The organism is Nocardia aurantia (assembly GCF_009604425.1).
In the GTDB taxonomy this organism is placed as follows: Bacteria; Actinomycetota; Actinomycetes; order Mycobacteriales; family Mycobacteriaceae; genus Nocardia; species Nocardia aurantia.
The window spans coordinates 56,051-168,359 of sequence record NZ_WEGI01000014.1 but is presented as its reverse complement, the minus strand read 5'-3'; the positions used below and the strand labels follow the sequence as shown (position 1 = coordinate 168,359).

108 protein-coding genes and 2 pseudogenes (2 of these 110 cut by a window edge) are annotated in these 112,309 nt (G+C 69.9%); 62 read left to right on the top strand and 48 right to left on the bottom strand.

The genetic code is table 11. The features are described from left to right. The 4 genes from NRB56_RS30535 to NRB56_RS30520 form a co-directional block, all read left to right on the top strand. Positions 1-759, top strand: partial view of an STM4013/SEN3800 family hydrolase gene (locus NRB56_RS30535; protein ID WP_153347787.1) — the 3' portion only. It extends 60 nt beyond the left edge of the window; 759 of the gene's 819 nt are visible here — the last part of the coding sequence; its start codon lies off the left edge, out of view; it ends in the stop codon at positions 757-759. A 58-nt stretch (positions 760-817) separates the two neighbouring features. Next, the gene (locus NRB56_RS30530; protein ID WP_153347786.1) at positions 818-2,146 is read left to right on the top strand and encodes an STM4012 family radical SAM protein; all 1,329 of its coding nucleotides are present in this window, start codon (positions 818-820) and stop codon (positions 2,144-2,146) included. Positions 2,147-2,149: 3 nt separating this feature from the next. Further along, positions 2,150-3,043, top strand: coding sequence for an STM4011 family radical SAM protein (locus NRB56_RS30525; protein ID WP_319943766.1), 894 nt, complete (start codon positions 2,150-2,152; stop codon positions 3,041-3,043). Between the two features lie 305 nt (positions 3,044-3,348). Then, the gene (locus NRB56_RS30520) at positions 3,349-5,070 is read left to right on the top strand and encodes a hypothetical protein (protein ID WP_227838458.1); all 1,722 of its coding nucleotides are present in this window, start codon (positions 3,349-3,351) and stop codon (positions 5,068-5,070) included. A gap of 61 nt (positions 5,071-5,131) precedes the next feature. On the opposite strand, the gene NRB56_RS30515 is transcribed toward NRB56_RS30520, so the two are convergent. The 5 genes from NRB56_RS30515 to NRB56_RS30490 form a co-directional block, all read right to left on the bottom strand. Continuing rightward, entirely contained in the window at positions 5,132-5,707 is a 576-nt protein-coding gene (locus NRB56_RS30515; protein ID WP_319943765.1) for a dihydrofolate reductase family protein, read from the bottom strand. Between the two features lie 280 nt (positions 5,708-5,987). Then, the gene (locus NRB56_RS30505) at positions 5,988-6,860 is read right to left on the bottom strand and encodes a DUF4185 domain-containing protein (RefSeq protein ID WP_153347785.1); all 873 of its coding nucleotides are present in this window, start codon (positions 6,858-6,860) and stop codon (positions 5,988-5,990) included. A 304-nt stretch (positions 6,861-7,164) separates the two neighbouring features. Next, the gene (locus tag NRB56_RS39390; protein WP_227838457.1) at positions 7,165-7,587 is read right to left on the bottom strand and encodes a hypothetical protein; all 423 of its coding nucleotides are present in this window, start codon (positions 7,585-7,587) and stop codon (positions 7,165-7,167) included. Between the two features lie 392 nt (positions 7,588-7,979). Next, entirely contained in the window at positions 7,980-8,453 is a 474-nt protein-coding gene (locus tag NRB56_RS30495; protein WP_153347783.1) for a MerR family transcriptional regulator, read from the bottom strand. Positions 8,454-8,472: 19 nt separating this feature from the next. After that, the gene (locus NRB56_RS30490; RefSeq protein ID WP_153347782.1) at positions 8,473-9,339 is read right to left on the bottom strand and encodes an SDR family NAD(P)-dependent oxidoreductase; all 867 of its coding nucleotides are present in this window, start codon (positions 9,337-9,339) and stop codon (positions 8,473-8,475) included. 22 nt (positions 9,340-9,361) lie between these two features. Here NRB56_RS30490 and NRB56_RS30485 point away from each other — a divergent pair, with 22 nt between their 5' ends. Continuing rightward, a complete protein-coding gene (locus NRB56_RS30485) occupies positions 9,362-9,541 on the top strand; it encodes a Rossmann-fold NAD(P)-binding domain-containing protein (protein WP_153347781.1) in 180 nt (59 codons plus the stop codon). A gap of 63 nt (positions 9,542-9,604) precedes the next feature. Here the strand turns inward: NRB56_RS30485 and NRB56_RS30480 are convergent, their stop codons facing one another. Next, on the bottom strand, positions 9,605-10,996 hold the full coding sequence (locus NRB56_RS30480) for a DUF1254 domain-containing protein (protein WP_153347780.1): 1,392 nt from the start codon (positions 10,994-10,996) through the stop codon (positions 9,605-9,607). A gap of 179 nt (positions 10,997-11,175) precedes the next feature. On the opposite strand from NRB56_RS30480, the gene NRB56_RS30475 reads away from it, so the two are divergent. The 4 genes from NRB56_RS30475 to NRB56_RS30460 are packed head-to-tail and all read left to right on the top strand — an operon-like array spanning position 11,176 to position 13,421. Then, entirely contained in the window at positions 11,176-11,505 is a 330-nt protein-coding gene (locus NRB56_RS30475) for a PadR family transcriptional regulator (protein WP_153347779.1), read from the top strand. Positions 11,506-11,507: 2 nt separating this feature from the next. Continuing rightward, the gene (locus tag NRB56_RS30470; RefSeq protein WP_153347778.1) at positions 11,508-11,855 is read left to right on the top strand and encodes a DUF1048 domain-containing protein; all 348 of its coding nucleotides are present in this window, start codon (positions 11,508-11,510) and stop codon (positions 11,853-11,855) included. A 10-nt stretch (positions 11,856-11,865) separates the two neighbouring features. Next, the gene (locus NRB56_RS30465) at positions 11,866-12,663 is read left to right on the top strand and encodes an ABC transporter ATP-binding protein (protein WP_153347777.1); all 798 of its coding nucleotides are present in this window, start codon (positions 11,866-11,868) and stop codon (positions 12,661-12,663) included. Continuing rightward, complete coding sequence (locus tag NRB56_RS30460; RefSeq protein WP_153347776.1) at positions 12,660-13,421, top strand: ABC transporter permease; 762 nt, start codon at positions 12,660-12,662, stop codon at positions 13,419-13,421. The genes NRB56_RS30465 and NRB56_RS30460 overlap by 4 nt, the downstream gene beginning before the upstream one ends. A 254-nt stretch (positions 13,422-13,675) precedes the next feature. Here the strand turns inward: NRB56_RS30460 and NRB56_RS40565 are convergent, their stop codons facing one another. From NRB56_RS40565 to NRB56_RS30445, 3 genes are all read right to left on the bottom strand, one after another. Next, positions 13,676-13,993, bottom strand: coding sequence for a hypothetical protein (locus NRB56_RS40565; protein WP_406603548.1), 318 nt, complete (start codon positions 13,991-13,993; stop codon positions 13,676-13,678). A gap of 189 nt (positions 13,994-14,182) precedes the next feature. Continuing rightward, positions 14,183-14,824 (bottom strand): hemerythrin domain-containing protein, encoded by a 642-nt coding sequence (locus tag NRB56_RS30450; RefSeq protein WP_153347775.1) that lies wholly within the window; start codon positions 14,822-14,824, stop codon positions 14,183-14,185. Between the two features lie 11 nt (positions 14,825-14,835). After that, a complete protein-coding gene (locus NRB56_RS30445; protein WP_153347774.1) occupies positions 14,836-15,681 on the bottom strand; it encodes an NAD(P)H-binding protein in 846 nt (281 codons plus the stop codon). Between the two features lie 309 nt (positions 15,682-15,990). Here NRB56_RS30445 and NRB56_RS30440 point away from each other — a divergent pair, with 309 nt between their 5' ends. Genes NRB56_RS30440 through NRB56_RS30415 form a run of 6 tightly spaced genes read left to right on the top strand, consistent with a single transcriptional unit; the run spans position 15,991 to position 21,288 of the window. Further along, positions 15,991-16,701, top strand: coding sequence for a FadR/GntR family transcriptional regulator (locus tag NRB56_RS30440; protein ID WP_153347773.1), 711 nt, complete (start codon positions 15,991-15,993; stop codon positions 16,699-16,701). A gap of 52 nt (positions 16,702-16,753) precedes the next feature. After that, entirely contained in the window at positions 16,754-17,806 is a 1,053-nt protein-coding gene (locus tag NRB56_RS30435; protein ID WP_153347772.1) for an ABC transporter substrate-binding protein, read from the top strand. A 6-nt stretch (positions 17,807-17,812) separates the two neighbouring features. Further along, complete coding sequence (locus tag NRB56_RS30430; protein WP_319943764.1) at positions 17,813-18,577, top strand: ABC transporter ATP-binding protein; 765 nt, start codon at positions 17,813-17,815, stop codon at positions 18,575-18,577. Beyond that, positions 18,574-19,428 carry an ABC transporter permease gene (locus tag NRB56_RS30425; protein ID WP_153347771.1) on the top strand — a complete coding sequence of 285 codons (855 nt, stop codon included), beginning with the start codon at positions 18,574-18,576 and terminating at the stop codon, positions 19,426-19,428. Before NRB56_RS30430 ends, NRB56_RS30425 begins: the two co-directional genes overlap by 4 nt. A 13-nt stretch (positions 19,429-19,441) precedes the next feature. Then, entirely contained in the window at positions 19,442-20,239 is a 798-nt protein-coding gene (locus NRB56_RS30420; RefSeq protein WP_153347770.1) for a creatininase family protein, read from the top strand. Further along, positions 20,236-21,288: an acetamidase/formamidase family protein gene (locus tag NRB56_RS30415; protein WP_319943763.1), complete on the top strand. Its 1,053-nt coding sequence runs from the start codon at positions 20,236-20,238 to the stop codon at positions 21,286-21,288. The genes NRB56_RS30420 and NRB56_RS30415 overlap by 4 nt, the downstream gene beginning before the upstream one ends. Positions 21,289-21,318: 30 nt before the next feature. On the opposite strand, the gene NRB56_RS30410 is transcribed toward NRB56_RS30415, so the two are convergent. Then, a complete protein-coding gene (locus tag NRB56_RS30410) occupies positions 21,319-22,083 on the bottom strand; it encodes an SDR family NAD(P)-dependent oxidoreductase (protein ID WP_153347769.1) in 765 nt (254 codons plus the stop codon). Positions 22,084-22,177: 94 nt separating this feature from the next. Here NRB56_RS30410 and NRB56_RS30405 point away from each other — a divergent pair, with 94 nt between their 5' ends. Beyond that, a complete protein-coding gene (locus tag NRB56_RS30405) occupies positions 22,178-22,873 on the top strand; it encodes a TetR family transcriptional regulator (protein ID WP_153347768.1) in 696 nt (231 codons plus the stop codon). Here the strand turns inward: NRB56_RS30405 and NRB56_RS30400 are convergent. Next, positions 22,839-23,279, bottom strand: a complete 441-nt coding sequence (locus NRB56_RS30400; protein WP_319943762.1) for a MarR family winged helix-turn-helix transcriptional regulator — start codon at positions 23,277-23,279, stop codon at positions 22,839-22,841. The genes NRB56_RS30405 and NRB56_RS30400 overlap by 35 nt on opposite strands. A gap of 87 nt (positions 23,280-23,366) precedes the next feature. Here NRB56_RS30400 and NRB56_RS38495 point away from each other — a divergent pair, with 87 nt between their 5' ends. From NRB56_RS38495 to NRB56_RS30385, 4 genes and pseudogenes are all read left to right on the top strand, one after another. After that, on the top strand, positions 23,367-23,780 hold the full coding sequence (locus NRB56_RS38495) for a nuclear transport factor 2 family protein (protein ID WP_194291046.1): 414 nt from the start codon (positions 23,367-23,369) through the stop codon (positions 23,778-23,780). 18 nt (positions 23,781-23,798) lie between these two features. Continuing rightward, positions 23,799-24,404 (top strand): annotated as a pseudogene (locus NRB56_RS38490) (SDR family oxidoreductase); the annotation flags it as partial. 28 nt (positions 24,405-24,432) lie between these two features. Next, positions 24,433-25,224: a HugZ family pyridoxamine 5'-phosphate oxidase gene (locus NRB56_RS30390; protein ID WP_153347767.1), complete on the top strand. Its 792-nt coding sequence runs from the start codon at positions 24,433-24,435 to the stop codon at positions 25,222-25,224. A 164-nt stretch (positions 25,225-25,388) separates the two neighbouring features. Beyond that, a complete protein-coding gene (locus NRB56_RS30385; RefSeq protein WP_153347766.1) occupies positions 25,389-25,859 on the top strand; it encodes a DUF6294 family protein in 471 nt (156 codons plus the stop codon). A gap of 40 nt (positions 25,860-25,899) precedes the next feature. Here the strand turns inward: NRB56_RS30385 and NRB56_RS30380 are convergent, their stop codons facing one another. Continuing rightward, a complete protein-coding gene (locus NRB56_RS30380; RefSeq protein WP_153347765.1) occupies positions 25,900-26,619 on the bottom strand; it encodes an SDR family oxidoreductase in 720 nt (239 codons plus the stop codon). A gap of 68 nt (positions 26,620-26,687) precedes the next feature. Here NRB56_RS30380 and NRB56_RS30375 point away from each other — a divergent pair, with 68 nt between their 5' ends. Further along, positions 26,688-27,278, top strand: coding sequence for a TetR/AcrR family transcriptional regulator (locus NRB56_RS30375; protein WP_153347764.1), 591 nt, complete (start codon positions 26,688-26,690; stop codon positions 27,276-27,278). Positions 27,279-27,288: 10 nt separating this feature from the next. Here NRB56_RS30375 and NRB56_RS30370 read toward each other — a convergent pair whose 3' ends face one another. Beyond that, positions 27,289-28,167, bottom strand: coding sequence for a LysR family transcriptional regulator (locus NRB56_RS30370; protein WP_153347763.1), 879 nt, complete (start codon positions 28,165-28,167; stop codon positions 27,289-27,291). A gap of 159 nt (positions 28,168-28,326) precedes the next feature. On the opposite strand from NRB56_RS30370, the gene NRB56_RS30365 reads away from it, so the two are divergent. Continuing rightward, positions 28,327-29,259 (top strand): DMT family transporter, encoded by a 933-nt coding sequence (locus NRB56_RS30365; RefSeq protein ID WP_319943761.1) that lies wholly within the window; start codon positions 28,327-28,329, stop codon positions 29,257-29,259. 260 nt (positions 29,260-29,519) lie between these two features. Continuing rightward, entirely contained in the window at positions 29,520-30,752 is a 1,233-nt protein-coding gene (locus tag NRB56_RS30360; RefSeq protein ID WP_153347761.1) for a site-specific integrase, read from the top strand. 22 nt (positions 30,753-30,774) lie between these two features. On the opposite strand, the gene NRB56_RS30355 is transcribed toward NRB56_RS30360, so the two are convergent. Next, positions 30,775-31,095 carry a hypothetical protein gene (locus tag NRB56_RS30355; protein ID WP_153347760.1) on the bottom strand — a complete coding sequence of 107 codons (321 nt, stop codon included), beginning with the start codon at positions 31,093-31,095 and terminating at the stop codon, positions 30,775-30,777. A gap of 418 nt (positions 31,096-31,513) precedes the next feature. Here NRB56_RS30355 and NRB56_RS30350 point away from each other — a divergent pair, with 418 nt between their 5' ends. Together NRB56_RS30350 and NRB56_RS30345 are read left to right on the top strand one after the other, a co-directional pair. Continuing rightward, positions 31,514-32,962: an amidase gene (locus NRB56_RS30350; protein WP_153347759.1), complete on the top strand. Its 1,449-nt coding sequence runs from the start codon at positions 31,514-31,516 to the stop codon at positions 32,960-32,962. Positions 32,963-33,151: 189 nt separating this feature from the next. Continuing rightward, complete coding sequence (locus tag NRB56_RS30345) at positions 33,152-33,907, top strand: alpha/beta fold hydrolase (protein WP_153347758.1); 756 nt, start codon at positions 33,152-33,154, stop codon at positions 33,905-33,907. A 3-nt stretch (positions 33,908-33,910) separates the two neighbouring features. Here the strand turns inward: NRB56_RS30345 and NRB56_RS30340 are convergent, their stop codons facing one another. After that, positions 33,911-34,573 (bottom strand): CGNR zinc finger domain-containing protein, encoded by a 663-nt coding sequence (locus NRB56_RS30340; protein WP_319943760.1) that lies wholly within the window; start codon positions 34,571-34,573, stop codon positions 33,911-33,913. A 77-nt stretch (positions 34,574-34,650) separates the two neighbouring features. On the opposite strand from NRB56_RS30340, the gene NRB56_RS30335 reads away from it, so the two are divergent. From NRB56_RS30335 to NRB56_RS30315, 5 genes are all read left to right on the top strand, one after another. Then, entirely contained in the window at positions 34,651-36,084 is a 1,434-nt protein-coding gene (locus tag NRB56_RS30335) for an MFS transporter (protein WP_153347756.1), read from the top strand. Then, a complete protein-coding gene (locus NRB56_RS40280; RefSeq protein WP_319943759.1) occupies positions 36,081-37,364 on the top strand; it encodes an FAD-binding protein in 1,284 nt (427 codons plus the stop codon). The genes NRB56_RS30335 and NRB56_RS40280 overlap by 4 nt, the downstream gene beginning before the upstream one ends. A gap of 35 nt (positions 37,365-37,399) precedes the next feature. Further along, positions 37,400-38,722, top strand: a complete 1,323-nt coding sequence (locus tag NRB56_RS30325) for a family 1 glycosylhydrolase (RefSeq protein WP_153347755.1) — start codon at positions 37,400-37,402, stop codon at positions 38,720-38,722. 210 nt (positions 38,723-38,932) lie between these two features. After that, the gene (locus NRB56_RS30320; RefSeq protein ID WP_406603547.1) at positions 38,933-40,000 is read left to right on the top strand and encodes an alpha/beta hydrolase; all 1,068 of its coding nucleotides are present in this window, start codon (positions 38,933-38,935) and stop codon (positions 39,998-40,000) included. 73 nt (positions 40,001-40,073) lie between these two features. Continuing rightward, positions 40,074-42,104 carry an ArnT family glycosyltransferase gene (locus tag NRB56_RS30315; RefSeq protein ID WP_319943757.1) on the top strand — a complete coding sequence of 677 codons (2,031 nt, stop codon included), beginning with the start codon at positions 40,074-40,076 and terminating at the stop codon, positions 42,102-42,104. A 138-nt stretch (positions 42,105-42,242) separates the two neighbouring features. On the opposite strand, the gene NRB56_RS30310 is transcribed toward NRB56_RS30315, so the two are convergent. The 3 genes from NRB56_RS30310 to lexA all read right to left on the bottom strand — a co-directional run bounded on the left by NRB56_RS30310 (position 42,243) and on the right by lexA (position 44,430). Next, the gene (locus NRB56_RS30310; protein ID WP_153347754.1) at positions 42,243-42,713 is read right to left on the bottom strand and encodes a carboxymuconolactone decarboxylase family protein; all 471 of its coding nucleotides are present in this window, start codon (positions 42,711-42,713) and stop codon (positions 42,243-42,245) included. Between the two features lie 58 nt (positions 42,714-42,771). Further along, positions 42,772-43,692 (bottom strand): sigma-70 family RNA polymerase sigma factor, encoded by a 921-nt coding sequence (locus NRB56_RS30305; protein ID WP_319943756.1) that lies wholly within the window; start codon positions 43,690-43,692, stop codon positions 42,772-42,774. Positions 43,693-43,767: 75 nt separating this feature from the next. Further along, positions 43,768-44,430, bottom strand: a complete 663-nt coding sequence (lexA, locus tag NRB56_RS30300; RefSeq protein WP_319943755.1) for a transcriptional repressor LexA — start codon at positions 44,428-44,430, stop codon at positions 43,768-43,770. A 103-nt stretch (positions 44,431-44,533) separates the two neighbouring features. Between lexA and NRB56_RS30295 the strand changes: the two genes are divergently transcribed. The 3 genes from NRB56_RS30295 (at position 44,534) to ligD (ending at position 48,209) form a co-directional block, all read left to right on the top strand. Then, positions 44,534-45,244, top strand: a complete 711-nt coding sequence (locus NRB56_RS30295; RefSeq protein WP_153347752.1) for a TetR/AcrR family transcriptional regulator — start codon at positions 44,534-44,536, stop codon at positions 45,242-45,244. 109 nt (positions 45,245-45,353) lie between these two features. After that, entirely contained in the window at positions 45,354-47,219 is a 1,866-nt protein-coding gene (locus tag NRB56_RS30290; protein WP_153347751.1) for an LCP family protein, read from the top strand. 30 nt (positions 47,220-47,249) lie between these two features. Further along, positions 47,250-48,209, top strand: coding sequence for a non-homologous end-joining DNA ligase (gene ligD, locus NRB56_RS30285; RefSeq protein ID WP_319943754.1), 960 nt, complete (start codon positions 47,250-47,252; stop codon positions 48,207-48,209). Between the two features lie 95 nt (positions 48,210-48,304). Here ligD and NRB56_RS30280 read toward each other — a convergent pair whose 3' ends face one another. Next, complete coding sequence (locus NRB56_RS30280; RefSeq protein WP_319943753.1) at positions 48,305-48,892, bottom strand: TetR/AcrR family transcriptional regulator; 588 nt, start codon at positions 48,890-48,892, stop codon at positions 48,305-48,307. 106 nt (positions 48,893-48,998) lie between these two features. On the opposite strand from NRB56_RS30280, the gene NRB56_RS30275 reads away from it, so the two are divergent. After that, positions 48,999-49,613, top strand: a complete 615-nt coding sequence (locus NRB56_RS30275) for a class I SAM-dependent methyltransferase (RefSeq protein WP_153347750.1) — start codon at positions 48,999-49,001, stop codon at positions 49,611-49,613. Between the two features lie 5 nt (positions 49,614-49,618). Beyond that, complete coding sequence (locus NRB56_RS30270) at positions 49,619-50,044, top strand: DUF2218 domain-containing protein (protein WP_153347749.1); 426 nt, start codon at positions 49,619-49,621, stop codon at positions 50,042-50,044. Between the two features lie 503 nt (positions 50,045-50,547). Here NRB56_RS30270 and NRB56_RS30265 read toward each other — a convergent pair. From NRB56_RS30265 to NRB56_RS30250, 4 genes are all read right to left on the bottom strand, one after another. Then, a complete protein-coding gene (locus NRB56_RS30265) occupies positions 50,548-51,867 on the bottom strand; it encodes a family 1 glycosylhydrolase (protein WP_153347748.1) in 1,320 nt (439 codons plus the stop codon). A 62-nt stretch (positions 51,868-51,929) separates the two neighbouring features. Beyond that, positions 51,930-53,258 (bottom strand): delta-60 repeat domain-containing protein, encoded by a 1,329-nt coding sequence (locus NRB56_RS30260; RefSeq protein ID WP_153347747.1) that lies wholly within the window; start codon positions 53,256-53,258, stop codon positions 51,930-51,932. Positions 53,259-53,466: 208 nt separating this feature from the next. After that, positions 53,467-53,946, bottom strand: coding sequence for an HAD family hydrolase (locus NRB56_RS30255; protein WP_153347746.1), 480 nt, complete (start codon positions 53,944-53,946; stop codon positions 53,467-53,469). Between the two features lie 201 nt (positions 53,947-54,147). Beyond that, positions 54,148-55,236: a TerD family protein gene (locus NRB56_RS30250; protein WP_319943752.1), complete on the bottom strand. Its 1,089-nt coding sequence runs from the start codon at positions 55,234-55,236 to the stop codon at positions 54,148-54,150. A gap of 259 nt (positions 55,237-55,495) precedes the next feature. On the opposite strand from NRB56_RS30250, the gene NRB56_RS30245 reads away from it, so the two are divergent. Then, positions 55,496-55,975: a DUF2599 domain-containing protein gene (locus tag NRB56_RS30245; protein ID WP_319943751.1), complete on the top strand. Its 480-nt coding sequence runs from the start codon at positions 55,496-55,498 to the stop codon at positions 55,973-55,975. Positions 55,976-55,977: 2 nt separating this feature from the next. On the opposite strand, the gene NRB56_RS30240 is transcribed toward NRB56_RS30245, so the two are convergent. Next, positions 55,978-57,051, bottom strand: coding sequence for a hypothetical protein (locus tag NRB56_RS30240; RefSeq protein ID WP_153347745.1), 1,074 nt, complete (start codon positions 57,049-57,051; stop codon positions 55,978-55,980). A gap of 290 nt (positions 57,052-57,341) precedes the next feature. Here NRB56_RS30240 and NRB56_RS30235 point away from each other — a divergent pair, with 290 nt between their 5' ends. The 5 genes from NRB56_RS30235 (at position 57,342) to NRB56_RS30215 (ending at position 64,717) form a co-directional block, all read left to right on the top strand. Beyond that, positions 57,342-58,646, top strand: a complete 1,305-nt coding sequence (locus NRB56_RS30235) for an aminotransferase class V-fold PLP-dependent enzyme (RefSeq protein WP_227838456.1) — start codon at positions 57,342-57,344, stop codon at positions 58,644-58,646. Then, positions 58,643-59,992, top strand: coding sequence for a heavy-metal-associated domain-containing protein (locus tag NRB56_RS30230; protein WP_153347744.1), 1,350 nt, complete (start codon positions 58,643-58,645; stop codon positions 59,990-59,992). The genes NRB56_RS30235 and NRB56_RS30230 overlap by 4 nt, the downstream gene beginning before the upstream one ends. Further along, positions 59,989-61,443 (top strand): type III PLP-dependent enzyme domain-containing protein, encoded by a 1,455-nt coding sequence (locus NRB56_RS30225; RefSeq protein ID WP_153347743.1) that lies wholly within the window; start codon positions 59,989-59,991, stop codon positions 61,441-61,443. Before NRB56_RS30230 ends, NRB56_RS30225 begins: the two co-directional genes overlap by 4 nt. Continuing rightward, positions 61,444-62,784 carry a pyridoxal-phosphate dependent enzyme gene (locus tag NRB56_RS30220; RefSeq protein WP_153347742.1) on the top strand — a complete coding sequence of 447 codons (1,341 nt, stop codon included), beginning with the start codon at positions 61,444-61,446 and terminating at the stop codon, positions 62,782-62,784. A gap of 406 nt (positions 62,785-63,190) precedes the next feature. Continuing rightward, positions 63,191-64,717 (top strand): FAD-dependent monooxygenase, encoded by a 1,527-nt coding sequence (locus NRB56_RS30215; RefSeq protein WP_153347741.1) that lies wholly within the window; start codon positions 63,191-63,193, stop codon positions 64,715-64,717. A 398-nt stretch (positions 64,718-65,115) separates the two neighbouring features. On the opposite strand, the gene NRB56_RS40275 is transcribed toward NRB56_RS30215, so the two are convergent. After that, positions 65,116-66,168, bottom strand: coding sequence for a TetR/AcrR family transcriptional regulator (locus NRB56_RS40275; RefSeq protein ID WP_319943750.1), 1,053 nt, complete (start codon positions 66,166-66,168; stop codon positions 65,116-65,118). A 184-nt stretch (positions 66,169-66,352) separates the two neighbouring features. Beyond that, positions 66,353-67,333 carry a squalene cyclase gene (locus NRB56_RS30205; protein WP_153347740.1) on the bottom strand — a complete coding sequence of 327 codons (981 nt, stop codon included), beginning with the start codon at positions 67,331-67,333 and terminating at the stop codon, positions 66,353-66,355. A 197-nt stretch (positions 67,334-67,530) separates the two neighbouring features. On the opposite strand from NRB56_RS30205, the gene NRB56_RS30200 reads away from it, so the two are divergent. Next, entirely contained in the window at positions 67,531-68,982 is a 1,452-nt protein-coding gene (locus NRB56_RS30200; protein WP_153347739.1) for a condensation domain-containing protein, read from the top strand. Between the two features lie 7 nt (positions 68,983-68,989). Here the strand turns inward: NRB56_RS30200 and NRB56_RS30195 are convergent, their stop codons facing one another. Beyond that, positions 68,990-70,867 carry a Na+/H+ antiporter gene (locus NRB56_RS30195; RefSeq protein WP_153347738.1) on the bottom strand — a complete coding sequence of 626 codons (1,878 nt, stop codon included), beginning with the start codon at positions 70,865-70,867 and terminating at the stop codon, positions 68,990-68,992. 131 nt (positions 70,868-70,998) lie between these two features. Here NRB56_RS30195 and NRB56_RS30190 point away from each other — a divergent pair, with 131 nt between their 5' ends. Together NRB56_RS30190 and NRB56_RS30185 are read left to right on the top strand one after the other, a co-directional pair. Then, a complete protein-coding gene (locus NRB56_RS30190; RefSeq protein WP_153347737.1) occupies positions 70,999-71,616 on the top strand; it encodes a hypothetical protein in 618 nt (205 codons plus the stop codon). A 169-nt stretch (positions 71,617-71,785) separates the two neighbouring features. Next, the gene (locus NRB56_RS30185) at positions 71,786-73,246 is read left to right on the top strand and encodes an FtsW/RodA/SpoVE family cell cycle protein (RefSeq protein ID WP_194291045.1); all 1,461 of its coding nucleotides are present in this window, start codon (positions 71,786-71,788) and stop codon (positions 73,244-73,246) included. A gap of 6 nt (positions 73,247-73,252) precedes the next feature. On the opposite strand, the gene NRB56_RS30180 is transcribed toward NRB56_RS30185, so the two are convergent. Together NRB56_RS30180 and NRB56_RS30175 are read right to left on the bottom strand one after the other, a co-directional pair. Beyond that, on the bottom strand, positions 73,253-73,555 hold the full coding sequence (locus NRB56_RS30180; RefSeq protein ID WP_153347736.1) for a hypothetical protein: 303 nt from the start codon (positions 73,553-73,555) through the stop codon (positions 73,253-73,255). Between the two features lie 247 nt (positions 73,556-73,802). Further along, on the bottom strand, positions 73,803-74,507 hold the full coding sequence (locus NRB56_RS30175) for a TetR/AcrR family transcriptional regulator (RefSeq protein WP_319943749.1): 705 nt from the start codon (positions 74,505-74,507) through the stop codon (positions 73,803-73,805). Between the two features lie 54 nt (positions 74,508-74,561). Between NRB56_RS30175 and NRB56_RS30170 the strand changes: the two genes are divergently transcribed. Beyond that, the gene (locus tag NRB56_RS30170) at positions 74,562-76,037 is read left to right on the top strand and encodes an MFS transporter (protein ID WP_319943748.1); all 1,476 of its coding nucleotides are present in this window, start codon (positions 74,562-74,564) and stop codon (positions 76,035-76,037) included. Between the two features lie 109 nt (positions 76,038-76,146). On the opposite strand, the gene NRB56_RS30165 is transcribed toward NRB56_RS30170, so the two are convergent. Further along, positions 76,147-77,685, bottom strand: coding sequence for a DHA2 family efflux MFS transporter permease subunit (locus tag NRB56_RS30165; protein ID WP_319943747.1), 1,539 nt, complete (start codon positions 77,683-77,685; stop codon positions 76,147-76,149). 175 nt (positions 77,686-77,860) lie between these two features. Here NRB56_RS30165 and NRB56_RS30160 point away from each other — a divergent pair, with 175 nt between their 5' ends. The 5 genes from NRB56_RS30160 to NRB56_RS30140 all read left to right on the top strand — a co-directional run bounded on the left by NRB56_RS30160 (position 77,861) and on the right by NRB56_RS30140 (position 81,961). Beyond that, complete coding sequence (locus NRB56_RS30160) at positions 77,861-78,100, top strand: NfeD family protein (RefSeq protein WP_194291044.1); 240 nt, start codon at positions 77,861-77,863, stop codon at positions 78,098-78,100. A gap of 28 nt (positions 78,101-78,128) precedes the next feature. Beyond that, positions 78,129-79,229 (top strand): SPFH domain-containing protein, encoded by a 1,101-nt coding sequence (locus NRB56_RS30155; RefSeq protein ID WP_319943746.1) that lies wholly within the window; start codon positions 78,129-78,131, stop codon positions 79,227-79,229. Between the two features lie 55 nt (positions 79,230-79,284). After that, the gene (locus NRB56_RS30150; RefSeq protein ID WP_406603551.1) at positions 79,285-79,665 is read left to right on the top strand and encodes a cold-shock protein; all 381 of its coding nucleotides are present in this window, start codon (positions 79,285-79,287) and stop codon (positions 79,663-79,665) included. A gap of 131 nt (positions 79,666-79,796) precedes the next feature. Beyond that, positions 79,797-80,903, top strand: a complete 1,107-nt coding sequence (locus tag NRB56_RS30145; protein WP_319943744.1) for an ATP-dependent DNA ligase — start codon at positions 79,797-79,799, stop codon at positions 80,901-80,903. Beyond that, positions 80,900-81,961, top strand: coding sequence for a DNA polymerase domain-containing protein (locus NRB56_RS30140; RefSeq protein WP_153347735.1), 1,062 nt, complete (start codon positions 80,900-80,902; stop codon positions 81,959-81,961). Before NRB56_RS30145 ends, NRB56_RS30140 begins: the two co-directional genes overlap by 4 nt. Positions 81,962-82,163: 202 nt before the next feature. On the opposite strand, the gene NRB56_RS30135 is transcribed toward NRB56_RS30140, so the two are convergent. The 3 genes from NRB56_RS30135 to NRB56_RS30125 all read right to left on the bottom strand — a co-directional run bounded on the left by NRB56_RS30135 (position 82,164) and on the right by NRB56_RS30125 (position 84,774). After that, on the bottom strand, positions 82,164-82,826 hold the full coding sequence (locus tag NRB56_RS30135) for a TetR/AcrR family transcriptional regulator (RefSeq protein WP_319943743.1): 663 nt from the start codon (positions 82,824-82,826) through the stop codon (positions 82,164-82,166). 22 nt (positions 82,827-82,848) lie between these two features. Beyond that, entirely contained in the window at positions 82,849-83,994 is a 1,146-nt protein-coding gene (locus NRB56_RS30130) for an acyl-CoA dehydrogenase family protein (RefSeq protein ID WP_153347733.1), read from the bottom strand. 87 nt (positions 83,995-84,081) lie between these two features. Next, a complete protein-coding gene (locus NRB56_RS30125) occupies positions 84,082-84,774 on the bottom strand; it encodes a TetR/AcrR family transcriptional regulator (RefSeq protein ID WP_153347732.1) in 693 nt (230 codons plus the stop codon). Between the two features lie 372 nt (positions 84,775-85,146). On the opposite strand from NRB56_RS30125, the gene NRB56_RS30120 reads away from it, so the two are divergent. The 3 genes from NRB56_RS30120 (at position 85,147) to NRB56_RS30110 (ending at position 88,147) form a co-directional block, all read left to right on the top strand. Then, positions 85,147-86,607, top strand: a complete 1,461-nt coding sequence (locus tag NRB56_RS30120) for an SDR family NAD(P)-dependent oxidoreductase (RefSeq protein WP_153347731.1) — start codon at positions 85,147-85,149, stop codon at positions 86,605-86,607. A 499-nt stretch (positions 86,608-87,106) separates the two neighbouring features. Then, complete coding sequence (locus NRB56_RS30115) at positions 87,107-87,754, top strand: HAD family hydrolase (RefSeq protein WP_153347730.1); 648 nt, start codon at positions 87,107-87,109, stop codon at positions 87,752-87,754. Positions 87,755-87,775: 21 nt separating this feature from the next. Then, positions 87,776-88,147: a DUF2784 domain-containing protein gene (locus NRB56_RS30110; protein ID WP_153347943.1), complete on the top strand. Its 372-nt coding sequence runs from the start codon at positions 87,776-87,778 to the stop codon at positions 88,145-88,147. Between the two features lie 66 nt (positions 88,148-88,213). On the opposite strand, the pseudogene NRB56_RS30105 reads toward NRB56_RS30110, so the two are convergent. Further along, a pseudogene (locus tag NRB56_RS30105) lies at positions 88,214-88,818 on the bottom strand (IclR family transcriptional regulator); the annotation flags it as partial. A gap of 305 nt (positions 88,819-89,123) precedes the next feature. On the opposite strand from NRB56_RS30105, the gene NRB56_RS30100 reads away from it, so the two are divergent. Further along, on the top strand, positions 89,124-89,591 hold the full coding sequence (locus NRB56_RS30100) for a PPOX class F420-dependent oxidoreductase (protein WP_153347729.1): 468 nt from the start codon (positions 89,124-89,126) through the stop codon (positions 89,589-89,591). 38 nt (positions 89,592-89,629) lie between these two features. Here the strand turns inward: NRB56_RS30100 and NRB56_RS30095 are convergent, their stop codons facing one another. Continuing rightward, positions 89,630-90,196 carry a hypothetical protein gene (locus tag NRB56_RS30095; RefSeq protein ID WP_153347728.1) on the bottom strand — a complete coding sequence of 189 codons (567 nt, stop codon included), beginning with the start codon at positions 90,194-90,196 and terminating at the stop codon, positions 89,630-89,632. Positions 90,197-90,385: 189 nt separating this feature from the next. Then, the gene (locus tag NRB56_RS30090) at positions 90,386-90,814 is read right to left on the bottom strand and encodes a helix-turn-helix transcriptional regulator (RefSeq protein ID WP_319943741.1); all 429 of its coding nucleotides are present in this window, start codon (positions 90,812-90,814) and stop codon (positions 90,386-90,388) included. A gap of 250 nt (positions 90,815-91,064) precedes the next feature. Between NRB56_RS30090 and NRB56_RS30085 the strand changes: the two genes are divergently transcribed. Both NRB56_RS30085 and NRB56_RS30080 read left to right on the top strand, forming a co-directional pair. Further along, positions 91,065-91,373 carry a TetR/AcrR family transcriptional regulator gene (locus NRB56_RS30085; protein ID WP_153347726.1) on the top strand — a complete coding sequence of 103 codons (309 nt, stop codon included), beginning with the start codon at positions 91,065-91,067 and terminating at the stop codon, positions 91,371-91,373. A 142-nt stretch (positions 91,374-91,515) separates the two neighbouring features. Continuing rightward, positions 91,516-92,316, top strand: a complete 801-nt coding sequence (locus tag NRB56_RS30080; protein WP_153347942.1) for a TetR/AcrR family transcriptional regulator — start codon at positions 91,516-91,518, stop codon at positions 92,314-92,316. Between the two features lie 11 nt (positions 92,317-92,327). Here the strand turns inward: NRB56_RS30080 and NRB56_RS30075 are convergent, their stop codons facing one another. After that, positions 92,328-93,338, bottom strand: coding sequence for an aromatic ring-hydroxylating oxygenase subunit alpha (locus NRB56_RS30075; RefSeq protein WP_153347725.1), 1,011 nt, complete (start codon positions 93,336-93,338; stop codon positions 92,328-92,330). A 341-nt stretch (positions 93,339-93,679) separates the two neighbouring features. Here NRB56_RS30075 and NRB56_RS30070 point away from each other — a divergent pair, with 341 nt between their 5' ends. Continuing rightward, a complete protein-coding gene (locus tag NRB56_RS30070) occupies positions 93,680-94,498 on the top strand; it encodes an enoyl-CoA hydratase/isomerase family protein (protein ID WP_319943740.1) in 819 nt (272 codons plus the stop codon). Positions 94,499-94,506: 8 nt separating this feature from the next. Here NRB56_RS30070 and NRB56_RS30065 read toward each other — a convergent pair whose 3' ends face one another. Further along, positions 94,507-95,742 carry a cytochrome P450 gene (locus tag NRB56_RS30065; protein ID WP_153347724.1) on the bottom strand — a complete coding sequence of 412 codons (1,236 nt, stop codon included), beginning with the start codon at positions 95,740-95,742 and terminating at the stop codon, positions 94,507-94,509. A gap of 55 nt (positions 95,743-95,797) precedes the next feature. Beyond that, positions 95,798-96,700, bottom strand: a complete 903-nt coding sequence (locus NRB56_RS30060) for an enoyl-CoA hydratase/isomerase family protein (protein WP_153347723.1) — start codon at positions 96,698-96,700, stop codon at positions 95,798-95,800. 108 nt (positions 96,701-96,808) lie between these two features. Here NRB56_RS30060 and NRB56_RS30055 point away from each other — a divergent pair, with 108 nt between their 5' ends. The 5 genes from NRB56_RS30055 to NRB56_RS30035 are packed head-to-tail and all read left to right on the top strand — an operon-like array spanning position 96,809 to position 101,998. Next, positions 96,809-97,612 carry an enoyl-CoA hydratase/isomerase family protein gene (locus tag NRB56_RS30055; RefSeq protein WP_153347722.1) on the top strand — a complete coding sequence of 268 codons (804 nt, stop codon included), beginning with the start codon at positions 96,809-96,811 and terminating at the stop codon, positions 97,610-97,612. Between the two features lie 14 nt (positions 97,613-97,626). After that, entirely contained in the window at positions 97,627-98,430 is an 804-nt protein-coding gene (locus NRB56_RS30050) for an enoyl-CoA hydratase/isomerase family protein (protein ID WP_153347940.1), read from the top strand. Continuing rightward, entirely contained in the window at positions 98,430-99,908 is a 1,479-nt protein-coding gene (locus NRB56_RS30045; protein ID WP_153347721.1) for a class I adenylate-forming enzyme family protein, read from the top strand. The genes NRB56_RS30050 and NRB56_RS30045 overlap by 1 nt, the downstream gene beginning before the upstream one ends. Next, complete coding sequence (locus NRB56_RS30040) at positions 99,905-100,354, top strand: hypothetical protein (RefSeq protein WP_194291043.1); 450 nt, start codon at positions 99,905-99,907, stop codon at positions 100,352-100,354. The genes NRB56_RS30045 and NRB56_RS30040 overlap by 4 nt, the downstream gene beginning before the upstream one ends. 27 nt (positions 100,355-100,381) lie before the next feature. Next, complete coding sequence (locus tag NRB56_RS30035) at positions 100,382-101,998, top strand: class I adenylate-forming enzyme family protein (RefSeq protein ID WP_153347720.1); 1,617 nt, start codon at positions 100,382-100,384, stop codon at positions 101,996-101,998. A gap of 330 nt (positions 101,999-102,328) precedes the next feature. On the opposite strand, the gene NRB56_RS30030 is transcribed toward NRB56_RS30035, so the two are convergent. From NRB56_RS30030 to NRB56_RS29990, 9 genes are all read right to left on the bottom strand, one after another. After that, positions 102,329-104,005 (bottom strand): acyl-CoA synthetase, encoded by a 1,677-nt coding sequence (locus tag NRB56_RS30030; RefSeq protein ID WP_153347719.1) that lies wholly within the window; start codon positions 104,003-104,005, stop codon positions 102,329-102,331. Positions 104,006-104,045: 40 nt separating this feature from the next. Then, positions 104,046-105,533: a coniferyl aldehyde dehydrogenase gene (locus tag NRB56_RS30025; protein ID WP_194291058.1), complete on the bottom strand. Its 1,488-nt coding sequence runs from the start codon at positions 105,531-105,533 to the stop codon at positions 104,046-104,048. Positions 105,534-105,712: 179 nt separating this feature from the next. Further along, positions 105,713-106,861 carry a thiolase family protein gene (locus NRB56_RS30020; RefSeq protein WP_153347717.1) on the bottom strand — a complete coding sequence of 383 codons (1,149 nt, stop codon included), beginning with the start codon at positions 106,859-106,861 and terminating at the stop codon, positions 105,713-105,715. Further along, positions 106,858-107,295 (bottom strand): Zn-ribbon domain-containing OB-fold protein, encoded by a 438-nt coding sequence (locus NRB56_RS30015; protein WP_153347716.1) that lies wholly within the window; start codon positions 107,293-107,295, stop codon positions 106,858-106,860. The genes NRB56_RS30020 and NRB56_RS30015 overlap by 4 nt, the downstream gene beginning before the upstream one ends. A 213-nt stretch (positions 107,296-107,508) precedes the next feature. Continuing rightward, complete coding sequence (locus NRB56_RS30010; protein ID WP_153347715.1) at positions 107,509-109,173, bottom strand: AMP-binding protein; 1,665 nt, start codon at positions 109,171-109,173, stop codon at positions 107,509-107,511. Positions 109,174-109,205: 32 nt separating this feature from the next. After that, positions 109,206-109,640 carry an organic hydroperoxide resistance protein gene (locus NRB56_RS30005; RefSeq protein ID WP_153347714.1) on the bottom strand — a complete coding sequence of 145 codons (435 nt, stop codon included), beginning with the start codon at positions 109,638-109,640 and terminating at the stop codon, positions 109,206-109,208. Between the two features lie 24 nt (positions 109,641-109,664). Beyond that, a complete protein-coding gene (locus NRB56_RS30000; protein ID WP_153347713.1) occupies positions 109,665-110,207 on the bottom strand; it encodes a LeuD/DmdB family oxidoreductase small subunit in 543 nt (180 codons plus the stop codon). Next, positions 110,204-111,469 carry a 3-isopropylmalate dehydratase large subunit gene (locus NRB56_RS29995; RefSeq protein WP_153347712.1) on the bottom strand — a complete coding sequence of 422 codons (1,266 nt, stop codon included), beginning with the start codon at positions 111,467-111,469 and terminating at the stop codon, positions 110,204-110,206. Before NRB56_RS29995 ends, NRB56_RS30000 begins: the two co-directional genes overlap by 4 nt. Before the next feature lie 2 nt (positions 111,470-111,471). Continuing rightward, positions 111,472-112,309, bottom strand: partial view of an isocitrate lyase/PEP mutase family protein gene (locus NRB56_RS29990; protein ID WP_153347711.1) — the 3' portion only. It continues 35 nt past the right edge of the window; the window shows 838 of its 873 coding nt (coding positions 36-873); its start codon lies beyond the right edge, outside the window; its stop codon occupies positions 111,472-111,474.

The window sequence follows — 112,309 nt, the reverse complement described above, 5'->3', positions numbered from 1 at the left end:
GACGTGGCCGTGGAACTCGCCGAAGCCGGCCGCTTGCCCACGCTGAGCCGGTACCTGCCGGGCGGACAGTGGGAAAAGCGCCATGCGCCGGGCAATTTCACCTACGCCTCGCATCACGCCATGTTCCAGGGGTTCCTGCCGACACCCGCGACGCCCGGCCCGCATCCGCGGCTGTTCGCGGCGAGATTCGCCGGCAGCGAGACGACGGTGGGCCGCACCTTCGTCTACGACGCACCCGACCTGGTCACCGCGCTGGGCGACGCCGGATATCACACCGTCTGCCTCGGCGGGGTGGGCTTCTTCAACAAGCGCAGCGCGGTCGGCTCGGTGCTGCCGGGCCTGTTCCGGGACAGCCGTTGGGAGCCGGCGTTCTCGGTCGCGTCACCGCGCTCGTTCGACGCCCAGATCGACTGCGCCGAGCGGATCGTGGCGGCGTTGCCGCCGCAGCGCCGGTTGTTCCTGTTCGTGAACGTGTCCGCGCTGCATCAGCCGAACTGGTTCCACCAGCCCGGCGCCACCGAGGCGACCGGTGACACCCGCGAAACCCACGCTGCCGCACTGGAATACGTCGACCAGCGGATCGGCCGGTTGTTCGCCGCCGCGAGCCGCCGGCGGCGCTGCTTCGCGATCGTGTGCTCGGATCACGGCACCGCTTACGGCGAGGACGGCTACACCGGTCACCGGCTCGGCCACGACTCGGTGTGGACCGTGCCCTACGCCCACTTCTTCCTCGAACCGGCCGCACCCGGTGCGGCATGAGCACGCGACGGAAACCGTTGGCCCACAGCCACGCCGGAGTAACTCGAACGGACTTCACATGACGACGATTCTCCGCACCCGCCCCTACCAGGGCTACGTGTACGGCTATCCGCACAAGACGGCCTACCGGCCGCTCACCGACCGGCCGGTGCTGCGCGATCTGTGGGCGGGTGAACCGAAGAACGCGCTCTCGCTGTACGCGCACATACCCTTCTGCGAGTATCGGTGCGGATTCTGCAATCTTTTCACCCGGGTCGGCGCGCCGGACGGCCTGGTCGACCGCTATCTGGATGCCCTCGACCGGCAGGCCGTCGCGGCCCGCGCGGCTCTCGGCGACGAGGCCCCGGTGCGCTTCGCGACGGCGGCCTTCGGCGGCGGTACTCCGACCTTCCTCACCGCCGCCGAACTGGATCGGTTGTGCGACATCATCGAACGACGGATGGGCGCGGACCTGCGCTCGATCCCGCTGTCGGTGGAAACCTCACCGGCCACCGCCACCGCGGACCGTCTCGCCGTCCTGGCCGAGCGGGGCGCCACCCGGATCAGCATCGGTGTGCAGAGCTTCGTCGACGCCGAGGCCCGTGCGGCGGTTCGGCCGCAGCGGCGCGCGGAGGTCGAGGCGGCCCTCGACCGGATCCGGGCGGCGCGAATCCCGGTGCTCAACATCGATCTGATCTACGGCATCGCCGGGCAGACCGAGCAGACCTGGCGCACCTCACTGGACGCCGCCCTGACCTGGCGGCCGGAGGAGCTCTACCTGTACCCGCCGTACGTGCGGCCGCTGACCGGCCTGAGCCGCCGCGACACCGAATCCGACTGGGACGAGCAACGTCTGCGCCTGTACGCCGCCGGCCGCGACCACCTGCTCGCCGGCGGCTACCGGCAGGTGTCGATGCGTATGTTCCGGCGCGCCGACGCCCCGGACGCCGGCCCCGGTGACCACCGATGCCAGACCGACGGCATGGTCGGCCTCGGCTGCGGCGCACGCTCCTACACCGCCGGCACGCATTATTCGTTCGACTACGCGGTGGCGCCGCGCGGGGTCCGCGATATCATCGACAGTTACACGCGCACAACGGATTTCACCCGCGCCACGGTCGGCTACCGGATGACCGCCGACGACGCGCGCCGGCGCCACCTCCTGCAATCGCTGCTCCAAGCCGAAGGCATGGACATCGCCACCTATCGGACCCGGTTCGGTGCGTCGCCACACGACCACTTCCCCACGGAGCTGGCCGAATTCGCGGAAGCCGGTTGGCTCGATCCGGCCGCGGGCCCGGAACTCCTGCGCCTGACTCCCGCCGGGCTCGCCTTTTCCGACGCGCTCGGTCCCCGCCTGTTCTCATCCGCGGTCCGAGCGGCGATGGCCGCCTACGAATCGAGGTGAACCGTGGACCTGACGATCCTGTACCGCGGCCCGCTCTCCTCCTGCGACTACGACTGCCCCTACTGCCCCTTCGCCAAGCGTCGCGACAGCCGCGACCAACTGCGAGCCGACCGTGCGGCACTCGACCGCTTCGCCAGCTGGGCGACGGAACAACACGATGACCGCTTATCGCTGCTGTTCACCCCGTGGGGCGAGGGCCTGGTCCGATCCTGGTACCGGCACACCTTGGTGCGCCTGTCGCGGTTACCGCACATCCGGCGAGTGGCCATCCAGACCAACCTGAGCTGCCGCACCGACTGGCTGGCGGAGGCCGACCCGGACACACTCGCGCTGTGGTGCACCTATCACCCCGGGCAGACCTCCTACGAGCGCTTCGCCGGCAAGTGCGCGGACCTGACCCGCCGCGGCATCCGGTTCAGCGTCGGCGTGGTGGGTCTGCCCGAACACCTGGACGCCGCTCGGCGCCTGCGCGCCGACCTGCCCGGCCACGTCTACCTCTGGGTGAACGCGCCTGAGGGACAACAGCTTTCGGATACCGAAGCGGCGGCGTGGACCGAACTGGATCCCCTGTTCGACTACAGCCGGTATCCGCACAGCTCGGCGGGAATGCCGTGCCGCACAGGCGAATCGGTGATCTCGGTCGACGGCGCCGGCACCGTCCGCCGCTGCCACTTCGTCCGCACGGAACTGGGCAATCTCTATGACAATTCGTACCGCGCGAACCTCCGCCCCCGCGCCTGTCCAAAAGACCTGTGCGACTGCCACATCGGCTATGTCCACCTGGAGAGCCTGCCGCTGTACGACGTCTTCGCCGGCGGCGTACTCGAGCGCGTCCCGCAGCACCGGCCCACCCGGCCGCAGCTGGTGACCGTGCCACTTCCCGCCGGAGGCAGCTGACCCCGTCAGCGTGAATCCACAGCGGCACAGGGGTATTCCGCCACCCGCGAATTGCCACACACCGCGCGGAGGCGATCTGTGACCAGCAGAGTTCACCGGTGTCCATTCGCACCGGGCCGAACAACTCCGGCCGCCGCATGAGTCCGATCAGCGGCGGGACGTACCACCCGCTGCCGCCCCCTGATCTATGGGCTGTCGGCGCGGTCTAACATGTTACAAGATCGACCCGGACTTCGGTGGAATTCGTGAGGGGTGCAGCGGGTTTCGCGTCGCCGGCAATATCGTTCGAACCTGGGATCTGATGAATGGTTGAGGTAGTGACGGCGCGGCCGCAGGCCGACGCCGAGTTGTCGACAGGTGCGCGGGAGCAACAGGGACGGCCGTGGTGGGCAGCGGTGGCCGCGGTGGCGTGTGGCGTTCTGCTACTGGCATATCGCGCGGTGCAATACGGTGACTGGCTGGTCGACGACGCGGGAATCACCTTCGCGTACGCCCGCAGCGTCGCCGACGGCCTGGGGCCGGTGCTACAGCCCGGCGCGCAACCGGTGGAGGGTTTCTCCGATCCCACCTGGCTTCTGGTGCTGGTCCTGGGCGATTGGTGTGGCCTGTTCGATCGCGGCACCCTTTTCGGTATCCCGGACTTCGTCCTCTATCCGAAGGCGGTCGCGCTGCTCTGCTGCGCCGGCATTCTGGTCACCTGCTATGCCGCCGCGCGCCGGGTGTCGCGCCGGCCCGCACTGCTCACGTTCGTGATCGGCGTTGTGCTCGCGGCGATTCCGTCGTTTGTGATCTGGTGTTTCTCGGGCCTGGAGAATTCGCTGTTCGCGCTGGTGGCGTCCGTTCTGGCCGTGCGACTGTTCCTGGCTGTGCTGGACGGGCGGTTGTGGACGCCCGCGGTGGCGGTGACGGTCGGCGTGCTGGCCGCGTTCGCGGCGTTGACCCGCCCCGACGGCCTGATCTATCTGGCCGCGTATCCGCTGGTCTCGGCGATTCTGGTGCGGCGTGCGACGTGGTTCGCCGCGTTGCGTCATGTGCTGTACTCCGGTGTCGCGTTCGCGATTCCGTTCGGGGCGTACGTGCTGTGGCGGTACACGGAGTTCGGCCGGCTGGTCGCGAATACGGCGGTGGCCAAGCATCAAGCGATGCCGACCCTGCACGATCTGTCCAGGCTCGGGGAACTGGTGCACTACACGGGCGCACTCGCGGTGATCGTGGCCGTCGCGGTGGTCGGATTCGCCTTGGCCACCCCGAGCCGGTGGCGTGACGGCGCCGTCGCACTGCTGGTTCCGCTGGCGCTCGCGATCATCGCCTACTGTGTGCTGCAACCGGATTGGATGGCGCAGTTCCGGTTCGCCATCCCGGTCTGGCCGCTGTCCGCGCTCGTCGTGGTGATCTCGGCGGCGGAGGTGCTGGCGAGGCTGCGCATCCGGGGCCGGGCGCTGGTGGCGCTGGCCCTGGTCGCCGCCCTGATCCCGTCCGGTGTCGCGCTGGCCGACGCGGACCGGTCCTATCGCAGCGATTCGGATGTCCCGCTGTGCTGGATCGCCATCCGGTTCGGGCGCTACGTCAACGGCTACGCCGACATACTCGGTCTCCAGCAGGGCACCCTGCTGGCTCCCGACATGGGCGGAAGCTCGCTGACCTCGCGACTACGGCTGATCGATATGGCCGGGCTCACCGATTCGCGAATCGCGGACATCAACGCGGGCGAGACGAACATCAGCCTCGAGGACTACGTATTCGAGGACCGCAAACCAACTTTCGTGCACACCCACGGAGTCTGGCTGCACAACGGGCTCACCACCGATCCGCGCATGGACCGTGACTACTACTGGATCCAGCAATCCCAGAACCCGGCCAGCCCGGACGAGGATTGGGTCCGCAAGGACGTCGTGCGCGACGACGCGCAGCTCCGGGAACTACGCCGGTACTCCGGTGAGGTCCTCTCGCACCTGTTGCGCGACTACCAGAGTGCGGGTGGCGACTGCGGAACGGTGCTGCGACCGGGCCAGACGGTCCCGCGCTGACGCCCGCCACAGGCCGGGACGATGTCGAGCAACCGCGCGGGCGGTGTCGAATCCAGCTGTGCTAGAGGGAATTTCGATGCGTGGTCTCGTACCTGGTCAGGAGCAGGCCGTCCGGAAACGTCCGCGTCTCCACCAGGTTCAGGTTCACCCACGTGTCCAGGGCCGTGAAGAACGGCGTGCCGCCGCCCACCAGGACCGGATGCGTGACGATCGCGTACTCGTCGATCAGCCCGGCTCGCATGGCCGCCGCGGCCAGGGTGGCGCCGCCGATGTCCATGGGGCCGCCGTCCTCGGCCTTCAAGCGGGTGATCTCGGTGACCGCGTCGCCGGTGACCAGGCGGGTGTTCCAGTCGACCGTGGTGATCGTCGAGGAGAACACCACCTTCGGCATGTCCCGCCAGCGGCGGGCGTACTCGATCTGCGCCGGTGTCACGCCGGGCTGCTGGTCGGCGGTCGGCCAGTGGGAACTCATCGACTCCCACAATTTGCGCCCGTACAGCGCCAGGCCCGTCGCCGCCACCCGGTCGGACCACCATTGGAACAGTTCGTCGCTCGGCACACTCCAGCCGAGGTCGTCGCCGGGTGCGGCAATGTAGCCGTCCAGGCTCACGTTCATTCCGAAGGTCAGTTTCCGCACAGCGTCACGCTCCCGTGAGTCGGCATTCGATGTACCGGGCCGGCACGACGCAAGTATTGTCCTGGGCACCGACAAACCCGCCGGGATCACGCGACGAGTGCGGTTACGGCGAAATCCCGTCGAACTGCATGACCCAGTAGGGACTACCGGTGAAGGTGTTCCATTGCGAGACATACAGAGTGATGTCGGTGGGCGAGACGGAGAGGGGGTGGATGTATCCGCCGTAGAGCTGGGGGAACGATTTTACCCAGAACTGCCACCACGGCGCCTGCCCGCGGATTTACTGTTTCGGGGCGGTCCACACCCGGTCGATACCGTCGGCGGTGCGGGTGGCGATGCAATTGGCGCCGACGTCGAAGTACGCCATCACCCAGGTGCCCTGAATGTTCTTCACGCTCAGCTCACCGATCGGTCCCATGCCGTTGAACAGCGGCGACGGGCTCGGATTGCCCCACACCCAGGCGCTTCCGTTCCAGCCCCAGTATTGGTAGTCGGCTTTCGTGGTGATCCGCTGCCACGGCACCCGCATCAGGATCGGCCCGTTGCGGTTGTGGCTGCGGCCCCATTCCTTCGACACGATGTAGAGGTAGCCGTCGTCGTTGCCGATGCCGGCGAACGATTGCATCATCAGCGGCGACCAGCCGTTGTGGCCGTCGCTGCCGTCGTTCTTCCACACCGCCGCGTAGTCGGTCCACGTCCGGCCGTCGTCGTCGGACCACGCCAAGCCACAGAACAGCGCGCCGTTGCGGTCGTCGGTGGCGTTCCAGTCGCGAACGCTGGTGTAGGTCAACCAGGTTCGCCCGTTCGGGTCGACGAACGCGTCGTTCGGGATGCGGGTCACTTCGACGCCGTACCCGTTGTCGGCGTTGTGGGTGTACTTCAGCAGCTGCACCGCCCGCGCTCCGCCCGACGCGGCATCGAACGTCGTGGTGGCGTCGGGCCGCTGCGCCGAATACAGCAGAATCGGCGACCCGATCCACGTCCCGCTGCCCTGACTGTCACCGGTGAAGGTGTCACCGAACACGAAACCCGACTCACCGGCCGAGAAGCGGCTGCGGTCGTACGGGATACCCAGATCGGTTCCGCCGACCCCGAACTGCCGAGCGGTACCACCGCCGAACCCGGTGATCGCGGTACCCCAGTGCGCAGACATTCCGAACCTCCCCGATCCACCGAGAAGCCGTGTCGCACAGACGTTGTCGTGCGGCCGGTCCGATCACCGAACTGACATTCGCCGGCCGGAAGCCAATCGGCATGCCACCGATGTGCCCGGACATCTCCGACACATTCGTACGTATGCGACTCACGCTTCCGGCCACGGGTTTCGCCTACCTCGCTCGACGAAATCCGACTAACCACATGGTAGCTCCAGGTCGGCGCGCATGTCGCTGATTCGGAACAGACAGTGGCCCGTGCGGTGGCGACAGGAAGCCGATCGGTCCGGGCCGGTGGTCCCTTCACCGGACAGGTTGGGCGGCAACCACTGTCACGTCACAGAATCGGCGTTCGACATCCTGATCGCTCAGGCCCGAATCTCCGTGTGCCCCTTCGGTATCGGCTCGGCACACGCTGCTGCCGTCCGCCGCGTAGGTGCGGACGATTCCGGCGACGAGCCGAAGCCGCGCGTCGTCGAACTGCCAGAAATCGGTGTATCGGTCGGCAGGACCGCTTTTCGCCGTGGTGGCGATCAGACCGTCCGCCGTCCGATCCAGCCCGAACCCGACAACCGTTCCCGTATAAGCGAAGTCGGGGGCGGCGTCCGTCGCCCGATAGATCGCGTAGGTCGTGTTTCCGACGATCGCGAGGCTGAGCGGCACGACGAGTTGATCGCGGCCGTCACCTGCCAGGTCCAGCAGCGCGGGCTCGGCGGGTGATGTCATGCTCGTACCGTCGGCCGGTCGGACGTCGAGGTTTCGACGAACGTTGCCGTCGGACCCGGTCACCTCGATACGCAGGCTTTCGACACGCCCGTTCCCGTCGACGGCGTGGCGCACGACGAAGGTCAGCCCCGCACGATCGTGTGAGACCAGTATGCAGTCCGGCGGAACGTCCGGGCCGACGGGATGGACATCGCCGCATCGGGGCATGGCGGCCGGGACGCCTTGCGCGATCGTTTCCGGCACAAGCGCAGTGGCCGTTGCGGTTTCATCGGCCGGACCGCCGGCGGTCGACCGGCTCCCCTGCGACGCGTGCCCGCAGGCGGCGAGCACGACGAGCGACAAGACGACTGCGATATACCGGATCCACCCCACACCGGGCAGCTTACGCGGCGTCAGCCTTCCGGATGTCCGTCGTAGACACGGATTTTGTACTCGGTCGTCTCCAGCGCCAGGCCGAGTTCGCGGATCTGCCGCAGGATTCGGTCTCGCTGGTCGAGCATGATGCGGCGGCGTTCCGGGATGGTGCTCGGGCCCTGCTCGACGAGCAGGATGTAGCGCTTCAGGTCGGTCATGGTCATGCCGGACAGGCGCATTCGGGTGAGGAAGACGAGGCGGCGCAGGTCGAAGGCGGAGTATTCGCGGTACCCGGAGGCGTTGCGGGCGGGCCGCACGAGTCCCTCCTGCTCGTAGTACCGGAGGGTGTACGCCGACAGCCCGACCAGCCGGGCGGCCTCGGCGACACTCTTGGGTGCCGCCGAGGCCTCGATCGTGGCGTCGTCGAGCAGCTCGTGCAGCGCATCGATCGCCGACGCGGACGGCCCGTCGCCGGCCGCGAGGATACGTTCGATGAGTGCTTCGGTGGCCATGGCCGACAGCGTACGGCGATCAGAACGCGCGCACCGCGGGCGGCAATCCCGGGAAGTCCGCCGACTCGCTCACCGCCGCCCATTTCTCGACGTCGTCGAGCGCACCACGGTAGACGCGGGTGAGATTGCGAACCGCCTCGGCACCGAGCGGGAGCCGCAGCGGCGCGCCGGGGGTGTCGAGCATGTCCCGGATCACGCGGGCGGCGCGGGCCGGGTCGCCCTCCTGGACGCCGTCGGCCTCGGCCATGTTCGCGCGCACGGCCCTGGTGGCCTCGTCGTAGACCGAGCTCCGCTGCGCTGTGGTGAGGACGTCGGCGGCGTTGAACGCGGTGCGGAAGCGGCTGGGCTCGACGATGAGGACGCGGATGCCGAACGGTGCGACCTCGCCCGCGAGCGCCTCCGACCAGCCCTCGAGTGCGAACTTGCCGGCCGAGTAGCTGCCGACGGCGGGGAACGACATCCGCCCGCCCTGGCTGCTCATCTGCACGATCGCTCCCGAGCGTCGCTCCCGCAGGTGGGGCAGCACGGCACGCACAAAGGCCGCCGGGCCGAACAGGTGCTGCTCGAGCATGGCGCGCAGGGCGGCGTCGGTGATCTCCTCGGCGGTACCGACCTGTCCGGCGCCGGCGTTGTTGACGAGCACGTCGACGCGTCCGAACACCTCCAGCGCCCGCTGCACGACCGCGGCCGCTCCCGCCGTGTCGCGCACATCGTGCTCGACGACGAGGAACCGATCCCCGTACCGCGCCGCGAGCGCGTCGAACCGGCCGGCCCGTCGTGCGGTCCCGATCACATGCTCCCCGGCCGCGAGTGCCGCCTCGGCGAGCGCCAGGCCGAGGCCCGAACTCGCGCCCGTGATGATCCATGTCTTCGTCTCGTTGGTCATGACCCCGACGCTAAAGATTCGAGTGCACTCGAAGGCAAGCCGTGGGCACGGCATCGACGGGCCGAAATCCGCGCCCGAACAGGTCGCGGCGGCGGTCGTCGCCGCTCTCGAACACGACGAGCCCGAGGTCCTGGTCGACGACATGACCCGCTACGTCAAGTCGATCCTCCTCGGGCCGGTGGAGAAACTCGTCCTGTCCTGAACCCGTCCGCGACAATCGTTGCGCCGGTGGGGCGCCCGACAGTGCTGGGCCAGGCCGGACTATTCAGCTGCGGGTGATGTCGCCGAGTTTCCAGCTGCGGTCGAAGTAGCTTTCGAGGGGGCCGTACAGACGGAAGTACGAGAACCAGTGCTTGCCCGGGATCGTCTGGATCCAGTTCGTTTCACCGGCCGGCGGCGGTGTGGGGCCGAAGTACACATCGACCGAACCATCTTCGCGGGCAACGAGTTCCGTATCTCGGGAACCGCGATCTCCGCGCTGCTGCTCGTTGTCGATCAGGCAGCGGGTCGACGCGTCGTATACGGTGACGGACCAGAACAGTGTGGCCGGCGGGTCCGCGGGAATGTGCAGCACGTAGGCAGCGCCGCCGTCGAGCCAGTTCCCGTCGGCGTCGGTGTATGTGCTCAGGTATGCCTGGCCCACACCGGGAATGGTGCTCTTCATGGCTTCGGAGAAGCTGACCGCCTCGTAGAACCAGGATGCGCGTTCGAGAAGCTGGTCCTCGTACTGTCCGCGCTGGTCGGAGTGTTCGATTTGGACGGCCAGGTCCCAGGTGCGATCGGACCGGTACTTCGCGCCCGGGAAGCGCTTGGCGAACGTATTGGCTTGGGCCATCAATTCCCCGGACGCGCTCGCGGCGGTCAATATGGTGGTGAGTCGCTCGTCGGGCCGGAACGGGGTGCCCTTCTCGATCCCCAGCTGTCGCAGCATCGCGAGGTAGAAGCGGTCGCGCTCGTCGACGATCTCGTGCTGATAGATGTCGTGCAGCCGGATCCAGTAGTCGAGGCCGCGGGGTTGGTCCCCGGACCAGGTTCGCCCGGCGGGTGAGATCAGCCGGGTCGGCGGTGCCTGACCGGCCATCGGCCGTACTCGCACCTGCTCGACCAGGGCACGGGCGCGCTCGGGGTCCGGGTCGAGGGTACGGAAGCCGAACATGATGTTCATGCCGGTGGCGTGGTGAACGAAGTAGGCGTCCGCGTCTGCGGGTGGGGGATGCCCGGGCGGCAGGATCAGGTGCTGTCCGCCGCGTCCCTGATCGGGGCCCATTTCCCCGAGGATCCCGAATTCACGTTGCCAGAAGTCGGAGAATCCGCCGGCGGTGTGGCCGGGCGGGACCTCGATCACCAGGGGCCCGGTGTTGCCGAGGTCGATGAAGTTCAGGATATAGGGCGTGGTCGCGTTGGCGGTGATCAAACCGAGCCGGTCCCGGTATGTTACGTAGTGAACGAGGTCGAAGTCGTTGGCCCCGAACACTTTTCGATGCTGATTCTGCCATTGCGCATACGACACCAAGGGCAACGCCCACAAATACGCCTGGCAGGCGAGTTGGTAGTCCAGCTGGTCGAAGATCGTGGGCAGGTCCGCGCGGGAGGGTAATTCCCCGTCCATGCGCACCTGCGCGAGATCGGGCAGTGTCCAGGTCCTGGCGGGCGACATGAACCGAACCTAGCGGCCATCAGCCGACACCCGAGGTATCGCCACAGGTCTTCGGAAACAACTGATCCAACTGCGACCTCCGGCCTGGAGTAGCGGCGGGGAAGTCCTCTTGCGCCTCCACTATTCAGTGTTACTATCTAGTGGTAGTCAGCAGCACTGAGTACCGCGAGGAGGTGGTTATGGGCAAGCAGATGACGGAGATGCTCAAGGGGACGCTGGAGGGCATCGTCCTGGCGATTCTGTTCGCGCGACCGGCGTACGGGTACGAGATCACGGCGTGGCTGCGGGATCAGGGGTTCACCGATATCGCCGAGGGCACCGTGTACGCCCTGCTGGTCCGGGTCGAGAAGCGCGGGCTGGTCGATGTGGAGAAGATTCCGTCCGAGAAGGGGCCGCCGCGAAAGGTTTTCACCCTGAACGCGCAGGGGCGGGAATACCTCGAGGAGTTCTGGCAGACCTGGAATTTCCTCTCCGAACGGCTGGCGCAACTGCACGAAGGAGACAACTAGTCATGTTCATCGAGAAAGTGATCGGCGACCTCGGCGAGAAGCGCCGGTGGTGGTCGTACAAGACGCGGGTGAAGCAGCTCGCCGAGCCGTACCGCACGGTGGCCGCGGCGTTCGAGCGGTATCTGATGTACAGCGGGGCGGGCGGCGGCAGTATGTCCTTGTTCGAGGATCTGACCGAGCTTTTCGAGCAGAGCGCCGCCGATCGCACGCCGATCCGCGATGTCGTCGGGGACGACCCCGTGGAGTTCATCGAGGCGTTCGCCCGGAACTACGAAGAGGAATCGTGGCGCAATCGGGAGCGGACGCGGCTGCTCAATGCCATCGAGCAGGCCGCCGGAGAAGGAAAGTAAGGACAGTTCGATGACCGGACAACATGGCCCCGCGATCGTCGTGCGGGGTTTGGAGAAGTCCTACAAGGATCTGCATGTGCTGCGGGGAGTGGATTTCGAGGTGGCGGCGGGGAGCATTTTCGCGCTGCTCGGGTCCAACGGGGCCGGTAAGACCACCGTGGTGAAGATCCTGTCCACGTTGCTGAAGGCGGATGCGGGCACGGCGGGGGTGCACGGGTTCGATGTCGCGACCGAGGCGGGGAAGGTGCGCGAATCCATCAGTCTCACCGGGCAGTTCGCGGCTGTCGACGAAATCCTCAGCGGCCGGGAGAATCTCGTGCTGGTGGCGCGGTTGCGGCATCTGCGCAATCCCGGCCGCATCGCCGACGATCTGCTGGCGCGATTCTCGCTGACCGAGGCGGGCGGGCGGAAGGTGTCGACCTATTCCGGTGGTATGCGGCGGCGGCTCGATATCGCGATGAGCCTCATCGGGAATCCGCCGGTCGTCTTTCTCGACGAGCCGACCACGGGCCTGGATCCGCAGGCCCGGATCGAGGTGTGGCAGGCCGTGCAGGAACTCGCCCGGCACGGCACCACGGTGCTGCTCACCACGCAATACCTGGACGAGGCCGAGCAACTCGCGGATCGGATCGCGATTCTGCACGAGGGCCGGATCATCGTGAACGGCACGCTCGCCGAGTTGAAGGCGCTGCATCCACCGGCGAAGGTCGAATACGTCGAGAAACAGCCCACGCTCGAGGACATCTTCTTCGCCGTCGTGGGTGCCGGCCCGAACGACGCCGGCGCGAACGAACAGGAAGTCCGATGAACACGTTTTTCTTCGCCGATACCGCTGTGCTGCTGGGGCGTTCGCTGCGTCATGTGACGCGCAGCGTGGACACCATCATCACGACCACGATCCTGCCGATCGCCTTCCTGCTGCTGTTCGTGTACGTCTTCGGCGGCGCGATCAATACGGGCACGAAATCGTACGTGAGCTATCTGCTGCCGGGCATTCTCCTCATGACGGTGGCGACGGGCATCTCCTACACGGCTTTTCGTCTCTTCCTGGATATGAAGAACGGGATCTTCGAGCGCTTCCAGTCGATGCCGATCGCGCGGTCGTCGGTGTTGTGGGCACATGTTCTGACGTCGCTGGTCGCGAATGTGGTCTCGCTGGTGGTCGTGGTGCTCGTGGCGCTGGCCATGGGGTTCCGCTCCGGTGCGAATGTCTGGGCGTGGCTGGCGATCGCCGGGATTCTGCTGCTGTTCACGCTGGCATTGACCTGGCTGGCCGTGATCCCCGGGCTGACAGCGAGTTCGGCGGACGGCGCGAGCGCCTTCTCCTATCCGCTGATCTTCCTGCCCTTCGTCAGTTCGGCGTTCGTGCCGACAGCGACCATGCCCGGCCCGGTGCGCGCCTTCGCCGAGCATCAGCCGGTGACCTCGATCGTGAACGCGATCCGCGATCTGTTCACCCAGCAGCCGGTGGGTTCGGGGATCTGGATCGCGCTGGCCTGGTGCGCGGGCATTCTCGTCGGCGCGTACGTGCTCGCGACGATCACCTACCGCCGCAAGATCTCCTGACGCCCGGCCACTCACCACAATCACTGCCGCCCAACGCGTACCACGTTCGGAGCGGGCGCACGACCACTACTCGTGCGATGTGACGACAGCTGTGCTCGACGGAAACAACCCCAGGACAACAACTCTCGAAAGGAGACTACCACGCACCGGACCGAGCCGCCCGCCGACGGGTAGCGGGTCCGGTCGAGAAATGTTGCGAGTCAGATGATTTCATCGCCGGTGTCGATCCGCTTCCGAGGCGGGTCGGCATCGGCCTACGCGTGTCCGGTGAGCAGGTCGACCAGCGCGGTGGGCCTGGATCCCTTTCCCGGTTCGAGCGCCAGGAGAGCGCCGTCACCGACCGTCTTCGCGATGGCGGGATGGCGGGTGTCGGCGTCGTAGAGGTAGGTCTCGAGGAACGACAGGCCGATGTATTCCGGTGTGGCAGTGGACAACAGCGTGCGGATCCGGGACCACGCGCCGTCCGCGCCGACCAGCAGACCGGTCCGGGAGCCCTGGCTGGCCACCCGGATCGCGGTGCAACTGTCGCGCGACCCGCAGGGAGCGGTGACGACGCGGATCTTCGAGAGCATCGGCCGCGGGGTCCGCGCCCTGGGCGCCGCGGAGGACGACTGGTTCACCGTGGCCTCGGTGCTGGTGCACTACATCCTCGGCGCGGGCCGCCGACGTCGACGTGGGCCCGCCGCTCGGCCTCGGAGCCGAGCGACGCTTACCGGCTGCAGTCGCTGCCGGTCGAGTAATTCCGCGCTGACCGGTCGGCGTTATTCCCAGAACCGTTTGCGCCGGTAGCGGGGCTGGAACAGCAGGGTGTTCACGACGGCGACCGGGCCGGGCATGGCGGCGAGGAAGTCGCGGCGCTGCTCGGCGGTGACGCCGTCGAGGATCCACGGAATGTAGACGGCCGCGCCGGAGGGGCCCTGCCGCTTGGCCATCGCCGAGCGGAAGGCCGCCCAGTCGGCGTCCGGGAGCACCTGCTGCATCAGCGGCAGCGCCGCGTCCTCCTCGTGCCGCATATGAGCGTCCAGGACGTCGGTCAACTCCCGGACATGTTCGGCGAGAGCCGATTTGCGCTGCGAGAGGTCGTTGTCGATCGCCGTGAGCAGCGGATCCAGTTGCGCGTGTTCGGCTGTCATCTCGGCGATGAGGGCGAGGTCGTGCGGGCGGTCGGGGACCGCGCGCAGCAGCGCGGGCCACAGTACTTCGTCCTCGACCGAATGATGCACGTCCAGTTGCCGGGTGAAGTTCGCCCAGCCGTCCCGGACACCGGGGGTGTCGGCCCGGCCGCCGGTGACGGCGCGGTGCAGGCGCGTCAGATCGCGGCGAAAGGCGTTGTGGGTGGCGTACATCGGGGTGAAGTCGAGGGGTTCGGTGCGGCCGGAGTGCCGGGCCGGTTCGACGGACATGGTGGCTCCCTTCAGTTTCGGAATGCGGCGGCGTTCTCGATGGCCCACTGCGCGAAGGTCAGTGCGGGCCGGTCGAGCAGTTCCGCGACGGTGGCGGTGGTCGGGCCGGGGGTGCGTGCGTAGTCCGCGAGTGAGCCGAGCAGCCGGGCGGGGATCTCCTCGGGCAGGCCCTGCGCCAGCATCGCGGCCCGGACCCGATCGGCGGGGACCTCGTCGAACGACAGGTCGACGTCCAGGGTGGCGGCGAGGGTGCGCACCTTGTCGAGCTGGGTCAGCGACTGCGGGCCGGTGAGCACGTGCGCGCGGCCGGCGTGGCCGGGTCCGGTGAGCGCCGCCACGGCGACGGCGGCGATGTCACGGTGGTGGATCGGTGAGCTGGCCGCGGTGGGGTACGCGCCGCGCACCACGCCGCCTCCGCGAATCTGCGGCGCCCACGCCAGCGCGTTGGCGTCGAAGTCGGTGCAGCGCAACGCCGTCCAGGCCAGTCCGGATTCCTGTGCGGCGCGTTCCGCGGCCCGGAACTCCTCGGCGAAACGCGGCTCGCCGGCTGGATACTGCACGGTCGCGGCGGAGATCACGACGACCCGCCGCACGCCCGCCGCGGCCGCGGTCGCGAGCAGCTCGGGAGCCGCGCTGCCGACGGCGCGCGGGCTGATCAGCACCGCTTCCGCACCGTCGAACACCGGGCCCAGCGACTGCGGCCGGGACGGGTCACCGCGTGCCACCCGGGCTTCGGCGGGCAGTGCGGCGCGCTCCGGGGTACGGCTGATCGCGGTCACCTCCTGCCCGGCTTCCAGCAGGAGTTGCGTGGTCGCGCGTCCGACGGGACCGGTCGCGCCGGTGATCACGATCGTCATGAGCCCTCCATGTAGTACGAGTCAGATATTATCTAGAGAATAGATCATATGAGTTGCATATAGAAGAGTGAGGCGCGCCACCGCGGACCCGGTGAAGCGAGGGCGGAGTCTGATCTCCCCGAGGGCGCTCCGGCTACGACTGTGCTGTCCCCGGCGCATCTCCGGCAAGCCCTGCCGGACGCTCGTGTTACGCCACGGTTGCCAACGAAAAAGGCTTGTTGCGGAGCTGTTGCCGGTGAGCGAAACGGACATCGGGGGTCATACGATCGGTATGTCGATGGTCGGACCAGTCGGACCAATGGAGAAGTGATGCACCCGGATTCACCCGTACCACCACCGCCGCGGCGGACCACCTCGGTCGGCGCGGAGATCGTCGCGCACCTCGAGCGGATGATCTCCGGTGGCGGGCTCGCCCCCGGCGCGCGCCTGCCCTCGGAGCGGGAATTGGCGGTGTCGCTGGGTGTTTCGCGCACCTCGGTGCGGGAGGCCATGCACGAGCTGGAGGTCAAGAACCTGGTGGTGCGGCGGCCGGGTCGGGGCACGGTGGTGGCCGAGCCCGGCGCGCGGGCCGGCGATCTGTACGACCGGGTCTCGGCGGCGGAGCGGACGCTGCGGGACGTGGCCGAGTTGCGGGAGACGATCGAGCCGAGGTTCGCCGAGCTGGCCGCGTCCCGGATCACCGATGCCACCCTGCTGGCCCTGGAGACGGTGCTGGCGAAGACCGGAACCCCACTGCCGCAGACCGATTCGATCGCGCTGGACATCGAGTTCCACATGCTGATCGCGCAGGCCTCGCAGAACCCGCTGTTGATCGCCGTGGGTACGCTGGCGAACGAGTGGACGGCCTCGACCCGCGCGTTGTCGCATGCCGATCCGCGGGCCCGGCAGCTGTCCCACGAGGGCCATCAACGTATCTATCTCGCTGTCCGGGAACGTGATCCGGACGCGGCGCGGGCGGCGATGCTGCGGCATCTGGCCGAGGTCGCCGACCTCACCCGCGAACATCACCCCTGCTTCTGAGCGACGACGCTCGGCGCACAATTCACCATCCCTTTCAGAGAAGGCTCGGCCCATGCATTCTTCAGGTTCCCGTCGGCGGCTGGTACGGGCCGCGATCGCGGTCGTCACCGCGGCCGTGGCATTGTCGGCGACGGCATGCAGTGACAATTCCTCGAATTCGGCCGCGGATTCCGGGAAATTGACGGTGGTGTTGCCCTGGTACGCGGATCCGGAGGGCGGCGGATATTTCGCCGCGCAGTCCGAGGGGCTGTACAAGAACGCCGGATTGGATGTCACGCTGCAGCCGGGCGGGCCGCAGGTGTCGGCGACCCAGCTGGTGGCCTCGGGGCGGGCGCAGATCGGGCACACCGACGCCGCGGGCATCGTGCAGGCGCAGCAGCAGGGCATTCCGATCATCGCGGTGGCGGCGCTGTACCAGGACAATCCGGTGGGCATCCTGTCCCACAGCGACCAGAACATCACCTCCTTCGATCAGATGAAGGGGCGGACGCTGGTGAGCCAGGCGGGCGCGCTGTATCCGGTGTGGCTGGACAAGCAGCTCGGCGTCCCGATGCAGACGATGCAGTATCAGGGTTCGATCGCGAATTTCCTGAAGGATCCGAAACTGTTGCAGCAGGGCTGGCCCACCAACGAGGTGCGGCAGGCCGAGGAGTCCGGGGTGCCGGTGAATTTCACGCCGTATTCGAAGTCGGGCTTCAATCCCTACAACGACGTGTTGTTCACCTCGAAGAGTTATTTCGACGGGCACAAGGACGAACTGCGGAAGTTCTTGCAGGCCAGTCTCACCGGGTGGCACGACTATCTCGGTGACGTGGCGGTGGCGGCCGACGCGAACAAGGCGATCCTCGCCGCGAACGGTGAGCAGACCGCCGCGTCGGTCTGGTACGCGTGGGACAAGCAGCGGCCGTACGTGACCGCCGGCGAGGGCGCGAAGCAGCTCGGCGCGATGACCGAGCAGCGGTGGAGCACGCTGATCGATCAGTTGCAGAAGCTGGGTCAGCTCACCGGTAAGGCGCCCGCCCCGGCGGATCTGTACGACGCGAGCCTGTTGCCGACCGTCGCGGCGCCGGCGGCGCTGCCCACCGCGCCGACCGGATCGTACTGAGCCGCCGTGACACTCACATCGGAGCAGCCGCGCACCGCGAGCCTGGTGCGGTTCGCGGGCGCGGACAAGGTGTACGGCAACGGTTTCCGGGCGCTGGCGCCGATCGATCTGGATGTGCCGCGCGGCGAGATCACCGTCCTGGTGGGGCCGTCCGGCTGCGGGAAGACCACGCTGCTGCGGATGGCGGCGGGACTGACCGAGCCGACCTCGGGTGCGATGACCCGCGACACCGAGCGGTTGTCGTACGTGTTCCAGGACCCGACCCTGCTCGCCTGGCGCACGGTGCGGGCGAATGTGGAGCTGGTCGCGAAGCTGCAACACGTCCCACGCGCCGAACGGCGGGCGCGGGCGGAGGCGGCGATCGCGATGGTCGGGCTCGGCGATTTCCGGGACGCGTATCCGCGCGAACTGTCCGGCGGCATGAAAATGCGTGCGTCGCTGGCGCGTTCGGTGACCAGCGAACCGGAACTGCTGCTCATGGACGAGCCGTTCGCCGCGCTGGACGAGTTCACCCGGGAGAAGATGGGCGCGGAACTGCTGCGATTGTGGCGGGACAAGCGGTTCAGTGTCCTGTTCATCACGCATTCCATCTACGAGGCCTGCACGCTGGGGCATCGGATCGCCATCATGGACACCGGGCCGGGGCATATCGTCGAGGTGATCGACTCCCCCAGCCCGCCGTCGGCCGATCCCGCCGTGGTGCGCGACGAAACCGCGTTGCGGGCGTTGCAGCAGCAGATCTCGATCACGCTGGGGAGTTTCCGCGAATGACGGTCATCGACAACATCTTCCACGCGGTCGCCGGCACCGCGCCGCGACGCCGGGCCGGTGTCCCGCTCACCGCCCGGGCCGGGCGACTGCTGCCGCCGCTGGGCGCGTTCGTGCTCGGTATCGCGCTGTGGCAGTTGATCATCGGGGTGTTCGACATCCCGCCCTACATGCTGCCGTCGCCGCGGACTCTGCTGGACACCCTGTGGGACGAGCGCCGCTCGATCTGGCAGCCCACCTGGGTGACGGTGCGGGAGTCCTATCTGGCGTTCCTGCTGGCGACCGTCGCCGGTGTGGCGGTGGCGCTGGTGATGTCGCGCTGGCGGCTGACCGAGCGTGGGTTCTATCCGTATCTCATTGTGCTGCAAACCATTCCGATCGTCGCGATCGCGCCGTTGTTCGTGGTGTGGATCGGCGCGGGGCAGACCACGAACATGCTGGTGGGTGCGATGATCGCGCTGTTCCCGGTGGCGGCGAACACCCTGCACGGGTTGAAGTCGATCGACCGGAATCTGGTGCAGCTGTACGCGATGGCGGGTGCGCCGCCGCGGGTGACACTGTTCTCGCTGCGGCTGCCCGGCGCCTCGCCGTCGATCCTGACCGGGATGCGGATCGCGGCGGGGTCGTCGGTGATCGGCGCCATCGTCGGCGAGTTCGTGGCCGGCGTCGGAGGCGGGCAGGGCGGGCTGGGGTACATCATCACGCAGAGCGCGGTGCAGTTGCGCACGCCGCAGCTGTTCGTGGCGGTGGTGATGGCCAGTGTGGTGTCGCTGGTGTTGTTCGCGGCGGTGGTCGTGCTGGAGCGGCTGTTGTTGTCGCGGTGGCACGAATCGGCGCTGGCGGACGAGGAATAGAGAGGAGTACCGCATGTCGCGAATTTTCCGGCTCGCGCATCTGACCACGACGGATGTGGCGGCGATCGACAAATCGGATGCCGTTGTCGTGCAACCGATCGGCGCGGTGGAGCAGCACGGGCCACATCTGCCGTTGATCACCGACGCGCTGCACGCGGAGACGATCGCTTGTGCCGCTGTCGAATCGCTGCCCGACGACGCGAACGTCTGGGTGCTGCCGACGCTGCACTACGGGAAGTCCACCGAGCATCTGGGCCGGGCGGGCACGATCGCGATGTCGGCGGCGACGCTGATGGCGGTGTGCACCGATCTCGGTGATTCGCTGGCGGCCAGCGGTTTTCGCAAGCTGGTGTTCGTCAACGGGCACGGCGGGCAGCCGGGTCTGCTGGAGGTGGTGGCGCGCGACATCCGCCACCGCACGGGCCTGGAGGTGTTCCCGGTGATGCCGATGCGGTTCCCGCCGCCGCCGGAGGTGGATCCGGCGGTGGACGGGTTCGACATCCACGGCGGTTTCGGTGAGACCTCGGTGATGCTGGCGATCGCGCCGGAGCTGGTGCATCCCGACCGCGGCTTTCCCGACGGTCAGGAGGCCGCGGCCGAGTTCGCCCGCTACCGGCATCTGACGCTCGAGGGGGTGCTGCCGACCGCCTGGCTCACCGACGACATCTCCGCGTCCGGCACCGTCGGCGATCCAACCGCGGCCAGTGCCGAGATCGGCCGGCTGCTGGTGGATTCGGCGGCCGCGCACCTGGCGGAGGCGCTGCTCGAGGTGCGCGCGTTCGCGTTTCCCGCGCTCGGCGGCGCGCGGTGAGCCGGGGTACCGTGCTCGGCGCGCATCATCTGGCCTCGACGCCGGACACCGTGCTGTGGGGTGAGTTGCCGTGCGCGGCGGACCCCGCGGTGGTGCGGATCTCGGCGGGCGAGACGATCACCGTCGACACCGTGAGTCACGAGGGCATCCTGCCCGATCAGGGGCGTGACCCCCGGGAGTTCTTCGCGCGCTTCGGAGTTCCCGCCGATCGGGTGCCCGCCGACGCGGTGGCGATCGCGGCCGCGTTACCACGCTCGGCGGCGTCCGGGCCGCACGTGGTGACCGGGCCGATCGCGGTGCGCGGCGCGGCGGCCGGGGATCTGCTGGCGGTCACCGTGGTCGATCTGGCCCGCCGGGCCGATTACGGGATCGTGTCGTCGCGGCACGGGCGGGGTGCGTTGCCGGACAGCCATCCCGCCGGGCCGGTGCACAGCGTGTTCTGCCGGGCCGACGGCGACGAGGGGATCCTGCCGTTGCGGCAGGACGAGGCGGCGTATCGCGACGCGGGCCGGGCGATCCGGTTCCCGTTGCGGCCGTTTTTGGGGATCATGGGTGTCGCGGCGGCCGGTGCGGCGCGGCCGAATTCGATTCCGCCCGGCCTGTACGGCGGGAATCTGGACATCACCTGCCTGACCGTCGGTTCGACCCTGTATCTGCCGGTGCAGGTCGACGAGGCGGGGCTGTACGTCGGTGATCCGCACTACGCGCAGGGCGACGGGGAGGTCGCACTGACGGCCTTCGAGGCGCCGCTGCGCGCGACGCTGCGGGTGGAGGTGGTGCCCGGCGCGGCGCGGATCGCCGGGGGCCGGCCGTACGCGGAGACGCGGGAGCTGCTGATCGGGATCGGCCTGGATCCCGATCTGGACGAGGCCTGCCGGGAGAGTGTGCGCGCCGCGCTCGACCTGCTCGCGCACCGCTACGCCATCCCGGCCGAGCTGGGCTACGCCTACCTCAGCGCGGCGGCGGACGTGCGGATCTCCCAGGTGGTGGACCGGGTGAAGGGCTGTCACACGGTGATCCGGAAGGCCGATTTCCGGGAGTGGGACTGAGCCGGCCCCCCGATCCGCGCCGGACGATCGCTACCAGGTCTGGTCGGCGGCGCGGACCAGGATCTCGTTGACCGCGACCCGCCGCGGCCGGGCGACCATGTAGGTGACCGCGTCGGCGATGTCGGCGGGTTCGAGCCGCTCGATCGCGGCGACCTGGGCCTGCACACTCTCGCGGAGTTCGGCGCGGGTGTGCGAGGCCAGGTCGGTGGCGACCGTGCCGGGTTCGACGAGGCCGACGCGCACCCGCTGCGGTTGCAGTTCCTGCCGCAGCGACTCGCTGAACGCGTTGATGCCGAATTTGGTGAGGTTGTAGACGGCGTTGCCGGCGCGGGCGACGCGGCCCGCGGTGGAGCTGATGGTGACGATGTCGGCGACGTGGCGTGGTTCGGCGGCGGCCGATTTCACCAGGTGCGGGATGGCGGCCTGCGTGATGTACAGTGCCCCTTTGAGATTCACGTCGATCATGCGCTCCCATTCGCCCTCGGGGGCCTCGGCGACCGGGCCGGCCAGCATGGCTCCGGCGTTGTTGACGACGATGTCGAGCCGGCCGAAGGCGGCGAGGGCGTGTTCCACCGCGCGGGTGGCCTGGGCGCGTTCGGTGATGTCGGCGGCGAAGGACTCGGCGACCCCGCCGCTGTCGCGGATCCCGGTCGCGACCTCGTCCAGCGGGCCGCTGCGGCGGCCGACGAGGACGACCGCCGCGCCGGCGGCGGCGAGATCGCGCGCGACCGCCGCGCCGATACCGGTCCCGGCGCCGGTGATCAGCGCCGCGGTTTCTGCCAGGGGTGCCTGCATGACGGTTCTCCGTTCGAGGGGTGCCGAGCTTGCCGTCATATTAACGGACCACTGTTCTGTTATCAACGGACCGTTGTTCTGTTAAAGTGGCGGGGTGTCCGAAGCGGTGCCCTTTCAGCGCGCTCGCCGTCCGGAACAGGTCGAGGCCCGGCGCGCGGCGATCTTCGCGGCCGCGCGGGAGACATTGTCCGGCCGCTCGGTGCGCGCGGTCACGCTGCGCGATCTCGCCGAGGGCGCGGGTGTGGCGAAATCCCATGTGCTGCGCTATTTCGACAGCCGGGAGGCGGTGTTCCTGGAGCTGCTGATCGAGGACTGGGCGGCGTGGCTGGATGCGGTGGCGGCCCGGATCGAGGCGGACGCCGGCCCGCGCCGGCTGGCGGCGCTGCTGGTCGAGACGCTGGCGGCCCGGCCGGTGCTCTGCGATCTGTTCGCCGCCATGTCCGCGGAGCTGGAGGCCAATGTCGCGCTTCCCACCGCACGGGCCTTCAAGCGGCGCGCCTACGGTTACAACACCCGCCTCGCCGAATTGGCCGGTGCCGCCGCACCTTTGACCCAGGCCGCCGGTATCGCGTTCGCGCGGGCGCTGGTCGCGACGGTGGCCGGGCTGTGGCCGTTCGCCAATCCCAACGAGATCGTGGCGACGGCCAGTGCCGAACTGGGAAATCGGCTGGGCCCGAACCGATTCGAGGCGGAATTGCGCGGAATCGTGACGGCGTTGCTGATCGGTTTCGGCGCGCACGGGGCCGGTGATCCGATCAGCGATCCCGGTGATGCGCCAGCAACCGGGTGAGCAGGCCGATCAGCGCCCGGCGATCCTCGGCGGCCAGCGGGGCGAGCATGTCGTCCTGCACCCGGTCCAGCTCTCGCTCGATGTGCTGTAGGCGCCGCTCGCCGGACTCGGTCAGGGAGACGATGTTGCGCCGGCGGTCGGCCGGGTCCGGATTGCGTTCGACGTAACCCGCTTCGGCCAGTTCGTTGATCGCGGCCACGACGTCGCTGCGGTCCATGGTGCAGTGCCGGCCGAGATCGGCCTGGCTGGCGGGCCCGAATTCGTTCAGCGCGGCCAGGATTCGGTAGTGGTACCCGCGCGCGCCGAGTACGCCGAAGGCCTCCGACGACAGCCGATGGGCATGCAGCGCCAGTTGCGTGAGCAGCCAGGTCGGCTTCACGGTCAGGCGGGCGGGGATCTTCTCCACCTGTTCACCATACCTAGTTGGCAGCACCAACGAATTGATATATCGTTGGCGTTGCCAACATTGGTAACGCCAACGAAAGAGGACGCCATGTCCATCGACACCGTGACCGCCGATCGTCTCGACATCGCCGACCTGTTCGCCCGGCTGGATCGCCTGCTCGACGAGGGCCGGTGGCAGGACATCGGCACCGTCTACGCCGAGGATGTGACGGTCCACTCCCCGCGCATCCAGGTCCACGGGCTGGACAAGGTCACCGAATTCCTGCGTGCCGCCGACATTCCCGAGGGCGAGCGCACCCAGCACACGACCACCACCGCGCTGGTGGAGGTGGACGGCGATCGGGCCACCGCGTCGGCGCATTCGTACGTGCACTACTACCGCGACGGCGAGCCGCCGCATCAGGTGACCGGGCTGCGCCTGGCGGTCACCACCGTGCGGACCCCGGCGGGCTGGCGCATCAGCGAGTCCCGGATCTCCCTCGCCTGGACGCGCGAGGGCTGATCAGCCGCGCCTGCCGGGGAGGTGGTCGCGGCGATCGCGGCGGCCGGCGGGCAGGCGGTGGCCGCCGGCGGCGACGTCGCCGACGCGGACGAGATGACCGCGCTGTTCGATGCCGCCGAGCGCGCGTTCGGCGGCGTCGACGTCGTGGTCAACACCGCCGGGATCATGCTGCTGGCCCCGCTGGCCGAGATGGCTCTCGACGATGTCGACCGGACGCTGCGGGTGAACGTGCGTGGCACGTTCGTGGTGTCGCAGCCGGCCGCGCGCCGGTTGCGTCCCGGCGGCGCGCTGATCAACTTCTCCCCCTCGGTCACCCGGTTGCAACAGCCGACCTATGCCGCCTACGCCGCGTCGAAGGGCGCGGTGGAGGCGATGACGCTGATCCTCGCGCGCGAGCTGCGCGGCCGGGATGTCACGGTGAACGCGGTGGCGCCAGGCCCGACCGCGACACCGTTGTTCCTCGACGGCAAGAGCCAGAAGGTGATCGACCGGATCGCCGGTGCGGCGCCGCTGGGGCGGCTCGGCACGCCGGAGGACATCGCCGAGACGGTGGCCTTCCTGGCGGGGCCGGGTGGCCGCTGGACCAACGGTCAGATCCTGTGCGCCAACGGCGGAATCGCCTGAGCGGCCCGGCTGTCCTAGCCTGGACGGCATGGCATCCGACCACGGCAGGCCGTCCCGCTCCCCCGCCACCCCGCTGACCGCCGTCGCGAACGACGCCCGGCCCTCCCCGGCGGAGGAGGCGAGAACCGTTGCCGCCTCGACGAATACGGCGACCCTGGCCACCCTGACCGGCGAGGGTGACCCGTGGGCCTCGTTCGTGACCTTCGGCCTGCTCGACGGGCAGCCGGTGCTGTGCCTGTCGCGGATGGCCGAGCACGGCCGCAATCTGGAGGCCGATCCGCGCGCGAGCCTGGCGATCGTCGCCCCCGACCGGCCGGCCGACCCGCTGGCCGCCGCCCGGGTGACCCTCGCCGGGATCGTGCAGCGGCCGCAGGGCGGGGAGGTCGCCGCCGCGCGGCAGGCCCATCTCGAGGCGGTGCCGGCCGCCGAGATCTACATCGACTTCACCGATTTCACGCTCTGGGTGCTGCGGGTGCAGCGGGTGCGCTGGGTCGGTGGTTACGGGCGGATGGATTCCGCGACCGCCGAGGACTACGCCGGCGCCGGAGCGGATCCGATCACTCCGACGGCGGGGCGGGCCGTCGCGCACCTCAACGACGATCACGCCGACGCGCTGCTCGACATGGCGCGGGCGCTGGGCGGCTATCCGGACGCGACGGCGGCCGTGTGCGACCGGGCCGATCGTTACGGCCTGGATCTGCGGGTCGAGACGCCGCGCGGGCCGGCCGCCACGCGAGTCGGGTACGCCACGCCGCTCACCTCGGCGGACGAACTTCGTTCCGCCACTGTCGAATTGACGCGGCTGGCGCGCGGTCGCTGAGTACTTCCGCGATCGTCCGGCCCGTGCCGCGCGATGTTTCGGCGCGGGCCCGCCCCGCCGAGTCCGGCTCCGCCCGAAAGTTCGAGTAGTGCGGTACGCGGGTGCGCGCCGCGGATGCGTCCGATACTGGATGCCGTTCCACCCGAACGATTCAGGAGGCCGTCATGGCCGTGTCCCTTCTCCGAATCCTGTCCCGATCGGCCGCCGCGGCGGCTCTCCTCGCGTCCGCCGTCGCCGGCGCGGGCGCTGTCGCGCACGCTGATGTTCCCGACAAGGTCTTCACCTGGAATCACGACATCCATTCCGGTGACTGCACGATGTTCGCCGGTGCGACCTGGCACGTGCGCTACGACGGCGTCGCCTGGTTCGACGGGGTGGTCACCAGCGGCGACGACAACGATGCCTGGTTGATGCACGCTCAATTGATCGGCGCGAACGGCAAATACCTCGGCAATCTCATCGCCCAGCAACCGGGGGTCGACGACATCGGCAGATTCGTCAAGAACCTTCCGGACAGCTCGAGGCGGGAACCCTGGCACGCCGACGCCACCTACTTCCTCGGCGACCGAGGGGCGAGCGGAGTCTCCGTCGTGTTCGAGCAGTTGGAGGGCATCAACCTGCAATCGCACTGCTGACGCCGGCGTTTCCGCGTAACACGAGGCGGCGCAGCATCGTTCAGGCCATCGACACCAGGCGGGCGCCGCCGTCGGCCTCGACGACCGTGCCGGTGACGGTGCGGTTGGTCGCGATCGTGACGGTGATGTCGGCGATGTCCTCGGCGGTGGCGATGTGCCGGGCCGGCAGGCGTCGCGCGGCCTGCGCGAAGTAGTCGCGGCGGGCCTCGTCGGGAAGCGCGCTCCACCACGGGGTGTCGACGAGGCCGGGCGAGACGGCGTTGACGCGGATCGGGGCCAGTTCGGCCGCGAGCGGTTTCACCAGGGCCTCCACCGCGCCGTTGACGGCGGCGATGCCCGCGGTGCCGGGCATGCCGGCGCGGGCGGTGACAGCGCCGATCAGGGTGATCGAGCCGGTGGGGGCCAGATGGGGCAGGACCGCCTGGACGGTGGCGAGGTGGGCCCAGAACTTCGCGTCGAAGGCGCGCCGCAGCATCGCGTGGTCCAGGTCGGCGATCGGTCCGACGCCCTCGCTGCCGGCGAGGGTGACCACCAGCCAGTCGACGGTGCCGATCGCCGCGGCGACGGCGGCCATCGCGGAAAGGTCGGCGCCGTCGGCGCGGTGCCCGATCAGGTCGGGGTCGGTGCCGGAAAGCGCCGCCAGGCGGTCCTCGCCGCGGGCGGCGATGTGCACGGTGGCGCCGCGGTCGCGCAACAGCCGGGCCGTGGCGAGGCCGATCCCGGAGGTGCCGCCGACGACCAGGGCTACAGGGGCGTTCATCAGAATTGTCCTTCCGAGCTAATTCGAACCGGTGCGTCTCGGTTCGATTCACGCTAACATCGGTGCCGATGAACGACAAGCCGAACCCCGGGCGCAAACGCAGCGAGGACAGCCGGATGGCGATCCTCGCCGCCGCGTTCGAACTCACCGCGGAACGCGGATATGCCGGACTGACCGTCGAGGGCATCGCGGCGCGCTCCGGCGCCGGTAAACAGACCGTCTACCGCTGGTGGCCGTCGAAGGCCGATGTGCTGCTCGACGCGCTGGCGACGAAAGCCGATCTGTACGTGCCGATTCCGGACGAGGGCGGCTACGCCGCCGATCTGCGGAAGTTCCTGATCGACAGTTTCGCCCTGGGCGGCAACGAGACCGTGGTGGCGGCGTTGCGGGCGCTGATGGCACATGCCCAGGTGGACAACGAGTTCGGGGCGCGCTGGCGGGCGGGATTTCTGCAGCGGCGCCGGGACGCGTTGCTGACCATCGTCGAGCGGGCCGTCGCGCGCGGCGAGGCGCCCGCGGGGTTGAGCCCGGATACCGTGGCGGACATGGTCTTCGGCACGATCTGGTATCGGCTGCTGGCCACCGATCGGCCGGTATCCGCCGGGCTGGCGGACGAACTCGTGGTCGCCGTCACGGGTGTCGCTGCGCCGCAGGGATGATCGCGCGCCGTCAGGGGTGTGCCGCGGCGGCGGTGAACAGTTCGGCGGCGCGGCGGGCGGCGGGATGCCCGAGCCGCTCCTCCCGGATCGCGAGGGCGATCCGGCGGACCGGGGTGGGGTCGACGACCGGCCGCGCCACCACCTGCGGAGGCAGGTCGACGGCGGCGAGCCGCGGCATCACGGTAACGCCGATTCCGGTGGCCACCAACGCGATCGCGGTCGGATAGTCCGGGGTCTGCACCTGGAAGGCGGGTGTGATGCCGGCCGCCGCGCAGGCGTCGAGCAGGACGCGACGACAGGGGCCGTCGGTGTGCTCGTTGTCGATCCAGGGGTGGTCCGCGAGATCGGCGAGCCGGACCCGTGTTTCGGTGACCAGGGGGTGCTCGCGGTGCAGGCCGACGACGTAGGGGTCGGCGGCCAGCGGCTGCACCCGGGCGCCGGTCGGGGGCGGGGAGTGCGGATCGGCCACGAAGATCTCGATATCGCGCTGCCCCTCGGCGAATTCGGCCATCCGCAGTTCCAGCCGGAGGTCCGGGAATTCGGTGCGCAGCGCCTCGACGACCGGCGGCAGCCAGGCCGCGCCGACCGACCCGAAATACCCGATCGACAGACTGCCGGCGCGGCCCGCGCGCAGGTCGCCGACCATGGAGTCGAGGCGGGACAGTTCCGCGAACAGGCGATCGGACTCGGTGGCCAGGGCGCGGCCCGCGGTGGTGGGCACCAGGCCGCGGCCGGAGCGTTCGACCAGGCGCAGGCCGGTCTGGCGTTGCAGGGCCGCGAGTTGCTGGCTGGCCGCCGACGGGGTGTAGCCGAGGGCGGCGGCGCTGGCGCGCAGCGATCCGGTCGCGACGACCGTGCGCAGCAGGCGCAGCCGGGTGATGTCGAGCATCCTCGAATCGTACAGTCACGCTGAACAGTTGTGCCGGATTGTTCGCTTGTCCTGTCCGATTGTGGCGGTGAGGATGGCGGGATGACCACAGAATCCGCGCCGGGTCCGCGTCCGAAAATCGCTTGTGCCGACGAGGGTTCCACGGCGAGGATCACCGGCGTGAGCACCGACTCGATCACCGCGCCCCGGCCCACCGGTATCGACGTGCCCAGTGCGGTGGCCGCGCTGGTGACCGTGGTGCTCTGGTCCTCGGCGTTCGTCGCCATCCGCGACGCCGGTACCGCGCTGTCGCCCGCGCCGATGGCGCTGCTGCGGCTGGCGGTGGCGGCCGTGGCCCTGTCGGTGCCGATGTTCGCCCGCGGCGCGATCACGGCCCGGCTGCCGCGGTCCGGGCGGCCGTGGTTGCTGATCGCCGCGTACGCGGTGCTGTGGCTGGCCGCGTACACCGTCGCGCTGAACACCGGGGAGCGCCACGTCGACGCCGGCACGGCCGCGCTGCTGGTCAATCTCGCGCCGCTGCTGGTGGCGTTCGCGGCACCGGTCCTGTTCGGCGAGCGCCTGACCCGATGGCTGATCCTCGGCGCGGCCGTCTCGCTGGCCGGGGTCGCGCTGATCGCGCTGGGCACCGGCGGCGGACATCGGGACGGCCTCGGAGTGCTGCTGTGCCTGCTGGCCGCGGTCCTCTACGCCGCGGGGGTGCTGGTGCAGAAACCCGCACTGCGCCATGTGGATCCGCTCACCGCGATCTGGCTGGGCTGTGTGATCGGCACGGTGGCGCTGCTGCCGTGGGCCCCGCAACTGGTCACCGAGCTCGCCGCGGCTCCTTCCCGCACGATCGCCGACGGCGTCTATCTCGGATTGGCGCCCACCGCACTGGGTTTCACACTCTGGTCGTTCGCGTTGCGCCGCACCGACGCCGGCCGCCTGGCCGCCAGCACCTACGCGGTCCCGGCGATCTCCACGCTGATGTCGTGGCTGCTGCTCGGCGAGGCACCCACCGCGCTGGTCCTCGCCGGTGGGGCGATCTGCCTGCTCGGAGTGGCGATCTCGCGGCGGGTGCCGCGCCGCGATCGCGAGACCGGCTCTCGCTGAGGCGTTCTCGTGCCCTCCGCCACATGGCGGCGCGTTCTCACAGGTCGCCGGGCCGTACTGTGCTCGGCCTCATGAGGACGCCGGCCTCGCGTGACGTCGTGCCGGAGGCGGTAACGCGATACAGCGGCATCCACGGAGGGCCTGCAACACATCCTTCCGCGTACCGACCCCGGCGTCTCGACAGGATGAGCGCGGCTTCGGCCGTATCCCCGGCACGGCGGTCGCCGGTATGTGCGGGCTCGGGTGAGAAGGTGGTGGTGATGACGATCGAATCTGGGGTGCAGCCGGATATCTCGGCGGGTGTGGTCGCCGTGCCGGATTCCGTGCGGGCCGAATTGCGGCGCGGGGTGCGCAGTGTCCTGGTGGACGCGGTGGCGTTGCGGCTGGTGCGGGAGCGGTTCGATGACGAGCAGGCGGGGGCGCTGCGGCGGTATCTGGAGGCGTCGCAGTCGCCGAATACGGTGCGGGCGTATCGATCCGATTGGATCGGGTGGTCGGCGTGGTGCGCCGCGGAGGGACGGCAGGCGTTGCCGGCGGACGCGCTGGATGTCGCGGTGTATCTCGCGGCGGCGGCGGACGCGCGTAAGGAGTCGGGGGCGTGGGCGTTCGGGGCGGCGACGCTGGAGCGCAAGAGCGCCGCGATCGCGGCGGTGCACGCGGCCAACGGGTTACCGTCACCGACACGGTCGGATGTGGTGCGGTTGACGTTGCGCGGTATCCGGCGGACACGGCGGACCCAGCCGGCACGGAAGCGTCCGGTGCTGTTGCACACGCTGGAACAGTTGCTCGCGGGATTACCGGCGGCGGGGTGGCCCGCCGAACCGGCGCGGCGGCGGGACGCGCTGGTGCTGCTGGTGGGGTTCGCGGGAGCGTTGCGGCGTAGTGAGCTGGCGGGGTTGCGGATCGCGGACGCGCGGGTGGATCTCGATCACGCCAGCGGTGAGCCGATCCTGCTGATCCAGTTGCCGGTCACCAAGACCGATCCGACCGGTGCGGCGGCGCAGCGGGTGGCGCTGCCGCGCGGGCAGCGACCGCACACCTGCCCGGTCTGCGCGTTCGCGGATTGGCTGCGACTACTGGAGATCCATGCCACCGAGGGTGATCACGGGGTGCGCGTGTGGTCGGAAGCACATGCGGCGCAAGGTGATCCCGCGATCCATCGGTGTCACGGATTCGCCGGAACCAGTCTCGGCGATCCGGAACGACCGCTGTTCCCGGCGATCTCGCGGCACGGCGGGATCGGCGCGACAGCGATGTCGGGACGGGCGGTCGCGGAATTGGTGAAGCGGTACGCGGCGCGGGCGGGCCTGGATCCGGCGTTGTTCTCCGGGCATTCACTGCGTGCCGGGTTCGCGACACAGGCGGCGCTGGGCGGGGCCAGCGACCGGGAGATCATGCGGCAGGGCCGCTGGTCCAACCCGCGAACGGTGCACGGATACATCCGGACCGCGAATCCGCTGGAGGACAACGCCGTCACGAAACTGGGGTTGTAGCGAGATCGAACAAGCCGCGCAGTCACCGGATTTCCGAATCGCCACCCTCACCCTGTGCCGAGGGATTCCGGCCGCGGTCATTCGTACAGACGCTCGCCTCGCGAGGGCTGGACCCGATCCCGGCCGCCTTCAAGCGTGTGAACACCTGGTCACGGTCACGCACTCGCACGACCAGGTTGAACGGTACGGTGTTGTCGATATCGACGTCGACGAGCCGCGGCCCCTCGAGTTCGATGAGTGCGCGGGCGTAACCGCGCCACAAGGCCTTTCGCCGATCCACAACGAGGTCGAAGAGCGCGGTCCCGGTCGCGGGGTGTCTAATTTCCCGGAACCGTGTGATCACGCTTGTCGCCAGACGTGAGGTAGCCGCAGGCATCGCAGTCGGCAATGGGCGGTGACGGCCCACGGGCGATCATCGGGGTGTGGCGGTTGCCGCCTCGCCGTGGCGGTTCAGTAGCCGCTGGTGACGCGTTGTCACACAATCGGGCCGAATTGTGTTCGATTTCGGGGCCTGCGCCGCTTTCGTCTCGACCGGCGGCCGGTCGAACGGTTCGCGGCCGGAGCGGAATACGGTGGTCGGTGTGACATCTGTCCCGTTGTGCGAAACGGTCTTTCATGGCCTGCGGCGACCGGGTCGGCGCCGCCGGACCTGGGACCTGGGATATGCCGGAACGGGGCGGCTGCGGTCCGTTGTTCGGTGATTACTGTTTGCGCGAAACAATATTTCATGGCTATTGCGGCGGCTCGTTACCGTCGAATTCATGAATGGGAATTACCGATCGGCCGAGGAACTTTCGGTGGCAATGCGTGCCGGTGAGGTGAGCTCGGTGGAATTGACCGACGAGGCGATCGCCCGTATCGAGCGGGACGACACGGCGATCAACGCGATCTGTGTGCGGACCTTCGACCGGGCGCGGGCCGCGGCGCGACGTGCCGACCGGGCCCGCGCCTGGGGTGAGGATCGGCCGCTGCTCGGGATTCCGGTGACGGTCAAGGAGTCGTACGACATCGCCGGGTTGCCTACGACCTGGGGGATGCCGTCGCAGCGAGACCATGTGGCGGCCGAGGACGCGGTGCAGGTGTCGCGGCTGGAGGCGGCCGGGGCGGTGCTGCTCGGGAAGACCAATGTGCCGTTGATGCTGCGAGATATCCAGAGCTTCAACGAGATCTACGGGACCACCAGCAATCCGTGGGATCACGGCCGTACGGCGGGTGGGTCGTCCGGGGGGTCGGCGGCGGCCCTGGCGGCAGGATTCGGCGCGTTGTCCATCGGCTCCGATCTCGCCGGTTCGCTGCGTACCCCGGCGCATTTCTGCGGGATCTACGCGCACAAGCCGACACTCGGGCTGGCGCCGACCCGTGGCATGGTCGCGCCGCCCGCGCCGGCCCTGCCGATCGACCTCGACCTGGCCGTCGTCGGGCCGATGGCGCGTACCGCGGGCGACCTCACGCTGTTGCTCGACGTGATGGCGGGTCCGGACCCGCTGACACACGGCGTCGCCTACGAGGTGGCGCTGCCGCCTTCGCGGCACGAGCGGCTGGCGGACTTCCGGGTCCTGATCGTCGAGGACCATCCGCTCATTCCGACCGGATCGGCGGTGCGGGCGGGCGTGCATCGGGTCGCCGACGCGCTCGGCGACGAGGGCGCCCGCGTCGAACGGCGCAGTCGGCTGCTGCCCGATCCGGCCGACGCGGCGACGCTCTACATGCTGTTGATGCTGTCCAACGCCGCCGCGAGTCTTCCCCTGGACGTGTACGAACGGTTGCGGACCGACGCCGCCGCCCTGAGCGCGGAGGACCGGAGCCTCGACGCGGCGCGGCTGCGTGGCATGGTGCTCGGTCATCGCGACTGGGTCGAGGCGAACCACCGCCGCGAACTGCACCGCCACGGCTGGCGGCAACTGTTCACCGAGTTCGATGTGGTGGTGTGCCCCATCACGCCCACGCCCGCCTTCCCGCACGACCACCACGGAGGTCTGGAGGACCGGCGCATCGATATCGACGGGGTCGGGTATCCGTACTTCGACCAGCTGGTCTGGGCCGGTGTGGCGACCATGCCGGGGCTGCCCGCCACGGCGATACCGGCGGGCCGGTCCCCCGAGGGCCTGCCGGTGGGCGTGCAGCTGATCGGACCGATGTTCGAGGACCGCACCCCGCTGCGGCTGGCCGAACTGCTCGAGCGGAAGATCGGCGGTTTCCGGGCGCCGTAGGACCGGTGGGACCGCTGCCACGCTGCCGACGCGCCCGGCCTGGCGGCTCATCTGGACGATCGCTGATCGGTAGGGGTGATCCGGTGGCCGTGGACGCGGATTCGGGTGTCGCGCAGGAATTTCCGGTGGCGATGGGTATGCGGGGACGGTGCGGCCGCCGCCGGGCGGGTCGGTAGAGTCGGAAACACCATGGCTGTCCATCATTTCGCGGGCTTCGACGGGGTGCGGCTCGCCTGGCACGAGACCGGGTCGGGCCGGCCGCTGATCTTCCTGCCCGGCTTCGGCGGCTCGGGCCGGCTCATGATCGACCGCGGGCCGTGCGCGGCGATCGCCGCGCACGGGTATCGCGTTGTCGTTCCGGATTCTCGCGGGTCCGGCGACAGTGCGGCGCCGGACGATGCCACGGGGTATCCGCCGGATGTTCTCGCCGAGGACGGGCTGGCACTGGTCGCGCATCTGGGGCTGGGCGACGGTGGGTACGACCTCGGGGGGTATTCGCTCGGCGCGCGGATCGCCGTGCGCATGCTGGCGCGTGGTGCGCGGCCACGCCGGGCGATCGTGGCGGGGCAGGGACTGGCGAAGGTCAGCGGTCCTCAGCACGGCGGGGACAATCATCGGGTACTCGGCGCGCTCGTCGGCGGCACTGTGATCGAGCCGGATTCGCCGGATGCGCGCAGGGCACAGGCGTTGTCGATGGCGGGTACGTCACCGCGCGCACTGCTGGGTGTGCTCGACTCGCTCATCCCGACACCGGAATCCGACCTGCGCCGGATCACCGTGCCGGTGCTGGTCGCGATCGGCGATCAGGACGAGCGCGGCGATGCCGACCAGTTGGCGGCCCTGCTGGGCGATGCCCGGTTCGTCCGGGTTCCGGGTGATCACGGGAGTGCGGTGGCAGCACCCGAACTCGCCGCCGCGATCGCCGGGTTCCTGGGCGAGGGGTAGACGTCAGCGGGATGCGCGGTCGCGCAGGGCCTGTTTCTTGGCGCGGTTGCCGCAGGTGCTCATCGAGCACCAGCGGCGGGTGCCGGGGCGGGACAGGTCGAGGAAGACGGCCTGGCAGTCGTGACCCTCGCAGACCCGCAGGCGCGCAACCAGATCCGACGTGGCCAGGTCCAGGGCGTCGCGGGCGATCAGGGTGAGGGTCGCGGTGATCGGGTCGGGGGCGGTCCAGTGCAGGTGGCCGCGCGAATTCAGGTGTGGCGCTGGTGGATTGCCCGCGGCCACGTCGTTCAGGAGGTTCCGGGCGGCGGGCGGGCAGTCGGCCGGGCCGGTGGTTCGGGCGTGGGTGAGCAGGGTGTGCACCGCTTCGCGGAGCTGCCTTGCGCGTGCAATATGGCGGACCGGGGCTTCGACACCGGATTCGCCCTCGGCCGCGGGGGCTTCGACACCGGGAACAGGTTGAACCGCAACGGCTCCGCGCCGGGCGGGTGCTGCCGTAGGTCCGGGAAAGGTTGCGCAGGGTGCACATTGGGTGATCCAGGCGGTGAGGGCGGCCTCGTCGGGGAGTTCCTCGGTTTCGCCGGGGGTGCCGCGGTGCCGGAGGGTGCGGACGAAGTCCAGGCACAGGCGGCCGGCGCCGGCGCGGAACCGGGGGGCGGGGGCGTTCACGCGGACCACGTTACGCCGGAACCGGTTTGACTGGTACCGTCTGGGCACCAGTCAAACCGGTTCTTCGTGAGGTTCCGATGTCACTTCCCGATTCCCGCTCCCCCGACGACGACCGTTCCCTGTCGCGGCCGGTGGTTGCCGCGCTGGCGCTGGCCTGCGGGGTGGCGGTGGCCAATGTGTACTTTCCGCAGGCGCTGGCTCCGGCGGTCGCCACGGGATTGCGCATCGCGCCGCACACCGCCGCGCTGGCCGTCACGGCTACGCAGATCGGTTATGCCGCAGGCATTTTCCTGTTCGTCCCGCTGGGTGACCGGGTGCCGTATCGGCCGCTGCTCACGGCGTTGCTGGTGCTGACCGCGGCGGGGTCGCTGCTGGCGGCGCTGGCGCCGTCGGCGGGGGTGCTGCTGGTGGCGGCGGTGGCGATCGGGCTGACGACGGTGGTGCCGCAGATTCTCATCCCGATGGCGGCGGGGCTGGTGGCGCCGCAGCGGCGCGGTGCGGTCACGGGGACGCTGCTCAGTGGGCTGATCGGGGGAATCCTGTTGGCGCGCACGTTCTCCGGGACGGTGGCGGAGTGGGCGGGCTGGCGGGCGCCGTACGCGGTGGCCGCGGTGGCGGCACTGCTGCTGACGCCGTTGGTGTGGCGGGTGGCGCCCGGCGCCCGGCCGGTGTCGCGGTTGTCGTATCCGGCGTTGCTCGGTGGTGCGGTGGGGTTGCTGGGCAGCCGGGCGGAGTTGCGGCGGTCCGCCTTCTACCAAGCCGTGGTGTTCGCGGCGTTCAGCGCGGCGTGGACGGCGCTGGCGTTGTGGGTGACCGGGCCGCGGTACGGGCTGGGGACCGCGGTCGTGGGGCTGATCGCGCTGGTCGGGGCGGCGAGCATGTTCGTGACGCCGTGGGCGGGGCGGGTCACGGATCGGCACGGGCCGGATCGGGTGACGTCAATGGCGCTGGTCGTGATGTTCGTGGCGGTGGGGGTGTTGTGGCTGGGGGCGCTCGGCGGCGCGGCCGGTCTGGTGGCGGTGACGGCGGGGATGCTGATGCTGGACGTGGCCACGCAGTCCGGGCAGGTGGCCAATCAGGCGCGAATCTTCGCGTTGCCCGGCGATATTCGCGGGCGGCTCAACACCGCGTACATGACGTGCGCGTTCCTCGGCGGCAGCGTGGGGTCGTGGGTGGGGGTGCGGGCGTACGAGCGGTTCGGGTGGAACGGGGTGTGCGCGGTGGCGCTGGCCGCGGCGATCGTGGCCGGTGGCCGGCATGTGGGGCATCTGGCGCGGCGGCCGCGGGCGGCGGTTACCGTGGCCGGGATGCGCACACGGGATCCGCGGTCCGGCAACCAGGGTGGCGATCTGGGCAGACAGGATCCGCGGTCCGGCGGCGAGGGCGGCGATCCGGGCAGACGGGTTCGGCGGTGTGGCGGCGAGGATCTTCCTGGTGCCGCCAGCGGCGGTGGCGGTGATCTCCGGGGGTCGGGTGACGGTGCGGGGCCGGCGCCGGAGAATGTGGCGTGACGTTTACCAACTGGGCCGGCAATGTCGTCTTCGGCGCGCGGCGGGTGCATCGGCCGGGCAGTGTGGCCGAGGTGGCCCGGCTCGTGGCCGGCGCCGAGCGGGTGCGGGCGCTGGGGACGGGGCATTCGTTCAACCGGATCGCCGACACCGCCGGGGATCTGGTGTCGGTGGCCGGGTTGCCGCGGCGGGTGGAGATCGACGCGGCGCGGTCGGCGGTGACCGTGTCGGCCGGGCTGCGGTACGGGGAATTCGTGCGGACTCTGGACGAGGCGGGCTTCGCGTTGCCGAATCTCGGTTCGCTGCCGCACATCTCGGTGGCGGGGGCGGTCGCGACGGGCACCCACGGGTCCGGGGTGCGCAACGGGAGCCTGGCCACGGCGGTGGCGGGGCTGGAACTGGTCACCGCGGACGGGCAGGTGGCCGGGATCCGGCGCGGGGAGCCGGATTTCGCGGGCATGGTGGTGGGGCTCGGCGGTGTCGGCGTGGTGACCGCGGTGACCCTCGATCTGGTCCCGGCGTTCGAGATCGCCCAGTACGTGTACGAGGATCTGCCCGTCGAGCGGTTCACCGAGGACGCGGCGGAGATCCTCGGGGCGGGGTACAGCGTGAGCCTGTTCACCCGCTGGCGTACGGACCGCATCGATCAGGTGTGGCTGAAGGGGCCGCACGAGACGCCGGAGTTGTTGTGGCACGGGGCTTCTCGCGCCACGGTCGCCATGCATCCGGTGCCGGGGATGCCGGCGCGGCACTGCACGGAGCAGTTGGGGGTGTCCGGGCCGTGGTATCGGCGGCTGCCGCATTTCCGGCTCGAGTTCACCCCCAGCAGCGGGCGGGAGTTGCAGTCGGAGTTCTTCGTGCCGGTCGAATGCGTGACCGAGGCCTTCGCGGCGCTGGACGACATGCGGGACCGGATCGCGCCGGTGCTGCGGATCGGGGAGATCCGGACCGTCGCCGGCGACGAGTTGTGGCTGAGCCCGGCGGCCGGACGTGATTCGGCCGCATTCCATTTCACCTGGATCGACGACCCCGCGGCGGTGACGCCGGTGGTGGCGGCGATCGAGGAACGGCTCGCGCGGTTCGGGGCGCGCCCGCACTGGGGCAAGGTGTTCACCGCCGGGCCGGACCGGTTGCGCGGCCGCTACGACCGGTGGGCCGATTTCGCGCGGCTGCTCGACGGGTACGACCCGGCCGGAAAGTTCCGCAATGATTTCCTGGATCGGTTTTTCCCGCGGGCGGGGACACCGGCCCCGAAGCTGGACACGCGCCCAGTTGGTGAGTGAGAATTGCCCGTCCCGCACTCGACGATGAGGATGCCATGCCCCTGACCCGCCGTCACGCGCTCGCCGTCCTCGCCGCAGGCGCCGGGGCGCTGGCCGCCCCTGTCCCGCTCGCCGGGGCGGCCCCGGCCCCGGCGGTGGTGCCGCCGCTGGGCGACGACTTCCTCTGGGGGGTGGCCAGCGCCGGGTTCCAGTGCGAAGGTCATGCGCCGGACAGCAATTGGGCCCGGTACGCGGCGGGTTCGGCACACGAGCCGTATCGCGACTCGGTGGACTTCTACACCCGCTACGAACAGGACATCGCGCTGGCGGCCGGGCTCGGGGTCCGGGTGTATCGGTTCAGCGTGGAATGGGCACGGGTACAACCGCATCCGGACGGGTGGGACGACGCCGGGTTCGCGTTCTACGACCGGGTGCTGGAAACGCTGGCCCGGCACGGGATCCGGCCGATGATCACCCTCGACCACTGGGTGTACCCGGGCTGGGCGGCCGATCGCGGCGGCTGGGCGCACGCGGGGATGCTCGACGCGTGGCTCGCCAACGCGCGCACCGTGATCGATCGCTACGCGCGCCACGATCCGTTGTGGGTCACCATCAACGAGCCGGCGTTCTACATCCTCAACGAGGTCACCGGCGGCGGCCTGGCCGCGGCGGACGTACCGGTGACGCAGCAGCGGTTGATCGACGCGCACCGCGGCGCCTACCGGCACATCCACGCGGTGCAGCCCGGCGCGATGGTCACCAGCAACATCGCCTATCTGGCGGGCACCGCCGAGCCGGCGGTCAACGGGCCGATGCTCGACGCGATCGCCGCGACCCTCGACTTCGTGGGCATCGACTACTACTACGGATTCACCCCGCAGTCGATCCAGCAGGTGTCGCCGGCGGATTTCGACCGGTTGTGGAATCTGCCGCTGCAACCGGAGGGCATCTACTACGCGCTGCGGCACTACGCGCGCCGGTTCCCGGGGCTGCCGCTGTTCGTGGTGGAGAACGGGATGCCGACCCGCGACGAGCAGCCGCGCGCCGACGGGTACCGCCGCGGCGACGATCTGCGCGACACCGTCTACTGGATCCAGCGTGCGGCCGCCGACGGCCTGAAGGTCATCGGCTACAACTACTGGAGTCTCACCGACAACTACGAATGGGGCAGCTACACACCGCGTTTCGGGCTCTACAGTGTCGACGTGCGCGCCGGCGCGGCCCTGGACCGGCGGCCCACCGACGCCGTCGCGGCCTATACCGCGCTGATCCGCGACGGCGGGGTGCCCGCCGGGTACCGGCCCACGCGCGGCCCGGACGACTGCTCGCTGGTGGACGCGCCGGACAGCTGTGCCGATCCGGTGACCGTGCCGCGCTGAGCCGGCGCGCCCACAGCGGGCCCCCAGGCCGCGCACAGCGGCCACAGGGCCTGCGCTCGGTACCCGGCCGGCGGCCGTTCATGGTTGTGATCGGCCCCCAGGCCCACCCGGGCGGGACTGGTTTCTTGTCCAGTACCCTGCGCCCCGACTTGTCGGTACCCGCCGCGACGTCCTACCGTCACCGCAAGCGGGGGCCACACATTGGCGGAGGTGGAATTCGTGGGTCGACGTGTCGTCGGATTGTTCGCGCCGCTGCTCGCCGCGGCCGCGCTCGTCCCGGTGGTGCCCGCGGCGGCGGATCAGCCCGGCCCGCCCGCGGTCGCCGCGGCGCTGATCGCCTCGGCCCGGCCCGCCGACGACGGCACCCGGATGACGAAGGCGGTCCCGAACCTGGACCGGTTCATCGATCTGACGGTGCACTCGGCGGCGATGGACACCGACATCACCGTGAAGATCCTGCGCGCCTCGGACACGTCGACGCCCGCGCCGACGCTGTATCTGCTCAACGGTTCCAGCGGCGGCGACGGTGACAGCGGAGGCGGCTGGACCGACCAGACCGACATGGTCGGCTTCTTCGCCGACAAGCAGGTGAACGTGGTGGTGCCGATCGGCGGCCGCGGCAGCTACTTCACCGATTGGCGCACCGCCGATCCGGTGCTGGGCCGGCCGCTGTGGACGACCTTCCTCACCGAGGAACTGCCGCCGGTGATCGATTCGGCGCTGCACACCGACGGCACCGCCGCGATCGCGGGCGTGTCCATGTCGGGGACGTCGGTGTTCCAGCTGGCGATGGCCGCGCCCGGACTGTACAAGGCGATCGGTTCCTACAGCGGCTGTGTGGAGACCAGCAATCCGCAGGGGCAGGCGATGGTCGGCGCGGTGGTGGGCCGCTGGTCCGGTGATCCGGTGAACATGTGGGGGCCGCCGGGCGATCCGACCTGGGCGGCGATGGATCCGTATCTGCACGCGGATCGGTTGCGCGGCACCGCGATCTACGTGTCGAGCGGGACCGGGTGGCCGGGTCCGCTGGACACCATGGACGGTCCCGGCATCGGCGGTGACCCGGTCAAGCTGATCGCGCAGATGCTCAGCGGCGCCCTGCTGGAGACGGTGACCGACACGTGCACGCACGCGTTGCAGGGCCGGTTCGCGGCGCTGCAGATCCCGGCGACCTTCCGGTTCCGGCCCACGGGAACGCATTCCTGGGGTTACTGGCAGCAGGATCTGCACGATTCGTGGCCGATGTTCGCCGACGCGCTCGGCGTCGACGGGTCGTGACCGGCGGGACGCTCTCAGAATTCTCCCAGGCGCACGCCAGGATGCTCACCGGCACGGGTGAGAGACTCCCGCGGTGACAGCGACGACAGCCGACACTGCCCTGCCCGGCTCGACCGATCCCGATCCGACCGATCCCGATCCGATCGACACCGCGGGTCCGCCGCCTGCCCGCCGCTGGGAGCGGATCGCGCTGATCGTGCTGCTGCTCGGCACCGCCGTGGCCTATCTGTGGAACATCACCGTCAACGCGATGGGCAACAGCTTCTACGCCGCCGCCGCGTGGTCCGGCTCGCGCAGCTGGAAGGCGGTGCTGTTCGGTTCGCTGGATCCCTCGAACTTCATCACCGTGGACAAGCCACCGCTCTCGCAGTGGGTGATGGGGGTGTCGGTGCGGCTGTTCGGCTTCTCCAGCGCGTCCATGCTGGTGCCGGAGGCGCTGATGGCCGTCGCCGCGGTCGCGCTGCTCTACGCGACGGTCACCGGGGTCACCGGCAGCCGCGGCGCGGGCCTGCTGGGCGGGCTGGCGCTGGCGGTGACGCCGGTGGCGGCGTTGATGTTCCGGTTCGACAATCCCGACGCGGTGATGGTGCTGGCGATGACCGTCGCCGCGTGGTGCACCGTGCGGGCCCTGCCGAAAGCCGATGTGCGGTGGCTGATCTGGGCCGGGGTGGCGCTCGGTTTCGCGTTCCTGGCCAAGATGCTGGAAGGGCTGATGGTGCTGCCCGCGCTGGCGCTGACCTATCTGCTGGTCGCCCCGGCCACGATCGGCAGGCGGCTGCTGCATCTGCTGGCGGCCGCGGCGGCGCTGGTCGTCTCGTCGGGCTGGTATGTGCTGCTGACGATCCTGTGGCCGGCGTCGTCGCGGCCGTATCTGGCCGGGTCGGCGAACGACACGTTCATGGATCTGGTGCTGGGCTACAACGGCTTCGCGCGCTACCTCGGACACAATCATCACGGCCGCAATCTGTTCCAGCCGCCGCCGGGGTACCAGTTCCCCCGATTCGGTGGCGGCGGAGGCGGTTTCGGCGGTAACGGGACCGGCCCGACGCGAATGTTCGCCGGGGAGATCGGTTTCGAGATCTCGTGGCTGCTGCCGGCGGCGGTGGTGGCGTTCGTGCTGGTGCTGGTGCTGCGGTGGCGGGCGCCGCGGACGGACCTCGTGCGCGGCGCGGCGCTGCTGTTCGGGCTGTGGCTGCTGATCGACTCGGTCGCGTTCTCCGGCATGAAGGGTGGCATGCACGCCTATTACACGCTGGCGATCGCGCCGGCGGTGGCGGGCAGTCTCGCGCTCGGCGCGCACGAGGCGTGGGCGCGGCGCGGCACCGCGGCGGGGCGGATCGGCGGCGCGCTGCTGGTGGCCGCCGGTGGCGGCTGGGCGTTCGTGCTGTTGCGCCGCAACGCTTCCTGGCAGCCGTGGCTGCGCTGGGCGATCCTGGCGGTGACCGTGGTCGCGGTGGTGGCGCTGGTGGCCACGGTGATTCCGCCGCTGGGCCGGCGGGTGCCCCGCCGGGTGACGGCGCTGCTGCTGGCGGCCGGGATGGTCGCGGGGCTGGCCGGTTCGACCGCGTACGCCGCGGCGACGCTGCCGCAATCGCACACCGGCGGTGGGCCTTCGGTGGGTCCGGCGCGGCCGGAGCCGCAGTCCGGCGCGTTCGCGATGTTCCGGAAACAGTTGTCGGTGATGATGGGCGGCACCGACTACGATCCGCAGCTGGTGTCGCTGTTGCAGGCGACGCACACCCGGTGGTCGGCGGCGATCGATCGGTCCGGTCCGGCCGCGGGGCTGGAATTGGCCACGCGCACACCGGTACTGGCCATCGGCGGGTTCACCTCGGAGGATCCGGCGCCGGGGCTGCCGCGGTTCGAGGAACTGGCCCGCACCCATCAGATCTCCTACTATCTGGCCACCGAGGTGAAGCTGCCGGACGCGTGGCGCACCGACAGGAGCGCGGACGCGAAACCCGATGCGGCCCCGTACAGTCCGGCGGCGGGCTGGTGGCATCCGGTCGGGGACGAGGACATCTATCAGTGGGTGTCGGCGCACTATCCGGCCCGGCATCTGGACGGGCTGGTGGTGTACGACCTGACCGCGGACCCGCACTGATCGCGGCCCTGCACTGATGGCGACCGGATCCGGCCGCGACCCGACCGAGCACTGATCGCGACCCGGCACCGGTCGCGACCCGGGACCGGGTCACGGACCAGTGCCGGGTCGCCGGCCGACGTCGGCGACCGGCCGCGGTCAGGCGGCGACGGTGGCCTGGCGGATCGGATCGGGCTTCAGCAGGAGCGCGATGTTCATCCAGAATCCGGCCGTCGCGAGCGTGACCACGAGAGTCGTCAGCGCCTTCGGGTCGTAGTACCGGGCGGCCGTGGCAAACAGGTCGTCGGGTACCCGTTCGCCGCCGCGCGGGGTGGGCCCGAAGGTGGCCTCGGTGAGGGCCAGCGCGGCCCGTTCGGCCTCGCTGAAATACGGTGAGTCCCACCAGGTCACGAGGGAGGCTATCCGATCCTCGGACTCCCCCGCGCCGCGCAGGCTCGCGGTGTGCCGGGCGACCTGGTAGGTGTTGCCGACGATCTGACCGGCGCGCAGGAATACCAGGGTGCCGGTGTTCTGCGGCAGCGCCCCGTTGCCGGTGGCCCTGACCAGGGCGGCGGCCGCCTCCTGGATCTCGGGCACGAGCGCGTTGGCGTCGGGTATGCGTGGTGACATGTCGTCCTCCGGACGAGTCGGGGGTGGATGCGTATCCCGGCCGGTGCCGGGTGCACCGCTATGACGAGCGCGGGCCCGCGGAGGTGACCGGATCCGGCCGATCGTCGAATCCGGGCAGGTCGAGGCGGCCCAGCCGGTCGGGATCGGCGAGGATGTCGATGCCGGCGATCCGGCCCCCGGCGACGGTGAAACTCATCAGCGAGATCGGCCGGCCGTCCCGCACACCGGCCAGGCCGGGCAGCCCGTTGATCAGCACCGGCCGCATGGTCGCGCCGGCGCCGCCGCCGCGACGGAAGCCGGTGGCCTGCCCGGCCACCGTCGCCGCGCCGCGCACGGTCTGCAACGGGTGGGCGCCGGTGTCGGCGCGCAGCAGCACGTCGGGGTCGAGGATCGCCAGCAGCGCGTCGAAATCGCCTCCGGCGGCGGCGTTGCGGAACGCGTCGACGGCGCGGCGGTGCTCGGCGGGGTCGCCACCGGGGTGGGGTGCGGCGCGCACCCGCCGCCGGGCCCGGCTGGCCAGTTTCTTCGCCGCGCCGGGCGTGCGGTCCACCAGCGGGCCGATCTGCTCGAACGGCAGCCCGAACATGTCGTGCAGGACGAAGGCGAGTCGTTCGGCCGGGGCCAGGGAGTGCAGGACGACCTGCAGGGCCAGGCCGACCGCATCGGCCAGCAGCGCTTGGTGTTCCGGGTCGCCGGCGTCGTCGGCGCCGACGACGGGGTCGGGCAGGTGCTCGGGCAGCGGTTGCTCGCGGTGGGCGGTGCGGGCGCGCAGGAGGTCCAGGCACACCCGGCCGACGACGGTGGTCAGCCAGGCGGCCAGGTTCGCGATCTCACCGGAGTCGTTGCGGGACAAGCGCAGCCACGCCTCCTGCACGGCGTCGTCGGCCTCGGCCAGCGAGCCGAGCATCCGGTAGGCGACGGCTCGCAGCCGGGGGCGGTGGAGTTCGAACTCCACCGCCAGCAGTTCCTCGGGCGTCACGACGGCATTCCTTCCTCCGGGCGGATTCGGTTCGCAGCGTCGACGAATCGCGGCCGGGAAAGGTGACAGCGGCGGCTACACCCGCCGCATCACCGACACCACCTTGCCGAGCACGACCGCGTCGTCGCCGTCGAGGACCGGATAGGCGGGGTTGCGAGGCTCGAGGTGGACGTGACCGTTACGGCGGCGGTACACCTTCACGGTGGCCTCGCCGTCGAGCATGGCGGCGACGATGTCGCCGGAGTTCGCCTCGTGCTGCTGCCGGACGACGACGAGGTCGCCGTCGCAGATGGCGGCGTCGATCATCGAGTCGCCGCGGACCCGCAGCCCGAACACCGTGCCGCGCCCGACCAGGCTGCGGGAGACGGTGAGCAGGTCGTCGGTGTGCTCCTCGGCGAGGATCGGGGTGCCGGCGGCGATGTCGCCGACCACGGGGACCGCGACCGAATCGCCGGTGTCGCCACCGCGCTCCGCCGGTGCGGACCGCAGGAACAGCCGGACGTCGATCGGGCGGGTGACGCTGTCACTGCGGCGCAGGAAACCCTTGTCCTCCAAGGCTTTCAGATGTTTGGACACCGAGGACGGGGAGCGCAGGCCGACCGCGTCGGCCAGTTCGCGGGTGCCGGGCGGATAGCCGTGGCGCACCACCCAGTCGCGGATCACCGCGAGGATGCGCTGTTGTCGCGGCGGCAGCGTGCTGGTGTCGAGGTGCTCGAACGCGTCGTCGTATCCGGTCACCGGGGAATCGTAGTCACATCCGGGGTCGCGGGCGGTGGGCGGCTCCTCGTTCGGAGCAGCGTTCACATTTGCCAACGGTGCTCTCTCGTGGCAGCCTGGGAGGATGGCCGCCACCACGCCCCGGGCGCGCGCCCGCGCCCGCACCATGGAAGACATCGTGCGCATCGGCCGTGAGCACCTGGCGGTGCACGGCGCGGCGGCGCTGTCGCTGCGCGCGGTCGCCCGCGACCTCGGGGTGGTGTCCTCGGCGATCTACCGGTATGTGCGCAGCCGCGACGAACTGCTGACGCTGCTGGTGGTCGACGCCTACACCGAACTCGGCGACGTCGTCGACGCCGCGCTGGCCGCCGCCCCCGCCGATCCGCGGGAACGGTTGCGGGCGCTGGGCCACGCGGTGCGGGACTGGGCCCTGGCCGAACCGGCCCGGTACGGCTTGCTGTTCGGTAGCCCGGTGCCCGGTTACGAGGCGCCCGCCGAGCAGACCGTCGTCCCCGGCACCCGGGTGATCGTGGCGCTGCTGGGCGTGGTCGAGGCCGCCGCCGGTGTGGGCGCGCTGACCGAACCGCCCGCGTCCGCGCCGCCGGCGGCGCTGGGCGCGGACATCGTCGCCATCCGGGCGGAGTTCGGGCTGCGAATGCCCGACTGGGCGCTGGCCCGGGCGCTGCCGGTGTGGTCGGCGCTGTTCGGCGCGGTGAGCTTCGACGTCTTCGACATGTACGGCGCGGACACCTTCACCGACCGGTCCGCGGTCTTCGACTACCAACTCGACACCCTGTGCGCCATGCTCGGGTTCGCCGGCGCGCCGACCGGCTAGAACGCGCTGCGAATGTGCATTCCGTGCCGGGATCGTGCACGATGTCACAACCTGATGACGACAACTCTCAGCGTATCCACAGCACGGTGATGTGAGACTTGACGGCGAGATGAACGACGAAACCCAACCGATACCGGTCGTGGCCGATTCGCGACCGGGAGGTCGCCACACTCGGCCCGAAGGGGCGGAGCGGACGCCGGCGGAGGCGACCGGCGCCGAGCGAGGCTCTCGCGGCCGGGCGGCGGCGCGCGGCCGGCGGGCCGCCGGGGCCCGAGGCGTGCCCGGTCCGGAGCCGGAGGCGGTCGCGGAGCTTCACCCCGCGAGTCCCCCGGGCACGCCGGACGGTCACGCCGCCGCGGTCGCCGATGCCGACAGGCCGACCGATCGGTTCGTCCCGGCGGTGCCGGCCTCGCCGCGGCGGGCGGCCACCCGGCGGGCCGAGCGCACCGCGCGCCGCCGTTCCCGGCAGCGGGTACGGCTGACCGGCCGGATCCTGGCCGCGGCCGGCGCGGTGATCGTCGTGACCGGTACCGGGGCCGCGTACTACACCGAACGCAGTGTGGACCAGGGTTTCACCCGTTCGAAGGCGATCTCCGAACAGGACGCCGCCGCCCTCGACGGCGATCTGAACATCCTGCTGATCGGCCTGGACACCCGTAAGGACCGCAACGGCAACGACCTGCCCAAGGACGTCCTGGACCAGTTGCACGCCGGCGACGGCAGCGAGGGCGGCTACAACGCGAATTCGCTGATCCTGGTGCACATTCCGAAGGATCTGAAGAAGATCACCGCGTTCTCGATTCCGCGCGACGACTACGTGCCCGTCACCGGCATTCCCGGTTACGACCACGTCAAGGTCAAGGAGGCCTACGGCCTGCGCAAGGCGTACCGGGAACAGCAGTTGATGAACCAGGGCGTGAAGGATCAGGTCGAGCTGGAGAAGGAGGGCCGCGAGGCCGGTCGCGAGTCGATCGTCAACACGGTCAAGGCGTTCACCGGGGTGCCGATCAACCGGTTCGCCGAGGTGTCGCTGGTCGGGTTCTACGACATCGCGAATCTGCTCGGCGGCATCGACGTCTGCCTCAATCACGCCGTCGACGACAGCTACTACTCCGGGGCGGTGTTCCCGGCCGGGCCGCAGCATCTCGACGCCTCCGACGCGCTGGCGTTCGTGCGGCAGCGCCACGAGCTGGAGAACGGCGACCTCGACCGCACCCATCGCCAGCAGGCGTTCCTCACCGCGGCGGCCAAACGGCTCAAGGACGGTGGCACGCTCACCAACCTCGGGTCGCTGCAGCGGCTGATCACGTTGGCGCAGAACGACATCGTGCTGTCGCAGGGCTGGAACCTGGTCGATTTCGCGCAGACGATGGGCCGGGCGGGCTCGATCCCGATCGAGTTCCAGACCTTGCCGGTGCTGCGGTACGACACCGTCGACGGGCAGGACGTCAACGTCGTCGATCCGGCGGCGATCAAGCGGACCGTGCGGGCGGCGTTCGGCGTGCAGACCGACCCGGCGCCGAAGACGACGCCGGTCAGCACGGTCGACGTGGTCAACGCCGGGGCGCCGGGCGGGATGGCCGGGAAGGTGTCGACCTCGTTGTCGGCCAAGGGTTTCCCGAAGGGCACGACCGGAAACGCCGGCTACGGGGACGGTTCCAGTTCGGTGGTGTACTTCGGCACCGGCGCCGACACGGACGCGACCCAGGTCGCCGACGCCCTCGGCGGGCTGCCGACCGCGGCGTCGAAGAACGTCGAGCCCGGTCACGTGAAGGTGGTCATCGGCACCGACTTCAACCTGCCCGACGAGCTGACCTCGAGCAGCTCCGCCACCGGTGCGGCGGCCGCGACCGCGACGGAGTCCGGAGCGGGGACCGGTACCTCGGCTGCCACGACGGCCGCCTCGGACGATCTGCCCGATTCCGGCAAGCCGGTCAGCACCAGTATCGGCTCGGAGATTCCCTGCGTGAACTGACGCTGAGTTTGCTGTAAGTATGCTGGAGGTGTGACCGGACTTCCTCGGTACGCGCCGATGCTGGCAGCGGCGGGCAGCCTGCCCCGGGACGACGACCGGTGGGGATACGAGGTGAAGTTCGACGGGATCCGGGCGCTCGGGTATGTCGAGCAGAATCTGCGCCTGTATTCCCGCAACGGTAACGAGATCACCCCGGCGTGGCCGGAGTTCGCCGGGATCGCGCCCGGCACACCGCCTTTCGTGCTGGACGGGGAGATCGTCGCGATCACCGCCGACGGGCGGACCTCGTTCGAGGCGTTGCAGCCGCGGATGCATCAGCGCAATGCCGCGATGATCCGCAGCCTGGCGGGGTCGGTGCCCGCGACCTATCTGATCTTCGATCTGCTGCACATCGGCGACCGGTCCCTGGTGGGGCTGTCGTACGAGCAGCGGCGCGCAATCCTGGAACAGCTCGGGCTCGAGGGCCGCTGCTGGCGGGTGCCGCCGCGGCTGCGCGGACGCGGCGCCGACGTGCTCGCCGAGTCGAAACGGCTCGGGCTCGAGGGGGTCGTGTGCAAACGACTGGACAGTCCGTATCTGGCGGGGCGGCGCAGTCCGTGGTGGACGAAGGTCAAGAACGTCAACGAGCAGGAGGTGGTGATCGTCGGCTGGAAACCGGGGAACGGCAGGCGTTCCGGCCGGATCGGGTCGCTGCTGATGGCCGTGTCCGATACCGCCGGGCAGCTGACCTACGTGGGGAACGTGGGGACCGGATTCAGTGCGGCGGCCCTGGAGGAGCTGCAGGCGAGCCTGGCGCGGATCCGCACCGAGAAGCCCACGGTGGCAGCCGATGTCAGGGATGTGGTGTGGGTCGCGCCCGAGCTCGTCGGGGAGGTGAGCTTCACCGAGTGGACCGGTGACGGCCGGTTGCGCCATCCCTCCTGGCGGGGGTTGCGGCCGGACAAGTCGCCGCGCGAGGTGGTCAGGGAGCCGACGGCCGGGGGGCGGTGAGATGTGCCGGGCCGCCGGGCAATTCGTTCGGCGGGCCGCTCGCGGGGAGGGTCGGCTCACCGGTGTCCCGGTGGCGCGCCGCGGGGCCGGCGTCGCTACCGGGCGGGGGTGCGCAGGCCGGTGAGGGTGAGGTCGATCAGGCGGGTGATCGCGGTGTCGGTGGTGAGGGTGGCGGCGCCGTTGAGGGCGTGCAGGCAGTAGTTGGCCAGTTCGGCGGGGTCGATGTCGCCGCGGAGGTGGCCGGTGGCGGCGCTCTCGGCGATCAGGGCGCCGATCAGTTCGCGCAGGTGTTGCTGGGCGTCGGCGATCTGCTGGTCGGGGTGGAGGAATTTCACCAGTTCGGTGTCGTGGCTGCGGGTTTGCCGGACGATGTGCGCGTAGCTGGTGAGCACGGCGGTGAGGCGTTGGGCCGGGTCGCCTGTGCCGTCGCGGACCGCGGTCAGCTGTCGCAGGTGTTCGCCGATCTGGCGGCCGTGCCAGGCGTGCAGGATCGCGTCGACGTCCGGGAAATACTTGTACAGCGTCGCCCGGCCGATCCCGGCTCGTTCGGCGATCTGCGCCATCGTGACCGCCCGCAGCCCGTGTTCGAACACCAGGGCCGCGGTGGTGTCGAGGATCGCGTCGCGCACCTGGGAGCGATGCGAGGCGATGGTGTCGTTCCACAGCTTCGGCACCCCGGTCACGATACACGCCTTCCAGCATGGATACATTGGGTCTTGCATCGATACACTGTGTCTGGATAAATTCGGCGGCGACCGCATTCCGCCGTCGTTCCGAGGAGAAACCACGATGCTCACCCCCGCCCATCCCCCGCGTCCGGAGCACGGGCGTCCCGGCCCGGACACCCTGTACGCCACCAAGCCGCCGTGGGATATCGATCGGCCGCAGCCGAGGTTCGCGGCGCTGGCCGAGGCCGGTGCGCTGACCAGCCGGGTCCTCGATGCCGGTTGCGGCACAGGCGAACACGCGCTGCTCGCCGCCGGCCTGGGGCTGGACGCCACCGGTGTGGATCTGTCCGCGGCGGCGCTGGCGACCGCGACGGCCAAGGCCCGCAGCCGCGGCCTGACCGCGCGATTCGTGCAGTGCGACGCGAGTGCGCCGGCCGATCTGGGCGAAACCTTCGACACCGTGCTCGATTGCGGGTTGTTCCACCTGTTCACCGGTGCGGACCGGGATCGGTACGTGCGTGCGCTGGCGGCGGTGATACCTTCGGGTGGAACGTTTTTCATGCTGGGCTTCAGTGACGCGCAACCCGGCTCGTACGGTCCGCACCGGTTGCGCCGGGAGGAGATCGTGGCGGCGTTCACCGACGGCTGGCGCCTGGACACCCTGGAGCCGGCCACCCTCGATGTCGCGGGGCCCGCTTCGGTCGCCGCGTGGTTCGCGCGGGTGACGAGGTTGTGACGAGAATGCCTGTGCTGCATGCCCGTATCGCCACCGACCGATCGGCCCGATATCTTGCGCAGTTCTGCCGCCACGCCGCCGCGATGGGTGACGGCCGGGCCCACCGCTTCCGGGGCCACGGCGCCGCCGGACCTGTGCCACCGGCGGACGAGCCGGTGCAGGCCGTCGCGGTCGGCGGCGGTGGTGTGACCGGCGGCGCGCGGGTCACCGCGCAGTGGGACGACACCACCGGGCAGGTGATCTTCGACCCGTGGGGCCGGGCGGACCTGACCGCCGGCCCGGGTGTCCTGTCGATCCGCCTCGACGCCGTCGATGAAGCGGCGGCTACCCGATTGTGCGCCGTCATCGCCGCCGATCTGCATCGGTTCGGGCGCCTGTCGGTCGAATGGGTCGCGGCCGAAACGGATTGCGCGGCGGAGGATCCGAAGTGAGGCGGCGTGGAGTCACCCGGCACGGCCGGCCTCCGTCGTCCGGGAACGCGACCGCCGGGCACAGGTGGGCCGCCCTGCACCGGCACGGCCGGATCGCGCTCGCTCAGCACGGATCGGCTGAGTCGTCGGGGCGCGGACCGGTGTTGCCCGCGCACACCGGGCCCGCTGCCCCGTTCCTGCCCGACCGGGACGAATCGGGTTCGCGCGCAGCGGTTTCGCGGTGGTGGGGGCGTCCCGCCCTGCCGGTTGTGGTGGTTCTGCTGTCGGCCTTGGTGTTTCATGCGGCAGCGGCCGGTTTCGCGTTCACCGGCTGGGAACTGCCGATCGGGACCGTCGCCGTGATGGTCGCCGTCAAGTTGACCGCCTCGGCCGCCTATTACTTTCGCCGACGGCATCGGTCCGCGATACCCGCCTCCGCAGGCAGCAGGTCGCCGCGACACGGGCGGCGTAGACCGGCGGCGTAGACCGGCGGGCCCGCCCCGGGTGGGCGGGCCTGCCGCCGGTCAGGGGGCGTGGACGGGGTCGTCGCAGCTCGCGGGTGGGTCGACCAGGGAGCAGGGGACGGGTGGGCGGGTGGGGTGGTAGTCGGCGGGGACTCCGCCGTCGCGGGCGAGGGTGGCGAAGGTTTCGACGGCGTCGGTGGGGTGGCGGGTCAGGGTGGGGTCGGTGTCGACGTCGACGGTGTAGAGGCCGAAACGTGGTGTGTAGCTGCCCCATTCGTAGTTGTCGGTGAGGCTCCAGTAGTTGTAGCCGCGGACGTCGATGCCGTCGGCGCGGGCGCGTTGCAGCCAGTAGACGGTGTCGCGGAGGTGGTCGGCGCGGGTGTAGCCGTCGGGGCGGGGGCGGCCGTCCTCGGTGGGGATGCCGTTCTCCACCACGTAGAGGGGTTTGCCGGGAAAGAGCCGGGCGTAGTGGCGGAGGGCGTAGTAGATGCCCTCGGTTTGCTCGGGTAGTTCCCACATGTCCGGTGAGCCGGCGTCGGTGCCGGCGAGGGCGGTCTGCGCGGTCGGGCCGAAATAGTAGTCCACGCCGAGGAAGTCGAGTTTCGCGGCGATCCGGTCGACGAAGGGCTGGTTCACCTCGGTTTCGGCGGCGGGCACGTAGCCGAGGTTGCTGGTGACCTGGGCGGTGGGTTGCAGGAGGTGGATGAAGTCGTAGATCTCGTTGTGCGCCTGGGCGAGCCGGTCGGTCATCAGTGGCGCCTCGGCGGGGGTGAGGGCGCCGATGCGCAGTTCGGTGCCGACGTAGGCGGCGGGTTCGTTGATCGTGACCCACAGGGGGTCGCGGCCGGCGAAGCGGTGCACCACTTCCCGGGCGTTGCGCAGCCAGTCGGCGACCATGGCGGGGTTGCGCCAGCCGCCGCGGTCGGCGGCCCAGCCGGGGTAGACCCAATGGTCCAGGGTCAGCATGGGTTTCATGCCGGCGGCGATGATGCGGTCGACGATCTGCTCGTAGGTGCGCAGGGCCGGTTCGTCCCAGCTGTCCGGAACCGGTTGCACGCGTGCCCATTCGATGCTGATGCGGTACACCTTCGCGCCGAGGCCGGCGGCGCGGTCGATGTCGGCGGCGTAGTTGCCGAGGAAGTCGACCGACTGCCGGTACGGCTCGACCGCGCCGCCGGCGATGTAGCGGGTCCAATTGCTGTCGGGCGCATCGCCTTCGGATTGGAACCCGGATGCCGATACGCCCCAGCGGAAGTCGTCGCCGAGGGGGGCGACACTCGCGGGCCCGGCGGCCGCGGGGGCGGCGCCGGGCCCGGCGGTGAGCACGATCAGGGTGGTGGCGCATCCGGCCAGCGTCCGCCGGCCCTTCGACTGTCGCATTCCAGCAAGCGTAGCTACCGGATTGCTGTATCCCGGTGGGTGAATCGGACGTGTCGCGGGGGTCAGGCGCGGTAGCGCACGAGGGCGAAGCTGTCGCCGAGGATCGGGTCGTGGGTGATGCCGGCGATGACGATGCGGCCGTCGGGCTGGACGGCGACGGCGCGGCCCTGGTCGGCCTTCTTGCCGAATTCGGTGGTGGCCTGCCCGTTGCGGCCGAAGGCGGGGTCGAGGGTGCCGTCGCGGGTGTAGCGGGCGACGGCGATCCGGTCGGTGTTCTCGTCGCCGTGGCTGGTGCCGGCGACCACGATCTTGCCGCCGGCCTGGATGCCGACGGCGTTGGCGCTGTCGGCGGCGCCGCCGAAGTCGGTGGCCACCGCGCCGGCCTTGCCGAAGGTGGGGTCGAGCCGGCCGTCGGCGGTGTAGCGGACGAGCAGGAAGTTGTCGCCCTGCACGAGGTCGTGGGTGGAGCCGGCGACGAGGATCCGGCCGTCGGGTTGCAGGGCCACGGCGTTGCCGCGGTCGTCGGTGCCGGTGAGGTCGGTGGAGATGCGGCCGCCGTCGCCGAATCCGGTGTCGAGGGTGCCGTCGGGGCGGTAGCGGGCGACGGCGATGTTGTCGCCGGTGCCGTTGCCCTGGTTGGTGCCGACGGCGACGATGCGGCCGTCGGGCTGGACGACGACGGCGTTGGCGGTGTCGGCGCGGCCGCCGAAGTCGGTGGACACGACGCCCGCGGTGCCGAAGCCGGGGTCGAGGGTGCCGTCGGGCAGGTAGCGGAGCAGGACGAATTCGTCGCCGCGGTCAGGGTCGTGGGTGGAGCCGGCGACGATCAGTTTGCCGTCGGGCTGCAGGGCGGCGGCGTTGCCGTGGTCGGCCCGGCTGCCGAGGTCGGTCGACACCTGGCCCGCGACGCCGAAGGCCGGGTCGGGCCGGCCGTCGGCGGTGTAGCGGGCGACGGCGATGATGTCGCCGTCGCCGTCGCCGCGGCTGGTGCCGACGGCGACGATGCGGCCGTCGGGCTGGACGAGGACCGCGGCGGCCACATCGGAGCGGCCGTCGAAATCGGCGGACACGACGCCCTTGTCGCCGAAGGCGGGGTCCTCGGTGCCGTCGGGCAGGTAGCGGACGATCGCGAAGTTGTCGCCCTGTGCGGTGTCGCGGGTGACGCCGGCGGCGACGATGCGGCCGTCGGGCTGGACGGCGACGGCGCGGGCGCGGCTCTCGGGGCCGACCGGGGACCAGACCTTGCCGTGCGCGCCGAAACCGATGTCCAGGGTGCCCGGGGTGGTGGCGTGCGCGGGTGTGCAGGCGGTGAGCGCGGCCACGGCGGTGACGCCGAGACCTGTTCGCCATCGGGATGTTGCGGGTGGAACCGGTGGTGCGGCAACCGACATCTGACTACCTCGATTCAAAGAAGAAGGGGTAGAGCGTTGTTCGGCGAATCCACGAGAAGCCCGGACAGTATGCCCGCCTCGACCGGCGGTGACACGAATTGAACGTGGTACGGCGACAGCGTGTTTCCCGGTGGCCGCCGTCGGCGGGGATCGGCGCGCGTGTCGCCACGCCGGGGTGCGGCGTGTCGGGTTTTTGCGGCGCGGCGGGTTACTGCGCGGAGATGTGCGCGAAGCCCATCGGCGAGGTGGGCGGCGGCGCGTTGGTGACCGGCGCGCGGAATTCCTGCAGATCGGCGAGGACGTCGACGTGCCGGCCGGCGTAGCAGCGCACCTGGGGCAGGGCGTGGGCGACCTCGCTGCGTTCCAGCGGTTCGGCGTCGATGTAGCCGACGGCGTCCAGGCCGATGCCCAGTTGGGTGGCGATGCGGGTGAGGGCGGCCGATTTACGGCCCCAGCCGACCTCGACGGTGGCGAAGGCGGCGTGCAGCCCGTGCCGTTGCAGGGTGTCGGTGGTCCAGGCCCATTCGCCGCGGCTGGCGACCGCGTGCAGGATACCGCGGCGGGTGAGGGTGCGCAGCGCGCGTAGCGCGTCCGGCCGCAGCACCCCGTTGGTGGAATCGCAGACGACGCCGTCCCACAACGTGTTGTCCACTTCCCAGACAAGACATTTCACGGCCGGTGCTGTCATCTCGCCCCTAGGGTCGACTCTCCTGCGGGGTCCGGCCACCGCGGGAAGCACGGCCGACGGACACACCGCTACCATTCAGGTACCGCTCGCGAGATGCAAGCCCCTATTTCCCGGACTGCTCCCGCGAGAGGACATAGTAGGGTCGGCGGTCGCCGAATACCAGCCGGACATTCCACCCGGAAGCAGTCCGTGCGGGCCGGATCACAGGTAGGGCGTCACATGTGGGACAGCCTCCACCGGGTGGCCGGCCTGGATGGGGGCGCCGATCGCGGTCAGCCGCCAGCTGGTGCCCTCGCGGTCCACCTTGGCCACCACCATGCCGGTGTGCTGCCCGCCGGCACGCAGATTGCCGCGGGCGAGTTCGGCGTTGGTGCCGCCGTCGACCAGCCGCCAGTAGGCGTTGCGGACGCGTTCGAAGGTGTGCCCGGCGTAGGAGCTGACCACGAACACGACGCTGGAGATCTGCTGCGGCAGCCGGGCCAGGTCGACGCTGATGACCTCGTCGTCGCCGCGGCCGTCACCGGTGAGGTTGTCCCCGGAGTGCCGCACCGAGCCGTCGCGGGACGAGAGTTGCTGGTAGAAGGCGACATCGACGAGATTCTGGCCGATGAACAGCAGCGCGGACGCGTCGAGGTCGATCTCCAGGTCGCGCATGCCGCGCGGGCCGTACACGCGCATCGGGTCCCAGCCCAGGGCCATCTTGACCATGGCCAGGTCGCCCTTGCGGATGTCGCGTAGCGACACCTGCTGCCCGGAGTCGAGGATCGCCGGGCCGCGGTAGCCGTACTCCTCGACGGGCCCGCCGACGGTCACGCCGTGCGCCTTGACCATCTCGGCGAAACCGGCCGGGTAGCCGTAGCCCTGGACGCGGACCTGCCAGCCGCCGCCGGCGCGGTCCAGATCGAAAGCGATGACGGTGGATTCGGTGCCGAGCCCGTCGATCACGTACTCGTACACCGGATTCTGCGCGTTGTCCTCGATGCGGATCTGCGGTGGCGGGTAATCGCCGAAGTGGCCCTGGGGATCTCCCAGCGACAGCACGACGCGGACGTGCTCGACGGCCGGCGGCAGCGACCGCAGCCCGATCTGCACGCCGGCCGTCCCGGAGGTCAGCCGCACGCCGGGGCCGGTGGGCTGGTTGTAGAAGATCAGGTCGCCCACGGTGTTGACGCGACCGTCCGAGTTCAGCAGTAACGCCGACACATCCACGGGCTCGCTGTGCCGGACGGACACCGTGATGTCGTCGACGGCGAGGCGGTCCACTTGTCCCTTGGTCAGTTGAGCGGCCACCTGTCCACTGTACGTGGGTGGCGGCGACTTGCCGGGCACGAACCGCTGGCCGCGCCGGTGTCCGCGAGGCGCGGGGTGACCCGCCCAGGGCCGCCGCCGCGCCGCCCGGTGGTGGTGCGGCGGGTACCGTGGCGGGGACCGTCCGGTCCGTCCGGCATGCGCGGGGACCGGGTCACACGACGGAAGGGGTATCGCGGTGGGCCGAGCGGGGTCACGGCGGGCCGGGCGTCCGGTGTCCGGGCGCCGCGCCGGGGGGCCGGTGGCGTTGCTGCTGGGGCTGGTCGTGGCGAGCGGGTGCGGCGCCGCGGACGAGTCGACGCCGGTGGCGGTCGGTCCGGCGCCGAGTCCGCTCAGTGTGGTTGCGCCGCAACCGGTTTCGGCGGCGCCGATCGCCGCGCAGCCCACCGAGGACCCGTTCGCGGGGCAGCCACTGGTCGATCGCACCGAATGGACCGACGACGGGGACGGCCGGCGCCTGCACGTGTATCCGACCACCGCCGGGCGGACCGACCGGTTCCCGGCCGCGCTGGGCCGGGCGTGGAGCGAGGTGCTCGCCGCCTCCCCCGAGGCCGACACCCCGGGCATGTACGACCAGTTCGAATGCCATTGGCAGTGGGCGCGGCTGGTGGCGCCGGCGAAACCGAGCTGGAATCTGGAACCGTGGCGCCCGGCGGTCGGCTACCAGGCCACCGTCGCCGCCGGCTGCAATCCCGGCGGCCCGGACCCGGCGGGCAACTGAGCTCACCGCGCGGCGGGCGGTTCGGCGAGCAGGTCCTCGCCGGTGGCGGTGTCGGGGAGCATCAGTACCGCCAGCAGCCAGGCCAGGGCGGCGGCGGCGAAGGGTGCGCCGATCCACATGCCGGGGGTCGCCGGTACCCGGCCGGCGGCCGCGCAGGCCACGCCGATGTACAGTGACCAGGTGAAAAAGGCTGCGCCGGTGGCGAATCCGCGGTAGGCGAGGGGCCGGGCGGCGCCGGGGTCCAGGCACAGGGCCAGCAGGTCCACCACGACCGCGGCGATCAGCAGCGCCACCAGGACGCTGAGGTTGCCACCGCCGGTGGCGGCGGAGACGGCCACCGAGGGTGTCATGGCCAGCGTCGCCGCACCGAACGGGATGCGCCAGCGCCGCGCGAGATACAGCAGCGGTAGCAGCAGGACCGCCGCGCTGATCACCAGTGCCGCCGCCAGGAAGCGGGCAGCCGGGCTGTCCGGTTCCGACAGCAGGTCCACGATCGTCGCGGCCGGATAGGTGGCGGCGTTGGCGTATCCGAGACACAGCAGTGCCAGGGCCGCGGCTGTGCCCGCGGCCAGCAGCGCGGGCCACAGGTGCCGCAGCGGTACCGGCCGACCGGCGGCGATGCGGGCGGCCGCCGAGCGCAGGGGTGCGGTGACGAGCACGAAGGTGGCGGCGACCAGCCCGACGTGGCCGGGTTCGAACAGGGTACCGAGGCCGGTCTCGGTGCCGAACCGGCTCCGCCACAGCACTTCCGCGGCCAGGCACACGGGGATCACCGGTAGCGCGGCCAGGGTGCCGCGGTATCCGGCGGGAATCGCGGCGCCCACCGGACGCCCGGCGCGGCGCACGGCGGCGGCGAGGATCAGCAGCCACAGCGCGACGAGCAGGTACGCGCCGCCGACCACCACCGGCCACGGCAACCCCCACGGGCCCGGTCCCGGGACCGGCCGGGCCCAGCCGGCCAGGGCGGCGACCGGCGCCGCGGACACGACGGCGGTCACCGCGTCGACGGTGGTGGTGGGCCCGAACCGGTCCGGGGCCGCCGCACCGGCCGCGGCCGGGCGGCGGGAACTGTTCATCGGCGACACCGTACCGACTGGGCGCGCGGCCCGCACCCCTGTCGTGGTTCCACCGGCGGCGCATGGACGCCATCGCGGTGGCGGTGTGGCGGGCGGTGTTTCGGCGGTCGCGCAGCAGATTTGCGCGCGGCGGTGACGATTTCCGCGAGTGTCGCGCCGCGACCTGGCCGGACGCTCCGGGTTTCGACACGCCGATGGTGAAAACTGTTGCCCGCGACAGGCTTCCAACGCCGCGGCAAAAGTGCGTATCGTTGTCGGTGTCGAGCGTACGACCCGGAGGGAGCGTCGCGATGCGGTCACCTGCACCTTGTCCTCCTTCGGCACGGCCGTCCGCGGCCGTGGACCGGTCCGCCGTCGTGCGCCCGGCGGCGTTGCGCGCGTTGTTCCCGGCGCTGGCCGAGGCCGCCGAGGTGTATCTCGACAGCGCGTCCACCACGCAGAAGCCGTTGCCGGTGCTCGCGGCGATCGACCGCTATCACCGGTCCCGCACCGCCAATGCCGGCCGGGGCACCTATCCGTGGGCGACCGGCTGGACCCGTGAGCTGCGGCGGGTGCGCGAGCGCACCGCCGCGTTCCTCGGCGCGGACGCCGACGAGATCGTGTTCACCCCCGGTGCCACCGCGGGGCTCAACGCGGTCGCGTTGTCCTGGGGGCTCGCGGCGCTGCAGGACGGCGACGAGATCCTGTACAGCCCGCGCGATCACGCGTCCGCGGTGTATCCGTGGCAGCAGTTGCAGGCGACGCTGGCCCGGTTCGGGCGGCGACTGCGGCTGGTCCCCTACCGGGTCACCGCGCACGGGGAGGCCGACACCGCCGACATCCTCGCGAAGGTCACCGGCCGCACCCGGCTGATCGCGGTCAGCCATCTGCATCACGTGTTCGGGGCGCTGACCACGCTGGAGGAGCTGCGGGGGCGGCTGGATCCGGGCATCCTGCTGTGTTTCGACTGTAGTCAGAGCGGCGGGCACATACCGCTGGATGTCGGTGAGCTCGGCGCGGATTTCGCGGTGCTGTCGGCGCACAAGATGTTCGGCGCGACCGGCACCGGTGTGCTGTACTGCCGCCGCCGCGTGCACGAGCAGCTGACGGCGTTCCTGCCCGGCGGCAATTCCGGTGTGACAGGCAGCGATTCGGGTCTGTTGCCGGCGGCGATGCCGGAGCGGATGGAAGGCGGTACCCCCAACATCGCCGGCATCCTCGCGCTCGGCGCGGCGCTGGAGGTGCTCGACGACATCGGCCGCGCGGCCGTCGCCGAGCACAACCGGGTGCTGACCCGGCAGCTGATCGAGGGGCTGCGCCCGTTGCCGGGCCTGGAGTTGCTGCCCGGCCCGGCGCACGCGCGGTGCGAGGCCGGGTACGGGATCGTGTCGTTCACCCTCGCCGGGATCGGCGCCACCGATCTGGGTTTCGTGCTGGCCGAGCTGGGTTTCCTGGTCCGTACCGGCGCGCACTGCGTCCCGGCGCACGCGGGGGCCGACGACGATTCGGTGCGCGTGAGTACCCACGTCTACACCAGCGCCGACGACATCGACCGGTTCGTCCGGTGTGTCGCCACGCTCGCCGCCGAACTGGCGATGACAAGGGAGGTCCGATGAGTTCCGACCCGATGCCGCCGTACGATCGGCGGGCGGCCTCCCGCGTCCTGGCCGAGCTGGCCCGCCCGGGCCTGTTCGGCACCACCGGGTCCGGGCCGTCCGGCACCGCCCGGCCCGGGCTGTCGGCCACCGCGCGCGCCACCGCCGCGGCGCCGATCTCCTATACGGCCACGGCGATGCGGACCGAGCCGAACAGTCATCTCACGTTGTCGCAGCGGCTGTATCTGGAACGGTTCATGCGCCCGTGCCGCCCGGATCAGGTCACCAGCGCCACCCATCGCATCACCTGGACCGACAGCGACGGGATCCCGAACACCGGTCATGTCCGCGCGGGCGGGCTGGGCCCGATCGTGCCGATCGCGATGCGGGAAACCGTTTTGGCGCTGTGGCATTCGCTGGCCGAGGACACCGCGCTGCAGCACCGCGTCGCCGGTCTGGGCGAGGGTGACCGGGCGGTGCTGACCGGCAGCACCACCGACGCCGACCCGATCGACATCTTCCGGGTCGGGATCGAGGCCACCGGGCGCGCGCTGGCCCAGCACGCGCTGCTGTCGGGGTCCACGCCCTACCGCACACCGGCCGAATTCGCGTGCGGGATGCGCGATTCGGGCATCTTCGCGGCGGTGGCGACGCGCTGGTACTGGGAGTTGCAGGCGTCGAGTTACCGCCGCGGCATGATCCCGGTCACCTTCGACGTGCAACCCGACGCGACCCTCCGCTACAGCGCGGAGACGGTGGCGACGCTGCGGGCGATGAAGGACGCCACGATCGCCGACGCGCACGCGGTGATGCGTCGCGCCACCACCGCCGAGGGCCTGTCACCGGCGGCGGCGATCGAGAAGTACCACGACGAGCTGGATCTGATCTCCCGGCAGTACGCGCTGCTGGCGCCGGGCACCCGGCCGGCGTGCCTGGCCGCGATGCCGCATCGGGTCGACGGCGGTCACTACACGCTGCTGGCGGTGGTGGTGGACCGGTTCGTGGAGGTGTTCACCGCCATCACCGCGACCCTGTCGGTGGCCGGTACACCCGGCGGAACCGAATCCGGCACCGGCGAACCGGGCGCCGACGACCACCTGTTCTATGTGCCGGACATGAACTGCAAGCATTGCGTCCGCACGATCACCGGGGTGCTGGAGTCGATGCGGATCACCGTCGGCGACATCGACCTGATCAGCAAGCGGGTGGTCGCCGATTTCCGCAGTCCCCGCAACCGGCATCGCGCCTTCGAGGCGTTGCGCGACAGCGGATACAACCCGACGGTGCTCGCGCCGGCGGCCCGCCGCGAACCCGGCCGGTCGCCGTCGCCGGCGGTGCGGACGCGGCTGCCGGAAACCACGCGATGAGCGCGCCGCCCGCGTTACCGGCGATGTGGCATCCGCTGGTGCGCGGTTTCCTCGACACGCCCGGCGCGGCGCAGCGGGTGGTGCACCGGTACGGGTCGCCGGCGCATCTGCTGTTCCCGCAGGTGTTCGCCGACAACCTGCACCGGCTGCGACAGGTCCTCGACGGGCAGCTGCGCCGGTATCGGATCTGCTACGCGCACAAGGCGAATCGGTCCCGGGCGTTGCTGCGCACCGGCGAGCACGCGGGGATCGCGGTCGACGCGGCGTCGCCGCAGGAACTCGCGGCCGCGGTCGGCGCCGGATTCACCGCCGACCGCATCGAGGTGACCGGGCCCAAGGGTGAGGCGTTCCTGCGTCAACTGGTCGGCACGGGCGTGACGATCAACGTCGACAATCTGTGGGAGTTGCACCGCATCGCCGATCTGGCGCGCGGGCACACCCGGGTGCCGGTGCTGTTGCGGGTGTCCGGATTCCCGGCGGCGGCGGTGTCCCGATTCGGGATTCCGCTGGCCGAGGCGGGCGCGGCGCTGGCGGTGCTGGCCGAGCAGCGCGACTGGCTGGCGTTCCGCGGTTTCGCCTTCCATCTGGACTCCGGTGAGCTCGGGGAGCGGGTGGCGGCGGTGCAGGAATGCCTGGCGCTGGTGGAGCAGGCCTACGCGCGGGATCTGTCGCCGTCGGTGCTCGACATCGGCGGCGGGTTCCGGCAGGTGTTCACCGCCGACGCCGCCCGGTTCGACGGGTATGTCGCGGCGTTGCGGGAGTCGCTGCGTGGCCGCGGCGAGCCGATGGCGTGGGGCGGCAACACGTTCGGTTTCCACCTGGACGACACGGGGGTGCGGGGCACGCCGGTGTTCCACAAATACGCCAACACGGTGCCGGCGACCGGCATGCTCGCCGATCTGCTGTCCGCGCCGCTGGACGCGCACGGTGGCCGCACGGTCGCGCAGGTGGTGGCCGAGAATCTGCTGGATGTGTGGCTGGAACCGGGCAAGGCGCTGGTCGATCACGCCGGGATCACCGTCGCGCGGGTCGAATTCGTCAAACGCGCCGCCGACGGCAGTGTGCTGGTGCACGTGGATCTGTCCCGGGACACCGTCACCCCCGCCGATCAGGAGGTGATGGTCGATCCGCTGGTGCTGCCCGGTCCCGCGGGGTCCGGTGATGAGCCGGTGGGGGTGTTCTTCGCGGGACGGTTGTGCCTGGAACGGGATCTGATCACCAATCACAAGGTGTGGCTGCCGCGGTGCCCGCGGTCCGGTGATCTGGTGGTGTTCCCCAATACCGCCGCCTATCACATGGATCTGTCGGCAGCGTCGGCATCGATGCATCCACTGCCACCGAAGCTGGCGGTGCTGCATCGCGACGGCGGCTACCGGGTGTGCCGCGACCTGGAGTACGAGCCGGTCACCGATGCCGATCGTGCCGTGCCGGGCACCGGCGGGAGGCTCTAGATGCGCTACGACCACATCACCGACCTGATCGGCAATACGCCGCTTCTGCGGCTGGATCCGGCGGTGCACGGACTGCCACGGGTCCAGCTGTACGCGAAACTCGAGTTCTACAATCCGTTCGGCTCGGTGAAGGACCGGGTCGCGTGGGGCATGCTGCGCGACGATCTGGACGAGATCGTCGCCGGGGGACGCACCCTGATCGAGGCGTCCAGCGGTAATACGGCGAAGGCGCTGCGGATCCTGGGCGCGTTGCACGGGGTGGGTTTGCGCGCGGTCACCAACCGGATCAAGGTGAGCGAGGTGCGGGAGTTGTTGCAGCTGTTCGGCACCGAGATCGAGGAGCTGCCGGGCCTGTCGGAATGCCCGGATCCGACCACCCCCAACGACGTGTACTCGGTGATCGAGGCGACGATGGCCCGCGCGCCGGGCGCCTATCAGCACCTGTCGCAGTACACCAACGAGAAGAACATCGAGGCGCACTATCACGGCACCGGCCGGGAGATCCACGAGGATCTGGCGCGGGACAGGATCACCGGTGTCGACTATCTGATCGGCGGTCTGGGTACCACCGGTTCCACACGCGGCACGGCGACCTATCTGCGGAAACACCATCCGGAGTTGCGGACGATCGCGGTGGTGTCGGAGCGGTCGGATTTCGTCCCGGGGATCCGGTCGGAGACGGAGTTGTGGGATGTGGGCCTGTTCCGGCCCGATTTCTACGATCGGATCGTGGCGGTGACCGCGGCGCGGGCGGTCGACGCGACCGTGGAGCTGGCCACCGGGCACGGTGTGCTGGCCGGGCCGACCAGCGGCGCCGCGTACGCCGCGGCGCGGGAGGTGCTCGCCGCCGAGACCACCGGGGACGGGCCGCCGGTGGTGGCGGTGTTCATCGTCTGCGACCGGATCGAGCCGTATCTGTCGTATCTGCGCACCCGCCGCCCGGATCTGTTCGGCCGCGCCGGTGCCCGGGTTCCGGCGCCGACGGCGGCGGAGCTGGCGGGGGTGCCGTTGCTGTCGCCGGAGGAACTGGCGGCCCTCGACGCGTCGGCGCGCCCGACGATCGTCGACACCCGCGGGGCGATGGCGTACCGGATCGGGCATGTGCCGGGCGCGGTCAACATCCGTGACGATCAGCTCGACGACATGTTCGCGCAGGGCGTCCCGTTCCCGCGGTCGCGGCCGCTGGTGTTCGTGTGCCCGGTCGGCGACACCTCCACGAGGTTCGCGGCGCTGGCCCGCCGCGCGGGTTTCGACGCGCGGGGTCTGGCCGGCGGGGTGGTGGCGTGGCGTGATGCGGGGAGGCCGCTGGAGTCGGCGCCGCCGGTGGATCTGCGCGGCTGACTCCTCGCGGCGCTCCCGGCGGCGGTGTCGGCCACCGGTGTTGCGCGTGCAGGCGTTGCGCGAGGGTGTGCGGCCGGCGATCGCATTGTCGACGCGGCGACCGGTACCAGGGTCGCCGCGCCGGCCACGCCTGCTCCACCCGGCGATCGGCCACCACCCGCACAGTCGTGGTGAGCGGGCGGGCGTCCACGGCCACCGCGTCCGAGGTGAGAGCAGTCGGCTTCGGCTTCGGCGGTCGGGTAGGTGCGGAATCGGTTCCGCCGCACCCTCTTCGGTGATTCGAGCGCAACTCGGTCTTCGAGGCGGGCCGGGCCGGTGAGCGGGCCAGGGTGGTTGCCAGTGGTGTGCAAGGGGGGTGCAAGGCCGCGCAAGGTGCGGGCAATCCGGCGGCGGCACTGTGGTTTTCATGAACGAATCGCATGATGTGGTGGTGGCCGGCGCAGGTCCGGTGGGCCTGATGCTGGCGTGTGAACTGGCGTTGGCCGGGGTGGATGTGCTGGTGGTGGAGCGGCTTCCGGAGCCGGACCCGACGTTGAAGGCGGGGTCGATCACCGTGCCGACGGCGCAGGCGTTGTACCGGCGTGGGCTGTTGCCGCGGCTGCGGGAACGGCAGCAGGCGGTGCTGGACCGGATCGCCGCGTTCGCGGCGGCGGCCGGACCCGGGTCCGGTGCGCCGGCGGGGCCACCGCCGCGCCGGCCGGTCGGCGCGCATTTCGCGGGGCTGATGTTGTTCGCCGACGATGTCGACGACACGGATCCGGCGTTCGCGGGGCTGGGCCCGGCCGCCGATATCCGGTTGATCGACCAGCAGGGTATCGAGGCGCTGCTCGCCGACCGGGCCGGCGAGCTCGGGGTGGAGGTCCGCCGCGGCGTCGAGATCGATGGTTTCACCGAGGACGCCGGCGGTGTCGTCGTCGAGTGCGGCGAGCAGCGGGTGCGGGCTTCGTGGCTGGTCGGCTGCGACGGTGGTCGCAGTACCGTCCGCAAACTGGCCGGTTTCGAATTCCCGGGGCTGGATCCGGAGATCACCGGCCGACAGGCCGTGGTGGAGATGACCGGCGCCGAGGAGGTGCCGCGCGGCTGGCACGCCACCGACACCGGGATCTACGTGTACGGGCCGACGCCGGGCCGGATCCTGACCGTCGAGCTGGACGGTCCGCCCGCGGATCGCACCGAGCCGGTCACCGCGGCCGAGCTGGCGGGCAGCTTCCAGCGGGTGACCGGCGTGCCGGTGACGATCACGAAGGTGTTGTCGGCGACCCGGTTCACCGACAACACCCGGCAGGTCCCCGAGTACCGCAAGGGCCGGATCCTGCTGGCCGGTGACGCCGCGCACGTGCATTCGCCGTTCGGGGGCCAGGGCCTGAACCTCGGGATCGGCGACGCGGTGAACCTGGGCTGGAAGCTGGCCGCGGTCGTGCACGGCACCGCGGGTACCGACCTGCTGGACACCTACACCCGGGAGCGGCACCCGATCGGCGCGTGGGTGCTGGACTGGACCCGCGCGCAGGTGGCGTTGATGCGCACCGATACTCGCAGCCGCGCGTTGCGTGCGGTCGTCGCCGAGTTGCTGGCGACCATCGACGGGGCGACCGCGGTCTCGGCGCGGATCGCCGGGGTACTGCACCGCTACGACCTCGGCGACACGCATCCACTGGTCGGCGCGGTCGCCCCCGACGCGGAACTGGCCGACGGCAGCCACCTCGGTGAGCATTTCACCGACGGCAACGCCGTCCTGTTCGATCCGGCCGGTGATCCGGCGCTGGGCGCGGCGGTCGCCACCCGGCCGCGGGTACGGCTTGTCACCACGAAACCCATCGAGTCGCACGATCTTCCGTCGATGCTAGTGCGACCGGACGGCGTCGTCGCGTGGGCCGGCAATGATCCCGCGGGGCTGCGTGCGGCGCTGGACCGCTGGTTCGGTGCGGCGTAACCGGTCGTCTTTCGCGGCGGTCGTCGGCGGGCGGTTCGGCGCAGACCCGGCCGCCGGCACGGCCCGGAACGGCAGCTCGGTCACCTTACGGTGCGGACCACTACCGCCTGAGCGCCCACGTCGTCTTGACCCGGCCGCCGTCACGACGCGAACAGCAGCACGGTCATCGGTGCGGTCCGAGGCCGCCACGCACCGGGCCGTGGTGTTCTTCGATGTTGTCCGGGTGGCCGAGCCGGGGGCGGAGAATCTGCTCACTGTCGTGATGAACAAGGAACTGTGCTGGACGTCGATCTCGCGTTCTTCACCGCGACGAGCGCCGGGCCCGGATGCGGGTCGCGGGCAGTGGCAGCGCAACCGTGCGGCGACTGCCGGTTTGCCGCCGATGCACGGTTGCGCGATCAGTCCTGGTACATCGAGCGGTAGGCGGTGAGCACGGCGACGATGTGGTCGATGATCTGGGCGCGGCCGGCTTTGAGTGAACCGCCGAGCCAGGCAGAGAACATGCCGGCGTTGCCGGCGGCCATGGTGACCGCGGCCAGTCGGCGCTGGTCGGGGTCGGTGATGTCGCTGAACAGATGGTCCTGCAGCAGCCGCGTGAAGGCGGGCATCACCGCGATCGTGGTCTGCCCCAGACCGGTCGACGAATACGGTTCGACGAGGAACAGTCGCGATTTGCGAGGGTCGTCGAGCACCTTGTCGACCAGGGTGGCGGCGACGAGGCGGTCGCGGTCGTAGTCTGCCGCGGCGGCGAACGCGGTCATGGGATCGAGGAATTCGTCGGCGACCTGCCGGTACAGGGTGTCGAGCAGGTCGTCGCGGCCGGTGAAGCTCTCGTAGAAGTAGCGGTCGGTGAGCCCGGCGCGCCGGCACACCGCGCGCATGGTCACCGCGGCGGCGCCGGCTTCGCCGATGAGGTCCAGCGCGGCCTCGAGCAGCGCTGTGCGGCGGGCCTGCCGCCGCGCCGCGAGTGTGGTGCCGCCCCACAGCCGGGATCCGCCATCACCGGTGCGGCCGCCGCCCGTCTCGGCGTCGCTCGTCTCCGCGCCGGTAGTCTCCGCGCCGGTGGAGTGCTTGCCGTCGCTGTCGCCGTTTGCGGCGCCGGTAACCTCTGCGTCGGTGTCGATGTCCCCCTTGCTGCTATCGGCGTCCTCTGTGCCGATATCCCCGGTGTCGACCGCGATATCCCCGGTGTCGACCGCGGTGTCCCTGGTGTCGGCCGCGGCATGCCTGGCGTCGACCGCGGCATGCCTGGCGGCGGTTCCGGCGTCCCTGGCGGCGGTTCCGGCGTGCCCGGCATTGGCTCCGGTGTCCGAGTCGGCCGGGGTGCCTGCGCCGGATGCGGTGTCGGTGCTGAATCCGGTGCCGGGGTTCTCCCCCGCCTCGGCAGCCGGGCTCGGCTCGGTGCCCGTGACGATGTCCTCGGTGTCGACGGGGTTCTGACCGGTGTGCACCAGCCCACAGTAATGCCCGGGCGAATCCGATGTCCCGGCCGTGACCCCGCGTTCCGGGTCGTGCGGCCCGGTACCGGGCCGAGCCGACCGGGCCGAGCCCGCGGGGTCGGTGCTGGGCGCGGGCGCTGCCCAGTTTCACCGTTGCCGAACGCGGCTGACGGGTTTCACCGTTGCCGAACGCGGGTCACCGTGTCGGTTCGTGGGCGGTGTCCCACCAGGTGAGTAGGCGGGTGGCGTGGAAGGTGAGCCATGGGGAGGGTTGGTTTTGGGGCGGGTCGGTGGGGAACCAGACGGTGCCAGGGTGGGGTTTTCCTTGGTGCCAGGTGCCGTCGGGGTGTCGGGCGGTGCGGATGAGTTCGATGGCGTCGGTCATGCGGGGGTCCGGTGGGGTGTGGTCGTGGAGGGCGGCGGTGCGGAAGTGGTCGGCGGCGTTGAGGATGTTGTAGGTCCAGCGGGGTGGATGGATGAGGTTGGTGGTCCAGTCGGCGACGGGTTGTCCGGTGGACAGGCGGCGGAACAGGTTGCGTCGCAACAGGTATTGCTCGCCGGTGTGGCGGGCGGCCCGGGTGGCGGTGGTGCCGCCGGTGGCGATCTCGTGGGCGAGCAGGCCTTTGAGGGCGTTGAGGGTGGAGTGGTAGGAGGAGCGGGTGGCGCCGTTGATCCATTCGCAGTTCCAGCCGCCGTCGGGCAACTGGTGTTCGACGAACCAGTCGGCGATGGCGGTGACGTCGGCGCCGAGCCAGGCGCCGTTGGCGAGGGTCCAGCCGTTGATGCAGCAGTCGACTTCGCCTCCCCAGTAGGGGAGGTTCTGGTATTCCCAGCGAGAGTGTTCCGCGAGTCGTTCGGCGGTGTGGTTCTTCTGGAGGACGGCGGGGTCGAGGCCCCATTCGCGGAGGGTGTTGAGGGTCCAGGTGGTGGCGGTCCAGGGCTGGCCGGGGTTGTCGGGATTGTGGGGGTCGTGGTCGGCGGGGAAGAAGGCGCCGCCGGCCCATTGGCCGTCGGGGTCCTGGAGGGCGAGCAGGCGGGCGCCGTGGCCTTCGTGGGGGATGCGGGCGCGGGTCGCGGTCCAGATGTGCTCGGGTGCGTGGAGGAGGTCGCGTTCGACCTGCCAGCGCAGGGTGGGATCGGAATCGATGAGCCACTCGATGGGGATATCGGGGGTCATGTGCGCAGACACTAGTGAGTCGCTGTCGTTCCTGTTGCGTGCGCGCACCTGTGTCCCGGCTGTGACCTGCGGCCTGGCCGTTCGGTCCCGCCCGGCTGCTCTTGATTTGTTTGCGACCAGGTGGTAACCAAAGCGTTATACCGGAAACTTAGCTTCCGGAGCGTTGGTTGATGGCGTTGCGGTGAAGGGATCGGCACTTGTTCAACCCCAGGACGGAACTCCGCACGGGGGTTGCCACGTCCGAGCCGGCCGCGGCGGGCCCGGCGTTGGCACCGGCGCGGCCGGTACCGCTCGAACGACGGCCGCGGCCGGAGTACGTGCCGCTGGCCCCGGCGCAGGAACGGATCTGGGACGATTCGCATCGTGGCCGGTCGATGGACTGGAACATGGTGCGCGCGTACCGGATTCGGGGCATGGCCATCGATGCGGCGGCGCTGGTGGCGGCCGTCGGTGATGTCGTGGTCCGGCATCTTCCGCTGCGTACGCTGCATCCGCTGACCGAGCGCGGCGCCGCGCAGGTGGTGGTGGATGTGGTGCCCGAGGTGCGGGTGCACCGCTCGACGGAGGCCGAGCTGGCGGCGCGGCTGGCCGAATTCGCTTGTCACGACTTCGATCTGGCCACGCAGATCCCGATCCGGGCGGACGTCCATCTGCTCGGGGAGCAGGACGCGGTGCTGGCGCTGGTGGTGCATCACATCGCGTTGGACGGGGCGTCGATCCAGCCGCTGCTGCGGGATCTGGTGACGGCGTATCTGGCGCGCGCTGCCGGGCAGCCGCCGGTGTGGACGCCGCTGCCGGTGGACTATGTCGATTACACGCTGTGGAAACACGAGTCGCTGGGCGACCTCGCCGACCCGTTCAGCCGGGCCGGGCAGCAGTGGCGGTACTGGTCCAATGCGCTGGCGGGACGGCCGGGCCGGTTGCCGATGCCCTACGACCGGCCGCGGCCGCGGGAGCGCGACATCACCGGCGACAGTGTCGCGGTCGCCTTCGACGCGGAGACGCACCGGCAGTTGCTGGATCGGGCGCAGCGGTCGCGCGGCAGTCTGTTCATGGTGTTGCAGACCGCGTTCGCGCTGGCGATGGGCGCGTTCACGCAGTGCGCGGATGTGACGGTGGCGACTGCGGTCGCCGGGCGTGATCATCGGGTGCTGACCGATCTGGTCGGTAATTTCTCCGACGATGTGCTGATGCGGGTGCGGCTGGATCGCGCTCACGATGTCGACGATCTGATCGAGCAGGTGCGGCGGGTGAGCCTGGCCGGGTTCGCGCATCCGGATACGCCCAATCCGCGGTTGCTGCGCAGTCTGGCGCAGGATGCGGCGGATCCGTTGTTCCAGGCCACGCTGATCCTGCAGCGCGGGGCGGCGGAAACCGGTGACGAGCCGGACGGGTTGTCGATCACCGAGGTGCCGGCGGGCGTGCGTTTCGCCAAGCACGACTTCGAGTTCGGGCTGGCCGAGCGTTACGACGCGACCGGCGCGCCGGCCGGGATCGACGGCGGGCTGCTGTATCCGATCGCGTTGTTCGATCGCTGTACGGTGGCCGGGTTCGTGGACCGGTTCGCCGAGATCGTGAAACGGCTCGCCGACGGCTGCCACGGGCCGTTGTCGGCGTTGTCCGGCGATACCGCCGACTGGCGGCGGTAGACCCGGGTCAGCCGAGGATCTCGTCGAGGTAGCACCACCGCCACGATTCGCCGGGTTCGACGCTGCGCATCACCGGGTGGCCGGTGGTGTGGAAGTGCCCGGTGGCGTGGTTGCCCGGCGACGAGTCGCAGCAGGCGACGTGCCCACAGGTGAGGCACATGCGCAGATGTACCCAGACCAGGCCCTGGGCAACGCATTCCGCGCACAGGTCCGGGGTGTCGGGGACGCGGACCTGCACGGCCTCGCGCAGGTGCTCGCAGCCGCCGGTGGCGGGGACGGCCGCCGGGTCGGCGGCGTCGAATTCGCCGGGCTCGATGACCCGGTCGATGATGGACTCCTCCATGTCCAGTTGTGCCATCACATATTGGAGGACCTCGTGGTCGACGGTGCCGGAATCGCGGACGCGCAGCACGGTTTCGCGTTCGGCGCGCAGCATCGCCAGCCGCAGGCGCCGATATTCGCCGCTGGGGGTGACGCGCAGCGATTCCGCGCGGCCCAGTTGCTCCCAGGCCGTGTTGGCGCGGCGGGTGACCCGGTCCTCGAGGGCGGCGACGATCTCCGGCGGGGTCTCCGGGGCGATCTCGGTCTGCAGGGCGGCCAGGCCCGCGGTGGTGGCCTGCTGCAACAGGTTCGCGCTCTGCAGGGCGTCCTCCGCGCGGCTGGGGCCGCGCAATCGCAGCAGCCGGATCAGCCACGGCAGTGAGATGCCCTGCATCAACAGGGTGCCGCCGACGATGACCAGGGCCAGCAGTTTCAGGGTGGCCAGTTGCGGGGTGCTCTCGGGGAGCAGCAGGGCGCCGGCGAGGGTGACCACGCCGCGCATGCCCGCCCACGACACGACCGCCGGGGCCGTCCACGCCGGAGCGGGTTTGCCGCGCGGGCGTGATTCGACGAACCAGGCGAAGTAGGTGGACGGGAAGCACCAGATCGGGCGGGCGAGGATGACGGTGGCCAGCACCGCCAGGCAGGTGATCAGGAGGGTGGTGTGCGATAGTCCGCCGTGCCAGGCGTCTTCGAGGATGTGCCGTACCTGCAGCCCCATCAGGAAGAACACCGCGTTCTCCAGGATGAACTGGATGGTGCGCCAGTTGGTGCGTTCGGCGACCCGGGAGGCGGCGGTCTGCCAGACCGGTGCGCCCTGGCCGAGGATCAGGCCGCACACCACTCCGGCGATCACGCCGGAGGCATGCACGCCCTCGGCGGGCAGGTACGCCGCGAACGGCGCGACCAGCGACACACTGGTGTCGAGGACGGGGTCGACGATGCGCAGCCGCAGCACGGCCAGCACTCCGGCGGCGACGGCGCCGATGGCCGCGCCGCCGACGGTGGCCCAGACGAAGTTCGCGCCCGCTTCCCAGATGCTGAACGCGCCCGCGGACGCGGCGACCGCGGTGCGCAGTGCGACCAGCGCGGTCGCGTCGTTGAACAGGGCCTCGCCCTCGAGCAGGGTGACGATGCGCCGCGGCATGCCGACGCGGCGGGCGATCGCGGTGGCCGCCACCGAATCCGGCGGCGAGACCACCGCGCCGATGGCGACCGCGGTCGCGAACGGCACCCCCAGCATCCGCCACACGACCACCGCGACGGCGAACGTGGTGAACAGCACCAGCCCCACCGACAGCAACGCGATGGACAGTTTCTTGGGCCGGAACTCCACCAGGGAGGTGCCGATCGCGGCGGTGTACACCAGCGGCGGCAGCAGGCCCAGGATCACGATCTCCGGGTTGATGTCGACGCGCGGCACCATCGGTATGTAGGACGCGGCCACGCCCGCGACGGTCAGCAACAACGGTTCGGCCACACCCATGCGGCGCGCCAGCGCGGCCAGCGCCACGGCCACCGCGACCAGCACCACCAGCCCGACTGCGATCTCCACCCGACTCATCGTGCCAGCGCGAGCGGCCGTGAGCACAATCGCGGCCACCATCACACACCCGTTCCACGATCACAGGTGTGTCCTGGCCACCACGCCGAATCACGGTGCGGCCACGAGCCGGTCACGGATAAGATCACGACATGTCGCCCACCGTCCCCGAGCTCGAGACCCGCGTCGCCGCGCTGGAGGCCGATCGCGCGCAGACCACCGCGGCGCTGACCGCGATCGCCGCGACGACGGCCCGCACCGGCGAGCAGGCGGACCGCATCGTCGCACAGCTGGACCGCCACGAGCAGCGGTTCGACGCTGTCGACGCACGGTTCGACGGGATCGACCGCCGTTTCGCCGAGACCGATGAACGCACGGAACGCCGCATCGCGGAGTCGAACGCGCACGTGGACAAACATTTCGCGGCAACCGACGAGCGGGCGCAGCGCTGGATCGCGGAGTCGAACGCGCGACTGGACGAGCGTTTCACCGAGACCGATGCGCGCGCGGATCGGCGGATCGCCGAGTTGAACGAGCGGATGGACAAGCGTTTCGCCGAGTCGGAGGCCCAGTTCACCGATCGGTTCCGGCAGCTGATGACGGCGATCAACGCGCTCGGCAGCCAGTCCCGGGAACGCCAGGACCAGCAGGATCTGCGTATTTCGCGGGTCGAACAGCAGGTCCTGGCCGCCGATGCCCGCAGCCGGTCGGTGGAGGAGAGTCTGGCCGAGATCCGGGATCTGCTGGTTCGGGCTCTCGACCGCGGATGAGCCGCCCGGACCACTTCGCCGCATCGGCTGCGACACGGCAGTCGGTGCAGCGGCCGGACCGATCGCGAACCGACCGGTCCGCCCAGGTCGGAACAGGGGCCGAGGGCGCAGGTCGGGCCGTCGCGGTGGGGTCGGCGGTGCATGTCACTCATATCGGGCACGCATACTGATGGGCGTGAGCGCGTTTCGGGACAGTTCGTCGTCGGGGCCGATCGGGCCCATCTCCGGTCCGATCGGCAGGCCGCGGCCGCGCCGCAGCGAGCTGGTGCTGTGCATCGCCGCGGTGGCGCTGGTGGCGATCGCGGGGCTGGGGATGTCGTCGGCGACCGGGGGCACGGGGTCGCTGCGGTGGTCGCTGACGGTGTTCGCGGTGCTGGTGCTGCTGGCGCATGTGGCGGTGCGGGTGCTGGCGCCGAAGGCGGATCCGGTGATCCTGCCGTGCGTGGTGCTGCTCAACGGGCTGGGCCTGGTTCTCATCGATCGGCTGGATCGGGCGGAGGCGGCCACGGCGGCGGCGATGGGCCGGGCGGCGCCGTCCTCGGACGCCGCGCACCAGCTGGTGTGGACCGCGGCGGGAATCGCGTTGTTCGCGCTGCTGCTGGCGATTGTCCGCAATCACGGGCAACCGGCGAAGTACGCCTACACCTGCGGTCTGGCGGGCCTGGTGCTGTTGCTGATCCCGGCGGTGCTGCCGTCGCGGTTCAGTGAGGTCAACGGCGGTAAGAGCTGGATCCTGTTCAGCGGCTTCTCGATTCAGCCGGGCGAGTTCGCGAAGGTGCTGCTGCTGATCTTCTTCGCGGCGTTCCTGGTCAGCAACCGGGAGCTGTTCACGATCGCCGGGAAACGGGTGTTCGGTTTCACGGTGCCGCGGCTGCGGGATCTGGGCCCGCTGCTGCTGGTCACGTTCGTGTCGGTGCTGGTGCTGGTGTACGAGAAGAATCTCGGTTTCTCGCTGCTGGTGTTCGGTACCGTGCTGGCGATGGTGTACATCGCCACCGGTCGCGCGTCGTGGCTGCTGATCGGCATCGCGATGTTCGCCGTCGGCGCGGTGATCGCCTACAACCGGTTCGGGCATGTGCGGGTGCGGGTGCAGGTGTGGGAGGACCCGTTCGCCACCTATTACACGAACGGCTACCAGATCGCGCAGGCGCTGTTCGGGCTGGGCACCGGTGGCCTGCTGGGGGCGGGGCTCGGCGGGGGCCGGCCGCAGGAGGTGCCGTTCGCGAAGACGGACTTCATCATCTCCAGCATCGGCGAGGAGCTGGGACTGGTCGGGCTGACGGCGATCATCCTGCTGTTCGCGATGATCACCTTCCGTGGTTTCACCGCGGCGCTGGCGACCCGGGACGCGTTCGGCAAACTGCTCGGTGGCGGGCTGGCGTTCTCGCTGGGGTGGCAGTTGTTCGTGGTGGTCGGCGGTGTCACGAAACTGATCCCGCTGACCGGCCTCACGACGCCGTTCATGTCCTACGGTGGTTCGTCGCTGCTGGCGAACTACATCATCATCGCGTTGCTGATGCGGATCTCGCACGACGCGCGCACGGTGGCCGCGCCCGCGCCGCCGCCGCAGCCGCCGATCGCCGAGGCGATGACCGAGCACATCAAGCAGTCGCCGACCCGCCGCGGCTGACGGCGGTCAGTGGCCGGTTCCCCCGCGCCACAACAGATTTCCGGTGGTCAGCGCGATGCAGTCGTCGTAGTCGGCGTCACTGAGCTGATCGCAGTCGACCAGTCCGTCGCCGTCGGCCTGTTCGATCGCCGGTGGCGGTTCCGCGGGGCGGTCGGCCGGCGAGCCGGTGGCGACGGCGCCGGCGATCGTGGCGCAGGCGAGGACGGCGACGGTGGCCGCCGCGGATCGCGCGCCGCCGCGGTCGATCCACTGCCGCATCGTGGTGGCGGGCGATGACGTGCCCCGTCGCGGGACGGCGACGACGGCCATGGAACCACTCCTTCATCGGGTCGCGCCCGCTTCGCGTGCGGGCACCCGTACCCGCCGGGCCGCGCGACGACCGGCACTGTCCAGCGTCACCCCGGCCGGGCGCGCGGTCAAACGATCCGTACGGATTTCACATCGTTGTTCCCGGCCGGCCACACGCGGTAACGCGATCGCCGAGTGCGGACCGGTGGACGCGCCGGGCGGGGTTGCGGCGAGTGCGGGGTCGCGTCCCCGGAGGGGGCCTCCGGTGTCACGGTGCCGGGAGCCGGGCGGCGAGTCCGTCGAGGACGCACAGCAGCCCGAAGTCGAAGGCGACCGCGTAGCCGGTGTTCATGTCGGTGTAGCGGGTGGCGCGGTAGTCGGCGAGCAGTTCCGGGTAGCCGGCGGCGAGCCGGTCGGCGGAGTCGACGGCGGTGTCGAGGGTCCAGTCGCCGTCGGGGCCGGTCATCCTGCGGGCGCTGATCTCCGGGATGACCTGGCCCAGAACGAAACTCATGACGGTGCCGCCGGCGAGGTAGATGTCGGTGCCGGTGAACCCGGCCCGGGTGAAGGTGCGCCGCAGCCGTTCCATCAGGGCGAAAGCGTGCGGGCCGACGCTGGGAAACTGCCCGACCACGGTCGCCACCCAGGGATGGGTGAGGACGGTGTCGCGCATGCTGTAGGCGAAGGTGGTGGCGGCCTCGCGCCAGCTCGCCTGTTCGGGGTCGGGCACCTCGACCAGGGCCCAGATCTCGTCGAGGGTCAGTTCGAGCAGTTCGTCCTTGTTCGCGACGTGCCAGTAGAGGCTGGTGGCGCCGGCGCCGAGCCTGCTGCCGAGTTTGCGCATGCTCAGCTGGTCCAGGCCCTCGGCGTCGAGCAGTTCGATGGCGGCGGCGACGATCTGCTCGCGGCGCAGCCCGGCGTTTTTCGGCTGCCGGGGTTCGCGGGTCCACACGGAGGAGAACGGCCTGGTCACCTCGAGAACTCTAATTCACTGGCACACCGTTCGATTTCATCGTACGGTGTGCGAGTGGAATCGAACACTGTACGAGAAGCGGGTGACGGCGTCGCCCGTGACCCGCGCCGCTGGTGGATCCTGGGGGTCCTCTGCCTGTCCCTGCTGGTGCTGATGATCGACGGCACCGTCCTCAACCTCGCCATTCCGTCGCTGATCCGCGAACTGCACGCCACCCCGCAGGACGTGCAGTGGATCCTCGACGCCTACGTCCTCGTCTTCGCCGGACTGCTGCTGACCGCGGGCAGCCTCTCCGACCGGTTCGGCCGCCGCCGCGCCCTGATCACCGGACTGACCCTGTTCGGCCTGGCGTCGCTGGCCGCCGTCCTCGCCGACGCGCCCTGGCAGGTGGTCGGCGCCCGCGCCCTGATGGGCGTCGGCGGTTCCCTGCTGATGCCGTCGACCCTGTCGATCCTGATGACCACCTTCGACGACACCGAACGCCGCAAGGCGATGGCGGCCTGGTCCACGGTGGCGATGGTCGGCGTCGTCCTGGGCCCCACCCTGGGCGGGCTGCTGCTGCAGCACTTCTGGTGGGGTTCGGTGTTCCTGCTGAACATCCCGGTGGCGGTGCTGGCCGTCGTGGCCGCGGTGACACTGATGCCGGAGACCTACGGCAGCCGCCGGCCCGTCGACGCGATCGGGGTGCTGCTGTCGATCGTGACGCTCACGGCCACGGTGTACGTGATCATTGCGCGGCAGTGGAACATTCCCGTGATCGCGCTGGCGATCGGGTCCGCCGCCGCGTTCGCCTGGTGCGAGTACCGGTCACCGCATCCGATGCTGCCCCTGGGCGTGTTCCGCAGCCGCGACTTCACCGGCACCTGCCTGACGCTGCTGCTGATGGTGTTCGGCATGGGCGCGGTCCTGCTGATGCTCACCCAGTATCTGCAGTTCGTCCTCGGCTACGGCCCGATGCGCGCGGGCCTGGCGCTGCTGCCGTACGCGATGTCGGCGGCGCTGTGCAACGGACTGGGCGCCACCCTCGGCAGGACGCTGAGCAACAAGACACTCATCGTGTCCGGGCTGCTGGTGATGGGCGCCGCGTTCGTGGTGCTGGCTCAGGCCGGCAACTACGCGTGGGTGCTGGCCGCCATGCTGGTCATGGGCATCGGCGGCGGCCTGGCCGGTCCCGCGGCCTACGCGGCGATCATGGGCGCGATCCCGCTCGAGCACGCCGGGGTCGGCTCGGCGATGAACGACACCCTCCAGCAGGTCGGGATGGCGATCAGCATCGCGGTCCTCGGCAGCGTCCTGGCCGGGGTGTTCACCGCGCGCATGCCCGGCGACGTCCCGGCCGCGGCACGGGAGTCGATCGGCGCGGCGTTCGCCCTCGGCTACGCGGCGCCGGCGCGGGCGGCGTTCACCAGCGCCATGGCCGCCGGATCGTGGATCAGCGCCGGATTCAGCGTCGCCGCCGCGGCACTGGGCCTGGTCCTGCTGCGCGACCGAGCACCGGCGGACCGGCCCGGCACCACCGCGGTGTCCTGACCCGGACGGGCCGGCCAGGCCGGCGCCATCGTGGCGTCCTGACCGAGAAAACGCGAACGCCGCCCGGGCGCAACGGTTTCCACCGTGGCCCGGGCGGCGTCCGGATATCTCAGTGCCCCATCATGACCGGCGCGTCGGCGGCGTCGACCGGCTGCGACTTCTTGCGCGGCAGGAAGAACGCCGGGATCAGCGTGCACGCCACCAGCACCACCGCGAGGATGTAGGTGTGCCCGAACGCACGGGCGGCCTGTTCGAAGCCCTCCGACAACAGATTCGGCGGAATGTGCGCCTTGATCGAGGGATCGAACCACGAGGCGATCGCCGGGCGCGCGTACTGCTCGTTCTTCAGCAGCGTGGTCAGCACCATCGACATCAGCGCGGTGCCGATCGAGCCGGCGGTCTGGTTGACGATGTTCATCAGCGTCGAACCGCGGGCCACCTGCTGATGGGTCAGCGTCTGGATCGCGGCGGTCATCGTCGGCATCATCGTCCAGCCCATGCCCATGCCGACCACGAACAGCACCACGCACAGCTGCCAGAACGGCGTGTCGGCGTGCAGGAACATGAAGAACGACATGCCGACCGTGATCACCGCCAGGCCCGTCATCACGATGCGGCCGGGACCGATCTTGTCGACCAGCCGCCCGCCGATCGGGACGGTGAGCATCGCGCCGAGACCCTGCGGCGCCACCAGCAGACCCGCGTGCAGCGGCGATTCACCGCGCACCTGCTGCAGATAGCTGGGCAGCAGCAGCATGCCGCCGAAGAACGCGATCGCGAACAGCAGCATCGTCACCGACGCCGCCCGCAGGCTCGGATTCTTGAACAGCCGCAGGTCGATCAGCGGATGCTCGGTGCGCATCGCGTGGAACACGAACGCCACCATCAGCACGATGCCGACCGCCGCCGGGATCAGCACCCGCGCGGCGAGCACGGTCTGCTTCTCCGGGATCGAGGAGACACCGAACAGGAACAGCGCCAGGCCCGGCGAGGCCAGCAGCATGCCGAGGAAGTCGAAGGACTCCGAGGGCTGCGGGTTGTCCGGCTTCAGCACCAGGAACGCCGACACCAGCGCGACGATGCCGATCGGCAGGTTGATGAGGAAGATCCAGTGCCAGCTCAAGTTATCGATCAGCAGGCCACCGAGGATCGGGCCGCCGATCGGGCCCAGCAGCATCGGGACGCCGAGCACGGCCATCACCCGGCCCATGCGCTGCGGACCGGCCGCGTGCGTCATGATCGTCATGCTCAACGGCATCAGCATGCCGCCGCCGAGACCCTGCAGCACCCGGAAGCTGATCAGCATCCCGATGTTGGTCGCGGTGCTGCACAGCAGCGAGCCGGCCACGAAGAAGATCAGCGCCGCCATGTAGAGGCGTTTGGTGCCGAACCGGTCGGCGGCCCAGCCCGTCAGCGGGATGACGGTGGCCAGGGCCAGCGTGTAGCCGGTCATCGTCCAGGCGACGATCGCGTAGCTGGCGTCGAATTCGTGCTGGAAGGTGGGCAGCGCGACGTTCACGACAGTGACGTCGAGGATCGACATGATCGCGCCGAGCACCACGACGCCGGCGGTTTTCAGCACCGCCGCGTCCAGCTTGTCGGATGACGGGTCCGATTGCGCCGTCTGGGTATCCGGAGGAGGGGTCACCGCTTAAGCCTCCCATGTTCGCAGCCGGATGACCAGCTTGTTTTACACGAGGTGACAGCTATTGTTCAGCAATTGTGGCCCGGCGTCGAACCCCGCCCGCACCCGGCCCCCGGCGTAGGCTCGGGGCCCACCGTTCGCCCGGGATTTTCCCCTGGCACGCAAGGAGATCCACGCGATGACCGACCCGGTGCACGGAATGACCGGTACGCTCACATCGCCGATCCGTGGCGCAGGAATGCTCGGGGAGGTCCTGGTCGCGATTCGAGGGGGAACGGAAATCTACATCGCACGGTCCGATGAACCGCTGGCCGCCGGCACCACCGTACTGGTCGTGCAGGTGAACCCGGGCCGCATCGTCGACGTAGTGCCCTGGATACCGCTCGATCCCGAGCCGGGTGGGAAAACAACCACGTAACCAACAGAATAACAAGGAGACAGACATCGTGCTGGGCTATCACGTGCCCGAGCCCGACGAGGCCATGCTGGTCAGCGGCGGCCGCGCGCGGGACAACGCACCGTTTCGGGTCGTCATCGGCCGCGGCACCTGGGTCATGCCGCTGTTCCGCAAAGTCCGCTACTTGTCGCTGGCCATGTTCGAGGCCGAGATCGGCGAACGCTGCGTCACCAAACAGGCCGTGCAACTCGACGTCCGGGCCGTCATCGCCTTCAAGGTCGCCAACGACACCGTCTCGATCGTCAATGCGGCACAACGGTTCCTGTCCGAACAGGAAAAAGAGATGTCGGTCCTCACCGGCCGCATCTTCTCCGGCCATCTGCGATCCATCGTCGGCTCCATGACCGTCGAGGAGATCATCCGCGAACGCCAGAAACTCGCCGACGAGGTCCTCGTCGCCTCCAAGGTCGAGATGAGCAACATCGGCCTGTGGGTCGACTCGTTCCAGATCCAGTCCATCGACGACGGCAACCTCGGCTACATCACCGCACTCGCCGCCCCGCACAACGCGGCCGTCCAGCGCGACGCCCAGATCGCCCAGGCCGCCGCCTCCCAGGAATCCGCCGCCGCCGAACAGGAATCGCTGCGCAAACGCGCGGAATACCAGCGGCAGACCGCGATCCTGCAGGCCGAATACCAGCGCGACATCGACAAGGCGAAAGCCGAAGCGGCACAAGCCGGTCCGCTCGCCGAGGCGATCGCGCTGCAGGAGGTGCTCACCGCCCAGGCCGAACGCGCCCGCAAACAGGCCCAGCTGCGCGAACAACAACTGCAGACCGAGGTCGTCAAACCCGCCCAGGCCGAGGCCGAACGAGTCCGCATCCTCGCCCAGGCCGAGGCCGACCGCACCCGCATCCAGGCCGAGGCCGCCTCCTCCAACAACCGGATCGCGCTGGACCAGTTGCTGATCGAGCAACTGCCGGAGATCGTGAAACAGGCCGCCGGCGGGTTGTCCGGCGCCAACCTCACCGTCCTCAACGGCCCCGACGGCGTCGGCGAGATCATCAACGGGATGGTGGGCCAGGGACTCACGGTGTTCAATTCGCTGCAGAAGGCCCTTTCCCCGGTCGACGAACGCGACGCCGGATAAAGTGCTGACAAGGGACGGCTACGAGGAGCAGGTGTAGGTGGCTATCGGGAAATTGGTGTCCTTCGATAGTTCGCGGGGGTTCGGATTCATCCGCCCGGACGACGGCGGGCCCGACGTGTTCGTACATGTGAACGACATCGGACTGGACGAGGACGAGTTGCGGCAAGGACGGGTGTTCGAATTCGAGGTGACCGAGGGCGACCGCGGACCCAAAGCGGTCAACCTCACCCTGGCCGCGGGCCAGCCGCCCACCCCGCCACGGCACAACAACCGCGGCCGCGAACGCGCCGCCGGTCAACTCACCACCGCCGAGCACAAACGGTTGATCACCGAATTGTTGCTCGACGCCAGCCCCGCCCTCACCGCCGGGGAAATCCTCACCATCCGGGACCGGCTGACGGCATTCGCCGACCAGCACGGGTGGCTGGAGAACTGACCGGGGATACGATCTCGATCGGACGCCGCGGGCGATGAATTCCACCCGCCCGCGTCGTCTGCCGTGTGTGCCGTAGCCGACCTGCGGCACACACCGCAGCCGGTACGCGGAACCGACCCGAGGAGGATCGCGTGGACCTGCCCGTCATGCCACCGGTGAAACCGATGCTGGCGAAATCGGCCTCGGCGCTGCCACAGGACCCGGACCTCTACTACGAACCGAAATGGGACGGCTTCCGCTGCATCGTCTTCCGCGACGGCCCCGACATCGAACTCGGCTCCCGCAACGACCGCCCCCTCACCCGCTACTTCCCCGAACTGGTCGACCTGCTCGCCACCGCCCTCCCGGCGAAATGCGTCGTCGACGGTGAGATCGTCGTCGTCACCGACCGCGGCCTCGACTTCGACACCCTGCAGAACCGCCTGCACCCCGCCGCCTCCCGGGTGCGCAAACTCGCCGCCGAGACCCCCGCCAGCTTCGTCGCCTTCGACCTGCTCGCCCTCGGCGACCGCGACCTCACCGCGGAACCCTTCCACGAACGCCGCCGCATCCTCGAGACCCTCCTCGAATCCGCCCCCGGCCGCACCCACCTCACCCCCCTCACCTCCGACCCCGGCACCGCCCGGGACTGGTTCACCCGCTTCGAGGGCGCAGGCTTCGACGGCGTCATGGTCAAATCGAAGGACCTGCCCTACCTGCAGGACAAACGCGTCATGATCAAGGTCAAACACGAACGCACCGCCGACTGCGTCGTCGCCGGATTCCGCCGGCACAAGGACGGCGAAGGCGTCGGCTCCCTGCTGCTGGGCCTGTTCGACGACGCCGGCCGCCTGCACCACGTCGGCGTCGCCGCCAGCTTCACCGCCGCCCGCCGCAAGGAACTGGTCACCGAACTGGAACCGCTGCGCGCCGGCGCCCTCGACAACCACCCCTGGCGCGAATGGGCCGACGCTGCCGCGGCGAGCCGCGCCAACACCACCGCCCAAGCCCGCGCCGACGGCCGGATGCCCGGCGGCATCAGCCGCTGGACCGGCACCAAGGACCTGTCCTGGGAACCCCTGCGCCCCGAACTGGTCGCCGAGGTCCGCTACGAACACGTCCAGGCCGGCCGACTACGCCACGGCGGCCGCCTGGTCCGCTTCCGCGACGACCGCACCCCCGACTCCTGCACCTACGCCCAGCTCGACGAGGTCGCCCCCGCCGAACTCGCCGACATCTTCGCCGAGGCCGCCCGATGACCAGCGAGAAACTCGACCTCGACATCGACGGCCGGACCGTCACCATCAGCAATCCGGGCAAGATCTACTTCGGCACCCGCGGCGAGACCAAACTCGACCTCGTCCGCTACTACCAGGCCGTCGCCGAACCCCTGCTGCGCACCACCCGCGACCGCCCGGTCCTGCTCGAGCGCTACCCCGACGGCGCCGGCGGCAAATCCTGGTTCCAGAAACGCGTCCCCAAATCCGTCCCCGACTGGCTGCGAACCACCGTCGTCTCCACCCCCAACGGCACCACCAGCGACGCCCTCGTCGCCGCCGACCTCGCCCACCTGCTGTGGGCAGTCAATTTGGGTTGCCTAGGTTTTCATGTCTGGCCCACCCACGCCGGCGCCGACGCCGAGAGCACCGCCCCACCCGTCCACGACGCCGCGGGCGCCCTACTGCCACCCACCGGCGTCACCGACGAACTGCGCATCGACCTCGACCCGTCACCGGGCATCGACTTCGACGACCTCCGCGCCGCCGCACTCGCCACCCGCGACCTGTGCCGCGAACTCGACATCGACGTCCGGGTCAAGACCTCCGGCTCCCGCGGCCTGCACATCTACGCCCTGCTGCAACCGCACTGGGACGGCTACCAGGTCCGCGCCGCCGCCGTCGCGCTGGCCCGCGAACTCGAACGCCGCCACCCCGACACCATCACCGCCGCCTGGTGGAAGGAGGAGCGCGGCCGGCGCGTCTTCGTCGACTACAACCAGAACGCGCCACACCGCACCGTCTTCGGCGCCTGGTGCGTCCGCCCCAAAGCCGGCGGACAGGTCTCCACCCCCGTCGCCTGGGACGACCTCGCCGACATCGTGCCCGGCGACCTCACCCTCGCCACCGTCCCCGGCCGCCTCGCCGCCCTCGGCGACCCGTGGGCCGACCGCACCCCGCAATCCCTGGAACCACTGCTCGAGATGTCGCGCAAGGACCTCGCCGCGGGCCTCATGGACGCCCCCTGGCCGCCGGTCTACCCGAAGATGCCCGGCGAACCACCCCGGGTCGCCCCCAGCCGCGCCCGCAAAGAGGACTGAACCCCCGCCACCTGGACCCTTGACCGGCAACCCGCCGGGAGTAAACTCGTAGCTACACCGGAACACCGGATCACGCCCCGAACATCCGCAGAGACGTCTGCCGACGTGACGAGACGGGATCGCAGGCTCCGGCCAGGCCCCCGGCAAGCCGGTCGGACACCGGAACCACAGCGACGACTGTGATTTACGGCAACGGCGAAGGCTACCGGGGACTGCGCTGTCCGGGCCCGGTCGCGGCCCCCGGCCCCTCGATCCGCGGGAACGACTCCGTGATCAACGCCATCAGCATGTCCACCAGCAGGCCGTGCACCTGCTCCCGGCTCAGACTGCCCCGCGAAATCCATTCCCGCCCAGCGGCTTTCACCATGCCACCGTAGGCCCGCACCAGGCCGCGCAACTGGTCACCGTGCCGCGACTGCTCCAGCCCGACCATCCGCAGCATCCGATCCGCGGCCACATCGTCGGCCTCGTCCAGCATGCGCTGCACCTCCGGATCGTCACCGATCCCCTCGTGCCCGGTCACCTTCACCCACGTACTGCCGTGCGCGGCGATGGTGTCCAGCAGCCAGGAGACACTCGCCTCCACCCGGTCCCGCATCGAACCGGACGCCACCACCATGGCCTCCTCGCGCGGCAATGTCACCATCCGCCGCACCACCGCCAGATACAGATCGCGCTTGTTCCCGAAATAGTGATTGATCAACCCGCGCGCCACCCCGGCCCGCTGCGCCAGCTCGGCCGTCGACACCGCCGCGTAGGGGCGCTCACCGAACATCTCGATCGCACACGCCAGAATCTGGGCACGACGCGCGTCCGGCTCGAGCCGCCGGCGGGCCGGCGGCTCGGCGGCGGGCACCGAGACCACAGGTGCGGGCCGGGCAGGGGAATCAGAGCGACCGGGCGACAAGATCCTTCATCACTTCGTTGGAGCCGGCGAGGATACGCAGCACCCGAGCCCCGGTGTACAGCTGGGAGATCGGGTACTCCGTCATGTATCCATAACCGCCGAACAGTTGCAGACAGCGGTCCACCACGATACCCAATTGATCGGTGAGCCAGTATTTCGCCATTGCGGCCGTAGGGATGTCGAGTTCGCCACGCAGATGCCGGACGATCGCGTCGTCGAGGAAGGTGCGGCTCACCCGCGCGATCGTCGCGCACTCCGCGAGCTCGAACTTGGTGTTCTGCATCGCGAACAACGGCTTGCCGAACGCCTGCCGGCCCTTGGTGTAGTCGACGGTCAGCGCGACCGCCTTCTCCATCATGCCCACCGCCATGATCGCCGTCACCAGCCGCTCCTGGGCCAGCATCTGCATCATCTGATAGAAGCCCTGCCCCTCGGCCTGACCCAGCAGATTCGACGCCGGCACCCGCAACCCGTCGAAGAACAGCTCCGCGGTGTCCTGCCCCTTGCCGCCGATCTTCGACAGGATCCGGCCGCGGGTGAAACCCGGTGTGCCGTCACCGACTTCGGCGAAGATCAGCGACACCCCCGCCGCCCCCTGCGCCGGATCGGTCTTCGCCGCGATGATGATGCCGTCGCACAGCCAGCCGTTGGAGATGAAGATCTTCGACCCGGTGATGACGTACTCGTCGCCCTCGCGGACCGCGCGGGTGGAGATGTTCTGCAGATCCGACCCCGTGCCCGGCTCGGTCATCCCGATCGACAACACCATCGCACCGCTCGCGGCCGATGGCAGCACCCGCCGCTTCAGCTCCTCGGACCCGAAGTGGTACAGGTACGGCGCGATGATCGACGAGTGCACGGGCATGCCCAGCGCGCCGTCACCCGCGTTCACCTGCTCCTCGATGATCGCCGCCTCGTGCGCGAAAGTGCCACCGCCACCGCCGAATTCGACCGGAATCGCCGCACAGAGCAGACCGAGCTCCCCGGCGCGCCGATACAGCTCCCGATCGGGATGACCCTGTTCGACGAACCTCTCCTCGTGCGGGACGACCTCCTTGTCGAAGAACGTCCGCGCCAGCCCCCGGACGGCCTCGACCTCGTCGTCGCTCCATGCCGCGCGCGCCATCGCAGTACCTCACCTCTCGCACCGGCCCGATACCGGCCTTCCGGCCCCAGCCTGTACCGCTATTGGCGCAATGTCAACAAGTGCGGGTCAGTCCTCCGCGCGAATCCGGTTCATCTCGGCCAGGGTCGCGAAGACCGGCACCCGCGGATCCGCCACGACACCCTGCCGCCGCAGGAAACCGTCGATCAGCCCCCACACCAGTTCCGTTGCCTGCCCTACGAACTCGTCCACCGAATGCTCCGGGCGCGCCAGCCACAGATCCGTCACCGCCAGCACCACACCCACCACCGCCCGAGCCAGATAGTCGATCCCACCGGTCTCGACGGCCACCGCCTCCGCCACCGCGCGCGCCAGCTTCTCGAACCGCCGCGCCACATCCCTGCCCAGCTCGAACTGCAACACCGAACCGTCCGGCCCGGCCGGCACCGGCGTCAGCGCCAGGAACCGGAACACGTTGGGATGCGCCAGGATTCCCGCGGCATACCCGCCCAGCACCCGCTGCAACGCCGACCGCGGTGGCTGCAACAGCACCGTCATGTCCTCACCGGTCGCGGCGAACGCGTTGCGCGACATCCGTTCCGCGATCCCGGTATACAGATCGGCCTTGTCCGCGAACTGCCGATACAGCCGTGGCTTGGTGATACCGGCCTCGCGGGCGATGTCGTCCATGCTCGGCCGCGGCCCGGCACGGTCGATCACCCGCACGGCTGCCTCGACGATCTCGTCGCGGGTGATCCGGGGCGTCCCGGATCGGATGGTGGGCACGATGCTCGACTCCATGAATACGTCAATAATTCCCGCTGGAAGCATATACGTACCCCCGGTACGTATATGCCGCGATCGCGGATTTCCGGCCCTCCGGCCATGCGCCGACACCCCCATTTGTGAGCGACCGCATAGCGCGAAATTTGCCGATACCCGGTCGTGCAACCACCGGTATCGGCTAACGTACCGGCAGTACGACTCGGCGTGACCAGCGGCCCAACCGCCCTCGTCCGGTCGCGCGCACACCGCGCGCAGGGCCCGAAGGCCGAGGGGTCGGGCCCTGCGCGGTGGATACGCGGCCACCGTGTGCCGGAGCACAGCACCGGCGATGCGACAATGGTGCGAGCCCACCTGTCCGTCTCGCACGAAGGATTGACCCGCAGCACGATGGCCGACCACGACCCGATCACGAGCGACACCGCTGTGCCGGCCATCGACCCCGACGAACTCGCCGTCTGCCTACGCGTGCTCGACCAGGCCGCGCAGCTCGACAAGGAGCACCCCGACTCCCTCGCCGTGCAGCGCGCCGTCGGCTACATGTTCAAGACGCTGAAGCGCCGCCGCCGGGTCGAATCCCGCGACCGGATCGCCGCCGCCGACCGGGCCGTACTCGCGGCCACCGCCACCGCCTCCCCGAACCGCATCGACGACGAGACCGCGGGCGTCCCGATCTCCTCCGCCACCGCCGACGGCAGTGCCGGCACCTTCCTCCGGGCCCGGCCCTGCTACATCTGCAAGCAGCGCTACACCCGCGTCGACGCGTTCTACCACCAGCTGTGCCCGGAGTGCGCCGCCAAGAGCCACGCCAAACGCGACGCCCGCACCGACCTCGCCGGCCGGCGCGCATTGCTGACCGGCGGCCGCGCCAAGATCGGCATGTACATCGCGCTGCGGCTGCTGCGCGACGGCGCCCACACCACCATCACCACCCGCTTCCCCAACGACGCGATCCGGCGGTTCAAGGCGCAACCCGACAGCGCCGACTGGATCCACCGGCTGCGGATCGTCGGCATCGACCTCCGCGATCCCGCCCAAGTCGTCGCGCTCGCCGACGACGTGGCCGCCCGCGGCCCGCTCGACATCCTGATCAACAACGCCGCCCAAACCGTCCGGCGCTCCACCGGCGCCTACAGCGCGCTGGTCGACGCCGAGTCCGGTCCACTGCCCGCCGGCGTGCTGCCCGAGAGCCTGAACTTCGGCAAGACCACCCAGGCGCATCCGACCGCACTCACCGCCTCACTGACCCCGACGCTGTCCGCCGCCGCCATCACCGAACTCGCGCTCGTCGCCGGATCCGCGACCCCGGAACGCATCTCCGCCGGTATCGCCATCGACGCCGGCGGCCTGGTCCCCGACCTCGCGCACAGCAACAGCTGGGTACAGACCGTCGCCGAGGTCGACCCGACCGAACTGCTGGAAGTGCAGCTGTGCAACTCGGTCGCGCCGTTCATCCTGATCTCGCGCCTGCGACCCGCGATGGCCGCCGCACCCGCTCGCCGCAAGTACGTCGTCAACGTCTCGGCGATGGAAGGCGTCTTCAGCCGCGGCTACAAAGGCCCCGGGCATCCGCACACGAACATGGCCAAGGCCGCGCTGAACATGCTGACCCGCACCAGCGCCCGCGACATGTACGAGAACGATCGCATCCTCATGACCGCCGTCGACACCGGCTGGATCACCGACGAGCGCCCGCACTACACCAAGATCCGCCTGGCCGACGAGGGCTTCCATGCCCCACTCGACCTCGTCGACGGCGCCGCCCGGGTCTACGACCCGATCGTCCGTGGCGAAGCGGGCGACGACCTCCACGGCTGCTTCCTCAAGGACTACGAACCCGCCAACTGGTGAGTCGCCGGGCCCTCTCCTCTTTGCTTCTTTTCGGTGAGCTGGTTCTGCGGTGCGACACTCGAACCGGCGCAAAACATAGATAGATGCGCATATGTTTGTACCGGTATTTTTCAAATGCGCATACGGATGGCGGGTGGCCTGGGCCTCCATTCCGGCGGCATAGCGGGATCGGCATCGCCCGCGGATCGCGGCTCCCCTGCCGGCGTTTGCCGGTGCAGCATCCGGTGCGCTGTTCTTCTTTGTCGCTCAGCACGATTCGCCACCCGCTCCCCCAATCCCGGGGGCGACACGTGGCACCTGTTCTGATAGATGCCTGGATGCGCATATCCGGGTATCGGTATCGAAAATGCGCGACTACGCCGACCGATTTCCACGAGCTTGTGACCGATCACGAGCACGGTTGCGGCGCTGCATGTTTCGACGCGAAAGCGGGCGCCGGATGAGGGGCGGTGCGGAAACGGGTTATGGCAGTGGATCGTTCGCGCCTAGGGTGGAGATCATGATCGAAGCCGTGGTTTTCGACGTCGGAGAGACGCTGGTCGACGAGACCGGGCGGTACCAGAATTGGGCCGATTGGATCGGCGTACCGCGACTCACACTGATGGCCACGCTCGGCGCCGCAATCGCGAGCGGGCGGGAGTGGACCGACGCGATGCGCCTGTTCCGGCCCGAGTTCGACGTGCGGCGCGATGCCGAATTACTCGCGGCCGCAGGCTATCCCGACGGCTTCACCGAGGCGGACCTGTATCCGGACGTGCGACGCGCGCTGGAACAACTGCGGGCCCGCGGGCTGTGGATCGGCATCGTCGGCAACCAGCCGGCCCGCACCACGCCGATCCTGCACGCGATGAACCTGCCCGTCGACTACATCGCCACCTCCGACGAATGGGGATTGCGCAAGCCCGATCCGGAGTTCTTCCACCGCGTCGCCTCGATCGCGCCGTGTTCCCGCGACCGATTGCTGTACGTCGGCGATCGGGTGGACAACGACGTGGTGCCGGCGAAGGAGACCGGCCTGCGCGCCGCATTCCTGGTGCGCGGGCCCTGGGCCTGGATCCAGCGGGACTCCCCCGCCGCCGGGCGCGCGGACTGGCGCATCTCCACCCTCGCCGAGCTGCCTGCCCTGCTCGACGCCGACGCCGCGTGAGCCGCCTACCCTGGAAGGGTGATGTACCGCCTGCTCGCGGACGCCACCGCCGGGGTGCATTTCCTCTTCGTCGCCTATCTGGTGGTCGGCGGATTCCTCGCATGCCGCTGGCGCTGGACCATCTGGACCCACGTCGTGGCGGTGGTGTGGGGGTTCAGCACCGTGCTGTTCGGATTCGTCTGCCCGCTCACCGAGCTGGAGAACTGGTCGCGGCGGCGCGCGGGTGAGGCCGGGCTGCCGCCTTCGGGATTCATCGATCACTACATCACCGGTGTGCTGTACCCGCGTAGTGCGCTGGAGCTGGTCCGGGTGCTGGTGATGCTCGTCGTTCTGACATCGTGGGTGCTCTACCTCAGGTTTTATCGCCATCAGCGAGTGCCGTCGGTCCAGTGACCCATGCAGTGGAGACTACGATCGTCCAGCCGACAGGAGATGGCCCGGCAATGCTCCCCCGATTCGTCAGCCCATCAGTGATGGCGCCGACACATTCGGCATGACGCGGCGGGCCAGGATGGAGGCGACTCCCGCGGCTGCGGCCTGGACGGGAGTGGCGTGGGATTCGGGGCGGAAGCGGGTGGCCGGGCCGGTGACGGAGACGGCGGCGACGGGCTCGGTGCCGTCGAGAATGGCAGCGGCGAGACAGACTATGCCGGGGGCGGATTCCTCGTATTCGTAGGCGACGCCCTGGTCTAGGACATTGTCCAGTTGGGTGCGCAGCAAACCGGGGGCGACGATGGTACGGGGGGTCCGGCGTGGCAGCGGGCCGGTGAGGATGCGGTCGATGGTGGCGGGGTCGGAGTGGGCGAGTAGAGCTTTGCCGATCGCGGTGCAGTACAACGGCATTCGGCCGCCGACGCGGGATGGGGAGCGGGCCTGGCGGTGGCCGCCGAGTTTGCTGATGTAGACGACCTCGTCGCCGTCGCGGACGCCGAGATGGACGGTTTCGCCGGTGCGGGTGTAGAGGTCTGGAGGAACGGGACAGCGACTTCGAGGAGGGTGCGTTCGGCGGCGGCGCGCATGCCGAGTTCGAACAGGCCGCGACCGAGGCGGTAGTCGTCGGGGGTGGCGGGCGGCGGTCCCCGCTGATGCGGTGCACCGTCGCCTTCGGGTCACCACCGGGCAGGCGTGGAAATGATCACGAATACCGAGCACCACCCGCCCAGTGCGGCCGTTCCCGCAGGAGCGGGGATTCGGGATCTTGTATCCGCGCAGTGCGCCGGAACTCGTTCGGGTGCCGGTGGTGATCGTGGTCGTGTGTTCGAGTGAGTGGGTAGCGAAATAGGCGGGTGACATGATCACTGGCGTTGTGAGCAGCGTGTAGGACCAGCGGCCGGATCGAGACCGATATCTGTAGAGAGGTAGCAATCGCATGCCCCGTCATATCGCCACCAACACTGCCGTCGACCTCGACGGCCTGCTCGACTTCGTGCGGCCCCGCCACCGTGCGCTGCTGCTCACCCACCGGCGCGACGAGTCTCCGCAGATGTCGCCACTGACCTGCGGTGTGGACGATGCCGGCCGCCTCGTCGCCTCCACGTACCCCGAACGAGCCAAGACCCGCAATGCTCGCCGCAATCCCACGGTCAGCCTGCTGGTCCTCTCCGACGAGTGGAACGGCCCCTGGGTGCAGGTCGACGGTGAAGCCGAAGTCCTCGACATCCCCGACTCCGTCGAGCCCCTCGTCGAGTACTACCGCAACATCGCCGGCGAACATCCGGACTGGGACGAATACCGCGCCGCGATGATCGCTCAGGGCAAATCGCTCATCCGCATCACTCCCCGCCGGTGGGGGCCCATCGCCACCGGAGGTTTCCCGGCCCGCCTCGGACCGGCCTGATGACCACGGGTTTCGCCGGGGGTGGCGTCGGCCGCGTGTCAGAGGTCCCGTAGGCCGCGGGTGCGTTCGGTTCGGGCGAATTCGGCGGCGATGCCGAGGGTGTCGGTCTGTCCGGGTGGGACCGGGTAGAGCAGCCATGCCCACGGTGCTTTCACCAGCAGCCTCTGTCCCTGGGCGTCCGGGATGGTTTCCGGCAGCCTGGTGGCGGTGTCGCGGCCGTGCAGCAGCCTGCCACCGTGGATCCAGTGCATGAGGTGCGCGGCGGCGCCGTCTGCGGAGACGAACTTGTCCTCACAGGTCGTGATATCGATGCCGTCGACGGTGCGGCGCTTCCTCTTCGCCCCGATGGTACGGAACTCGGCCCACGCCCACGACCATTCCTGCACCGGCAACTGCGGGTGCCAATGCACGGTGACCCGGCGCGAACTCGTTGCGCTGCGGTCGATCACGCGATTCTCGACCACGATCGCGGTCACGACGAACACCAGAATCACGATGATCGCGAGCGCCACGCTGCCGGTCTTCTCGGCGAGGAAGCCTCCCACGGCGAGAGGTGCGAAACACATGAACAGTCGCCAGGTTCCGCGTTTGAACGATATCGGCACGTCCCACCCCTTCGATCGTCGATCTTGCCGTCGATCGTATCCAGGCGCCCGCGAATCTCGCTGCGGCAGTGCGCGGCTCGTGTGCGCGCCGAACCGGGCGGGGACGGACCGGCGCGGCGGTCCGGCGGCTTCCGGACGCCGTCCGAGGACTGCCTGCGGCACCGCATCTGAGGCAGTTCGGACCACTGGTTACAGCCGGACCGGCGACGCGGCGTAGTCGGCGAGGGTCCGGTGGGGCGGGCAGCCGTAGCGGCGGCGGTAGGCGGCGGCGAACCGGCCCGAGTGGGTGAACATCCAGCGGGCCGCGATGGCGGTGACGGTGTCGTGGCCCGGTGTGGCGGCGGCGAGGTCGTCGTGGGCTCGTTGCAACCGGATCCCGCGCAGATACTGCAGCGGGGTCGTGTCGTAGGTGCGGCGGAAACCGTACTGCAGGGTTCGGACCCCCACCCCGGCGTGCTCGGACAACTCGGCCACGGTGATCGGCTGGTCGGCGTGCGTGTGCAGATACTGCACCGCGCGCCGCAGCGCCGGGCCGGACGCCACCGCGGACTCATCGCGCTCGTCACCCGGAATATGCCCGGTCCAGCTGTCTTCGGCCTGCGGTGTGCCGCTGCCCACGATGTGTCGTCTCCCTCCGGGCACCGGATGCGCCTCGCGAGCGGATACCCCCATCCGTGCACAGAACACTCCCCTCGCGGCGCCGGATCCGACCGGGGCCGCTGGACTCGCACCGTCGTCGAACTCACCGAGGTCAACGGCCCGATCCGGTTCGACCGCCGCCGCCCGGCGGAGCGCGGCCGGCGCCGGGCGCTCTTGAAACGCGGCCTTGTAGGCACAGTGGAGCGGCCGGGTGAGGACGGACCCCGCGATGATCGAGCCCTCGGCACGGATACGGCCGGGTAATCCCGCGGAGGCTCGCACCACTTCGCAACGCGCTCGTCGTGCGCGCATCATCGATGCGGCGATACCGCTCCTCACCGAGCGCGAATTCGATCAGATTCAGATTCGCGAAGTCGCCGACGGCGCGGATGTCGCATTGACCACCGTCTACCGATATTTTCCGTCCAAAGAATTACTCTTTGCCCCTCATTCTGATCACCTCCCTACTGGGCGGACAGCTCAGCAGATGGTCGCGCGGGAAGCTGACACTCGAGGATGTTCTGCGCAGCATCGATGACGCGGTTTCGGTGATCTTCCGGAATACCCGCCATCTCGGTCGTTGCTAGTACAGTTATTCTTACTGTTGCTGATTCGAGGACGATGGTCGAGGCCGGGGCGGCGTCGACCGGTTCGACGACATTTCGACGGAGGTGATCGCCCTGACGAAGCGGGCAGCCGCAGCGAGACGGCCGCGGCGTGAGCGTGGTTCCCTCAATCCCGAGGACATCATCGACAGCGCGTTCGAACTCGCCGAAGAGGTGTCGCTGGACAAACTGAGCATGCCGATGCTGAGCACGCGTCTCGATGTGGGAGTGACCAGCATCTACTGGTATTTCCGCAGGAAGGAGGATCTGCTCAATGCCATGACCGACCGGGCGCTGCACCAGTACGCCAATATTGTCACGCCCCTGGTCGAGCCCGGCGATTGGCAGACTTCGCTGCGGGAGCTCGCGCGGACGATGCGTACCACGTTCCTGGGCAATCCGATCCTCTGCGACCTGATACTCTTCCGCTCCGCGTTGAGCCCCACGGCCGCCGACCTGGGTGCCCGGCACACCGAGCAGGTGATCGCCGGACTGGTCGAGGCGGGTATGCCGCTGCGCGATGCCGTCGACACATATTCGGCGATCCAGTTGCACGTGCACGGCTCGGTGGTGCTGCGCCGCATCTACGACAAGAACAAGGAGTCGAAACCGGAGGCTCCCGCCTATTATGAGAACCTGACCATCTCGGTCGCCACCACGCCACTGCTCGCGGAAGCGACGTCGATGGGAATGCGCAGCGGCGCACCGGACGACCACAATTTCGAATACAGCCTGGACCGCATTCTGCGCAGTGCCGCCGAAACCCTTGTTCAAGCGGATGCCGACCGCGCTCAGGTCGCGGGCGCCGGCCAGCGTGAGTCCGATGACACCGCCCTTGGCGGCCGCGTACGCGGACTGACCGATCTGCCCCTCTAGCCCGCGGGCGATCACGTCGATCCGGTGTGACCGGGGGGCGGGACGTCGTAGAACTGGGCGGCCCAGCGGCGCAGGGATCGGTAGGGGGCGGCGTCCCTCGGCGAGAGCGGCGGGTGTTCGACGTATTTCTGGTACCGCCAGATGTCCAGGTCCTCCCAGACCGTGACCAGGAACTTCCGCTCCACCAGGGTCCGGACCTCCGGCGGCGGCACCTCGGAATCGTCGCCTGGATTCCGCGGCCACCAGATCGAATAGAACAGGTCGGAACATTCGTCGTCCACCGGGGTGGTGGCGAAGATCAGCCGGTGCCGCGCCGAGCCCTCGAAGGCGCTGATCGAGCCGCCGAGCCCGAACATCTGCGCGTGGATCTTCATGGCCATCTCGTCCGGATCGCCGGAGCGCGCGTCGGGCCAGCCGGTCAGGAAGTTCCAGGTGTGGCCGGCCGCGCGGTAGTCCAGCATCCGCGGCGTGACGGTCGCGCCGTGCACATGTTCGAAATGCAAACTGTCCGGGCCGTTTTCGAGGACCACCTGCGGATGCACCGGTTCGCGCTCCGTCTTGCGGGAGAACTCCGGGAAGGGGCGGTAGTAGGCGCCGGGGTCGGCGCCCAACTCGGGGAACAGCCGCAGGATGTCGGGCATCTCCCAGCCGGGTGGCGCACCGTCGGGCTGATGCCACATGAACACGCAGCCGTTCTGCTCGTGCACCGGGTACACCCGAAGGCGCAGACCACGATTGACGCGATCCTCCCCCGGGATGTGCCGATTGCGGCCGTCCGGACCCCAGCGCCAGCCGTGGAACGGACACACGACACAGTCACCGATCACCTTGCCGCCGTGGCCGATATGCGCGCCGAGATGTTTGCAGTGTCCGGTCAGGATATGCAGTTCGCCGGATTCGGCGCGGTACGCGACCAGGTCCGCGCCGAAATAGCGTAGCGGCCGCGCCTCGCCGCGCGGGAACTCCGCCGACCAGCCGACCATGAACCACCCGGTGACCTTCCAGGTGAAGGGAACCTCCATGCGACACCTCCGGATATCGCTTGCTGCAACGGATTCCGTCAGCTCACCTGCGGTCCGGCCGCGGGGCGAGGGTGGGTACCGTTCCTGTTCGGCGGGCCGCGGCATATGCGGCGCTCCTCTCGGCCCGGCCGGGCGTACCGCCCGTGCGATCGGAATCGGATGCCGAGCACCGGATAGATATCACTACTGTATACGCAACAGTAGCGGGCGGCGCAAGAGCCGCATCATGCGGCCCCCGACGGCGAATCGGGAACCGATGGGCGGCTTCGGACAGTATTATCTACTGTAATGATGTCGGTAGTGCGCCTCACAGCGTCGATCAGGGAGTAGCGGGGACAATCGTGACCGATGCGAGCGCTCTCGGCGACAGCGCGGAGGCGGTGGACGTGCAGCGGGACGGTCCGGTCCTCCGGTTGACGATCCGACGGCCTGGCAGCCGAAATGCGCTGTCGCAGTCGATGATCGAGACCATGGTTGGAGCTCTGACCCGTGCCGCGACCGACGACGGGTTGCGCGTGGTGCATCTGTGCGGCGCGGGCGGCGATTTCTGCTCCGGGGTCGACTGGGTGGCCGCCAACAGCGACGGCAGACGGCCCAGAGTCGGCGATCTGGTGCGGCGCATCCCGCACACCGCCCATCGGCTGATCGAACTCGTGCACACCCTGCACCTGCCGGTGGTCTGTACCGTGCGCGGCTGGGCCGCGGGGCTGGGCTGCAATCTGGCGATCGCCGCCGATTTCACTCTCGCCGAGGCGGATGCCGTGTTCTGGGAGCCGTTCCTGTCCCGGGGTTTCAGCCCCGACAGCGGCTCGACCTGGCTGCTGCCCCGCCTGATCGGACTGGCCCGGGCGAAGCGTATGTTGTTGCTCGGGGACAAGGTGTCCGGGACCGAGGCCGCGGACTGGGGACTGATCCATCGTGCGGTCGGCGCGGGCGACCTCGACGGCGAGACCGAGCGGCTGCTCGCGCGGCTGGCCGGCGCGCCCACGGTCGCGTTCGGACTGGCCAAGCAGGCGATGCATCGAAACCTGGTGTCCGGTCTTGGGGATGCCCTCGACCAGGAACTCTACGGTCTCGAACTCGCCTGCCGGACATCGGATTTCAAGGAAGGTCTCGCCGCGTTCCGGGAGCGCCGTAACCCGGATTTCGAGGGGCGCTGAGCGCCGGATCAGTCCAGTTCGAAACGGATCGGAAGGTGTTTCAGGCCGCCGACGAATGTGGTCGCGGTCAGTTCCGGCTCGCCGGCGAGTTCGATGGATCGCAGTCGCGGCAGCAGCCGGTCGAAGAATTTGCCGATCTCCATGCGCGCGAGGCCGGCCCCGAGACAGAAGTGCACGCCGAAACCGAAGGCGACGTGCTTGTTCGGCTCGCGTTCGATATCGAAGCGGAACGGATCCTTGAAGGCGTCCTCGTCGCGGTTGGCCGAAACGTAGGACAGCAGAAGGGAATCCCCTTCGGGGATGGTGACATCACCGACCACCGTGTCCCGGGCGGCCGTGCGCATGAACGCCTTCACCGGGGTCACCCAGCGGATGATCTCCTCGGTGGCGCGCGGCATCAGACCCGGATCGGCACGCAGGCGCCGCAATTGGCCCGGATGCTCGACGAGTGCCCGCAGGCCGCCGGAGATGCTGCTGGTGGTGGTGTCGTGGCCCGCGGTCGCGATGATCGCGTAGTAGGACATGGTGTCGATATCGGAGAGCGGTTCACCGTCGACGGTCGCGTTCGCGATGCTGGAGGCGAGATCCTCGGTGGGATTCGCCCGCCGCGAGTCGGTGAGATCCTTGAAGTAGGCGAACATTTCGAGCAGCGCGCTCGCCGTCTCGTCGGAGGGCGTCGCCCGCTTCAACTCGTCGTCGTCGCTGCCGACGAGTTCCTGGGTGAGTTTCAGCATGAGTGGGAAATCGGACTCGGGGACACCGAGCAGCGACATGATCACGTACAGCGGATAGTTCACCGCCACCTCGCGGACGAAATCGCATTCGCCGCCGGTATCGCGCATGCGATCGACATAGTGTCGCGCGAGTTCGTCGATCCGCTCCCCCATGGCCTTCATCGCTCTGGGGCTGAACCAGTCCGCCGCGATGGCCCGCACCACGCGGTGCTGCGGATCGTCCATGTGGATGAGAGTTCTGATGCCGATCGCGGCCTGCATCTCGTCGGACCGAGCGGTCATCAGCACCGGACGAGGCCAGTTGGTGAACACCCGATCGGTACGTTCGACCGCCAGGACGTCGGCGTGTCTCGTGATCGCCCAGAACGGCTGGTAGCCGGGCGCCTCGACGCGGGCGACCGGCCGTCTCGCGCGCAACGCGGTCAGCGCGGCGTGCAGGCGCGGCTCGTCGGCGTAGGCGGTCGGATCCGCGAGGACGTTCGCGGCGTCGTCGACAGTCGGCATGCTCATCAGCACCCTTCCCGATCCTCGGATTCTGCGGCGATCACGCTCGGCACGGGCGGCGTCATTCCGGTTCCGGGACGTGGAAGTGGTTGTCGCGCAGCCGGAACGCCTCCCGGGTGCCGTGCTCGGCGCGGGTCTTGACGAAATTGAATTCGCCCGGGGCGAACTGCAGATTCGTGCCGAAGGCGTGGAAGAGGTAGCTCGCGACCTCCGCCCCCTGATACACCTGGCTCTGCTCGACCAACCGGAATGCCTCCTTGGCGATGACGACGCCATCGGCGGGCATCTTCGCGGCCTTCTCGGCCCAGTAACGCGCCCGCGCGGTGACCGCGCTCGGCGCGCAGGTCTCGGTGAACACACCCAGGTGTTCGACCGTGGCCGCTTCCACGATGTCGCCGGTCAGCAGCATCCGGCGCGCCAGCACCGGGCCGAGCCGATGGAAGAACATGTGCAGGCTGCCCAGTGCGGGGCCGAGGAATCGGGTGGCGGGCATACCGATTCGGGTGTCGCGCGCGATCACCGAGATGTCGGTCATCAACGCCATCTCGAATCCGCCGCCGAGTGCGTACCCGCTGATCTCGCCGACGGTGACCTTCGGGAATCCCATGAAATTGTGGTAGAAGCCGAAGGATTTCCGATCGACGGTGAGCCGTCTGCGCTGACTCGGCCGGCTCCCGGCGGGGCGTTCGCCGTTGCTCGCGCCGGCCGATTCTCGTTCGCCGTACCAGCCGTAGGCGTTGTTCATATCCGCGCCGGTGCTGAACACGCCTCCGGCTCCGCGCAGCAGGACGACCGTGATGTCGTCGTCCTCGGCGACCTCGTCCAGGCAACGCGCCACCGCGTCCCGCATGGCCGCGTCGTAGGAATTGCGCTGGGCCGGATTGTTCAGGGTCACCGTCGCGATCCGGCGATCGGCATCGACCTCGTAGAGTACGCGGCCGTCGGCGGCGCTGGAACTGGTCATCGGTCGTCGCTCTCTTCCTGACACAACCTTGGCAGACAGCCTGACGGTATCGTCTACTGTACGAATCACAGTATCGCTGGCGGCCCGGCGCGCGCAGGAGGATCACCTATGTCGTTCGATACCATCGACTATCGAGTGGACGGGCATACGGCCACCATCACGCTGAATCGCCCGGACGCGCTCAACGCGCTCAGCCCGCACATGATCACCGAACTGCGCGCCGCCTACGAGGAGGCGGAGGGTGACGACAAGGTCTGGCTGCTCGTCGTCACGGGGACCGGGCGCGCCTTCTGCACCGGCGCCGACGTCAAGGAGATCCCCGGCGACGGCAAGGTGATCAACGAGAGCCCGTATCTGTCCACCTACGAGCAGTGGGAGGCCCCGCAGGAGGGCACCCCGCCGTTCCGGCGGATGACCAAGCCGATCCTGGCCGCGATCAACGGAATCTGTTGTGGCGCCGGGCTGGACTGGGTCACCACCGGCGATATCGTCATCGCCTCGGACCAGGCGACGTTCTTCGATCCGCACGTGAGTATCGGCCTGGTCGCGGGCCGCGAGGTCGTGCGGCTGGCTCGGGTGCTGCCGCGTTCGGTCGCGCTGCGCATGGCGCTGATGGGGAAACACGAGCGGATGAGCGCGCGGCGCGCCTACGAACTGGGCATGGTGACCGAGGTGGTCGAACACGACCGGCTGCTCGAACGCGCGCACGAGATCGGCGACGTGCTCAACTCGAATGCGCCGCTCGCCGTGCGCGGTACGCGCCTCGCCATCGTCAAGGGTCTCGATCTGCCGCTGCACGAGGCCGAGATGCTGGCCGAGTCCTTCCGGGAACGGGTCACCCGCACCGAGGACGCGCTCGAGGGGCCGAAAGCCTTCGTGGAGAAGCGGACTCCGGATTGGCAGTGCCGATGAGCGACGTGGCTCCGATGAGCGATCCGGCGCCGGGCTACCCCGATTACCGGACCATCCACGTCGAGACCGACGCCACCGACCGGGTCGCCACCCTCACCCTGAACCGGCCGGAGCGGCTCAACGCCTTCGACCGCGTGATGTGCGAGGAGGTGCGCGATGCCTGGCACCGCATCAAACTCGACGACACCGTGCACGCCGTCGTGCTGCGGGCCGCCGGGCCGCGCGCATTCAGCGCGGGCCTGGATGTCAAGACGCCGTACGGCCAGCCCGACGGGATCTGGCACCACGACGATCCGGGCGAGGCGCTGAGCCCGAAATGGCAGAAGATGTGGAAGCCGGTGGTCTGCGCGGTGCACGGGCTGTGCACCGCGGGCGCGTTCTACTTCGTCAACGAGTCCGACATCGTGATCTGCTCACGAGAGGCGACCTTCTTCGACTCCCACGTCTCGGCCGGACTCGTCTGCGCGCTCGAACCGATCGGGCTGATGCGCCGCGTCGGGCTCGGCGAGACATTGCGAATTGCGTTGATGGGCAACGACGAACGGGTGAGCGCCGACACCGCCCTGCGGATCGGCCTGGTCACCGAGGTCGTTGATCGCGACGAGCTGTGGCCGCGGGCGCACGCCATCGCCGCCGGCATCGCGGCCAAGCCGCCGACCGCGACCCAGGGCACCGTCAAGGCGATCTGGGAATCGCTGGACAAGCCGTATCGCGCCGCGCTCGACCAGGGCCTGATCTATACGCGGCTCGGCAATCCGATCGCCACGGCCGAACTCGCCGTTCGGCCGGTCGCGCGGGCCGAACCGAGGATCCGGTGATGACCGCCGCCGACCATCCGCTGAGCAGACGCCTTGCCCAGGTCCTGGCGCTGGCGCCGGATTCGCCCGCCATCGAATTCGATGGGTCGTGGCACAGCTGGGGCGCGCTCGCGCGGGCCGCGCACGGTCTCCGGGACCGGGTCGGATCGCCGTGCCGGATCGGCATTCTGGTGCGGAACCGGCCCGAACATGTGGCCGCGCTGCTGGGGGTGCTGCTGGCCGGCGGCACCGTCGTCGTGATCAACCCAGCGCGGGGTGACGATCGCACCCGGGCCGATATCGCCGCGCTGGAACTGCCGTTGGTCATCGGTGGGCCCGGCGATCTGGATACCCTCGTCGCGCACGGCGCGGCGAACCTCGCGATCACCGGACTGCGGACTCCGCCGGCCGCGAACAACGTGGCGCCGCAGTCCGATTGCGCGGTCGTCGCATCCGCGGTCGCGGTGCGCATGCTCACCAGCGGGACCACCGGTCCGCCCAAACGGGTCGACATCACCTATGACATGCTCGCGCGCAGTGTGATCGGCGGTGACCCCGCGCGGGCGGAGGCGCCGATCGAGCCGCGGCGCGGGGTCGCGATCGTGAACGCTCCCCTGGTCCACATCGGCGGGGTCTTCCGGGTCCTGCAATGCGTCACCGAGGCACGGCCTTTCGTATTGCTGCCGAAATTCGAACTCGACCGCTGGGCCGATGCCGTACGCCGGCATCGGCCGGGCGCGGTGTCGCTGGTGCCGGCCGCGTTGCGCACGGTGCTGCATTCGGATCTGACCGCCGCCGATCTGGCCGGTATCCGGGTGGTCACCTCGGGGACGGCCCCACTGTCGGCCGACGATGCCGACGCGTTCCGCGCGAAATTCGGCATCCCGGTGCTGACCTCCTATGCCGCAACGGAATTCGGGGGTGGGGTGGCGGGCTGGACGCTGCCCGACCACGAGCGCTACTGGTCGGCCAAACGTGGCAGCGTCGGCCGGACCACCGGCGGCGCGGCACTGCGCGTGGTCGGGGCCGACGGCGTCGAACTCGGCCCCGGCGAGTCCGGGCTGCTCGAGGTGAAACCCGGTCAGCTCGGGCCGAATTCGGACTGGATCCGCACCACCGACCTCGCGCGCATCGATGCCGACGGATTCCTCTGGATCCTCGGCCGGGCCGATCAGGCGATCATCCGCGGCGGGTTCAAGATCATGCCCGACGATGTGCGCACCGCCCTGGAGAGCCATCCGGACGTGCTCGGCGCGGCCGTGGTCGGCCGGGCGGACACGCGGCTCGGCGAGACCCCGGTGGCGATGGTCGAACTGCGCGAACGGCATTCGGCCGAACCGGGCGCACTGGCCGACTACCTCGGCACGCGGCTGGCCCGCTACGAGATACCGACCGAGATCGCGATCGTCGCGGCTATCCCGCGCACCCCGTCCGGTAAGGCCGACCTCGCCGCTGTCCGAGCGCATTTCGACGCCGACACGGTGCCGGGGCGGGCATGACGAACTCGACCATCGGAGTACCGGCAGGCACGACGAACTCGACCTTCGGGGTGCCGGACGGCATTGCCAACTCGACCTTCGGGGAGCCGGACGGCATCGCGAACTCGACCATCAAGGAGCCGGACGGCATCGCGAACTCGACCATCAAGGTGCCGGACGGCATTGCCAACTCGACCTTCGGGGAGCCGGACGGCATCGCGAACTCGACCATCAAGGAGCCGGACGGCATCGCGAACTCGACCATCAAGGAGCCGGACGGCATGGCCAACTCGACCATCGGGGAGCCGGACGGCATCGCGAACTCGACCATCAAGGAGCCGGACGGCATCGCGAACTCGACCATCAAGGAGCCGGACGGCATGGCCAACTCGACCATCGGGGAGCCGGACGGGCAAGCCCGGGAAACTGTGACTGCGCGGCCCGGATCTCGCGCAGGGCTGGGGTAAATCCGCAGCGACTCCGAAAGGTGTTCGATGCCCGAATATCTCGCACGCACGGTGGATGAACTGGTGCGGCTGCGCGCGCTGCGCGACGGATCGGCTACTGCGGTGATTGATCCGCTCGCAAGGCTCACCTACACCGAACTCGACACCGGCACAGCGGATTTGGCGGCGGCGCTGCTGGCGGCCGGGATCGGAAAGGGCACCCGGGTCGGGTTGATCATGCCCAACGGGGTCGACTGGGTGCGGATCGCCATCGCGGTCACCCGTCTGGGTGCGGTCCTCGTGCCGTTGAGCACTCTGCTGACGACACCCGAACTTGTGACGCAACTGCGGGTGGCCGCCGTGGAGCACCTGATCACCGTCCCCGAGTTCCGCGGTCATCGCTATCGGGACGGACTTCATGGCGTGCTCGGGTTGCCGGACGATCCCGACGCAGTAATCCGGCACGTCGAACTGCCCGCGCTGCGCCGAATATGTTCCGTGGAGCGGATTTTCGAGCTGTCGGCGAGTCCGGAGGTGGCCGAGGTGGCCGCCGCCGCGGCCGCCTCGGTCAGCGCGGCCGACCCGCTGCTCATCATGTTCACCTCGGGCAGCCGCGGCGCGCCCAAGGGGGTGATCCACTCCCACGGCAGCGCGCTGGGCGCCGTCGAATCCGGTTTGCGTGACCGGTGTATCGACCGTGGCACCCGGCTGTATCTGCCGATGCCCTTCTTCTGGGTCGGGGGTTTCGGCGGTGGCGTGCTCTCGGCTCTGCTGGCGGGCGCGACGCTGGTCACCGAGGAGATACCACGGCCGGAGACGACACTGCGGCTGTTGGAACACGAACGGGTGACCCTGTTCCGTGGCTGGCCGGATCAGGCTGTGGCGCTGGCACATCGGGCCGAAACGATGCGCGTGGATCTGTCGGCGCTGCGGCCGGGCAGTCTCGACGCGCTGCTGCCACCGGAGCAGCGCGCCCGTCCCGGTGCGCGCGCGAATCTGTTCGGGATGACCGAATCCTTCGGCCCCTACTGCGGATATCGCGCCGATACCGATCTGCCCGAATCGGCGTTCGGCAGTTGCGGGCGGCCCTTCGACGGGATGCAGGTGCGGATCGCCGATCCCGCGGACGGCACGCCGGTACCGCCCGGCACCGTCGGGGAGATCCACCTGCGCGGACCACACATCCTGCGCGGCATCTGCGGTCGTTCGCGCGAGGATCTGCTGACTGCCGACGGCTACTACCGTACCGGCGATCTCGGCAGCCTGGACAAGGCCGGATTCCTCTTCTACCACGGCCGTTCCGACGATATGGTCAAGATCAGCGGCGCCACGGTCTATCCGAGCGAGGTCGAGCGCGCGCTGCGCGGGATCGCCGGTGTGCGTGGCGCGTTCGTCACCGATGTCGACCGCGGCCGGGGCGCGGAGGTGGCCGCCGCCGTGGTGCACAACCGGACGCTGACGACCGCACGAGTGCGCGCGGCGGCGCGAGATGTGCTCAGCGCGTTCAAGATACCCACCGTATGGCGGCTGCTCGACTCCGACGAAGCGGTACCGCGCGGCGCGACCGGCAAGGTCGACATCGCCGGACTGCGCGCGCTATTGGTGAGCGAGGGGCGGGCGGCCGATGAATCCCCAACCGGCAGCATGACAGGGGGCTCAGCATGACGAGCACGCCCAGGGCCTCCGATCGCTGCGACTCTACGGGGGCACCAGCCGAACTCGCCGACTGATCGGACGAGCACGCACAAGGCGTCCGATTGCTGCGACTCGACAAGGGCACCAGCCGAACTCGGCCGCTGATCGGACGAACACACGCAAGGCGTCCGGCCGGCCCCTACCACTCCGCCAGGCACGGGCCGAACTCGGCCGCTGACGGATGAACACGCACGAGACGTCCGGCCCCTCCCCCTCCACCAGGGCACCAACCGGATTCGGCCGCTGATCAGCGGCGGTGGCCTCGTCCGGGGTGCCGAGTGCTCGGCGCGCTGACGTGGATCAACTCTGTGCGGTGAGGGCCTGCTCGCGGGCCCAGCGGTAGTCGGCCTTGCCGGCCGGGCTGCGCTGGATCTCCGGGCGGAAGACCACGGCCTTGGGTAGTTTGTAGCGGGCGACGGATTCGGCTGCGTGCGCGATCAATTCGGCGGAATCGGCGTTCGCGCCGTCCACCAGTTGTACGACGGCGACCACCTCCTGACCCCAGCGGGCGCTCGGGCGGCCGACTACGAGGACATCCGCGACGGCCGGATGCGAGAAGATCGCCAGTTCCACCTCTTCGGCGAAGATCTTCTCCCCGCCGGAATTGATGGTGGCCGCGTCGCGGCCGAGCAGTTCGACGGTTCCGCCGGCGAGATGGCGGGCGCGGTCCCCGGGCAGGACGTAGCGGACGCCGTCGATGACCGGGAAGGTGGCGGCGGTCTTCGCTCGGTCGCCCTTGTATCCGAGCGGGGTGAAGTTCCGTTTGGCGAGCCAGCCGATTCCGTCGTGCCCCGCCTCGAGGATCGAGCCGAGATCCTCCGCGATCACACAGGTGTCGAGTCCCGCGGTGAACGTGCCGGTGGAGACGAATCCGGCCGCCGAGACGTGGGACAGCTGGGTGCCGGTCTCCGACGAGCCGACGCCGTCGAGGACCACCAGGCCCGGCACGGTGTCGATCCACTGTTGTTTCACAGTCGGGCTCAGTATCGCGCCACCGTTGGCCAGTGCCGCCAGCGACGAGACGTCGGCGCTGCCGGATCGCACCGCGGCGAGCAGCGGGCGGGCCATGGCGTCGCCGACGACGATCGCGATGACCGCGCGTTCGCGCTCGATGGACCGCACGATCGCGTCGGCGTCGATGCGATCGGCCACGGGTGAGAACACGACGGTCTGGCCGGTGGTCATGGCGCTCATCACCGCCCATTGCGCGGCGCCGTGGATCAACGGCGGCAGCAGCATGAGTTTGACGCCCGGATTCGCGGCGGCCCGCGCGGCGATCTCGTCGTAGGAGGCCACGGTGGCTCCGGAGTTCACGTCACGGCCGCCGCAGGCCGCCATGTAGATGTCGTGCTGACGCCACAGCACCCCTTTCGGCATGCCGGTGGTGCCGCCGGTGTAGAGCACGTACAGGTCGTCCGGGGAGGGTTCGACCGGCAGCGGCTCGGGTTCGGTTGCGGCGAGCGTTGTTTCGTAGTCGACGGCGCCGGCGAGCAGGGGGTTGCCCGAGTCGTCGGCGATCTGGATCAGCACGCGCAGGTCGGGCAGTTCGGCGCGGATCTCGTCGACGCGCGGCGCGAAACTCGCGTGATAGACCAGCGCCGTCGCGCCCGCGTCGGCCAGCAGATGCCGGAGCTCGTTCTTGACGTAACGGTAGTTGACGTTGAACGGCGCGACCCGGGCACGGAAGGCGCCGACCAGGGATTCGACGTACTCGTTTCCGTTGTGGGCGTAGATGCCGAGCAGGTCCTGACCGACCTCGTGCCCGGCCAGCGCGTCGCGTTCGGTGTGGCAGCCCAGACCCCGCGCGTGCAGGTGGGCGGCCAGTCGCTTGGATCGGTCGGCGATCTGGGCGTAGGTGTGGCGGCGTTCGCCGCGGATGACCAGCTCCCGATCGGGCAGCACCGCCGCGGCGGCATCGGCGGCGCCCACGAGGGTGAACTGCCCGGCCCCTGGCCCGGTCGCGAGTGCGGACAACATGACTCCTCGAGGTCGAGAGGCTGATCGAAGGCGGTGGATCTCAGGAGGACGTCGTACCGGGCAGTGCGCCACGGACCCGCCGGCGGTTGCGCCGGTGCGCCGATCGCAGGGACCGGTCGACGAGCTTCGAGATCCGCGGTCCGAACGGGGGCGCGGCGATGCTGGTGATCGCGAACGGCAGATCGGTGCCCGCGATGGTCCGCATGTGGCTGAACGTGTCGAAGCCGGTCTTGCCGTGATAAGCGCCCATCCCGCTGGCACCGACGCCGCCGAAGGGCGCGTCCTGGGAGAACATGTGGATGGCGAATTCGTTGCGCGCGACGCCGCCGCTGCGGGTGCGCGCGGCGAACCGGCGGAAATCCGCCCGGTCCGGGCCGAACCAATAGGCAACCAGCGGAGCGGGATTCGCGTTGATGTGCGCGATGACCGCGTCGAGATCCGAGTAGGGCCGGATCAGCAGGACCGGGCCGAAGACCTCCTCGCCCGCGATCCGCATGTCGTCGGTGACCTCGCGGATCAGCGTCGGCGCGATCTTGCGCGCTACCGGGTCCGGCAGCGTTTCGCCCTCGGGGCTCACCGTCTCCACCACCGCGCCGCGTGCGCGGGCGTCCTCGACGAGGGCGAGTACGCGCTCGTAGTTGGCGGTGTCCACCGACGCGGTGTAGTCGGGATCGGCCACGATCGCGGGGAACATCTCGCGCAGTCGCGACCGCAACGCGTCGACGAATCCGTCGATCCGCTCCTCCGGCACGAAGACATAGTCGGGACAGACGCAGACCTGTCCGCCGTTGACCATCCGCGCCTTCGCGATTCGCGCCGCCGCGCGGTCGAGGTCGGCGTCGCGCGCGACCACCACGGGGTTCTTGCCACCCAGTTCCAGGGTCACCGGCACCAGGTTCTCCGCGGCGGCCTGTTGCACCAGCCGCCCGACACCGGTCGATCCGGTGAAGAACAGGTGGTCGAGGGGAAGCCGGGCGAACGCGGCGCCGATCTCCGGTCCGCCGGTCACGACCACGAGCTCGGCCGGGTCGAAGTAGGTCGCGGCGAGCGAACGCGTGAGTTCCGCTGTGCGCGTGGTGATCTCAGACATCTTGAGCATGACCCGGTTGCCCGCCGCGAAGGCGGAGGCGGCCGGGACGACGACCAGTTGCAGCGGGAAGTTCCACGGGCCGATGATGCCGACGACACCGAGCGGCGACGGGTGCACCTCGGTGCTGATACCGGCCAGCCGGGCCAGCGGGCCGGGCTTCGCCGGGCGCATCCACCGCCCGAGGTGCGAGCGGGTGTGCTCGAATGCGCTGAGCATGCCCGAGATCTCGGCGAACAGGGTGCCGGTGCGCGAGCGGGTACCGAAATCGCGCGACATCGCCTCGACGAATTCGTCGGTATGGTCCAGCACCATGGCGAGCAGCCGGTCGATCCGGTCGCGGCGCAGGGCGGCCGAGGGCGGCCCGTCCTGCAGGAAGGCGCGGCGCTGACGTTCGAGGATCGCGGTCAGTTCACCCGGATCTGTTCCGGCGCCGGGCATTTCGGCGGCCGCGGTGACCGCGGCGGCGGCTTCGGTTGTTCCGGTGTTCATGGCTGACATCTCCGGGAGATCGTCCAGTAAGGGCAACTGTAACAGCGATACCAACCGTCGCGCAGGCACATCGGAGTTACGGCTTCCGGCCGTACCAGGGCAGGCCCGCGGCGCCTCCCGCGCACCCGTCAGGTGGTGACGACGGTCGCGCCCGCGGTGCCGGGAGCGCCGTACAGCAACGCGAATCCGGCCGTGGGTTTCCCGGCGACCTGCCGCTCCCCCGCGGTCCCGCGCAATTGCAGGACCAACTCGTGCAACTGCCGCAGGCCCGAGGCGCCGATGGGCTCGCCGTTGGCGATCAGCCCGCCGTCGGTGTTCACCGGCAGCGCGCCGGTGATCTCGGTGACACCGTCGGCGATCAGCCGTTCCTGATCGCCGTGCGCGCAGAACCCGGCCTCGGCCATGTGGATGACCTCGGCGCCGGCGTCGGTGTCCTGCAACTGCACCACGCCGATGTCCGCCGGCGACACGCCCGCGGCTTCGAAGGCCGCGCGCGACGCGTAGACCGAGGGGGACACATCCTCCTCGACCGGCGCGTAGGTCGTGTTCACCTCGTAGGCGCCGTAGGTCCGGGTGCGGACCGCCACGGCACGGACGTATACGGGACGGTCGGTGTAGCGGTGCGCGATGTCGGCGCGGCACATGATCACCGCGGCCGCACCCTCGTCCGGCGCGCAGAACATGTAGTGCGTCAGCGGGTAGTTGAGCACGGCCGAGTCGAGGATGTCCTGCTCCGGAATCGGCTTGCGGCGAAACGCGTTCGGATTCAACGCGCCGTTGCGGTAGTTCTTGGCAGCCACTCTCGCCAGGGTCCGCTGGGAGATATTGTGCTCGTGCAGATACCGGTTGGCCTTCATACCGAAGAATTGCGTGGTGAGGTATTGGCCGTTCTCGCCGTACCATGTCGGCATCCCGACCAGGGTCGGATCGACCGTGAACGCGCCACGTGGGTGCTTGTCCATCCCGATGGCGATGCCGATATCGTGTTTGCCGAGCCGGATCGCGTCGGCGCACGCCTCGGTCGCGCTCGCCGCGGTGGCGCAGGCGTTGAACACATTCGTGAACGGGATCCCGGTCAGGCCCATGAGGCCGACGATCGCGTCCGGATTGGCGACCTCCCAGCTGCCGCCGACCGCGAATTGGATGTCGCGCCATCGCAATCCGGCGTCGGCGAGGGCCGCGCGGATGGCATCGGTCCCCATCCGCATCGCCGTCCGGCCCGCGAATCGGCCGAACGGGTGCATGCCGACGCCGATGATCGCCACCTCGTTCGTCATCGCGCGACTCCCTCGCCCTCGGCGGGCCGGAACGCGAAGGTCAGTACCTCGTTGCCGTCGCCGTCCGTGCCCAGCGGGGCGGTCGTCAGCACGACCGCCATGCCGAAGTCCAATTTCCCGGGATCGTTCTCGATGAGCCGGCCCTCCACCCGGACGACGTCGCCGAGCTGGACCAGCCCCACCCCGAACGGCACGAACGTCTCGGCCGTCTCGTCGCCGAGATAGGGCGGGCCGGGCAGGAATCCCTGGGTGGTCCAGGCGACCAGCGTGCCCGTGGGCGGGAGGGTGACCGGGTCGACCGCCGGCCCGCTGCACCGGGGGCACAGCGCCTGGACGGGGAAGACGGTGGCGCCACAGTCCCGGCACGTGCCGCCCACGAGCCGGAACTCCGCGTCCGGCCAGGTGGAGATCTCCGGGGCGATCATTCGCTGCATCTGTCGTTCCTCACGTCGATGGCGTTCGCGCCGAATCGGTTTCGGCCGATGTCGATCGTCGGGCCGGTGCGCGGGCGGAGCCGATCGGCACGCGTCGCGAATACCGTCGGTGCAACCGATGGTATTACGGTTGCCCATTCGACAGTGAGTTTTCGGGAAGTTCACGGCGGGCGTCCACGACGTGCCGGGTCTCGACCCGGCCGCCGCCGCGCGTCAGGAGCCGCGTAGTTCGCGGCGGAGGATCTTGCCGCTGGCGGTCTTGGGGAGGTCGGGCACGAAGCGGATCGCGCGGGGATATTTGTAGGCGGCCATGCGGGCCTTGCAGTAGGCGATCAGGTCGGGCTCCGTGATCTCGGCTCCGGGGTGCAGGGAGACGACCGCGTGTACCGTTTCGCCACGGTAGTCGTCCGGGACGCCGATGACGGCGGCCTCGCGGACGGCCTCGTGGGTGTAGAGGACGTCCTCCACCTCGCGTGGCCACACCTTGTAGCCGGCGGCGATGATCATGTCCTTCTTGCGGTCCACCAGGTAGAACCAGCCGTCGGGGTCCATGAAACCGACGTCGCCGGTGCGTAGTTCGCCGTCCGGGAAGGGCGTGGCGGGGGTGCCGGGACCTCGCCAGTAGCCGGCGGCGACCTGGGGGCCGGCGATCAGGAGTTCGCCGACCTCGCCCGGGGGGAGGTCGTGGCCGTTCTCGTCGACGATCCGGGCGTGGACCGAGGCGATCGGGACCCCGATCGAGAGGGCGCCCGAGCCGGGGTCGACCGGGGCCCGGCGGTCCGGTGGGACCACGTGGGTGATCGAGGAGGTTTCGGTCAGGCCGTAGGCGTTGTGGATGTAGCCGCCGAGCACGACCTCGAGCTTGCCGGCCACGGCGGGGGCGATCGGGGCGCCGCCGGAGTAGATCTTCGTCAGTGAGCGGAAGTCCTCGGGGCCCACGTCCGGTACCGCGGCGAGTGCGGCGAAGGCGGTGATGGCGCCGACGGTGAACACCGGGCGGTGTTCGCGGATCGCGTCGACCATGACCCCGGGGTGGAAACGGTGACTCAGGACCAGTGGCGCGGGGACCAGCAGGGACAGGATGCCGTGGCCCACCAGGCCGGTGATGTGGAACAGCGGGGCGATGGCGAGGATGGCGTCGTCGGGACCCAGTCGCATCCACTCGCGGTAGCTGCGCGCGTTGAACACGAAGTTGGCGTGCGTGAGCCGCGCACCCTTCGGGTCGCCGGTGGTGCCGGAGGTGTAGACCAGGAACGCGGTGTCGTCCGGGGCCGCGGGCGCGACGGCGGCCGGGCGGCGGCCGGCGTATTCCGTCAGCAGGGTGACGAGATCGTGGGTGCCCCCGACCGGGGGGTGGGTGCCGAGGACGCGGTCGTCGTCTCGGGTCTGAAAGTCCCGGCCGGTGAAGGAGACGACGATGTCGACCCCGGTTGTGTTGTCCGCCAGCACATTTCGTGCCACCGCGTGCACCTCGTCGAGGCACAGCAGGGCGCGGGCGCCGGAGTCGCGCAGCAGGTGCGCGAGTTCGCGTTCCTTGTACATCGGGTTGACGGAGACGGCGATACCGCCCGCCTTCCAGGTCGCGAGCATGCCGATCACGAACGCCGGGTCGTTCTGGGAGAACAGGGCCAGGCGGTCGCCGGCGGCGAAGCCGAGGTCCTGGAGGGCCGCCGCCAGCGCGTCGGAGGCGGCGTCCAGGTCGGCCAGGCCGATCACGCCGTCGAAGTAGCGGATCGCGTCCCGGTCGGGGGCGCGACGGACCGCGTCGGCGAACATGTCGAGGAGGTTGGCGAATTCGGGTTCGACGTCGTGCGGCTGGCCGTCGCGGTACAGCGACAGCCAGGGGCGGTCCGGGTGGCCGGTGGTCGGCTCGCTCATCGGGGCATCGTCCGGTCTGTGTGCGGTGGCGTTCATTCCGCGACGCGGGCGCGGATCTCGACCGAGATGTTGCCACGGGTGGCGTTCGAATACGGGCAGACCGCGTGCGCCTCGTCGGCGAGTTTCCGGCAGGTCGCCTCGTCGACGCCCGGGATCTCGACGTCGAGGACGACGGCGAGGCCGAACGCGTCGCCCACCGGGCCCATGCTGACCTCGGCGGTGACGACCGACCGCGCGGTGTCGATCTTGTTCCGGCGGCCGGCGACGCCGAGCGCGCCCTGGAAGCAGGCCGCGTAGCCGGCGGCGAACAGCTGTTCCGGGTTGGTCGCGCCGCCGGGACCGCCGAGCGCGACCGGCGGCCGCAGGTCGACGTCCAGGAGGCCGTCGTCGCTGCGGGCGTGGCCGGCCCGGCCACCCGTCGCGGTGACGCTGGCGGTGTAGGCGATCCGGTCGAGCTCGGTGGTCATGGGTGATCCCTTTCGAGGTGAGTTTCAGTGTGCCGAGGCGGGGGCGGCGATCGCGCCGGACGGGCCGTACTGGGCGCGCAGCAGGTTCAGTCCGCCGCCGGCCTCGATGACGTCGATCGCGTGCGGGCTCGGTGCGGTGCCCACGAGTTCCTGCCCGGTGCGGGCGACGCGGACGGTGGCCGTACGCCAGTCGACCTCGATGTCGTCCCAGCGCCGCACGGCGTCCGCGATGCCGGGGACGGTCACCAGCGGCATGCCCTGGTAGAGCTCGCCGCGCCAGAATCCGGGGGCGTACGACTCCGCGACCACGGCGACGATGCCCGCGTTGCGCATGGCGATCATGGCCGGGTAGTGCGGGTGGCCGTAGCCGAAGTTCCGGCCGCCGACCAGGATGTCGCCGGGGCACACCTCGTCGACGAACGACGGGTCGTACGCCCGCATCAGCACCGAGCGGAGTTTGTCCGGGTCGTAGTACTTGATGTTCGTGACGCCGATGACGAGGTCGATGTCGAAGTCGTCGCCGAACTTCCACGCCACCCGGCCCGCGAAGACGTTCTCGACGGTCATGCCAGCACCTCCCGGGGGTCCACGATCTTGCCGGCCAGCGCGGACGCCGCGACGGTGTAGGCCGAGCCCATGTAGATCTCGGCCTCGGTGCTGCCCATGCGGCCGGAGATGTTCAGGACGCCGGTGGAGATGCACTTGTCGCCGGATTGCAGCGGCGCGGCGTAGCCGACGCAGAAGTCGCAGGACGCCTCGGCGACCCGGGCTCCGGCCGCGGTGAGGATGTCGAGCAGGCCCTCCGAGCGGGCCTGGTCGTAGATCTGCTTCGAGGTGGGGACGACGTTGAACTGCACGCCGGGGGCCACCTTCCGGCCGCGCAGAATCTCCGCCGCGGCCCGGATCTCCTCGATCCGGCCGCTGGCGCAGGAACCGATGTAGGCGTGCTGGAGTTCGGTGCCGGCCAGGTCCTCGACGGGCCGGGTGTTGCTCGACTTGGCCGAGCCCGGCATCACGACCTGCGGCGACAACGCGTCGAGGTCGATGTGGTGGGTGGCGGAGTACGTCGCGTCCGGATCGCTGTAGACCGGCTCGAATTCGCCGCGGGCGACCCGGCGCGAGTATTCCAGCGACAGCTCGTCGGGGTTGAAGATCGCCGAGACCGCGCCGGTGAACATGGCCATCGCGCACAGGCCCTGGCGGCGGCCGATCGGCATCGACTCCGCGCCGGGACCGGTGTACTCCATCACCTGGTGGGCGCAGGCGTCGGCGCCGTAGGTGGCGATGATGTGGTGGATGAGGTCGCGGTTGTCGACGCCCGCCGCGAAGCCGCCGTCCAGGTGGAAGCGGGTGCTGGCGGGCACGTCCAGGTAGACCGCGCCGGTCACCCACGCCTCCAGTAGGTCCTTGCGGACACCCCAGCCGAGGGCGCCGAGCGCGCCGAGGCCGCTGATGTGCCCGTCGAAGTGGACCAGGAACGCGCCGGGCGCGGCGTAGCCGAGTTCGGCGGCGACCTGGTGGCCGATCCCGACGCCCTCGTGCACCTCGACGCCGTTGTGGCGGCCCCACTCCCGGGTGACGTTGTGCATCTCGAGTTCGCGCTCGTTGTTGCGCGTCGTCATGTGGTCGATGAACAGGACGTAGCGTTCGGGATCCTTGATCCGCTCGATCCCGAAGTCCTCCTTCATCTGGCGGAACATGACGTCGGTGTAGCCGGGGTAGTCGTAGGCGATCATGTGGTCCGGGCGGAACGGCGCGTTCTGCCCGGGTACCACGTGGTCCAGGCCGCCCGCGCGGGCCAGGATCTTCTCGGTGATCGTCGATCCCATGGTCAGACCTCCAAGGACGCGGGTAGGTAGGTGCGCTGGCGCTCCTCCATCTCCGGGAAGCCGATCAGGTCCACGAAGTCCTCGTGTTCCATGTAGCGGCCGGAGACGGCGGGCAGTGGTTCGCCGGCGGCGAGGCGGGTGAACGAGTCGCGGATCGCGGTCGCCGCCGCGAGGATGCCGTGCGTGGCGACCAGGGCGATCTTGATACCCGCCCGCTCCATCGCCTCGGCGGTGAACTCGCGCTCGACCCAGGTCCACGCGGTCAGCGAGGCGACCAGCGGGACACCGGTCAGTTCGTGGCAGCGCTGCCATTCCGCGAGGGTCCGGAAGGTCTTGGAGACCGGCATGATCAGGTCGGCGCCGGCGGCGACGTAGGCCTGGGCCCGTTCGAGGGCCGCGTCGCCGACCGCGTCCGTGCGGGCGATCAGCAGGACGTCCTCGCCCAGACCGTCCTTGGCGGCACGGACCTTGCCGGTGGCCTCGGCCAGCGGGGTCACCTCGACCGGGTCGCCGACGCAGATCGGGCAGCGCTTGGGTGAGACCTGATCCTCCATGAAGACCGCGGCGACGCCGGCCCGGCGCATTCCGGCCGCGGTGCGGTTGGCGTTGATCGCGTTGCCGTAGCCGGTGTCGATGTCGGCGATGATCGGCAACTCGCAGGCCTCACGGATCTTGCGGACGGCGTCGATGCCCTCGGTCGCCGTGAACACCTCGGCGTCGGGCATGCCGAGCGCCGCGGCGATCGCGAATCCCGAGGCGCAGACCGCGGCGAAACCCGCCTGGGCGGCGATGCGGGCGGAGAGACCGTCCCAGACGCCGGGGGCGTGGATGACGCCGTCC

What these genes read in the sequence shown, in the direction of transcription:
- NRB56_RS30530 (WP_153347786.1), top strand. Translation starts at nt 818, where the DNA reads ATGACGACGATTCTCCGCACCCGCCCCTACCAGGGCTACGTGTACGGC.
- NRB56_RS30010 (WP_153347715.1), bottom strand. Translation starts at nt 109,173, where the DNA reads ATGAGCGAGCCGACCACCGGCCACCCGGACCGCCCCTGGCTGTCGCTG.
- NRB56_RS30475 (WP_153347779.1), top strand. Translation starts at nt 11,176, where the DNA reads ATGGGCAAGCAGATGACGGAGATGCTCAAGGGGACGCTGGAGGGCATC.
- NRB56_RS30005 (WP_153347714.1), bottom strand. Translation starts at nt 109,640, where the DNA reads ATGACCACCGAGCTCGACCGGATCGCCTACACCGCCAGCGTCACCGCG.
- NRB56_RS30410 (WP_153347769.1), bottom strand. Translation starts at nt 22,083, where the DNA reads ATGCAGGCACCCCTGGCAGAAACCGCGGCGCTGATCACCGGCGCCGGG.
- NRB56_RS30490 (WP_153347782.1), bottom strand. Translation starts at nt 9,339, where the DNA reads ATGACCAACGAGACGAAGACATGGATCATCACGGGCGCGAGTTCGGGC.
- NRB56_RS30495 (WP_153347783.1), bottom strand. Translation starts at nt 8,453, where the DNA reads ATGGCCACCGAAGCACTCATCGAACGTATCCTCGCGGCCGGCGACGGG.
- NRB56_RS30460 (WP_153347776.1), top strand. Translation starts at nt 12,660, where the DNA reads ATGAACACGTTTTTCTTCGCCGATACCGCTGTGCTGCTGGGGCGTTCG.
- NRB56_RS30480 (WP_153347780.1), bottom strand. Translation starts at nt 10,996, where the DNA reads ATGTCGCCCGCCAGGACCTGGACACTGCCCGATCTCGCGCAGGTGCGC.
- NRB56_RS30260 (WP_153347747.1), bottom strand. Translation starts at nt 53,258, where the DNA reads ATGTCGGTTGCCGCACCACCGGTTCCACCCGCAACATCCCGATGGCGA.
- NRB56_RS40565 (WP_406603548.1), bottom strand. Translation starts at nt 13,993, where the DNA reads ATGCTCTCGAAGATCCGCGTCGTCACCGCTCCCTGCGGGTCGCGCGAC.
- NRB56_RS30445 (WP_153347774.1), bottom strand. Translation starts at nt 15,681, where the DNA reads ATGACGATCGTGATCACCGGCGCGACCGGTCCCGTCGGACGCGCGACC.
- NRB56_RS30370 (WP_153347763.1), bottom strand. Translation starts at nt 28,167, where the DNA reads ATGCTCGACATCACCCGGCTGCGCCTGCTGCGCACGGTCGTCGCGACC.
- NRB56_RS30045 (WP_153347721.1), top strand. Translation starts at nt 98,430, where the DNA reads ATGACCGCCGCCGACCATCCGCTGAGCAGACGCCTTGCCCAGGTCCTG.
- NRB56_RS30015 (WP_153347716.1), bottom strand. Translation starts at nt 107,295, where the DNA reads ATGCAGCGAATGATCGCCCCGGAGATCTCCACCTGGCCGGACGCGGAG.
- NRB56_RS30240 (WP_153347745.1), bottom strand. Translation starts at nt 57,051, where the DNA reads ATGAACAGTTCCCGCCGCCCGGCCGCGGCCGGTGCGGCGGCCCCGGAC.
- NRB56_RS30220 (WP_153347742.1), top strand. Translation starts at nt 61,444, where the DNA reads ATGCGCTACGACCACATCACCGACCTGATCGGCAATACGCCGCTTCTG.
- NRB56_RS30325 (WP_153347755.1), top strand. Translation starts at nt 37,400, where the DNA reads ATGCCCCTGACCCGCCGTCACGCGCTCGCCGTCCTCGCCGCAGGCGCC.
- NRB56_RS30075 (WP_153347725.1), bottom strand. Translation starts at nt 93,338, where the DNA reads ATGGAGGTTCCCTTCACCTGGAAGGTCACCGGGTGGTTCATGGTCGGC.
- NRB56_RS30190 (WP_153347737.1), top strand. Translation starts at nt 70,999, where the DNA reads ATGTCGCCCACCGTCCCCGAGCTCGAGACCCGCGTCGCCGCGCTGGAG.
- NRB56_RS30025 (WP_194291058.1), bottom strand. Translation starts at nt 105,533, where the DNA reads ATGCCCGGCGCCGGAACAGATCCGGGTGAACTGACCGCGATCCTCGAA.
- NRB56_RS30345 (WP_153347758.1), top strand. Translation starts at nt 33,152, where the DNA reads ATGGCTGTCCATCATTTCGCGGGCTTCGACGGGGTGCGGCTCGCCTGG.
- NRB56_RS30255 (WP_153347746.1), bottom strand. Translation starts at nt 53,946, where the DNA reads ATGACAGCACCGGCCGTGAAATGTCTTGTCTGGGAAGTGGACAACACG.
- NRB56_RS30180 (WP_153347736.1), bottom strand. Translation starts at nt 73,555, where the DNA reads ATGGCCGTCGTCGCCGTCCCGCGACGGGGCACGTCATCGCCCGCCACC.
- NRB56_RS30160 (WP_194291044.1), top strand. Translation starts at nt 77,861, where the DNA reads ATGACCGACCCGGTGCACGGAATGACCGGTACGCTCACATCGCCGATC.
- NRB56_RS30420 (WP_153347770.1), top strand. Translation starts at nt 19,442, where the DNA reads ATGTCGCGAATTTTCCGGCTCGCGCATCTGACCACGACGGATGTGGCG.
- NRB56_RS30310 (WP_153347754.1), bottom strand. Translation starts at nt 42,713, where the DNA reads ATGTCACCACGCATACCCGACGCCAACGCGCTCGTGCCCGAGATCCAG.
- NRB56_RS30235 (WP_227838456.1), top strand. Translation starts at nt 57,342, where the DNA reads ATGCGGTCACCTGCACCTTGTCCTCCTTCGGCACGGCCGTCCGCGGCC.
- NRB56_RS30230 (WP_153347744.1), top strand. Translation starts at nt 58,643, where the DNA reads ATGAGTTCCGACCCGATGCCGCCGTACGATCGGCGGGCGGCCTCCCGC.
- NRB56_RS30295 (WP_153347752.1), top strand. Translation starts at nt 44,534, where the DNA reads ATGGCCGCCACCACGCCCCGGGCGCGCGCCCGCGCCCGCACCATGGAA.
- NRB56_RS30265 (WP_153347748.1), bottom strand. Translation starts at nt 51,867, where the DNA reads ATGCGACAGTCGAAGGGCCGGCGGACGCTGGCCGGATGCGCCACCACC.
- NRB56_RS29995 (WP_153347712.1), bottom strand. Translation starts at nt 111,469, where the DNA reads ATGGGATCGACGATCACCGAGAAGATCCTGGCCCGCGCGGGCGGCCTG.
- NRB56_RS38495 (WP_194291046.1), top strand. Translation starts at nt 23,367, where the DNA reads ATGTCCATCGACACCGTGACCGCCGATCGTCTCGACATCGCCGACCTG.
- NRB56_RS30185 (WP_194291045.1), top strand. Translation starts at nt 71,786, where the DNA reads ATGGGCGTGAGCGCGTTTCGGGACAGTTCGTCGTCGGGGCCGATCGGG.
- NRB56_RS30065 (WP_153347724.1), bottom strand. Translation starts at nt 95,742, where the DNA reads ATGAGCATGCCGACTGTCGACGACGCCGCGAACGTCCTCGCGGATCCG.
- NRB56_RS30040 (WP_194291043.1), top strand. Translation starts at nt 99,905, where the DNA reads ATGACGAACTCGACCATCGGAGTACCGGCAGGCACGACGAACTCGACC.
- NRB56_RS30085 (WP_153347726.1), top strand. Translation starts at nt 91,065, where the DNA reads ATGATCGAGCCCTCGGCACGGATACGGCCGGGTAATCCCGCGGAGGCT.
- NRB56_RS30425 (WP_153347771.1), top strand. Translation starts at nt 18,574, where the DNA reads ATGACGGTCATCGACAACATCTTCCACGCGGTCGCCGGCACCGCGCCG.
- NRB56_RS30195 (WP_153347738.1), bottom strand. Translation starts at nt 70,867, where the DNA reads ATGAGTCGGGTGGAGATCGCAGTCGGGCTGGTGGTGCTGGTCGCGGTG.
- NRB56_RS30110 (WP_153347943.1), top strand. Translation starts at nt 87,776, where the DNA reads ATGTACCGCCTGCTCGCGGACGCCACCGCCGGGGTGCATTTCCTCTTC.
- NRB56_RS30275 (WP_153347750.1), top strand. Translation starts at nt 48,999, where the DNA reads ATGCTCACCCCCGCCCATCCCCCGCGTCCGGAGCACGGGCGTCCCGGC.
- NRB56_RS30020 (WP_153347717.1), bottom strand. Translation starts at nt 106,861, where the DNA reads ATGACGAACGAGGTGGCGATCATCGGCGTCGGCATGCACCCGTTCGGC.
- NRB56_RS30290 (WP_153347751.1), top strand. Translation starts at nt 45,354, where the DNA reads ATGAACGACGAAACCCAACCGATACCGGTCGTGGCCGATTCGCGACCG.
- NRB56_RS30375 (WP_153347764.1), top strand. Translation starts at nt 26,688, where the DNA reads ATGAACGACAAGCCGAACCCCGGGCGCAAACGCAGCGAGGACAGCCGG.
- NRB56_RS30465 (WP_153347777.1), top strand. Translation starts at nt 11,866, where the DNA reads ATGACCGGACAACATGGCCCCGCGATCGTCGTGCGGGGTTTGGAGAAG.
- NRB56_RS30205 (WP_153347740.1), bottom strand. Translation starts at nt 67,333, where the DNA reads ATGACCCCCGATATCCCCATCGAGTGGCTCATCGATTCCGATCCCACC.
- NRB56_RS30055 (WP_153347722.1), top strand. Translation starts at nt 96,809, where the DNA reads ATGTCGTTCGATACCATCGACTATCGAGTGGACGGGCATACGGCCACC.
- NRB56_RS30520 (WP_227838458.1), top strand. Translation starts at nt 3,349, where the DNA reads ATGGTTGAGGTAGTGACGGCGCGGCCGCAGGCCGACGCCGAGTTGTCG.
- NRB56_RS30000 (WP_153347713.1), bottom strand. Translation starts at nt 110,207, where the DNA reads ATGACCGTCGAGAACGTCTTCGCGGGCCGGGTGGCGTGGAAGTTCGGC.
- NRB56_RS30435 (WP_153347772.1), top strand. Translation starts at nt 16,754, where the DNA reads ATGCATTCTTCAGGTTCCCGTCGGCGGCTGGTACGGGCCGCGATCGCG.
- NRB56_RS30130 (WP_153347733.1), bottom strand. Translation starts at nt 83,994, where the DNA reads ATGGCGCGCGCGGCATGGAGCGACGACGAGGTCGAGGCCGTCCGGGGG.
- NRB56_RS30060 (WP_153347723.1), bottom strand. Translation starts at nt 96,700, where the DNA reads ATGACCAGTTCCAGCGCCGCCGACGGCCGCGTACTCTACGAGGTCGAT.
- NRB56_RS30505 (WP_153347785.1), bottom strand. Translation starts at nt 6,860, where the DNA reads ATGTCTGCGCACTGGGGTACCGCGATCACCGGGTTCGGCGGTGGTACC.
- NRB56_RS30115 (WP_153347730.1), top strand. Translation starts at nt 87,107, where the DNA reads ATGATCGAAGCCGTGGTTTTCGACGTCGGAGAGACGCTGGTCGACGAG.
- NRB56_RS30440 (WP_153347773.1), top strand. Translation starts at nt 15,991, where the DNA reads ATGCACCCGGATTCACCCGTACCACCACCGCCGCGGCGGACCACCTCG.
- NRB56_RS30030 (WP_153347719.1), bottom strand. Translation starts at nt 104,005, where the DNA reads ATGTTGTCCGCACTCGCGACCGGGCCAGGGGCCGGGCAGTTCACCCTC.
- NRB56_RS30450 (WP_153347775.1), bottom strand. Translation starts at nt 14,824, where the DNA reads ATGTCCGTCGAACCGGCCCGGCACTCCGGCCGCACCGAACCCCTCGAC.
- NRB56_RS30335 (WP_153347756.1), top strand. Translation starts at nt 34,651, where the DNA reads ATGTCACTTCCCGATTCCCGCTCCCCCGACGACGACCGTTCCCTGTCG.
- NRB56_RS30470 (WP_153347778.1), top strand. Translation starts at nt 11,508, where the DNA reads ATGTTCATCGAGAAAGTGATCGGCGACCTCGGCGAGAAGCGCCGGTGG.
- NRB56_RS30100 (WP_153347729.1), top strand. Translation starts at nt 89,124, where the DNA reads ATGCCCCGTCATATCGCCACCAACACTGCCGTCGACCTCGACGGCCTG.
- NRB56_RS30360 (WP_153347761.1), top strand. Translation starts at nt 29,520, where the DNA reads ATGACGATCGAATCTGGGGTGCAGCCGGATATCTCGGCGGGTGTGGTC.
- NRB56_RS30120 (WP_153347731.1), top strand. Translation starts at nt 85,147, where the DNA reads ATGGCCGACCACGACCCGATCACGAGCGACACCGCTGTGCCGGCCATC.
- NRB56_RS39390 (WP_227838457.1), bottom strand. Translation starts at nt 7,587, where the DNA reads ATGACATCACCCGCCGAGCCCGCGCTGCTGGACCTGGCAGGTGACGGC.
- NRB56_RS30390 (WP_153347767.1), top strand. Translation starts at nt 24,433, where the DNA reads ATGGCATCCGACCACGGCAGGCCGTCCCGCTCCCCCGCCACCCCGCTG.
- NRB56_RS30140 (WP_153347735.1), top strand. Translation starts at nt 80,900, where the DNA reads ATGACCAGCGAGAAACTCGACCTCGACATCGACGGCCGGACCGTCACC.
- NRB56_RS30050 (WP_153347940.1), top strand. Translation starts at nt 97,627, where the DNA reads ATGAGCGATCCGGCGCCGGGCTACCCCGATTACCGGACCATCCACGTC.
- NRB56_RS30035 (WP_153347720.1), top strand. Translation starts at nt 100,382, where the DNA reads ATGCCCGAATATCTCGCACGCACGGTGGATGAACTGGTGCGGCTGCGC.
- NRB56_RS30350 (WP_153347759.1), top strand. Translation starts at nt 31,514, where the DNA reads ATGAATGGGAATTACCGATCGGCCGAGGAACTTTCGGTGGCAATGCGT.
- NRB56_RS30270 (WP_153347749.1), top strand. Translation starts at nt 49,619, where the DNA reads ATGCCTGTGCTGCATGCCCGTATCGCCACCGACCGATCGGCCCGATAT.
- NRB56_RS30215 (WP_153347741.1), top strand. Translation starts at nt 63,191, where the DNA reads ATGAACGAATCGCATGATGTGGTGGTGGCCGGCGCAGGTCCGGTGGGC.
- NRB56_RS30380 (WP_153347765.1), bottom strand. Translation starts at nt 26,619, where the DNA reads ATGAACGCCCCTGTAGCCCTGGTCGTCGGCGGCACCTCCGGGATCGGC.
- NRB56_RS30225 (WP_153347743.1), top strand. Translation starts at nt 59,989, where the DNA reads ATGAGCGCGCCGCCCGCGTTACCGGCGATGTGGCATCCGCTGGTGCGC.
- NRB56_RS30385 (WP_153347766.1), top strand. Translation starts at nt 25,389, where the DNA reads ATGGCCGTGTCCCTTCTCCGAATCCTGTCCCGATCGGCCGCCGCGGCG.
- NRB56_RS30125 (WP_153347732.1), bottom strand. Translation starts at nt 84,774, where the DNA reads ATGGAGTCGAGCATCGTGCCCACCATCCGATCCGGGACGCCCCGGATC.